Origin of the sequence: Pseudomonas sp. 91RF, from assembly GCF_003576265.1 — a bacterium.
Lineage (GTDB): Bacteria > Pseudomonadota > Gammaproteobacteria > Pseudomonadales > Pseudomonadaceae > Aquipseudomonas > Aquipseudomonas kribbensis.
On the sequence record NZ_QWFC01000015.1, the window covers coordinates 1 to 112,970 of the forward strand.

The window sequence follows — 112,970 nt, forward strand, 5'->3', positions numbered from 1 at the left end:
AGATGTGTATAAGAGACAGGGTTTAGCAGCGCTCGCGGCTGCGGGTTTCTTCGCTGCAGGTTTTGCGGCGGCTTTCACTGGCGCTTTGGCCGGTGCTTTTGCAGCAGGTTTGGCGGCCGTTTTTTTCGCAGGCGCCGCTGCCGGTTTGGCCGAACGCAGGGACAACGCCTTGCCGACGGCTTCCTGAACACGACCGACACCCTGGGCCAGTTTCAGGCTTTCCTGGGCATCGCGCTTGAGTTGCAGAATGTAGCTGCGGGTGTCTGACTGACGATCCTTCAGCGCATCGAGCAGGTCTTCGAGTTCCTTCACGGCAGCCTTGGCCTTGGTCTGTGCCTTGGCTTTACCGGCTGTGGCTGCGTCCTGCAATTTGGTGCGGGATTTGTGCAGTTTTTCTTGTGCCTTGCCGCGTTGCTTTTCCAGTTTGGCGAGCAGTTTTTCAGCATCAGCCAAGGCTTGGGAGCAAGCGTTTTCCAGATGCTCGAGCAGGCTGCCCGAGAGCTGTTGGAGTAAGTGCAACGGAGTGTTTACAGGCTTCTTGGTGGCCGACATGGTTTACCTCCTGGCTGACGTGAGTGCGGCTCATACTAGACCTCTGCTGCTACCGCCGCTAGGGCATGTTGACAGTATCGAAGGCACTCGGTTGCAGGCTCGCGAAAAACTTCTGCACATTGCTCAAAGCAGTTCACCGTTGCAGAGCTTCGCGCTGGCATAATCCAGCGCAATTCAGGACGGAGAGTGCCCATGTCGCGCTACCTTTTTTTATCCCTCTGCATGATCTTTTCGGCGGTCCAGGCCGACGAAAAAAACACCGCGAACGATGCCCACGATCTGGCCTACAGTCTCGGCGCGAGCCTTGGTGAACGGCTCCGCCAAGAGGTTCCGCAACTGCAGATCCAGGCCTTGATCGAAGGCCTGCAACAGGCCTATCAAGGCAAGCCGCTCGCTCTGAGTGAGGCGCGTATCGAACAGATTCTGGCGGATCACGAATCGCAGACGGCCGAGCATGCGGCCATGCCTTCGACTGAAGCGGCGATGGAAAACGAGCGACGCTTTCTCACCGCCGAAAAAGCCAAGCCTGGGGTGAAAGAGTTGTCCGACGGCATCCTGCTTACCGAGCTGACGCCGGGCAATGGTGCGAAGGCCGGTCCCGACGGAAAGGTGCAGGTGCTGTATATCGGTCGGCTGCCGGATGGCACCGTGTTCGACCAGAACACTCAGCCGCAGTGGTTCAATCTCGACAGCGTGATCGCAGGCTGGCGCACCGCCTTGCAAAACATGCCGGTGGGCGCGAAGTGGCGGTTGGTGATTCCATCGGATCAGGCTTACGGTGCCGACGGTGCCGGCGACTTGATCGCGCCGTTCACACCACTGGTGTTCGAAGTCGAATTGCGCGGCGCGACCAGTTGATCGCCCAATAAAAAACGGTGCGCTGTTGGCGCACCGTTCTTGTGTCTTGCGGGACCGGTTCAGGCTTGAACCGAATCCTCTTCCTTGTGGGCGGTATGCAGCACTTCGATCAGGCAGTCTTCCAGTTCGAAGCGCTCGTGGAGCAGCCCACCCAGCTCCTTGAATTTTTCGGCAACGCATTTGCCTTCATCGCAAAGATCATTGAAGGCCAGCAGTTTTTCCGTGATGACATCGATGCGCGGGTAGATCGTCTCGGCCAGTTCCAGGCCGCGCTTGTCGTTGAAGGCCTTGGCCTCGCCCGTCAGCTGTTCATAGATTTCGAAATGCCCGGCCGACACGTAATCGACCAGTACGCCGCAGAATTCCTGCAAGGGCTTTCGATCTTCGGACAGTGCCTGAGGTTCTGCGCCCAGCTTGTCGTAGGCAGCGATCAGTTCCTCACGCTCCTGGAGCCAGCGGTCGATCAGCAGATGAACTCCACCCCAACGTTCCTGAGCATTCTGACAACTTTCGAGCATGGCGATCTCTCTTCCCTTGTGGGTCATGCTGCCCTACACCTGTGCCCCTTCTTGTGGCTGTTGCTTTGAGAGGCGTTCAGGCAGAGCGTCATCGAGCAACACAAATCCAATGACACGTGCGGGCCAGATTATGCCCGCACGCCTGTGGCTTCAAGGTACGCAGGAGAGAAAGTTCATACAAGTGTTTAATCCCTGACCAGCCCCCGGTGCGACGCTTCGCCGCTGAGCGGTCGCTGCAGAGCGCTCCAGGCCAGTCGCAGCAATTGGTAAACCGCAAGGATCGACATGGCGACGAAGAACAGCAGGCTCCACTCCGGAACGCTCAGATCGAACAGCGTCCAGGACATTTGCGAGCAGTCCTCGCTGTCAGTGAACATCCGCGCCAGGGCGCAAAGCCACGGCAGGTGACTGAATAATTCCTCGGTGCCGGGCGCGCACTGTGCCAGATGATGCAACGCGTCGCTTTGCAGGAGCACCTGCCGCCATGCAGCCATGGTTGCGCCGAGACTGGCCGCCAGCGCACCGGACCAGTAGAGCGAAAGGCCGAAGCGCCCTGGCCCATGCACCGCTGCCACACCACAGCAGGTGGTGAGCATACTCAGGAAAAACCGTTGCACCAGGCACAGGCTGCACGGCACGAGACCCACCGCGTACTCAAGGTAATAGGAAGCTCCCAGCGCCAGTGTTCCCGCCGTGAAAGCCATAAAAAACAGGGAGCGTGAGCAGGTCAACGACATGGGTTATCCGTAACAATAAAGACAGGCAGTTACGGTAGAGGAAAGGGCCTCGGCCTTTCAAGGCAGGTCACTGGCGACACTTCACCAGAGATGTAGGGAAATCCCGACAGACGCAAGAGGAAAGAATGTAGGCCTCTGTAGGACTTTGCCTCAGAAGTGAAATAGCGGTAACTATTCAGTCGAGGATATGGGCGAGGGAGCGCACCCCCTCGTCCATTCAGGCGTGAGCCTGCACCGGTAAAGGCGCGGCCAGCAGGCGCTCGTCCAACAATCCCAGACCTTCCTGGAACAGCTGGTTGCTGCGCTCGGTATCACCCAGCCGGGCCAGCAATCGAGCCAGCTCCGCACAGGCTTCCGGATTACGCTGCGTGCGCAGGCTGCTTTCCAGATAGTCCCTCGCCTTGCCCCACAGGCTGGCTTGCAGGCACAGTCGGCCGAGCGTCAGCAGCAGGCTCGGGTCGGCAGGATGATCCTTGAGCCAGCCCTCGGCCACCTGCAATTGACGCGCCGGATCACTGCCGCGCACCAGGCCATAGAGGCGCGCCAGGTGGCTGTCGTACTTGCGTTTGAGGGCGTTGCGCAACACCTCTTCCGCCTCGACCTGAGCACCCAGCTGACGCAGTTGCTCGGCGTAGGCCAGTACCAGCGGCGACTCCTGACGCTGTGACGAGGTCAATTGCTGCCAGGCGCGGTTGAGCGATTGCAGACCGACCGCGCCATCCTCTTCGCGATGTGCCGCCAGCGACAGATTCTCTCCCCAGGCGCGACGTTCCAGCTCGGCCAGTTCGGCAGGCGGCAGGACTTTGTCCTTGCGCAGCTCGGGCAGCATGCGGATCACCGCCGACCAGTCACCGCGCTGCTGATGCAGGCGCTGCAACTGACGCAGGGTCTGGACGTTGTGCGGATGACGCTCGCGCATGGCCTGCAAGGTCACCAGCGCACCGTCCGTGTCGCCACGGTCGGTTTGCAGTTGCGCATGACTCAAGGCAATCGCCAGTTCTGCCTGAGGCTGACGCTCGAGCGCGCGCTCCAGCAGACGATCACTTTCCTCGTAATTGCCTTGTTCGTTGGCAGCACGGGCGGCGCCGAGGTAGTACAGCAGCGGTTGGCGCTCGGCCTCGGCAGCCCGATAAAGGTGACGCTGGGCGCTGGCCCAGCGACCTTCGGCCAGATCCAGTTGACCGTGCTCGATCGCCACTTGCACACGACGGCTGCGGTTGCGGCGCGACCATGGATTGACCACGCCACCGGAGGTCAGCACCAACTCGACCAGCGCCTTGATGCCCCAGATCAGCAGCCACAGCACCGCCACCAGCGCCAACGTCGCCCACAGGCTCGACTCATAGCGGAAGCTTTTGTAGGCCACCAATACGTAACCGGAATGCTCGGCAATCGCCAGACCGAGGGCCGCCGTCGCAGCGATCACCAGAAACACGATGACGTACAGGCGCTTCATGGTGTGGCCTCCTGCGCGGTGGCGGCAGGTTTGGCGAAGGGTTTCACCGAGTCTTCAGCGTTGACGTTACGGCGCTCAAGATAGGCCTGCACGGCGCTGAGGGTGCCCGCCAGATCAGGCGTAACAACCGTGACCGGCTGCTTGCTCAGCTCCGCCACTTGTTCGAGCATGATTTTGCTCTGCGGGTTGTCCGGGTTGAAATTACCCTTGAGCACGTCCCGCGCTTCAGTCAGTGCCTGGGTGTAGACCGCTGCCTGACCGTTGAGCGCCGCCCATTGCGCCTGTTCCAGTGAGAGACTCAGAGCCAGGCGTACCTGGCTCAGGCTCTGCCCTGCGAGCAGTGGCCGTACGTTTTTATCGGCATTGAAATCGATGCGGATGTAGCGCGAGATCTGATCCCACCACTGCGACCAGCGACTGGCACCGTCACCATCGGAGGTCAGGCCCAGCAGTGAATCGCCGCGATCCTTGTATTCGGGCGCCAGTTCGGTGAGCCCGATGACCTGATCGCGCAGCGCGCCCAGCTTCAGGAACAGACCGGTACGATCGGGCTGCTCGGTACTGCGCAACGCCACCAGGGTTTTCGCCACTTGTTCACGCGCTGCAAACGAACCCGGATCGTTTTGTTCCTTCAGAATATCGTCGGCACCCTGCACCAGTGCCTGAGCGCTGCTGATGTCCTGCAAGGCAGAAAGACGCAGGCTGGCCAGTCGCAGCAGATGCTCGGCCTCGGCCAGACGCCAGTCCTTGCGGCTGGCCCCGAGGACGGTTTCCAGACGCTGATTGAGGCGCTGCTGATCGCCCTGCAGTTGCGTGACCAGACGCTGGCGCTCGGCGAGCTCGTCGGCACCGGGCAACTGTCCGAGACGTTCGGTCAGACGCTGCTCGTTGAGTTTCAGGTTCTGGGCCTGATCATTCAACGCCTGCACCTGACTCAATTGCTCCTGCGTGCTGGCTTGCAGGTGTCGCACCTGCCAGACGCCCCAGCCACCCACCGCAACTCCGGCGGCGCCGAGCAGCAGCGCGACAATGGCCAATCCGTTGCCTCGGCGCGGTTCAGCGGCCGGTGGCGGTGCATCAACCGGTGCATCGATCACAGGTTGAACGTCATCTTTAGGCAAGGCTGTTTCGCTCACGTATCCATCCTTTGCATTAGAGAACGGGCACGGGATGCTCCCGTAACGCCGTCAGCAAGGCCGCGGCACTGGCGCCGCGACAATCCACAACTGTTCGGGCCCCGGCGGCACGTGCCTGCTCGGCGACCCTTGGGCTTGGAACAAACAACGGCATCTGCGCCAGCGCCGGCCATGTATCGCCGGCCAATCGGCGCAGGTGCTCAAAACCCTGTCCACTGCTGACCACCAGCCCGTTCAGGCGTTCCGCCTCAATCCGTCGGGGCAGTTCCCGCGGCGGATAGTCCGGCAGGTCACGGCGGTACAGTTCCAGATACTCGACACTAGCACCAAGCGCGCGCAGGCGCTCGGCCAGCAGCTCGCGCCCCCCCTCTCCGCGCATGATCAACACCTGCGCGCCGGGCCGTTCAACGACCTCGAGCAGACGCGGCAATTGCAGCAAGGCTTCACTGTCATCGCCCTCGTCCGGGCAATGCGCATCGAGACCCCGATCCCGAAGAATCTGCGCCGTCGCTGCGCCAACGCTGAACCAGGGCATGGCCGGCACGGCATCGATCAATTGCCCAGCGATGCGTGCCGCCGGTTTGCTGACCACGATCACCGCGCTGTAGCGCGACAATCCGGCAAAGGTCTGGCGCATTGTGTCAGAGACCGGCAGCGGCGCAATTTCCAAAAGCGGCAGGCAGCTGCTGAAAATCCCCTGCCCGGCCAGCACCTCGGCCAGCGCCTCGCAATCGTCAGCGGGGCGCGTCAGCAGCAGGCGCCAGATCGTCACTCGTGACCTGCCTCGCCGTAGACAGCCTTGAGAATGTCGTCGGCACCCTGGCGAAGCAAATCCTCAGCGACCTGCACGCCCAGCGCTTCAGCGTCAGTGCGCGGCGCCCGGGCTTCGGCACTCAACAGCTTGCCGCCGCTCGGCTCGCCGACCAGACCTCGCAGCCACAACTGCTCGCCTTCGAGCACGGCGTAGCAGGCGATCGGCACCTGGCAACCGCCATTCAAGTGTTTGTTGAGGGCACGCTCGGCGCTCACACGATCAGCCGTATCGGCGTGATGCAGAGGCGCGAGCAAGGCGTGGATTTCAGCATCGGCACTGCGGCATTCGATACCGACGGCGCCCTGCCCACCGGCCGGCAGGCTGTCGTCGACGCTGATGGCAGAGGTGATGCGGTCTTCGAAACCGAGGCGAATCAGACCGGCCGCCGCGAGGATGATCGCGTCGTACTCGCCGGCATCGAGCTTGGCCAGACGGGTGTTGACGTTGCCGCGCAGGAAGCGGATTTCCAGGTCGGGACGACGGGTCAGCAACTGTGCCTGGCGACGCAGGCTGGACGTGCCGACGATGCTGCCGGCCGGCAACGCATCAAGGCTGGAAAAAGTATTGGAGACAAACGCGTCGCGCGGGTCTTCGCGCTCGCAGATGCAGAACAGGCCGAGACCTTCGGGGAAGTCCATCGGCACGTCTTTCATCGAATGGACGGCGATGTCGGCTTCGTTTTCCAGCAGCGCGGTTTCCAGTTCCTTGACGAACAGGCCCTTGCCGCCGATTTTCGACAGGGGGGAATCGAGCAGCTTGTCGCCGCGACTGACCATGGGCACCAGCGTCACCAGCAGTCCCGGGTGGGCTGCTTCCAGACGGGCTTTGACGTATTCGGCCTGCCAGAGGGCCAGTGCACTTTTGCGGGTGGCGATGCGGATTTCGCGAGTGGACATGGATCAATCCGTACTGAATAGATACGGCGGATGATAACAGCTCAGCCAAATCCACTTTGACCTGAATCAGAAACGGCGTGGCCTCCCTGGCCGGCAATGCCTGGTGAAGAGAATGGAAAACCGCCCGACGCCCTCGGGCTAAAGCCCTTGCATCATTTTGCGTACGCCCGCCACATGGCGACGGCTGACGATCAGCGCGTCACCGTTCAGGCCCTTGAGGAACAACTGGAAGTGGCCCAGCGGTGTACGTTGCAGGCGTTCGATGCGGTCGCGGGCGACCAGCGCATTGCGGTGGATCCGCACGAATCGCTCGCCGAACTCGTCTTCCAGCGCCTTGAGCGGCTCGTCCAGCAGCACTTCACCGGCTTCATGACGCAGGGTCACGTATTTGTGATCGGCAATGAAATACACCACCTGATCCAGCGGGATCAGTTCGATGCCTTTGCGGGTTCGGGCGCTGATATGACTGCGCGGACCATTGCCGCTTTCGGCGGCGGGACGGGTCAGGGCCGATAGCTGAGCCCGATTCGGACGTTCGGCCCTTTTCAGGGCTTCCTGCAGATGTTCGGTTCTCACGGGTTTCACCACATGGCCCACGGCGCTGGCCTGCAGGGCCTCCAAGGGAAATTCATCGATACCGGAGCAGAACACCACGGCAGGCGGTGTTTCGCGTTCGCACAGCCGGGCAGCCACTTGCAGGCCGTCGAGGCCCGGCATGCGGATATCGAGCAGCACGATATCCGGCTTGTGGCTGTCGATCAGTGCCAACGCCTCTTCGCCATTGGTGGCGCTGGGCTCCAGGACTGTGTAGCCCTCGAGCTCGCTCACCATTCGGGCGAGGCGCTCGCGGGCCAGTGGTTCGTCATCAACGATCAGGACATTCATATTGCGCTGGATTCCTGCGTGAGTCTCGCACAAGGATAGCGTAGACAAGTGGAGTGACGTCCGTCACCGCGATCCACGCTAAGACTAGCGCGAGCGCCAAAAAGTGCCGTACGTCGGCCGGCAATATTTGCCGACACCCGGGACGCACCACTCGAAGCTCGCGTCTGTCTGCGTTTTACGCAGGGTATGCCGATGGTCAAAACACCCACCCCTCTCTTCTTATAGTCGGCGGCCAGACCTTTGCACGATCCACAGTCGCGCCGACCCTTAGTCCTACTGTAGACGCTCGCCGGGCCGATATTGCTCAATCGGAAAATATCCTTGCGCAAATCCCCCGGAACCGGCGGCGACTATGAACGCAGAGATGAGAAAAAAACGTATCGACCAGTGTCAGCGACAGGATTGGCAACCCTGTTATTATCCGCGCCAGCGTTTCACGCCTTCTTTCTTCAAGCCGATACGAGCGAATTCATGAGCACTGACAAGACCAATCAGTCCTGGGGCGGCCGCTTCAGTGAACCCGTCGACGCCTTCGTCGCCCGCTTCACCGCCTCCGTCACTTTCGACCAGCGCCTGTATCGCCACGACATCATGGGCTCGATCGCCCACGCCACCATGCTGGCCAAGGTCGGCGTGCTGACGGATGCCGAGCGCGACAGCATCATTGATGGCCTGAAGACCATCCAGGGCGAAATCGAGGCCGGCCAGTTCGACTGGCGCGTCGACCTCGAAGACGTGCACATGAACATCGAGGCACGCCTGACCGACCGCATCGGCATCACCGGCAAGAAGCTGCACACCGGCCGCAGCCGCAACGACCAGGTCGCCACCGACATCCGCCTGTGGCTGCGCGACGAGATCGACCTGATCCTGGCCGAGATCACCCGCCTGCAAAAAGGCCTGCTGGAGCAGGCCGAGCGTGAAGCTGCGAGCATCATGCCGGGCTTCACCCACCTGCAGACCGCTCAGCCTGTGACCTTCGGTCACCACATGCTGGCCTGGTTCGAAATGCTCAGCCGCGACTACGAGCGTCTGGTCGACTGCCGCAAGCGCACCAACCGCATGCCGCTGGGCAGCGCCGCGCTGGCCGGCACCACCTACCCGATCGACCGTGAATACACCGCACAACTGCTGGGCTTCGACGCTGTCGGCGGCAACTCGCTGGACAACGTGTCCGACCGTGACTTCGCCATCGAATTCTGCTCGGCCGCCAGCATCGCGATGATGCACCTGTCGCGCTTCTCCGAAGAGCTGGTGCTGTGGACCAGCGCGCAGTTCCAGTTCATCGATCTGCCAGACCGCTTCTGCACCGGCAGCTCGATCATGCCGCAAAAGAAAAACCCGGACGTGCCGGAGCTGGTGCGTGGCAAGACCGGCCGCGTGTTCGGCGCCCTGATGGGCCTGCTGACCCTGATGAAAGGCCAGCCGCTGGCCTACAACAAGGACAACCAGGAAGACAAGGAACCGCTGTTCGACGCCGCCGACACCCTGCGCGACTCGCTGCGTGCCTTTGCCGACATGATCCCGGCGATCAAGCCAAAGCACGCGATCATGCGTGAAGCGGCGCTGCGCGGTTTCTCCACTGCCACCGACCTGGCCGACTACCTGGTGCGCCGTGGCCTGCCGTTCCGTGACTGCCACGAAATCGTCGGCCATGCCGTGAAGTACGGCGTCGACACCGGCAAGGATCTGGCGGAAATGAGCCTGGAAGAACTGCGTCAGTTCAGCGACCAGATCGAGCAGGACGTGTTTGCCGTGCTGACCCTGGAAGGTTCGGTGAATGCCCGTGACCACATCGGCGGCACTGCCCCGGCGCAGGTCAAGGCTGCCGTAGCTCGCGGTCAGGCGTTGATCGCCGGCCGCTAAAAGCCAAAGCTTCGCGAGCAAGCCCGCTCCCACATTCGATCTGCTGCGAACACAGAACAAGTGTCCAATCGAGATCAAGTGTGGGAGCGGGCTTGCTCGCGAAAGCTATCTCGAAAGCACAAAAAACTTACTTCTTCGCCGCGATCATCGCCAAAAACGCCGGCATCGCCGCTTCCTTGTCCGCTGCAATCTTCTGCACGTGCGGATTCTGCTCAAGTCGCTCCAGCAGTGCCTTGGCCTTCGGCATGTCCGCCAGCAGATCCAGACCGAACAGCTTGTGCCCCACCGCAGCCGCCAGCGGCACGCTGTAGAGGAAGTACAGGTCAGCGATGCTCAGGCTGTCGCCCGCCACATACGGGGCGAACTTGCCGTGGCGGCCCAGCGCTGCAAAACCCAGCAGCAATTCAGACTTGGTCTTCTCCTTGATCGCCTCCGGCAGCGCCGCGCCGAAAAACGCTTCGCCGTAACAGGCACGGGCCGGCAGCTCGATGTACAACTCGATTTCCTTGGCCACCGCCAGCACCTGGGCGCGCGCAAACGGTTCGGCCGGCAGCAGCGGAACACCCGTCCGGGTGCTTTCGAGGTATTCGAGCATCACCATCGTTTCATTGATGTAACCGCCTTCGGCCCCCAGCACCGGCACCTTGCCGCGCGGGCTGATGGCCAGAGACTCCGGCGTTGGTGTCGGGTAGAAGGTGACTTCCTCGAACGGCAGGCCCTTTTCCAGCAGCGCCAGTTTGACCATGTTGTAGTAGTTGCTGACTGAGAATCCGTAGAGCTTGAACATCACATAGCCTCCAGGCCGTGCGGGGTGGGCAGTGCCTGTTTATAGATCGCTCCGGGGAATCCCGCCAGCAGCATCACGCCGCTGAATGCGGGTAAACTGGCGCCTTTCCTTGAGGAGCCTGCCATGAGCGAGCCGACAGACATCGATAACGACGAAGAAGAGTTCACCGAGAGCACTTTGATCGAAGCCATCGAAAACCAGATCGAAAGCGACAACCCGCCCGCAGCCAAGGCCACGTTCAACAAACTGACCCTGGTCGGTTACGAGCGCGAAGACATCCTGAACCTGATGGCCCACGTGCTGGCCTACGAAATCGACGCCATGCTCGATGACGACCGCGCGTTCAATACCGAATGGTACGAAGCGGCCCTTCGCGCCCTGCCTGAGTTGCCACCGGAAAAGCCGTAACCGGGCAGCCCGATGTGGGAGCTGCCTGGCTCCCACACAATTTGTCACCCTTCCATCCGGCCTTCTCCCGGCCCCTGACTACACTGGAATCCACCCCCGAGACAAAAACCCTGGCGCACACTGGACAGGCTGCGCCGGCAGGTTCACCTTAGGGGCGCTGTCGTCCAATTCCTAGAAAGTCTGGAGTCCTTATGTCGCTTACCCCTGAGTTGGTTGCCGAACTGGAAGTCCTCGCACTCTTCAACCTGGACAGTTCCCAGGAAGGTCTGAAAATTCATCAGACCGCTGCCCCGAAGCACATTGCCGCTGCCCAACGCCTCTTTGAAAAAGAACTGACAGACCAGCCTGATGGCGGTTACCTGACCAGTCTCGGTCGCGATGCCGCACAAAACGTGCAGACCGTACTGACGATTCTGAAAGAGCAACAAACCGCCTGATCCTCCCGACTTTGCCCACGGAAACCTCCGCCACGGGATTTCCGCGGGCCAGCCCGGTCGCACGCCACCGTCGCGCGGTGGAAATCTGGCGTCAAAAAAACAAATTCAGCTTAATGCTCGCGCTGCACAGGCGCTAAACTCCCTCGCATTCCGTGACCCTCTGCCTCCGAGCCCTGCGAGCCGGTTTGAGTCGACATGACCCGCACCCATGAAATCCGCCCCGACCTGGACGAGGGAATCGACCGCAAGGTACTCAGCCAGCTGCGCGCACGCTTTCTCAAACTCAACGAAGGCCGCCTGAACCGGGCCCTTGAAGGCCTGTCGACGCGCCAGCAAAGCGTGCTGACCCTGTTGCCGCTGTTTTTCCACGTCAATCATCCGCTGCTGCCCGGTTATGTCTCGGGTAGCACACCGGCCGGGTTGTCGAATTACGAACCGGATGCCGATGCTCTCGCCGAAGCCCAGCGCCTGACACGCTCGTTCTCCTACAAACCGCGCCACGGCAGCAACCCGCCAAGACCGATTCACGGACTGTTCCTGATGGGTAGCCTCGGCACCTTGGCCCAGGCCGACCAGAGCGATATGGACGTGTGGGTCTGCCACGCCCCCGACCTGAGCGACAGCGAACTCGCCGAACTGCGCAAGAAATGCCAGTTGCTCGAAGCCTGGGCCGCGAGCCAGGGGGCCGAGGCGCATTTCTTCCTGATCGACCCGGTGCGTTTCGTCAAAGGCGAGCGTGATACCCAGCTCAGTTCCGAAGATTGCGGCACCACCCAGCACTATCTGCTGCTGGACGAGTTCTACCGCACGGCGATCTGGCTGGCGGGGCGTACGCCGATCTGGTGGCTGGTGCCGGTCTACGAAGAGCGCGCATACGACCAGTACACCCACACCCTGATCTCCAAGCGTTTCATCCGCAACGATGAAACCCTCGACCTCGGCCCACTGGCGCACATTCCGCCGGGCGAGTTCGTGGGTGCCGGGCTGTGGCAGTTGTTCAAGGGCATCGAGTCGCCTTACAAGTCGGTGCTCAAGCTGCTGCTGATCGAGGTCTACGCCAGCGAACATCCGCAGGTGCAGTGCCTGAGCCTGCGCTTCAAGCAGGCAGTGTTTGCCAACCGGCTCGACCTCGACGAGCTCGATCCGTACATGGTGGTTTACCGCCGGATCGAGGAATACCTCACCGCCCGTAATGAACCCGAGCGTCTGGAACTGGTGCGCCGTGCGCTGTACCTCAAGGTCAACCGCAAGCTCACCGGCAACACCCGCACCCAGAGCTGGCAACGCTCGTTGCTGGAAAGACTGGCCAGCGAATGGCACTGGGACCAGCGGCAACTGGCACTGCTCGACAGCCGCAGCCAATGGAAAGTGCGGCAGGTCAGCGCCGAGCGCCGGGCTCTGGTGAATGAGCTGAACTATAGCTATCGCTTCCTGACCCAGTTCGCCCGCACCGAACAGACCGTCAGCCTGATCAACAAACGTGATCTCAATGTCCTGGGCCGACGCCTGTACGCCGCGTTCGAACGCAAGGCCGACAAGGTCGAGTTCATCAACCCCGGCATCGCCCCGGACCTGGCCGAAGACACCCTGACCCTGGTGCAGTCGCCGAACAAGAAGGAACCCGGGCAAACCCAGTGGGGCCTGTACAACGGCAGCCTGACGGCGCTGGAGTGGGAACACTTCGCGCCGATCAAGCGCAGCCGCCAGTTGCTGGAACTGCTGACCTGGTGTCATCGCAACGGCGTGATCGACAGCAGCACCCGACTGGCTCTGCACCCCGGCACCAGCGACATGAGCGAGTTCGAGCTGTTCAACCTGCTCGGCAGCCTGCAACAGAGCATCGCCCTGCCCTTGCCGACCGTTGCCGAAGAACCGTTGCTGCGCGCCAGCGTGCCGAGCGAAGTGCTGATTCTGGTGAATGTCGGCGTCGATCCGCTCAAGCATCACCGCGACCTGAACATCCTGATGACCACCGAACGCACAGACTCCCTGAGCTATGCCGGCGTGCGCGAGAACCTGGTGCTGACCCTCGATCAGGTCACGCTCAACAGCTGGAACGAAGTGCTGGTCAACCGCTTCGACGGCCCGCATGCGCTGCTCGACTGCCTGCGCGATTACCTCAACAACCTGCCGCGCGGACCACAACAGCCCTCGCTGCGTGTGCGTTGCTTCTGCCACAACCGCGCGCAATTCATCGCCCGCCGGGTGGAAGAGATCGTCGATACCGCACAGAACCTGCTGCTCAGCGACTTGAATCACCGCTACCTGATCCAGGTGCAGCAGCACTATCACGTGCTGGAACTGGTACCGGGCCAGGTCAGCCATGTCGCCCTCGCCACCCTGCCGGCACTGCTCGATTACCTCGGCGAGGAGCAACCGCGCTACAGCCCGCTGCACCTGGACCCGATGGCACTGGAAGACCACGACCTCGCGCTGATCCTGCCGATGGGCCAACCCGAATGCATTCAGGTGTTCTACCGGATCACCGAGCAAACGGCCGAGCTGTACGTGCTCGACGAATTCAATGCGCTGTGGCAACAACACCTGCCCTATCACGACGAACAAAGTCTGTTGGTGCCGCTACAACGCTTCCTGCAATCGATCCAGTTCCGGCGTGAAGCACTGCTGCCGATGGAGTCGAACCACGCCGCCAGCCTTGAAATCTTGTATTACCAGTTATTGCCATCAGGACCGGGGCGCGCACGACGGGTCGAAATGCGCCCGGCACCGCATACGCCAGTCAACAAACCGTTCTACGACGTGCAGGCGATCATCGGCAAGGCCGCACCGGGCGAGGTGCAGGTCACGTTGTATTGCAATCAGCGGGAGTTCTGCGAGCTGGAACATGGCGACCAGCTGTTCAGCGTGGTCGCCCGGGAAATCGTCGGCCAGCGTCGGGAAGCCGAGCGCTACCGCTGCTACATCACCGACCTGGACCTGTCGGGTGTGATCGGTGACGGGCAGAGTTCGAGCAATCTCTATCTGCGTTACAAGGCCGACCTGGAACGCTCTCTGAACGAGGCGCTCGAGCAGGTCTGAGGCAGGGTTATTCCGGGAAGTCGCCGCCGTTGGCCGGCTGCGATTCGACTTCCAGCAAGGTCAGCTTCAGGGTCTTGCCGCCCGGGGCCGGCCAGTCGATGTGCTGGCCGACCTTCAGGCCCAGCAGCGCGCTGCCGACCGGGGCCAGGATCGAGATTTTGCCTTCATCGGCGTTGGCGTGTTTCGGATAGACCAGCGTCAGGTGGTAGTCCTTGCCACTGCCTTCTTCGCGACAGTGCACACGGGAATTCATTGTCACGACATCGGCGGGCACTTCATCGTGGCCGACCAGGGTATCGGCGCGGTCCAGTTCGGTTTGCAGCGCGATCACGCCCGGCAGCGAGTCATCCAGGCTGTCGATCAGGCGTTCCAGACGTTGCACGTCCAGACGGGTAAGGGTGATGGAAGGTGCGGTCATGATCCGGGCAGACTCCTTTCTTCTGCACACAAAAAAAGCAAAACCCCGCCAAAAAAGACGGGGTTTTCACCAGGCCTCGATGGGTTGAGGCGTTTCCGGACACTATCACAGCTCAAAAAATATACAAGCTACGTCCCGGAGAGCTGCCTGCGTTGCATCGCCTGCGCGCAGATTACCCGGCGGCGCTCGTCATCGGCCGAACGCCATTCACGGATGTCTTCGACATGGCGCATGCAGCCGAGACAGACCTTCTGCTCATCCAGCCGACAGACGCCGGTACACGGCGAAGGCACGGCCGGGCTGACGTTGCTGTAGAGCGGCTTGGCAGGGCGTGGCGCGGTCGTCATCTCAGATTTCGTCGAAATCGAGTTTTTCGCCGGCGCGCTCCCAGACGATGCGCTCCAGCATTTCGCCCAGCAACTCTTCGGTTTTCTCGCAGACCCACTTGCTGGCCTGCTCGTCATAGTCGAAATGGAAACCACCGGAACGGTCAGCCAGCCACAACTGACGCAGAGGCTCCTGACGGCTGAAGATCAACTGACTGCCGTTGTCGAACTTGATAGTCAGCACACCGGCCGAGTTCTCCATGTCCAGATCCAGGCCACTTTCATCAAAGATGTCCTCCAGCGCTTGCTGGGTGGCATCGACCAGATCATGGAAACGGGCTTCGGACAAACTCATTGCGGCAACCTCAAAAAATGTCTGATCAGGCTCAAGCGCCGCAAGATACGGACGCTGCCAGCCGATTGCAAAGGATAACGACCAACAACCCTGTCTGCACTGTCCCCTGTGGGAGCGAGCCTGCTCGCGATTGCGGTGGATCAGACACCCGGATGTTGAATATGCCGATGCCATCGCGAGCAGGCTCGCTCCCACAAGGATTGCACTTGATCGACCCGCCTGCGGGCGAGCCCCGCCGGACGGGAGTTCCGTCGCATAGGCAAGCTGCCGGGTGGCCGGTATACTCCGGCGCAATTAACGCATATTCAAGGATTTCGCCATGAAGCGCCTGATCTCTTCCATTGCTGCGCTCGCTTCGCTCGTCGCTTTTGCCTGCTTGATTTCGGCCTGCGGTCAGAAAGGCCCGCTGTACCTGCCCGATGAAGATCAGGATCCGGCTGCACAAGCCCAGTCTTCGCAAAAGCAGCCGTCCAAAGCACACAAGCACGACGTTTACCAATAAGGGATCGCCATGGACGCTTTTAACTACCGTGGCGGGGAGCTGTTCGCGGAAGGTGTGGCGCTGTCCGCCATCGCCGACCGTTTCGGCACACCGACCTACGTCTACTCCCGCGCCCACATCGAGGCCCAGTACCTGGCCTACGCCGATGCGCTGGCCGGCATGCCGCACCTGGTGTGCTTCGCGGTCAAGGCCAACTCCAACCTCGGTGTATTGAATGTCCTGGCCCGCATCGGCGCCGGTTTTGACATCGTTTCCCGTGGCGAGCTGGAACGCGTCCTGGCCGCCGGCGGCAGCCCTGACAAGATCGTGTTCTCCGGCGTCGGCAAGACCCGTGACGACATGCGTCGCGCGCTGGAAGTCGGCGTGCATTGCTTCAACGTCGAATCCACCGACGAGCTGGAGCGCCTGCAAGTGGTCGCCGCCGAACTGGGCGTTCGTGCACCGATTTCCCTGCGCGTGAACCCGGACGTCGATGCCGGCACCCACCCGTACATTTCCACCGGTCTCAAAGAGAACAAGTTCGGCATCGCCATCGCCGACGCCGAAGACGTGTACGTGCGTGCCGCACACTTGCCGAACCTGGAAGTGGTCGGCGTCGATTGCCACATCGGTTCGCAACTGACCACCCTGCCACCGTTCCTCGACGCGCTCGATCGCCTGCTCGATCTGGTGGACCGCCTGGGCGATTGCGGCATCCACCTGCGCCACATCGATCTCGGTGGCGGCCTGGGTGTGCGCTACCGCGATGAAGAGCCGCCGCTGGCTGCCGACTACATCAAGGCCGTGCGCGAGCGCCTGGTCGGTCGTGATCTGGCGCTGGTGTTCGAACCGGGCCGCTTCATCGTCGCCAATGCCGGCGTGCTGCTGACGCAGGTCGAGTACCTCAAGCACACCGAGCACAAAGACTTCGCCATCGTCGATGCGGCGATGAACGACCTGATCCGCCCGGCCCTGTACCAGGCGTGGATGGATGTCACTGCGGTCAAGCCGCGCGACACCGCTGCACGCAAATACGACGTGGTCGGCCCGATCTGCGAGACCGGCGACTTCCTCGCCAAGGATCGCGAACTGGCGCTGGAAGAAGGCGACCTGCTGGCCGTGCATTCAGCCGGAGCCTACGGTTTTGTGATGAGTTCCAACTACAACACTCGCGGCCGTGCCGCCGAAGTGCTGGTAGATGGCGATCAGGTATTTGAAGTGCGTCGCCGCGAGACCGTGGCCGAGCTGTTTGCCGGCGAAAGCCTGCTGCCGGAGTAACCCCATGCTGCTGCGTTTTACCAAGATGCACGGCCTGGGCAACGACTTCATGGTCCTCGACCTGGTCAGCCAGCACGCGCACATTCAGCCCAAGCACGCAAAAATGTGGGGCGACCGGCACACCGGCATCGGTTTCGACCAGTTGCTGATCGTCGAGGCGCCGAGCAATCCGGACGTGGATTTCCGTTACCGGATCTTCAACTCCGACGGCTCCGAAGTCGAACAGTGCGGTAACGGTGCGCGCTGCTTCGCCCGCTTCGTGCTCGACAAGCGCCTGACCGCCAAGCGGCAGATCCGCGTCGAGACCAAGGGCGGCATCATCGAGCTGGACGTGCGTAACGACGGCCAGATCGGCGTGAACATGGGCGCCCCGCGCCAGGTGCCGGCGGACATTCCGTTCCAGGCGACCGAGCAGGCCCTGAGCTATCAGGTCGACGTCGACGGTACATCGGTCGAGCTCGCAGCGGTGTCGATGGGCAACCCCCATGCCGTACTGCGCGTGCAGGACATCAACACCGCACCGGTGCATGAGCTGGGGCCGAAGATCGAACACCATCCGCGCTTTCCGGCGCGGGTCAATGTCGGTTTCCTCCAGGTCATCGACCGTAACCGCGCACAATTGCGCGTCTGGGAACGCGGTGCCGGGGAAACCCAGGCCTGCGGCACCGGCGCCTGCGCTGCTGCTGTAGCTGCGATCAGCCAGGGGTGGATGGATTCGCCGCTATTGATCGACCTGCCGGGCGGGCGCCTGTCCATCGAATGGGCAGGCCCCGGCCAACCGGTGCTGATGACCGGTCCGGCAGTGCGTGTATACGAAGGACAAGTCCGTCTTTGAGTGAGCACAAGCCATGACCGATAAGCCTCAGGTACCCGCCCGACAGTCCGGTGAAACAGCGTCCGAGAGCCTGGAGGCGGCAGCGGTTGCCGCGTACCTGGAGGCTCATCCGGACTTCTTCGTCGAGCACGAAGAACTGCTGCCATCCCTGCGTATCCCCCATCGTCGCGGCGACACCGTGTCACTGGTCGAGCGACAGATGTCCATCCTGCGCGACCGCAACATCGAGATGCGCCACCGCCTCTCGCACTTGATGGACGTGGCCCGGGACAACGATCGCCTGTTCGACAAGACCCGTCGCCTGATCCTCGCCCTGATGGACGCCGCCACCCTGGAAGACGTGGTGATCAGCGTCGAAGATAGTCTGCGCCAGGACTTCCAGGTGCCCTTCGTCAGCCTGATCCTGCTCGGCGACAACCCGGCGCCGGTCGGCCGCTGGGTGACCCACGCCGACGCGCAGACCGCCATCGGCGGCCTGCTCACCGAAGGCAAGAGCGTCAGCGGCAGCCTGCGTGAACACGAACTGGACTTCCTGTTTGGCGAAGAACAGCGCAAGCAGATCGGTTCCACCGCCGTGGTCGCCGTCAGCCACCAGGGCATCCACGGAATCCTGGCCATCGCCAGCCGTGATCCGCAGCACTACAAAAGCTCGGTCGGCACGCTGTTCCTCAGCTACATCGCCGAAGTCATGGGCCGCGTGCTGCCACGGGTCAACAGCTCCCTGCGCTCGGTACGCTGAGCATGGAACGACAACTGGACGCTTACTGCGAACACCTTCGCAGTGAGCGGCAGGTGTCGCCGCACACGTTGTCGGCCTACCGTCGCGACCTCGACAAAGTCCTCGGCTGGTGCAACAAACAGAACGTCGGCAGCTGGCAGGCCCTGGACATCCAGCGCCTGCGCAGCCTGATCGCCCGCCTGCATGCCCAGGGCCAGTCTTCCCGCAGCCTGGCGCGCCTGCTCTCGGCAGTTCGCGGGCTCTATCATTATTTGAATCGCGAAGGCCTCTGCGATCACGACCCGGCCACCGGCCTGACACCGCCCAAAGGCGAACGCCGCCTGCCGAAAACCCTCGACACCGACCGGGCGCTGCAACTGCTTGAAGGCGCGGTCGAGGACGACTTTCTGGCCCGACGCGATCAGGCGATTCTGGAGTTGTTCTATTCCTCAGGCCTGCGCCTGTCGGAGCTGACCGGGCTCAATCTCGATCAGCTCGATCTCGCCGACGGCATGGTTCAGGTGCTCGGCAAGGGCAGCAAGACGCGTCTGTTGCCCGTCGGCAAAAAGGCCCGGGAAGCGCTGGAGCGATGGTTGCCGTTGCGAGCGCTGACCAACCCGGCGGACGATGCGGTGTTCGTCAGCCAGCAAGGCCGACGCCTCGGCCCGCGTGCGATTCAGGTGCGGGTCAAACTGGCCGGCGAGCGTGAGCTGGGGCAGAACCTGCACCCGCACATGTTGCGGCACTCCTTTGCCAGCCATTTGCTGGAGTCCTCCCAAGACCTGCGCGCGGTGCAGGAATTGCTCGGCCACTCGGACATCAAGACCACCCAGATCTACACCCACCTGGACTTCCAGCATCTGGCGGCGGTCTACGACAGCGCCCACCCAAGGGCCAAACGCATGAAAGGCGATGATTCATGAGCATCCAGTTGATCACCTTCGACCTCGACGACACCCTGTGGGACACCGCCCCGGTGATCGTCAGCGCCGAAGCGGTTTTGCGCGAATGGCTGAGCGAACATGCGCCGAAGCTGGGCGCGGTGCCGGTGGAGCATTTGTGGTCGATCCGCGAGCGCGTGCTGAGCAGCGAACCGGGACTCAAGCACCGCATCAGCGCGCTGCGCCGGCGAGTGCTGTTCCATGCTTTGGAAGAGTCTGGATATGACCACGGCGAAGCGTCGGAACTGGCGGACAAGAGTTTTGAAGTGTTTCTGCATGCCCGGCATCAAATCGAGGTGTTCCCGGAAGTCGAGCCAATCCTGGAAACCCTGGCCAAACACTACGCCCTCGGCGTGGTCACCAACGGCAACGCCGATGTGCGCCGTCTCGGGCTGGCGGATTACTTCAAGTTTGCGCTGTGCGCCGAAGATATTGGCATCGCCAAGCCGGACGCGCGACTGTTCCATGAAGCGTTGCAGCGCGGTGGCGTCAGCGCCGAAGCGGCAGTGCATATCGGCGATCACCCGGGGGATGACATCGCCGGAGCGCAACAGGCCGGTCTGCGAGCGATCTGGTTTAACCCGGCCGGCAAGGTCTGGGAAGCGGAGCGCCTGCCGGATGCCGAGATTCGCAGCCTGAACGATCTGCCTGCCGTGCTCGCTCGCTGGAACAGCCGCGGCTAATTTTCTTTCGCCCATGAAAAAGCCCGCAGCGACGGCGGGCTTTATCAGCAAGCAAGCGGCACGCCTCAGATAGGGCGGCTGCCGTACTTGTTGTCCGGCTTCTTGGGCGGATCGGCGACCACGTTGGCCTCCACTTCCTGAACCTTGCCACCACGCGCAAGGAACTCTTCCATGGCCTTGGCCAGGGCGTCGCGCTCCTTGTTCTTGGCTTCGATGCTCGGCAACTCGTCGACCGACACCGCAGCCTTGGCCTTGCCTTTGGCAGCCGGGGCCGGCGTATCGTCACCGCCATCGTCTTCAGCAACGTCTTCCGCTGCCGCTTCCAGACCGTCTTCGGCCTCGTCTTCGTCGCCTACTTCGAGGTCGTCGTTTTCCAGATCATCATCGCTCATGTTCTACCTCATGACTTGCGAAAAGCAGATTAGTTATAGACCAGCTTTGGCGACTGTCGAAAGTCGCCGGAAAAAAATCGGTAACCATTGGTGACCAACGGTTTATGCCTCTTCACCGTGCAAGGTGGCGAGGACTTTACGGGCACCGCCATGATCGCGATGCTCGCCCAGGTAAACGCCTTGCCAGGTGCCCAGTGCCAGTCGACCCGCCGTTACCGGCAAACTGATCTGGCAGCCCAGCACGCTGGCCTTGAAGTGCGCCGGGAGGTCGTCCAGGCCTTCGTCGTTATGCTCATAGCCGTCTGTTCCTTGTGGGATCAGACGATTGAAAAATCGTTCGAAGTCGCGACGTACCGCCGGATCGGCGTTCTCGTTGATGGTCAACGACGCCGAGGTATGCTGTAGCCACAAATGCAACAGACCGACCCGGCATGCCTTGAGTTCGGGCAGTCCGGCGAGCAACTCTTCCGTTACCAGATGAAAGCCCCGGGGCCGTGCCCGCAGGGTTATCAGAGTCTGTTGCCACATACAGTTCTCCGCACGTTCGGGGCGCATTCTAGCGCGCTCTGAAAAAAAACAAAGGCCCTAATATTCCTTCAATGATGTAAGCCATTGGCCGTAGAAAAACACCCGTCGTAAACGCGACCAAAGCAGTACGAAAAATCCATTCAGCCACATCAGGGATGACAAATTCCGGACAAAAAAATGCCCGGCGAACCGGGCAAGTTTTTTTGAGGCGCGTACTTACAGGTTGTAGCCGCGCTCGTTGTGTTGTGCCAGGTCCAGGCCCACCGATTCTTCTTCCTCGGTGGCACGCAGACCCATTACGGCATCCAGCACCTTGAGGATGATGAAGGTGACGATCGCGGTGTAGATCACCGTGAAGCCGACGCCTTTGCACTGAATCCACACTTGGGAGGCGATGTCGGTGACGGTGCCGAAACCACCCAGCGCCGGAGCAGCGAACACACCGGTGAGGATTGCGCCGAGGATACCGCCGATACCGTGCACGCCGAAGGCGTCCAGGGAGTCGTCATAACCGAGTTTGCGTTTCAGGCTGGTGGCGCAGAAGAAGCACACCACGCCAGCGGCCAGGCCGATGATCAGCGAGCCCATCGGGCCCACGGTGCCGGCCGCCGGAGTGATTGCCACCAGACCGGCAACCACGCCCGAAGCGATACCCAGCGCACTTGGTTTGCCGTGGGTGATCCACTCGGCGAACATCCAGCCCAGTGCAGCGGCGGCGGTTGCGATCTGAGTGACCAGCATCGCCATGCCGGCAGTGCCGTTGGCTGCAGCAGCGGAGCCGGCGTTGAAGCCGAACCAGCCGACCCACAGCATCGCCGCGCCCATCAGGGTGTAACCGAGGTTGTGCGGTGCCATCGGGGTGGTCGGGAAGCCTTTGCGCTTGCCCAGTACCAGGCACGCCACCAGACCGGCGATACCGGCGTTGATGTGCACCACGGTGCCGCCGGCGAAGTCGAGCACGCCCCAATCACCCAGCAGCGAACCCGGACCGCTCCAGACCATGTGCGCAATCGGCGCGTAAACCAGGGTGAACCAGACGCCCATGAACACCAGCATCGCGGAGAACTTCATGCGCTCGGCGAAGGCACCGACGATCAGCGCCGGGGTGATGATGGCGAAGGTCATCTGATAGGTAACGAATACCGCTTCAGGGAACAGCGCCGTCGGGCCGGTAATGCTGGCCGGGGTGACGCCTGCCAGGAAGGCCTTGCCGAAGCTGCCGACGAAGGAGTTGAAGTTGACGACGTTGGCTTCCATCCCGGTAGTGTCGAACGCCATGCTGTAGCCATAAATGAACCACAGGATGGTGACCAGGCCGGTAATGGCGAAGCACTGCATCATCACGGAAAGAATGTTTTTCGACCGCACCATGCCGCCGTAGAACAGCGCCAGGCCCGGAATGGTCATGAACAGCACGAGGGCCGTCGAGGTCAGCATCCAGGCGGTATCGCCGGAATTGAGGACTGGAGGCGCCACCGGATCTGCCGCCAAAGCCAGGCCGGGCATTACGATGGACAACAGGGCGCCTAGCCCTGCGAATTTACGCAGAGTCATATTGTTTTCTCCTGGGGCGTTGGGTTTGTGGCGGCGTTTAGATCGCGTCGGTATCGGTTTCGCCGGTACGGATGCGAATCGCCTGTTCCAGATTGACCACGAAGATCTTGCCGTCACCGATCTTGCCGGTGTTGGCAGCCTTGGTTATCGCCTCGATAACCCGATCCAGATCCTTGTCGTCGATGGCAACGTCGATTTTCACCTTGGGCAGAAAATCGACCACGTACTCCGCGCCGCGATACAGCTCGGTGTGACCCTTCTGCCGGCCGAAGCCTTTGACTTCAGTTACGGTAATGCCCTGCACGCCGATTTCGGACAGCGACTCGCGCACGTCGTCCAGCTTGAACGGCTTGATGATGGCAGTGACTAGCTTCATGAAACTCTCTCCCGAATTGGTGGACTTGCCCCAGGAAAACAAACCCGACTCAAGTCTAAGCGCAGTGCCTGGCTTTGTAACGCATCGTCGGCCCTACCCGCCCGACTGACGCCAGCTAACCGCTCCCGACGAAACTCCCCGTCCCGTCCGGCGCACTGCATTCGTCACAGCGACTGCATCAGTGCATGGGTCACTACCGACTAAGCAGAAAGCTTGCCATCTCGCCAAAATCCCTTGATTTCAATCCCTTGGCCGGGGCCGTCGATGCCATCACCGAAATGGCACACGGGATACGCACAACAACGGTGCGCAGCCGTTCATCCTTTTGCGCGAAAAGCGTGCATCCGGGCCCGCGCGAATGACTATAGACACTGCGTGATACACTGCCGGCCATAGTTTCCAGGACATATCCCATGCTCGCGCCCAAAGACTTCCTCGACGCCCTGAGCGGCACCGCCTCCCGCCTGTTCAGCGGCGACACACCATTGCCAAAAGCCGAAATCGAAAGCCAGTTCAAGATGCTGCTGCAAAGCGCGTTCAGCAAACTGGACCTGGTGAGCCGGGAAGAATTCGATAGTCAGATGGTGGTGTTGGCGCGCACTCGCGCTCGGCTTGAGAGCTTGGAGGCGAAGGTGGCGGAGCTGGAAGCGAAGCTGACGCCGCCGGCTGAGTAACACCTCGTTTCTTTGTGAATGCGGCTCCTTGTGGGAGCGGGCTTGCCCGCGAATGAAGGTCGGAACGACCTTCCCGCCATTCAGGATTCGCTGCCGAATCTCGGCAGAATCCTACAGCTTGCAACCCCGTCGTCCGATTGCGTCGTGAAACCCTGATTTCTAAGCTCACCCAATGCTGAATGCTCAGCACTGGGTTTGGCGACCCGGCAACATTTGACGTAGCGCGATGTTTTCGAACGAGGGAAATACTCCCACCTCGAATTATGGCGGCTGTGCGTGGGAGACCTTCGGGTCTGCCGGTTTTCGAATGTCCCGGTTCGCCAATCCGCGCATAGCTGCCACCCTTTTTGTTTGGCGACGATCAGAGGCAGTTTTCTTCACCACATTCGAGAACTGAGTCATGGACGAAAACTATTTAATTCCCAACGTCTTCATCCGCCACAAACTCCATTTACACGCCCTCCTCATCCAGAACCAACCCTGGTTCTCCGCCCGCGATCTGGGCCGTCTGCTGCACATTTATCTCAACGAACGCATGCTGCGAAAGCTCGACCCGGACCAATACCAAACCCGCAAAACCCTGATCCACAACCAGATCGAAAACACCCTGCTGATCAGCGAATCCGGCATCTACGCCCTCCTCGTCTACCACTACTGCCCCGAATACCGAGCGCTACGCGAATGGCTCACCCATCAAGTCATCCCCACCCTGCGCGACGCCCAGCACCCCACCACAAGCGAACGCCCACAGCTAAGCCTGTTGAATTGGCCCGAGATGTCGTTGAGTTTGCTGCACTGGAATAACCAGCCGTGGATTCGGTTGCAGGATGTGCCACAGATGGTGGTAGAGCGGGAAAAACGAAAACACCCGGTGCCGGCCACTTGGTGGAAAAGGGCTTCGCGGATGCTGCAATCGCTATAGGCCCGCATGCCGGAGCTGGGCCCTGCGTAAATCGTAAGTCGACTGGAGATTCATCCAGAACTCAGGCGTGGTGTTGAGGTGGATTGCCAGTCTGATTGCCAGATCGGCGCAGATCCTGAGCTGGCATTTCACAAGCTTCTCGATCTCGGTTTCAGGCCAGTTCGTAGGCATGGCCAAGTCCATGACAGTCATGCCCAACGGCTCCATGAATTCCTTGTTCAGAACCTCACCCGGATGAATCGGGCGCATACCATTGCGGTCCATTTTTCGCCTCCAGAGGCTGCATTGAGCGGCAAAACTGGAGCACCCGACTTTGCAATACAAGACCGTCGAGTCGCTTTCGCTGACGTCCTACAACTATTAGGGCATGCCCCTACAAAAATCAGCGTTTGCGCCTGGATATGCAGTCCTTACACCTGTCATTACATTGGCAAACGAAAATGTACCCGTCAGGAGGGAGGTCTCTGTGAGAGATAAAAAGAGGAAGGCGTCCGACAGGACGCCGTTTTCTTTTTTGAGGAGTAGTCGCAGCGAACTTTTAGCTCCCTAGCCGTATCACCCTGAATCCTCCCAAACCAACGTCCTTCACTTACGTAAGTACCGTCCTACAAGGACTGTCCCCCACGCCTGATTACGTGAGTATCCCCGCCTTCGCTACCTTCTGCGGCCTGATCCAAACAGAACTCAGACAATGCGAAGAAAAGGAAAAGGTACCGAGCTCCGTAATCAGACACTCAAATCCGAAGCCCGCAAACTTGCACACCAAGCCGTATCTATGAACCCGGAAGCATTAGCAGCCGGGGTGGAAGCAACATCACTCGGAATTGAGCCAATTACTCCTGTAGCAATCAATGCATACCACCAGTGGAGCGGGCCCGTGAGCTATCCATGGGATGAAGTGCTGAAGTGGAAAACCAAAGACGCAAAGGGTCTGGACCTGGCTTTTTGGTACGAAGGAGAACTGTGCGGCTTGTGTTACGCAACCCCGCGCAAAAGCACGATCTGTATAAAAATCATCCTTTTGCAGGGACGAACTGGCAGAACCCACACCTTGCGAGGCTGGATCGCACCCATGGCGCTACTGACAACTGAATTCTACGCACGGAGACTGGGATGCACTGAAATCGAGGTCCAGGAACCTGACTCTGGCGCCATCCCTTACTATCAAAAACTTGGCTTTCATTTCGACACAACCGACCGCCTTGTCTTTCCACTGGACGACCAATAAGATCGACTCATTCATCCAGACACGAGAGGTGTCTATGAAACAGAAAAAACAGAAAAAACAGCCGTTACTCGCATCCAGGCTTCGTGCAGAAACGCCCAGTTTGGCCGATACGGTTTCTGCCAGTCAGCGGCACTTTTTGAAGGTCGCCGCAGCCTATGGCAAAGAATTGGAGCCTGATGGCTGGCTCGCCGGTGGCGGAACCTGAATCCCGCATTAAAAGACCGTCTAGTAGGCGGTTTTTTTACGCCTGAAGACTATTCATTTCGATTCCAGCAACATCCAGTGAAGCTTTGCCCAGGCAACTGTTCCTTCAACTTCCTCCTCCCCGACTATCCTTAAAAAACCGCAGGAAGCGGCCCCTCGATTCAACTCAAGGAACGACCATGTCCCTCGCCATCGTCCACAGTCGCGCCCAGATTGGCGTGGATGCTCCCGCCGTCACCGTCGAAGTCCATCTGGCCAACGGCTTGCCCTCGCTGACCATGGTCGGCCTGCCCGAGGCGGCGGTAAAAGAGAGCAAGGACCGGGTGCGCAGCGCGATCATCAATTCCGGGCTGCAGTTTCCGGCGCGGCGGATCACCTTGAACCTGGCGCCGGCAGATCTGCCCAAGGATGGCGGGCGGTTCGATCTGGCGATTGCGCTGGGGATTCTGTCGGCGAGCGTGCAGGTGCCGACGTTGACGCTGGATGACGTGGAATGCCTCGGTGAGCTGGCGTTGTCCGGCGCTGTGCGGGCGGTGCGCGGGGTGTTGCCGGCGGCACTGGCGGCGCGCAAGGCCGGGCGGACGCTGATGGTTCCGCGGGCGAATGCCGAAGAAGCGTGCCTGGCATCAGGGCTGAAGGTGATCGCGGTGGATCATCTGCTGGAGGCGGTGGCGCATTTCAATGGGCATACGCCGGTCGAACCTTATGTTTCGGACGGGTTGATCCATGCCACCAGACCCTATCCCGACCTGAATGAAGTTCAGGGTCAACTGGCAGCCAAGCGCGCGCTGCTGATAGCGGCGGCGGGCGCGCATAATCTGCTGCTCAGCGGGCCACCGGGAACGGGCAAGACGTTGCTGGCCAGTCGATTGCCGGGGTTGCTTCCGCCTCTGGCCGAGAGTGAAGCGCTGGAAGTGGCTGCGATTCAGTCGGTCGCCAGTGGCGCCCCGCTCACCCACTGGCCGCAACGGCCCTTTCGCCAACCTCACCATTCAGCCTCCGGGCCGGCACTGGTCGGTGGCAGTTCAAAACCTCAGCCCGGCGAAATCACCCTTGCCCACCACGGCGTGCTGTTTCTCGACGAACTGCCGGAGTTTGATCGCAAGGTGCTGGAGGTACTGCGCGAACCCCTGGAGTCCGGGCATATCGTCATCGCGCGCGCGAAAGATCGCGTGCGCTTCCCTGCACGCTTTCAACTGGTTGCGGCAATGAACCCGTGCCCCTGCGGATATTTGGGCGAGCCGACGGGGCGCTGCTCGTGCACCCCGGACATGGTGCAGCGTTATCGCAACAAGCTGTCGGGGCCGTTGCTGGACCGGATCGATCTGCACCTAACCGTTGCACGGGAAGCCACTGCACTGAACCCGACAATGAAGCCCGGCGAGGACAGCGCCAGTGCAGCGATTCAGGTCGCCGAAGCCCGGGAGCGACAGCAAAAGCGTCAAGGCTGCGCCAATGCATTTCTGGATCTGCCGGGGTTGCGCAGACACTGCAAGTTATCCACAACCGATGAACACTGGCTGGAGTCTGCATGCGAACGGCTGACACTTTCACTGCGTTCGGCGCATCGGTTGCTCAAGGTTGCACGGACACTGGCCGATATAGAGAAGGTTGATGCCATCTCCCGCGAACATCTGGCCGAAGCGCTTCAGTATCGCCCGGCGACGCAATGACAGGATGGACAGGTGCTTGCTGGCGATCTTTGCCGACTGAAAATAAAGTCCGCACGCGCTGATAGCCATTAGCCAAGATGTGATATAACGACGGCGCTCTTCATCAGGCACCAGAGCTTTTAGTTAAAAGCTCAAACTTTAAAGCAATATAAAATGGAGGCGGCACATCATGGAAAAGATCTCTTCAGCCCACCGGGCGCAATATATTTGATCAATTAAAATCGTCATAAAACGGCATGTTCCCAAACAACGGCCGATGACAGATTTTCAATGGCTAATTCGCCAAGACAATATCAATCAGTTAATTGTCAACGCGCGCCAGCCGACCCAACTTGTTTTTGCCACGGCAAATTTTATAAGCACAAGTCAATAATGAAAAACGTCTATTTGATCAGCAATGTCACCCGTGGCGGCAAAACATACCTCGAATACCTGATCCCTGCACTTGATGCCCTGCGCAACACTTACAACTGCATCGTCCTGCAAACAGACAAGACGGGGCTGAGCCGGCAAGAGGCAGAAGAGATCCTCGATTACCCGGTTCAGCAGGTAGGCGTAGAGGTGATCTCGAACCTGGAATCACAAATCGTCATTTCAAACGATGCCTGGGTTGGCCGCGTGCTCGACGATTCGAACTTTGGCATCTTCCTGACCCACGGCAATATCGGAATGCCGACCAGGGACAAGTATTACTACGCCGAACTGACGTCCTATTGGGACGTGGTCATTGCTTCGTCCCGATCAGGTTTTGACCTGATCAAAACCGGCCTGCAACGCTACAGGCCCGACAGAAAAGCCCTGAAATCCCTGATCGCCGATGGCATTGCATTGCGCACCGACATGCGCAAGACAAGTCCGGTCGCGACGTTGCCAATCAAGGTTCCCCGGTTCTTCGAGTCCGCTCCCGTGTCGAACAGGACATCGGGGGACTACGTTGTCGGGCTGCTGCCGACCCAATTGGGTATTTGCCCAAGTGGCGCGTCGCTGTACGAAAACCTGCAAACCGTGATCAATGCCGTCAGGTCACAGATTGCACATGCCCGGTTCATCCTGCGTCCGTACATGGCTGACCTCGAGCATCCAACCCTTAAGGACCTATGCAAACAGCTCTCTGTGTATGACTGGATCACCATAGACAAGCCAGGCACCAGCAGCACGGTTTTCTACCAGCAGTGCGACACCATCATTACCGACGCCTCGACCGGTGGTGTGTCGTTCATGCTCAACTCGTGCAAGCTGCCAATCTATTACGTTCCGACCTCCGATGAATGCAATCCGATTGTCGACGCCTGGCTGCAACAGATGAACAACTTGCTGCCCATCGCGAAAAACGGCGACGAACTAAAAGAGCTGGCACTGGGTTTCAGTCTGATGTCCCCCGACGACAATTATTTTATATACAAGAAGTTCTACGAAACACAGTACCGCAACTTGCCGTTACCGCAGGATGTGTTTCATGACTTGATCGAGAACAAGCATGACTCGATGTTCTGCCAGTCAACTATCGACTCATTTGGCAATATCAAAGAGCGTGACTGAACACAGATAAACCGCGTTGAACCTGCTGCAAGGTTCAACGCCAGATACCCACACGGAACATTGGTCAGAACGCTATGAAATGTGACCCTCGCGCGCAGGTGATATGGATTACGGGCCTCTCGGGCGCCGGCAAATCAACGCTGGCCGGTGAGCTCGTTGCCCGTCTGCGCAGCAATGGCCAATCGGTTGTGATGCTCGATGGCGATGAGTTGCGCGAGGTGTTCGGCGCCACTGCTGCCAACTCGCAGAACCATGGCCGTGAAGGTCGACTCGCGCTGGCCGTGCAATACGCCCATCTCTGCAGAATGATCGCGGCGCAAGGCCACACCGTGGTGATCGCAACGATCTCGCTGTTTCGTGAAGTTCATGCGTGGAACCGCGCCCATCTGCCCGGTTATTTCGAGGTTTACCTGAAAGTGCCGGTAGAGGAGCTCAGCCGCCGGGATCCCAAGGGCATCTACCGTCGGTTTCATGCCGGTGAACTGAACAACGTTGCCGGACTTGACCTGCCCGTTGATGAACCGCAAGCGGCGGACTGGCTGGTTGAATTCGACCCCCTGCGCTCCGGGCAAAGCCTGGCAGACGATTTACTCAATAAAATTTATACAAGGAATCTGGTATGAAAACCGAATGGGATTACACCACCCTGGCCGACGCCTATCTGAAGCGTCCTGACTATGCCGATGCCGCCATCGACGCGATGCTCTCGATCGCAGGTGCCGAACAGGGCGACAAGTTCTGCGACGTCGGCGCCGGTGTTGCTCACCTGACGCTGATGCTGGCCGCTCGCGGCCTGGACGTCACCGCCGTGGAACCCAACGATGCGATGCGCGCCAACGGCATCAAGCGCACCGCCGAGCTGGCCAATGTCAAATGGCACGAAGGCACCGGCGAAGTGACCGGCCAGGCGACCCAGGCGTTCGACATGGTCACCTTCGGCAGCTCGTTCAACGTCTGCGACCGCCAACAGGCCCTGAAAGAAACCGCGCGCATTCTCAAGCCTCGTGGCTGGTTCGCCTGCATGTGGAACCACCGCAATCTTGAAGACCCGATCCAGGCCCGGATCGAAGCCATCATCAAGGAGCGCGTACCGGGTTATGGCTACGGCACCCGTCGCGAAGACCAGACGGCCGTGATCGACGCCAGCGAACTGTTCGGCCCGGTCGTACACCTCGACGCCCGAGTCATTCACGAGCAGAGCATCGAAGAATGCCTGGAAGCCTGGCGCTCCCACGCCACGCTGGAGCGTCAGGCCGGTGCGAACTTCCACGAAGTGATCAGCGCCATCGACGACTACCTGAAAGGCCTGAAGACGCCTTCGATCCAGATTCCGTACTCGACGAACATTTGGGTCGCCCAGCTGAGATAACGCCTGATGGCCCTGCATTTCTCTACCAAGGCCGGCACGCTGTCCAGCCTGCAAGGACGACTCGCGTCGGCCCGCATTGCGCCGCTGCTGGCATTCACCGTGGCGGACTGGCAACGGGATCGGCAAGCCTGTGTCCAGGCTATCCAGGGGCGGCTGCCTGCCGCGCCCTGGATCGTGCGGTCCAGCTGCGGACGCGAAGACAGCGCCCAGGCGTCCTTCGCGGGCGCCTTCCTGTCGATCCCGGATGTCGATGACGCAGGGCTGGCCTCGGCGGTTGAACAGGTGATCGCCAGTTACGGCGAGGTGTATCCGTCGGACGAGATCCTGATCCAGCCCATGCTGCGGAATGTGCTGCGCTCCGGCGTCGCGTTTTCCCACGACCCCAACACCTGCGCCCCCTATCGCGTCGTGAACTGGTCGGAAGGCAGCGACACCGCCTCGGTGACCGGTGGCATGGGCGGTCGGCTCTGGCAGCAGGCCGCCCACAGCAAAGTTGCAGCACCTGCGTCCCTCGTGCCCGTGATTGGCTTGCTCGAAGAGCTGCTGCCGCTATTCGGCGGCGTGCCGCTCGATTGCGAGTTTGCAATCACTGGTGAAACCGACGGCGAAGCGCTCTGGCTGTTACAGGCCCGGCCGCTGATTCTGCCTTCCCGTCCGGAATCCGAGGCGGAGCAGGCCGCACGCCTGGAAAGCATTCAGCGCAAAGTGGCGCGCGGCATGCGACCCCATCCTTTCCTGATCGGCCAGCGCACGGTCTACGGCGTGATGCCTGACTGGAACCCGGCCGAGATCATCGGTATCCGGCCCAAGCCGTTGGCACTCTCGCTGTACCGGGACCTGGTGACCGACTCCATCTGGGCGTACCAGCGTCACAACTACGGCTACCGAAACTTGCGCAGCTTTCCGCTGATGCCGCACTTTTTCGGCCTGCCCTATATCGATGTGCGTTTGTCGTTCAACTCCTTCATTCCGGCAGATCTTGATGAAGACCTGGCCGGGCGGCTGGTCGACTACTACATCGATCGGTTGCTGGCCGAGCCGACACTCCACGACAAGGTGGAGTTCGAAATCGTGTTCTCCTGCTACACCCTGGATCTGTCGCAACAACTGGAACGCCTCGCCGATGCAGGCTTCCAGCCCCACGAGCTGGACGCTATCAGCACCAGCCTGCGCAAGCTGACCAACCGTATCGTCCACCCCAAGGACGGTCTGTGGCGTAGCGATGCCAACAAACTCGATGTGCTCAATGCCCGCCGCGATGAGTTGCTGGCTTCCGCTGCCGATCCGCTGGAGCGCATTTACTGGTTGCTGGAAGATGCGAAACGCTACGGCACCCTGCCCTTCGCCGGTCTGGCCCGCGCCGGCTTCGTCGCCGTGCAGATGCTCAGGTCGCTGGTGACCGTAGGTGTGTTTTCGCAGGCAGACTACGATGCGTTCATGGCCGGTGTTTCCACCGTCAGCGGGCAATTGGCACGCGATCGGGCGACGCTCGACAAGGCGACTTTCCTGGCGCGTTACGGGCATCTGCGACCGGGCACCTACGACATCCTTTCACCGCGCTACGATGAAGCGCCGGAGCTCTATTTCGACTGGACTCAACGCCCGGCCGCCCCGGAACCCCTTCAACCGTTTTCGCTGACGCTGCCGCAGATGCGCGAGATCGTGAAACTGCTCGAAGCCCATGGCTTGCAGCCCGATCCGGTCGGTTTGCTGGACTTTCTGCAGAACGGTATCGAACTGCGGGAACTGGCCAAGTTCCACTTCACCCGTAATCTCTCCGACGCGCTGGCATTGATTGCGCAGGTCGGAGCCGAGCACGGCATCGGTCGCGAAGACCTGGCCTATTGCGATATCCGCGCCTTCACCGAACTGCACGTGGCGGCAGCGGATCCGAAAGAGGTACTGCTGCGCAGCATCGAACAGGGCAAGGCGCGCTATGCCGAGACGCTCAAGGTCTCCCTGCCGCCGGTGATCACCCGACCGGAAGATGTCTGGTGTTTCGAGTGGCCGGAAACGGCGCCCAATTTCATCACCCAGAAACGCGTGACCGCGCCGGTTGTGCTGTGCGACGACCGGGACAAACTCGCCGGGGCGATCGTCTGTATTCCCAACGCGGATCCGGGGTTCGACTGGTTGTTCGCCTACCCGATTGCCGGATTGATCACAGCGTGGGGCGGCGCCAATTCGCACATGGCGATCCGTGCCGGCGAACTGGGCTTGCCGGCCGTCATTGGTGCGGGTGAAGTGCTTTACCGGCGCTGGTCGACGGCGGATTTCCTGCACCTGGATTGCCCGGGCCGCCGGGTGGAGATGATGGCATGAAGGTTGTCGCCGTCAGTCAGCGAGTGGACAGTCACCCGGAACGCGGAGAAACCCGTGATGCGCTGGATCAGCGACTGATCGGTTTCCTTCTGGCAGCCGGGTTCGTCCCGGTGCCAGTGCCCAACGGCTTGCCGCTCGATCACTGGCTGGCGGCCGTCGCGCCCCACGCCATCGTGCTGTCGGGGGGCAATGACATCGGGGAGTGCCCGGCCCGCGACCGCACCGAAAGCGAGTTACTGGATCACGCAAACGCGCGTCAGTTGCCAGTGCTGGGCATTTGTCGCGGCATGCAGATGCTGGCGCACTGGTCCGGTGGCGAGCTGAAACCGGTCACCGGTCATGTGCGAACCCGACATCGGTTGTCCGGCCGGATCGTTGCCGAAGTGAACAGCTATCACGGCCTCGCCCTTGCTGGCTGCCCGCAGGGGTTTGAAGTCATGGCCCGCAGCGAAGACGGGGAAATTGAAGCCATCCGCCACCTTCAACTGCCGTGGGAAGGCTGGATGTGGCACCCGGAACGTGAAGCGGATTTTGCCTCCCACGACCTGACGCGAATCCAGCAGTTGTTCGGCGAACCCCACTCCTCTCAATAACCCACGGGATAGACGTGTTGTGAAAGCCATTATTCTGGCTGCCGGACGTGGCAGCCGCATGAAAAGCCTCACGGATGAGCGCCCCAAGTGCCTGGTCGAATTGCGGGGCAAACCGCTGCTCGAATGGCAGCTGGAGTCCCTGCGCGCGGCCGGTATCAGTGAAATCGCCGTGGTCACCGGCTATAAACGTGAGTTGCTGGCCGAACGTGGTCTGATCGAGTTTCACAACCCGCGCTGGGCGGACACCAACATGGTCTCGTCACTGGCCTGCGCCGAATCGTGGCTGCTGGGGCAGCCGTGCATCGTGAGTTATTCCGATATTTTCTACAGCCCGGCTGCGGTTCAGTCGTTGATGACCAACACGGCGTCACTGGCGGTGACCTATGACCCCAACTGGCTGGAACTGTGGACGCAACGTTTCGGCGACCCGTTGCTGGATGCCGAAACCTTCCGCCTGACCGACGCCGGTACGCTGGCGGAAATCGGCAACAAGCCGCAATCGGTGGACGAAGTTCAGGGCCAATACATGGGGCTGCTGCGCTTCACCCCCGAGGGCTGGGCAGAGGCCGTTCGGCTAAGAGCCGAACTGACCCCGGAACAACGCGACAAGATGCACATGACCAACACTCTGCAGCGCGTCATCGATGCAGGCCGGGTTCCCATCGAGGCCGTTGCCTACACGGGAGAGTGGGGAGAAGTCGACTCCAGCGAAGACCTCTCCGCGTACCAGTAAGCGGATACGCCATCTCAACGGAAACGGTCGACCTCTTGGCGCAGGTCGGCCGCCAGGCTTTCCAGTTCCTTCGCAGTAATCGCCAGGTTCGACACCACTTCGCGCTGCTCGCTGTTGGCCATCGCAATGCTCTGCAAATTGCTGCTCAACAACGTCGCGGTACTGCTCTGCTCCTGAGTCGCGGTAGTGATCGCGGCAAACTGCTGACCCGCCGAACGGCTCTGCTCATCGATCCGCGCCAGCGCCGAAGCAACGTTGGCGTTACGCGACAGGCCTTCCTGCATCAGCACATTGCCCTGCTCCATGGTGCTGATGGCGTTGCCGGTTTCCTGCTGGATGCTGTGGATCATCCCGGAGATTTCGTCAGTCGCCTGACGGGTGCGCGACGCCAGATTTCGCACTTCGTCAGCCACCACGGCAAAGCCGCGGCCCTGTTCACCGGCACGGGCCGCTTCGATGGCTGCGTTGAGCGCCAGCAGGTTGGTCTGTTCGGCAATCGAGGTGATCACGCTGACGATGCCGCCGATTTCCTGGGAGCGCTGACCGAGCGTGTTGATCACGGTCGCCGTGGTGTTCAGCGCGCCGGCAATCTGCTCCAGCGAGGACGATGCCTCTTCCATCGAGCTACGACCGATCTGGGTCTGCTGCGCGTTTTCCTGGGCCAGACGCTGGGTGTTGCCCATGTTGTCGGCAATGTTCAGCGAGGTGGCAGAGAACTCTTCAACCGCACCGGCCATGCTGGTGATTTCGCCGGACTGCTGCTCCATGCCTTCGTATGCGCCACCGGACAGACCGGACAGTGCCTGCGCACGGCTGTTGACCTCCTCCGAGGCGCGGCGGATGTGCTCGACCATGGTCGACAGCGCCTGGCTCATCTGGTTGAACGCACGGGCCAACTGGCCGATTTCATCGTTGCTCGACACATTCAGGCGCACGCTCAGATCGCCGGCACCCAAGGCTTCGGCCTGACGCACCAGATCACCCAGCGGCTGCAGTTTGCTGCGCAGCAGCCATACCGCCGAGCCGACCGCGATCAGCATCGCCAGCAGGCTGCCGATGGCCAACTGGAAGCCAACGCTCCAGGTCACCTCGCGGATCTCGGACTTCGGCATACTCGCCACCACCGCCCACGGTCCACCTTCGAAGGGAACGGCGATGCTGTAGAAGTCTTCGGACTTGTCGCTCCAGAACCGGCCTTTGCCCGGTGCTTTCGCCAGGCCATTCACCACCGGCACTGCTTGATCCGGAGCCTGCACGCCCGCCGGCGCGACCAGCCATTTGTTCTGCTCGTCCAGCAGCGCCAGAGAACCGCTCTGGCCGATGCGGAAACGCTTGAGGTTGTCGAACTGGGCGTTCTGCGCGTCGGTGTAATCGAAGCCGACGAACAGCACAGCGATCACCTTGCCGCTGCTGTCACGCACCGGAGTGTACTGAGTCATGTAGGAGCGATCGAACAGCAGTGCACGGCCGACGTAGCCCTGCCCTGCCATCAACTTCGCGTAGGCCGGGTGCGCGTGATCGAGCAAGGTGCCGATGGCGCGGCTGCCGTCCTGTTTGGTCAGCGAGGTGCTGACCCGCACGAAGTCTTCGCCGCTGCGCACGAACAGCGTGGCAACGCCCGCCGTCATCTGCTTGAACTCGTCGACTTCCTTGAAGTTGTTGTTCAACACTTCGCTGCCCAGGTGCAGGCCCGGGGTCTGGGTGCCTGCCACGCTGACCGGCTCGTCCGGGTGAATGCTCAGGCCCGCGCTGAAGCGCTTCTCGAACAGCCCGCTCAGGCGCTGGGTGCTTTCACGCAGCGTGCCGTGGAAGGTGCTCAACTGGTCGGCGAGCAGACGTGCCTCGCTGGCCAGGTGTTCTTCACGGGTGGCGAGGTTGGCGGTGTCCAGCGAACGCAGGGCGAACACCGTACTGCCACTGATGACAACCGCCAGTATCACGGCGAGCGCAAGGCCCAGCTGCGAGGCGATCCGGGCGCGAGGTTGAGACATGGACAGCTCCTGGCCGAGTCTGCGGATCCTCCCTGATCGCGGCTCGGAAAAATTCTAATAATGGGGGTGATGCGTGGAACCGGCACGACGGTTCCACTTGGACGTATTCGGCGGTGAACGCGAATACTTGAGCGCACAGCAGGGTTATGGCACGAGGCCGGCATTGTGGCGGCTCGAACGTTTCAGCTCAAGCGCGCGACCACCGGCAGTTCCATCGCTCGAACTTCGCCCTGAAGGAAATCACTGAGCCGGCGCAAACGTTCACCTCCCGGACGAGTCTTTGGCCACACCAGGTAGTAATTCAGGCCGCTGGCGACCGCCGTCGGCCACGGCAGACTCAAACGTCCTTGCGCCACATCCTCGGCCACCATCAGCAGATCGCCCATCGACACGCCATAACCCCGGGCCGCCGCGATCATCCCCAGTTCCAGGGTATCGAACACCTGCCCGCCCTTGAGCGATACCTGATCCGACAACCCCATGTGCTCCAGCCAGCTGCGCCAGTCGCGGCGATCCGGGGTCGGGTGCAGCAATTCGGTGGCGGCCAGTCGCGCCACATCCCAGGGCTGGTCATTGAGCAGGTTGGGCGCACCCACCGGGATCAGCTCTTCCGGGAACAACAGGCTGGCCTCCCAGTCCGGCGGAAAATGCCCGTCGCTCAACAGCACCGCGCAATCAAACGGTTCGTTGTTGAAGTCCACCGAATCCACGTCCATCCAGGCACTGGTCAGTTGCACTTCATTACCCGGCTGCAAATGGCGGAAGCGACTGAGCCGCGCCAGCAACCAGCGCATGGTCAGGGTCGACGGGGCTTTCATGCGCAGGATGTCATCTTCGGCGCGCAAGGTATTGCAGGCCCGCTCAAGCGCCGCAAAGCCTTCACGGATGCCGGGTAACAGCAGGCGCGCGGATTCGGTCAGTTGCAGGTTGCGTCCGCTGCGGTGGAACAGCCGACAGGCGAAGTGCTCTTCGAGCGTGCGGATATGCCGGCTCACCGCACTCTGAGTGATCGACAACTCTTCGGCGGCGCGGGTGAACGAACTGTGCCGCGCCGCAGCTTCGAATGCACGCAGGGCATACAAGGGTGGAAGACGACGGGACATGCACAGCGCTCCAATGGCGGGATTGCGCCAACTTAGCAGAATCTCGGCTAGATGAGTTTTAATCATGCCACCCATCCTTTTTATCCCTTTGTGCAACCCGCGCCAAACCCTGAGAATCGACGGTCTCTTGCTCCCCCTTTTATAAGGATGTGAAACCATGCAGCGTCCTGTGCGTACCGAACTCTGGGCCATCCTGCGGCTGGCGGGGCCGTTGATCGCCTCGCAGTTGGCGCACATGTTGATGGTGCTGACCGACACCCTGATGATGGCCCGCCTCAGTCCCGAAGCACTGGCCGGCGGCGGGCTGGGCGCGGCCAGTTACTCGTTCGTGTCGATCTTCTGCATCGGCGTGATCGCGGCGGTCGGCACCCTGGTGGCAATCCGTCAGGGCGCCGGCGACATTATCGGCGCCGCCAGACTGACCCAGGCCGGACTCTGGCTGGCGTGGCTGATGGCGCTGGGCGCCGGGTTGCTGCTGTGGAACCTGAAACCGGTGCTGTTGCTGTTCGGCCAGACCGAGACCAACGTCAACGCCGCCGGGCAATTTCTGATCGCCCTGCCGTTCGCCCTGCCCGGCTATCTGAGCTTCATGGCCTTGCGCGGCTTCACCAGCGCCATCGGCCGGGCGACGCCGGTGATGGTCATCAGCCTCGCCGGCACGGTGGCCAACTTCCTGCTCAATTACGCGCTGATCACCGGCATGTTCGGCCTGCCGAAACTGGGGCTGACCGGTATCGGTCTGGTTACCGCGATTGTCGCCAACTGCATGGCACTGGCGCTGGCCTGGCATATCCGTCGGCATCCGGCCTACGACGCTTACCCGCTGCGCGAGGGCCTGTCGCGGCCGAACCGGCAGTACCTGAAAGAATTGTGGCGCCTGGGCCTGCCGATTGGCGGCACCTATGCAGTGGAAGTCGGACTGTTCGCCTTCGCGGCGCTGTGCATGGGCACCATGGGCAGTACGCAACTGGCGGCGCACCAGATTGCCCTGCAAATTGTTTCGGTGGCGTTCATGGTGCCGGCGGGGATGTCGTATGCGATCACCATGCGCGTCGGCCAGCATTACGGCGCCGGGCAATTGAACGATGCGCGGATGTCCGGGCGAGTTGGCATCGTCTTTGGTGCAGTGGTGATGCTGGGGTTTGCGATGGTGTTCTGGCTGTTGCCGAACCAGCTGGTCGGTTTGTTCCTCGACCATAACGACCCGGCGTTTGCCGAGGTGATTCGGCTGGCCGTGAGCCTGTTGGCGGTCGCGGCATGGTTCGAGTTGTTCGACGGTACGCAGACGATTGCCATGGGCTGCATTCGCGGACTCAAGGACGCCAAGACCACCTTCCTGGTCGGGCTCGGTTGCTACTGGCTGATCGGTGCGCCAGCGGCGTGGTTGATGGCGTTCCATCTGCACTGGGGGCCGACCGGCGTCTGGTGGGGTCTGGCGCTGGGCCTGGCCTGCGCGGCGATCAGCCTGACGCTGGCGTTCGAATGGAAGATGAAGCGGATGATTCGGCTGGAGCCGCAATCTCGAGGATTCAAGATCGCTCAGGCCGAATGAAGATTCCCTTGTGGGAGCGGGCTTGCTCGCGAAGAGGGTGTGTCAGTGATCAATAATTCGACTGATACTCCGCCATCGCGAGCAAGCTCGCTCCCACAGGGATTTGAAGCTAAACCACAATACCCAGCGGAGGCTGGCTGGCGTCAGCAATCAGATAGTCAACCAGCTCCGCCAACGGCAACGGCTTGCTGATCAGGTAACCCTGTACCTGATCGCAGCCGAATCCGCGCAACAGATCCAGTTGTTCCCGGGTTTCCACCCCTTCGGCCACCACTTCCAGGTGCAGGTTGTGCGCGAGGTTGATCATCGCGTGCACCAGTTTGCGGTTTTCTTCGCGCTGTTCCATGCCGCCGACGAAGCTTTTGTCGATCTTCAGCAGGGTAATCGGCAGGCTGTTGAGGTGCACGAACGACGAAAACCCGGTGCCGAAATCATCCAGCGAAAAGCGCACGCCGAGGCGACCTAGGGCGTCCATGGTCTGTTTGACCAGATCGCTGCGGCGCATCACGGCGGTTTCGGTGAGTTCGAATTCCAGCCATTGCGCCTCGACCCCACGCTCGGCAATCAGACGACTGAGCGTCGGCAGCAACTGGCTGTCCTGAAACTGGCGGAACGACAGGTTGATCGCCATGTGCAGCGCCGGCAATCCGTGCTCGCGCAAGGCCTGCATGTCACGCAGGGCCCGGGAAATCACCCAGTACCCCAGCGGCACGATCAGACCGCTCTGCTCGGCCAGCGGCACGAATTCGCTTGGCGGCAACAGGCCGCGCTCGCTGTGACGCCAGCGCACCAGGGCTTCGAGGCCGACGATCTGGCCGTCCTGCATGTCCAGGCGTGGCTGGTAATGCAGCTCTAGTTCGTCGCGGCGCAACGCCCGGCGCAGTTCGCTTTCGAGGTCGGCGATGCTGCGAGCGTTGCGGTTGATTCGTTCGTTGAAGATGTGAAAGGTGCAGCCCTGCGTGCTCTTGGCCTGCTGCATGGCGATGTGCGCATGCCACATCAGCGGATCGGCGCCACCTTGGGCGCGGGCGTGTGCAATGCCCAGACTGGAGCCGATCAGCAGGCTTTCACCGTCGATCCAGTAAGGCTCGGCCAAGGCTTCGGTGATGCGCTCGGCCATCCATTCGGCCCGTTGCGGGGCGCGGCGGGTGTCGATCAGCAGGGCGAACTCATCGCTGCCCAGGCGCGCCAGTTGATCGCCGGCCTCCAGCTGGCTTTTCAGCCGGGCGACCACTTGCAGGATCAACCGGTCGCCGGCCTGATGGCCGAGGGCGTCGTTGGCGTAGCGGAAGTTGTCGAGATCGAGGTGCCCGAGAGCCAGACCGCGACCGTCATTTTCGGCAAGGCGCGCGGTCAGCAAGGTCTGGAAGCCCTGACGGTTGGCAATGCCGGTCAAGGGATCCTGTTCGGCCAGACGTTGCAGGGTGTTTTCCAGCACGCCGCGTTCGCGCACATGGCGCAGGCAACGACGAAGCATGCCGGCATCGAGGGCATCGAACACCAGCCAGTCGCTGACGCCATCGGGCGCGGTCGCCGGCTCGTGTTCCAGCAGCAGCACGGTCGGCAGGCTGCAACGGCCGGGGGCCGGCTGCAAGGCGGGAACGGTCAACAACACCGCATGGCGGTTGTCTTCGAACAGACTGCTGACCGACTCCCAGCTCGGCGCGCTGATCAGCACCGCCGCGCTCCCCAACGGAGCCAGACACTCGCGCAATAACGCTGTCCACGCTGGCTCTTCGGCCAGTAGCAGCAAACGCAAGGGTTCGACAGGCGTAGTCAAGCTGACTCCCTAGACTCTGCAATGATGTGGGCGGCGGGCATTATGCCGTTCTGCCAACCAATGACCAAATGACAACGGTTATCAGAACGTTATTTTGTGTCATGAATGAGAACATTAGCCGCAAAATCACCGCGCATCCTGCGTGAAAGTATCAAAACCGGCAAATTTGAATCGCGTGGTGCGTCACAAGTCGGAGAGAGCAGCACAAATCGCTGAGCCTGTTAAAATGCCGGCCCATTTCGTCAACGACTCCCGAATTTTCGTATGTCCCGACTCAATCCCCGGCAGCAAGAAGCCGTGAACTACGTCGGCGGCCCTCTATTGGTGCTCGCCGGTGCTGGCTCCGGCAAGACCAGCGTGATCACGCGCAAGATCGCGCACCTGATCCAGAACTGCGGCATCCGTGCCCAGTACATCGTCGCCATGACCTTCACCAACAAGGCCGCGCGCGAGATGAAGGAACGGGTCGGCACCCTGCTGCGCCCCGGCGAAGGTCGCGGCCTGACGGTCTGCACCTTCCACAACCTGGGCCTGAACATCATCCGCAAGGAACATGAACGGCTGGGCTACAAACCCGGTTTCTCGATCTTCGACGAGACCGACGTCAAGTCGCTGATGACCGACATCATGCAGAAGGAATACGCAGGCGACGACGGCGTCGACGAGATCAAGAACATGATCGGCGCCTGGAAAAACGACCTGATCCTGCCGGCCGTGGCCCTGGAAAACGCCCGCAACCCCAAGGAACAGACCGCCGCCATCGTCTACACCCACTACCAGCGCACGCTCAAGGCGTTCAACGCGGTGGACTTCGACGACCTGATCCTGCTGCCGGTGAAACTCTTCGAAGAGCACGCCGACATCCTCGAAAAGTGGCAGAACAAGGTGCGTTACCTGCTGGTCGACGAATACCAAGACACCAACGCCAGCCAGTACCTGCTGGTGAAAATGCTCATCGGCAAACGCAACCAGTTCACCGTGGTAGGCGACGACGACCAGTCGATCTACGCCTGGCGCGGCGCACGGCCGGAAAACCTGATGCTGCTCAAGGACGACTATCCGTCCCTGAAAGTGGTGATGCTGGAGCAGAACTACCGCTCCACCAGCCGCATCCTGCGCTGCGCCAACGTGCTGATTTCGAACAACCCCCACGAATTCGAAAAACAGCTGTGGAGTGAGATGGGCCACGGCGACGAGATCCGCGTGATCCGCTGCCGCAACGAGGATGCCGAAGCCGAGCGCGTGGCCATGGAAATCCTCAGCCTGCACTTGCGCACCGATCGCCCGTACAGCGATTTCGCGATCCTCTATCGCGGCAACTACCAGGCCAAGCTGATCGAGCTGAAACTGCAGCACCACCAGGTGCCGTACCGTCTGAGCGGCGGCAACAGCTTCTTCGGTCGCCAGGAAGTGAAAGACCTGATGGCCTACTTCCGCCTGATCGTGAACCCGGACGACGACAACGCCTTCCTGCGCGTGATCAACGTGCCGCGCCGCGAGATCGGCTCGACGACCCTGGAAAAACTCGGCAACTACGCCACCGAACGCAAGATCTCGATGTACGCCGCCACCGATGAACTCGGCCTGGGCGAACATCTGGACAGCCGCTTCACCGATCGCCTGTCGCGCTTCAAGCGCTTCATGGACAAGGTGCGCGAGCAGTGCGCCGGCGAAGACCCGATCTCCGCCCTGCGCAGCATGGTCATGGACATCGATTACGAGAACTGGCTGCGCACCAACAGCTCCAGCGACAAGGCCGCGGACTACCGGATGAGCAACGTCTGGTTCCTGATCGAAGCCTTGAAAAACACCCTGGAAAAAGACGAAGACGGCGAAATGACCGTCGAGGACGCCATCGGCAAACTGGTCCTGCGTGACATGCTGGAACGTCAGCAGGAAGAGGAAGACGGCGCCGAAGGCGTGCAGATGATGACCCTGCATGCGTCCAAGGGTCTGGAATTCCCTTACGTGTTCATCATGGGCATGGAAGAGGAAATCCTACCGCACCGTTCCAGTATCGAAGCCGACACCATCGAAGAAGAACGCCGCCTGGCCTACGTGGGCATTACCCGCGCGCGCCAGACACTCGCGTTCACCTTCGCCGCCAAGCGCAAACAGTACGGCGAGATCATCGACTGCGCCCCAAGCCGCTTCCTCGATGAGCTGCCGCCGGACGACCTGGCCTGGGAAGGCAACGACGACACACCGACCGAAGTCAAAGCCGTGCGCGGCAACAACGCACTGGCTGATATACGCGCGATGTTAAAGCGCTAGAATTGACCACTTTTTTTAAAACCTTAGGGCGCACAAGGCGCCAACAGAGGACAGCTTCATGGAAGCCCTGCACCAGAAAATCCGCGAACTAGGCATTGTGCTTTCCGACCAGGTCCTGAAGGTCGACGCCTTCCTGAACCACCAGATCGACCCGGCCCTGATGAAGCTGATCGGCGACGAATTCGCCACGCTGTTCAAGGATTCGGGCATCACCAAGATCGTCACCATCGAAGCCTCGGGCATCGCCCCGGCGATCATGACCGGTCTGAACCTCGGCGTGCCGGTGATCTTCGCCCGCAAGCAACAGTCCCTGACCCTGACTGAAAATCTGCTGTCGGCGACCGTCTACTCGTTCACCAAGAAGACCGAAAGCACCGTGGCCATCTCCCCGCGCCACCTGACCAGCAGCGATCGCGTGCTGATCATCGACGACTTCCTGGCCAACGGTAAGGCGTCCCAGGCGCTGATTTCGATCATCAAGCAGGCCGGCGCCACCGTCGCGGGTCTGGGCATCGTGATCGAGAAGTCGTTCCAGGGCGGCCGTGCGGAGCTGGATTCCCAGGGTTACCGCGTCGAGTCGCTGGCTCGCGTGAAGTCGCTGAAGGATGGCGTGGTGACTTTCATCGAGTAAGCAGCACCGCACTTCCCTTGTGGGAGCCAGCCTGCTGGCGATGGCGTCGTGTCAGTCAATATCTTCATGACTGGCGGACAGCAATCGCCAGCAGGCTGGCTCCCACAGTTGCTTTGGGTGTTGGAGTTATTGCGCGGTGGCCTTCAGGCCAGTGAGCAACAACCGCTGAAACAGGTCTTCCTTCAGGCCTTCCGGGTGGGTGAGCTGCATGCGCGCCAGATGCTCCGGATACAATGAAGCCTCAGGCGCATCCAGCGCTGCCTTGCCCAGCTCCAGAATCTCCGTCAGCTTGAACTTGCTCTTGAGCCAGTTCAGCGCCCGCAGCAGATCCTTCTCGACCTCGTTGAAATCGCAGCCCAGCGGATACTCCGGAAACAGGTTCGGGTGCCGTGCGGCAATCGCCTGCATGCGTTGCGGGGTGTTGTCGGTGAAGCGCGGATCGAGACGGAAATCCTTCGGCAGCTTGCCGAGCTTCTGCGCCTGCTCGATCAGGCCCTGCTGGAAGCGTGAGTCGCTTATGTTCAGCAGCGCCTCGATCACCACCGCATCGGACTTGCCACGCAGATCGGCGATGCCGTACTCGGTCACCACGATGTCGCGCAGATGCCGCGGAATCGTGCAGTGGCCATATTCCCAGACAATGTTCGAACTGACATCGCCGCCGGATTCTCGCCAGCTGCGCAGCAACAGAATCGAGCGCGCATCGTGCAGCGCATGGCCCTGGGCGACGAAGTTGTATTGCCCGCCAACGCCGCTGAGCACCCGGCCATCCTGTAGCTGATCGGACACCCCGGCCCCGAGCAGGGTCATGGTGAACGCGGTATTGATGAATCGAGCATCAACGCGCTGCAGGCGTTTGAGTTCTTCCTGGCCGTACAGCTCGTTGATGTAGCTGATGCGGGTCATGTTGAATTCAAGACGTTTGCTGTGGGGCAGCTCGCGCAGGCGCTCATAGAAACTGCGCGGCCCGAGGAAGAAGCCGCCGTGCACTGATATGCCGTCGGTCTGTGCCGCCTCGTCGAGGGTGCCGGCGTTGGCCTGTTCCTGGGTCTGCACGTCCGGGTAGACCTTGCGCCGGATGATCCCGGCGTCCGCCAGCACCAGCAGGCCGTTGACGAACATCTCGCTGCACCCGTAAAGGCCCTTGGCGAACGGCTCGATGCCGCCCTCGCGTTCGATCAGTTCCGCCCACTGGCTGAGGTTCACATCGGTCAGCAACTCCCGGTAGCCGGTATTGTCAGCCTGACGCGCCAGCAACGCGGCGGTCAGCGCATCGCCCATCGAGCCGATGCCGATCTGCAAGGTGCCGCCGTCGCGCACCAACGTACTGGCGTGCAGACCGATGAAGTGATCCTGAAAGCCGACGGGCATGTTCGGCGTGGAAAACAGCGTGCTGCTGTCCTTCTCGTCGATCAGCAGGTCGAAAGTGTCGATGTCAACTTCGGCATCGCCGGGCATGTACGGCAACTCGGTGTGCACCTGGCCGACCAGCAGAATGGTCTCCCCCGCCGCCCGGCGTTTGGCGATCATGGGGAACAGGTCGAGGGTGATGTCCGGGTTGCAGCTCAGGCTCAAGCGATCGGGATGTTCGCTGCTGCTGGCGAGCAACTGCGCCACCAGGTTCAGCCCGGCGGCGTTGATGTCGCGGGCGGCGTGGCTGTAGTTGCTGCTGACGTAATCCTGCTGGGCCGGCGCGCTGTTGAGCAGGCTGCCGGGCTGCATGAAGAACTGCTCGATGCGGATGTTGGCCGGCAGGCTGTCACGGCGCAGATCGGCGAGGAAATCCAGTTCCGGATAATCACCGAACACCCGCTCGACGAAGGGTTCGATGAAGCGCTTCTGCAAGCCATCGCCCAAGGCCGGACGACCGAGGCACAGGGCGGTGTAGATCGTCAGCTGCCGTTCGGGCAATCCGGCAATCCGCCGGTACAGCGCGTTGACAAAGGGATTGGGTTTGCCCAGCCCTAGCGGCAGGCCCATGTGGATATGCGCCGGCAACCGTGCCAGAACGTCGTCCACTGCCTGTTCGATCGAACACAACTGCACCATCTGAAGCCTCCCGCCCGTTCCGTGAATAGAGGTACGACCGAGATTGCCGGTTGTTTGCTGCAATGAACAGCCTCGGCCCCGAATCGCAGGCACAAAAAAACCGTCCTAAGACGGTTTTTTTCGTCAGAAGCGCGCCTTATTTCAGGCCGGACATCTTCTGGATAGCGCCTTTGAGCTCGTCATCCGAGCAATCGGCGCAGGTGCCTTTCGGAGGCATCGAGTTCAGGCCGGTGATGGCTTTGGCCAGCAGGCCGTCGAGGCCGCCCTGGTGATCGGCACGGTCTTTCCAGGCTGCCGCGTCACCGATTTTCGGTGCGCCCAGCAGGCCGGTGCCGTGGCAAGCGTTGCAATGTTTGGCAATCACTTCGTCCGGCGTCTTCGCGCCGCCACCGCCGCCTGCCGAAGCGGCGACTTCCATCCCCTTGCACTCTTGCCCTTGAACACACACCTGGCCGACAGGCTCGAGGCGTTTGGCAATGTCGTCATTCGTCGCAGCTTGAGCGCTGACAGCCCAGAGGGCCAGTACGGTTGCTGGTGCAGCCAGCATTTTCATAATTAGATTCACGCGTTCACCCTCAATGGTGGCTATTCACGCCTGCGGCCACGGTTCGCAGGCGGGCGCAAGTATAGCGGGTAGCCCGCCACACTGAAACAACCCCAAAGTTAAAGGGGTCTTGTTGCGCATCGGTCAAACAGTCCGGACACCTTTGCCGCAGTGGCCTGGCGTCTCTCGGTTTAAAAGTTCGCCGGCGTGGCTGCGCTGATTAGTCGCGCCGGTGCGTCGAACGGATTACGGAAACGATGCGGCTTGGTACTTTCAAAGTAGTAGCTGTCGCCGGCTTCGAGGATAAAAGTTTCAAGGCCCACCACCAGCTCCAGACGACCTTCCACCAAAATCCCGGTTTCCTCGCCTTCGTGGGTGAGCATTTCTTCGCCGGTGTCGGCGCCCGGCGGATAGATTTCATTGAGAAACGCGATGGCCCGGCTCGGGTGCGCACGACCGACCAGTTTCATGGTCACGGCACCGTCGGAAATGTCGATCAGCTCGTTGGCCTTGTAGACGATCTGGGTCGGTTTTTCCTGGAGGATTTCTTCGGAAAAGAACTCGACCATGGACATGGGAATCCCGCCCAGCACCTTCCTCAGCGAACTGATCGAAGGGCTGACACTGTTCTTTTCGATCATCGAAATGGTGCTGTTGGTGACGCCCGCGCGCTTGGCGAGTTCACGCTGGGAAAGCCCTTTGAGCTTGCGGATCGATTGCAGTCGTTCACCGACGTCCAAGGCTTGGGCCTCCTGAGTGTTGTAGAAATATTGAGCGTTATCATGGCGACAGCGTTCAGTATTTACAACACTTGGGCCCGGCCCCGGCTTCAACCCTCGGAATAGAGCCTTGGCACCCGACGCAGGTTGCAGAAGATCTGGTACGGAATGGTGTCCGCCCACTTCGCCACGTCGCTGGCGAGGATGTTCTTGCCCCACAGCTCGACGGTCGAACCCAGGCCTGCTTCCGGCACGTCGGTCAGGTCGATGCAGAGCATGTCCATCGACACACGACCCAGTATGCGACTGCGCTTGCCCGCCACCAGCACCGGGGTTCCGGTCGGCGCCTGGCGCGGATAACCGTCGGCGTAACCCATGGCGACCACGCCGATGCGCATCGGTTTGTCGGTGACGAATTTCGCGCCGTAACCCACCGGCTCGCCGGCCGGCAGTTCGCGCACGCTGATGACTTTCGATTCCAGGGTCATCACCGGTTGCAGACGCTCGGCCACGGCGTTGGCTTCTTCGAACGGGGTGGCGCCGTAGAGCATGATGCCCGGGCGCACCCAGTCGCTGTGAATCTGTGGCCAGCCCAGCACGGCCGGTGAGTTGCGCAGGCTGACTTCGGCCGCCAGGCCCTGACGCGCAGCCTCGAACACGGCAACCTGATCGGCGCTGCTCTGCTCATGCAGCTCATCGGCCCGGGCGAAGTGGCTCATCAGCACGACTTTCGCCACTTTGCCGCTGGCCAGCAGACGCTGGTAAGCCGTCGAATAATCTTTCGGATGCAAGCCAACGCGGTGCATGCCCGAATCGAGCTTCAGCCACACGGTGATCGGTTTGCTCAACGCCGCCTGCTCGATGGCTTCTAGCTGCCACAGCGAATGCACCACGCACCAGAAATCGTGCTCGACGATCAGCGCCAGCTCATCGACCTCGAAAAAGCCTTCGAGCAACAGCACCGGCGCACGAATCCCGGCGGCACGCAGCTCCAGGGCTTCTTCGATACACGCCACCGCGAAGCCGTCCGCTTCAGCCTCCAGCGCCTGGGCGCAACGCACTGCGCCATGGCCGTAGGCATCGGCCTTGATCACCGCCAGTGCCTTGGCACCAGTGATTTCACGGGCGATACGGTAGTTGTGACGCAGGGCTTGAAGGTCGATCAGGGCACGGGCAGGACGCATGGCAGCAGACTTCTTGGCGGTCATGGGAATAAAAACCGGTGCTGGCTGACGACGTGAACCGCCAACAACACCGGGAGAGGGATCTTTACAACGGTTTACGGCAATGCGGCGACGATGGAGATCTCGACCAGAATGCTCGGCTTGGCCATCTTCGCTTCGACGGTGGCGCGGGCCGGGGCGGCGCCTTTGGGCAGCCACTGGTCCCACACCGAGTTCATCCCGGCGAAGTGCGCCTCGATGTCGTTCAGGTAGATCGTCGCCGACAGCAGATGCTGTTTGTCGGTGCCGGCCAGATCGAGCAGACGCTCGATGTTGGCGAGTACGTCGCGGGTCTGCTGTTCGACACCGGCGTTGAAGTCATCGCCGACCTGCCCGGACAGATACACCGTACCGTTGTGGCTGACGATCTGACTCATGCGCTCATTGGTGAGCTGGCGCTGGATTGCCATGCTTTGCGGACTCCTGGGTCTTGTTGCCATAACGGGAAATATCGAGGCCTTCGGCACTGATCTGCGGCTTTTTCTTCGCCATCAGGTCAGCCAGCAAGCGACCGGAGCCGCACGCCATGGTCCAGCCGAGAGTGCCGTGACCGGTGTTCAGGAACAGGTTCTTGAACGGTGTGGCGCCGACGATCGGGGTGCCGTCCGGTGTGGTTGGACGCAGGCCGGTCCAGAAACTCGCTTCGGCCAGGTTGCCGCCCTGAGGATAAAGGTCGTTGACGATCATCTCCAGGGTTTCGCGCCGACGCGGGTTCAGCGACAGGTCAAAACCGGCGATCTCCGCCATGCCGCCGACGCGGATGCGGTTGTCGAAACGGGTGATTGCGACCTTGTAGGTCTCGTCGAGAATGGTCGAAGTCGGGGCCATGGCCGGGTTGGTGATCGGCACAGTCAGCGAGTAACCCTTCAACGGATAGACCGGGGCCTTGATGCCCAGCGGCTTGAGCAGTTGCGGCGAGTAGCTGCCGAGGGCCAGCACGTAGCGGTCGGCGGTCTCCAGCTTGCCGTCGATCCACACGCCGTTGATGCGGTCACCGGCGAAGTCGAGGCGCTGGATGTCCTGATTGAAACGGAATTCCACACCCAGGTTCACGGCCATTTCGGCGAGGCGGGTGGTGAAGATCTGGCAGTCGCCGGTCTGGTCGTTCGGCAGGCGCAGGGCACCGGCGAGGATGTCGGTGACGCTGGCCAGCGCCGGCTCGACGCGGGCAATGCCGGCGCGGTCGAGGACTTCGAACGGCACGCCGGACTCTTTGAGGACGGCGATGTCCTTGGCGGCGCCATCCAGCTGCGCCTGGGTGCGGAACAGCTGCGTAGTGCCCAGGCTGCGACCTTCGTAGGCGATGCCGGTTTCTGCGCGCAATTCGTCGAGGCAGTCGCGGCTGTACTCGGACAGACGCACCATGCGCTCCTTGTTCACCGCGTAACGGTTGGCGGTGCAGTTGCGCAGCATCTGCGCCATCCACAGGTACTGGTCGATGTCGGCGGTGGCCTTGATCGCCAGCGGTGCGTGGCGTTGCAGCAGCCACTTGATGGCCTTGAGGGGAACGCCTGGCGCGGCCCACGGCGAGGCATAGCCCGGCGAGACCTGGCCGGCGTTGGCGAAACTGGTCTCCATGGCCGCGGCTGGCTGCCGGTCGACCACCACCACTTCAAACCCGGCACGGGCCAGATAGTAAGCACTGGCGGTACCGATGACGCCGCTACCCAAGACCATAACGCGCATTTTTGTATCCCTCTCGCGGCGTGCCGCGTACGTCTGTTGTTAGAGCAATGATGCGCGCAGTGTAAAAAAGATTCGCCAGTGCTTTTCACTGTATAAGCGCCTATATTTGGCGACAATTCTCGGCAAAAACCCTTTTCACGGAGGCGCATCCCCTATGCGTACCAACACTCAGACCAAACGTGAGCTGGACAAGATCGACCGCAACATCTTGCGGATCCTGCAGGCGGACGGGCGGATTTCATTCACTGAACTGGGCGAGAAGGTCGGGCTTTCCACCACGCCGTGCACCGAGCGGGTGCGGCGCCTGGAGCGCGAGGGGATCATCATGGGCTACAACGCCCGGCTGAATCCGCAGCACTTGAAGGGCAGCCTGCTGGTGTTCGTCGAGATCAGCCTCGACTACAAGTCCGGCGACACGTTCGAAGAGTTCCGACGCGCCGTGCTGAAATTGCCCCACGTGCTGGAGTGCCACCTGGTGTCAGGGGATTTCGACTATCTGGTGAAGGCGCGGATTTCCGAGATGGCCTCGTACCGCAAGCTGCTGGGCGACATCCTGCTCAAGCTGCCGCACGTGCGCGAATCCAAGAGCTACATCGTGATGGAAGAAGTGAAAGAGAGCCTGAGCCTGCCGATTCCGGATTGAGACTGGCGGTGCGACCATCGCCAGCAGGCTGGCTCCCACAGGAACACCGCTGTACCCGTGGGAGCTAGCCTGCTAGCGATGCGGGCAACTCGGTTCAACTGACTAAACCAGCACCTGCCGGTTTTCGGCCATGTACTCGAACACCTGCTTCTCGACTCGTGGGTGAATCAGCTCCACCGGCCGCCGGCCGTTGGGGCACGGCAAGGTCCGGGTGGTGCCGAACAAACGGCAGATCAGCGGCCGCTCGTCATACACCGTGCAGCCGCTCGGCCCCAGGTGCACGCAGTTGAGTTCTTCCATGGCCGCGTCCTGCTCGGCGCGGGTCTTGCGCGGCAGGCGGGCCATTTCCTCGGGCGAAGTGGTCACCGGCCCGCAGCAGTCATGACAGCCCGGCACGCACTCGAACGTGGGAATCTGCTGACGCAGGGTGCGGATTTTCTGACTGTTGCAGCTCATTGCAGCGGTAACCGGAGCGAAATAGGCGGCAATTGTGCCGCAAAAGCCGTGATCCAGACACCACGGGGCGACCAATGTTGCCCGGCCTCGGGCCTGCGGCTTATGCTCCGTCAAATTTTCTCGACACCCGCTCAGGATGACGCCCATGAATGCCCGCGCCCAAGCCTTCGCGAGCCAACCCCACGTTGCCTCTTACTACGCCGCCAGCAGCCTGCCGCAACCCGACCATCCGGTGCTGCAAGGTGAACTGATCGCCGACGTGTGCGTGGTCGGTGGCGGTTTTTCCGGGCTGAACACCGCGCTGGAATTGGCTGAACGGGGTTTGAGCGTGGTGCTTCTGGAAGCGCACCGGATCGGCTGGGGTGCCAGCGGGCGCAACGGCGGACAGTTGATTCGCGGGGTCGGTCATGGCCTCGACCAGTTCGCCAACGTGATCGGCGCCGACGGTGTGCGTCAGATGAAACTCATGGGGCTGGAAGCGGTGGAAATCGTCCGACAGCGCGTCGAGAAATTTCAGATCCCCTGCGACCTGACCTGGGGTTATTGCGACCTCGCCAACAAAGCTTCCGACCTGGAAGGCTTTGCCGAAGACGCCGAAGAATTGCGCGGCCTCGGTTACCGCTACGAAACCCGACTGTTGCAAGCCAACGAGATGCACACGGTAGTCGGCTCCAAACGCTACGTCGGTGGTTTGATCGACATGGGTTCCGGCCATCTGCACCCGCTGAATCTGGCACTCGGCGAAGCTGCGGCAGCGCAGCAACTCGGGGTGAAGCTGTTCGAGCAATCGGCAGTCACCCGCATCGACTACGGCCCCGAAGTCCGGGTCCATACGGCACAAGGTTCGGTGCGGGCGAAAACCCTGGTGCTGGGCTGCAATGCCTATCTCAACAATCTGAATCCGCAACTCAGCGGCAAGGTGCTGCCGGCCGGCAGCTACATCATCGCCACCGAACCTTTGAGCGAAGAACAGGCCCACGCCCTGCTGCCACAGAACATGGCGGTCTGCGACCAGCGGGTGGCGCTGGATTACTACCGGCTCTCGGCGGACCGTCGTCTGCTGTTCGGCGGCGCCTGCCATTACTCGGGGCGCGACCCGAAAGACATCGGCGCCTACATGCGGCCGAAGATGCTGGAAGTGTTCCCGCAGCTCGCCTCGGCGAAGATTGATTATCAGTGGGGTGGGATGATCGGCATCGGTGCCAACCGTCTGCCGCAGATTGGCCGGCTCAGCGATCAGCCGAACGTGTATTACGCCCAGGCCTATTCCGGCCACGGCGTGAATGCCACGCACCTGGCGGGCAAGCTGCTGGCCGAGGCCATCAGCGGCCAGCACAGCGGTGGCTTCGACCTGTTCGCCAAAGTGCCACACATCACCTTCCCAGGCGGCAAGCATCTGCGCTCGCCGTTGCTGGCGTTGGGGATGTTGTGGCACCGGCTCAAAGAGCTGGTCTGATATTTTTGCAGCGCCATTGATGACGCCTTCGCGAGCAGGCTCGCTCCCACTTTGGAATGCATATCCCTGTGGGAGCGAGCCTGCTCGCGAATGGCTTCATGAGTTCCGAAGATTCAGATCCGCCAGAACGGCTTCAACCCTTCCTCAAGCGCCTGTTCCCGTGTCAGCCCGACATCCTTGAGCTGCTCCGGCGTCAGGCCCAGCAGCGCTTTGCGTGTGTGCAGACGATGCCAGAACAGGCCCCAGCGACTCAGGCCGGACGGCGCGTTGCGTAGCATCTCGTTGCGCGCCCTGTCCTGTTGCCCCGCCTCCAGTTCCTGACTGTGTAACGTCAGCCGCACATCGCTCAAGCCGTTCATTTTTTGTCGCTCCTGTTTACTTGGGTAGCCAGAGATTCCATGATGCGCGGGCCAACAAAAGCATTACAGATTCAACGCATCTGTATTATTTCCATACAGATTTGCTGTCTCCGGGACTGAATTGTCGATTTACGCCGCATCTGTACTGGTTTTTCGAATCACCTGCATCGAGGCAGTGCCATGACCCTGTATGTGAACCTCGCCGAGTTGCTCGGCACCCGCATCGAACAAGGCTTCTACCGTCCTGGAGATCGCCTGCCGTCGGTGCGCGCCTTGAGCGTAGAACATGGGGTCAGCCTGAGCACGGTGCAGCAGGCCTATCGAATGCTGGAAGACAGCGGCCTGGCCACGCCAAAGCCCAAATCAGGCTACTTCGTGCCGGTGGGCCGCGAGTTGCCGGAACTGCCGGCCATCGGGCGTCCGGCCCAGCGTCCGGTGGAGATTTCCCAGTGGGATCAGGTGCTGGAACTGATTCGCGCGGTGCCGCGCAAGGACGTGGTGCAACTCGGTCGCGGCATGCCGGACATCTCCTCACCGACAATGAAACCGCTGCTGCGCGGGCTGGCCCGTATCAGCCGCCGTCAGGACATGCCCGGTCTGTATTACGACAATATCCACGGCACCCTTGAACTGCGCGAACAGATCGCCCGGCTGATGCTCGATTCGGGCTGCCAGTTGAGCGCCAGCGACCTCGTCGTCACCACCGGTTGCCACGAAGCGCTGTCCACCAGCATCCACGCGATCTGCGAGCCGGGTGACATCGTCGCGGTGGACTCGCCAAGCTTTCACGGCGCCATGCAGACCCTCAAGGGACTGGGCATGAAAGCGCTGGAAATCCCCACCGACCCGCTCACCGGCATCAGCCTCGAAGCCCTGGAACTGGCGCTGGAGCAGTGGCCGATCAAGGTCATCCAGCTCACGCCCAACTGCAACAACCCCCTCGGCTACATCATGCCGGAGTCGCGCAAACGCGCGTTGTTGACGCTGGCCCAGCGTTTCGACGTGGCGATCATCGAGGACGACGTGTATGGCGAACTGGCCTACACCTACCCGCGTCCGCGCACGATCAAATCCTTCGACGAGGACGGCCGCGTGTTGATGTGCAGTTCGTTTTCCAAGACCCTGGCACCGGGGCTGCGCATCGGCTGGGTCGCGCCGGGTCGATACCTCGAGCGAGTGCTGCACATGAAATACATCAGCACCGGTTCTACAGCGCCACAACCGCAGATCGCCATCGCCGAATTTCTCAAGGCCGGGCACTTCGAACCGCATTTGCGGCGGATGCGCACGCAATATCAGCGTAATCGCGACGTGATGATCGATTGGGTGACGCGTTACTTCCCGGCCGGCACCCGCGCCAGTCGCCCGCAGGGCAGCTTCATGCTCTGGGTCGAACTGCCGGAGAGTTTCGATACGCTGAAACTGAATCGGGCACTGCACGATCAGGGCGTACAGATTGCCGTCGGCAGCATCTTTTCCGCCTCCGGCAAGTACCGCAATTGCCTGCGCATGAACTACGCTGCCAAGCCGACACCGCTCATCGAAGAAGCCGTGCGCAAAGTCGGTGCGGCGGCGATCAAGCTGCTTGCTGAAGCCGACTGACCTTTTTCCAGAGACCCGCGTCCATATGCCGACCCTTGCCGCCAATCGGAACGATCCTACGTGAGCTTCAGACAGCCCCTACTCGCTCTGCTGCTACTCGCCTCGTTTCTGGGCGGTTGCGCGACCCTCGACGTGCCGCGCGAGCCAAGCCAGGCATTGCCGGCCTCTTCATCGAGTTTCGGCCGCTCGATCCAGGCCCAGGCCGCACCGTACAAAGGCCAGTCCGGCTTTCGCCTGTTGTCCAACAGCACCGAAGCCTTCACCGCCCGCGCCGAGTTGATCCGCAACGCCCAGAGCAGCCTCGATTTGCAGTACTACATCGTCCACGACGGCATCAGTACGCGGATGCTGGTGGAAGAAGTGTTGAAGGCTGCCGACCGTGGCGTGCGGGTGCGCATCCTGCTGGACGACACCACCAGCGACGGCCTCGACCTGATCATCGCCACACTGGCGGCGCATCCGAATATCCAGATCCGCCTGTTCAATCCACTGCATCTGGGCCGCAGCACCGGTGTGACCCGCGCCGCAGGCCGGCTGTTCAACCTGTCGCAGCAACACCGGCGGATGCACAACAAACTGTGGCTGGCAGACAACAGCGCCGCCATTGTCGGCGGGCGCAATCTGGGTGACGAGTACTTCGATGCCGAGCCCAACCTGAACTTCACCGACATCGACATGCTCAGCGTCGGGCCGGTGGCCGAACAGCTCGGGCACGGCTTCGATCAGTACTGGAACAGCGCCCTGAGCAAACCGATCGAGGAATTCCTCTCCAGCAAACCTTCGGCCAAAGACCTGCAGAACACCCGCACGCGCCTGGAAGAATCCCTCGAGGAAACCCGCAAACAGAATCACGCGCTCTATCAGCAGTTGATGACCTTCACCACCCACCCGCGCATGGACATCTGGCGCCGGGAGTTGATCTGGGCGTGGAACCAGGCGCTGTGGGACGCCCCGAGCAAAGTGCTGGCGGACGGCGAGCCGGATCCGCAACTGCTGCTGACCACGCAACTGGCACCGGAGCTGCGGGGCGTCAGCAAGGAACTGATGATGATTTCCGCCTACTTCGTGCCGGGCCAGCCAGGGCTGGTCTACCTGACCGGTCGTGCCGATGCGGGCGTATCGGTGAGCCTGTTGACCAACTCACTGGAAGCCACCGACGTGCCAGCGGTGCACGGGGGTTACGCGCCCTATCGCAAGGCATTGCTGGAACATGGCGTGAAGTTGTATGAACTGCGGCGCCAGCCTGGGGATAACTTCGGCAGCGGCCCGCACCTGTTTTACAGCAAGTCGTTTCGCGGCTCGGATTCCAGCCTGCACAGCAAGGCGATGATCTTCGACGGGAAAAAAGCGTTCATCGGCTCGTTCAATTTCGACCCACGCTCGGTGCTGTGGAACACCGAAGTCGGGGTGCTGGTGGACAGCCCCGAGCTGGCTGCCCATGTACGGGAACTGGCCTTGCAGGGCATGGCGCCGGCGTTAAGTTACGAGGCGAAATTGCAGGACGGGAAAGTCGTCTGGGTTACCGAGGACAACGGTCAGATGCACACGCTGACCAAGGAGCCCGGCAGCTGGTGGCGGCGCTTCAATGCATGGTTCAGCACCACGGTGGGGCTGGAGCGGATGCTGTAGCAGCCCGCCCCAGCTTGAACATCAGGCAGGCTCCGGCACCTTGCCGAACGCCCCTTGCCGCGACAGCAGAATCACCAGCCCGAACGCCCCGGCCGCCATGAACCACGGCAACGCGTGCCCGCTGATCCATTGACTGCCCGCCCCCGCCGCCAACGGCCCGATCAGACAACCAACGCCCCACAGCTGCGCAACATGCGCATTGGCGCGCACCAGCGCGTCGTCACGGTAGCGCTCGCCAATCAAAATCAGCGACAGGGTGAACAGGCCACCGGCACTGGCGCCGAACAGTACCCACAGCGGCCAGATCAGCAGGGTGTCGATCAGCATCGGGATCGCCAGACTCGACAGCATCAGCACCACGGCGCAACCGGCAAACAAGGTCCGCCGCGACAGGTAGTCGGCCAGCGCACCGATGGGCAATTGCAGCAGCGCGTCACCCACCACCACGGTGCTGACCATCGCCAGCGCGATTTCCGCCGTGAAGCCCTGTTGCAGGCAGTACACCGGCAACAGGGTCAGGATCATCGCCTCGAATGCGGCGAACAGCGACACCGCCCAGGCGATTGCCGGCAGTTCGCGAGCGAAGCCCCACAGATCGCCGAACGTCACGCTGCTGGCCTCGCTGCTGGGCGCGCCGCTGCGACCCAGCAGCAGAAGTGGCGCTGCGATCAAAAGGCCGACACCTACCCAGAAGCCGTAATCATGCTCGGTACCGAGCGCACCCAACAGCAACGGACCGGACAGTTGGCTGAGCGCATAACTGCTGCCATACAGCGCCACCAATCGCCCGCGCCACTGTTCGACCACCAGTTGATTGATCCAGCTCTCGCCGAGGATGAACACAATGGTCAGGATCACCCCGATCATCAACCGCAGCACCAGCCAGATCGGATAACTCGGCAGCAGCGCCAGCAAACCGATGGACAACGCCCCACCCCACAGGCACAGGCGCATCAGGTTCGCTGTGCCGAAGCGCGCCGCCAGATGACTCGAAACCTTCGCCCCCAGCAACACGCCAATGGCCGGCATCGCCGCCATCACACCGATGGCGAACGAGCCGTAACCCCAGCCCTCCAGACGCAACGACACCAGCGGCATGCTGACGCCAAGGGCCAGGCCAACACTCAAGACAGACGCCAACACGGCGAAATACGTCGCCCAACGCATGGTCCACGCTCCTGTGGATAATTTTTATGTGCACACAAAACCAATGTGGGAGCGAGCCTGCTCGCGATAGCGGTGACACATTCAACATTGAAGTCGACTGTCACACCGCTATCGCGAGCAGGCTCGCTCCCACAGGGATCTCTGTTCGATTCGGGAGCCTGATTCACTCAGGCTCCCTCAGCGGTTTACAGCTTGATCCAGGTCGCCTTCAGCTCGGTGTATTTGTCGAACGCATGCAGCGACTTGTCACGGCCGTTGCCCGACTGCTTGAAGCCGCCGAACGGTGCGGTCATGTCGCCGCCGTCGTACTGATTGACCCACACGCTGCCGGCCCGCAGGGCCTTGGCGGTCAGGTGCGCCTTGGAAATGTCCTGAGTCCAGACCGCTGCGGCCAGACCGTAAGGCGTGTCGTTGGCGATGTTGATCGCTTCCTCGGCCGTGTCGAAGGCGATGACCGACAGCACCGGGCCGAAGATCTCTTCCTGGGCAATCTTCATCGCATTGCTCACGCCGTCGAAAATCGTCGGCTCGACGTAGGTGCCACCGGTTTCCTGAAGGATGCGCTTGCCGCCGGCCACCAGTTTGGCGCCGTCGGTGTGGCCCGACTCGATATAGGACAGCACGGTGTTCATTTGTTGAGTGTCGACCAGCGCACCCACGTTGGTGGCCGGGTCCAGCGGGTTGCCCGGCTTCCAGGCTTTCAGCGCCTCGATCACCATCGGCAGGAATTTGTCCTTGATCGAACGCTCGACCAGCAGACGCGAACCGGCGGTGCAGACTTCGCCCTGGTTGAAGGCAATGGCGCTGGCGGCGGATTCGGCGGCAGCTTGCAGGTCCGGCGCATCGGCAAACACGATGTTCGGGCTCTTGCCGCCGGCTTCCAGCCAGACGCGTTTCATGTTCGATTCGCCGGAATAGATCATCAGTTGCTTGGCAATCTTGGTCGAACCGGTGAACACCAAAGTGTCGACGTCGTTATGCAGAGCCAACGCCTTGCCGACGGTGTGGCCGTAGCCCGGCAGCACGTTCAGCACGCCTTTCGGAATGCCGGCCTCGACCGCCAGTTCGGCGATGCGGATGGCGGTCAGCGGGGATTTTTCCGACGGTTTGAGGATCACCGAGTTACCGGTCGACAGGGCCGGGCCGAGTTTCCAGCAGGCCATCATCAGCGGGAAGTTCCACGGCACGATGGCACCGACCACGCCCACTGGCTCGCGGGTTACCAGACCCAGTTGGTCGTGCGGGGTGGCGGCGACTTCGTCGTAAATCTTGTCGATCGCTTCACCGCTCCAGCTCAAGGCTTGCGCGGCACCCGGCACGTCGATGTACAGCGAATCGCTGATCGGCTTGCCCATGTCGAGGGTTTCGAGCAGGGCCAGCTCTTCGGCGTGCTGCTTGAGCAGGCCGGCGAAACGGATCATGGTGGCTTTGCGTTTGGTCGGTGCCAGGCGCGACCAGACGCCGGAATTGAAGGTGGCGCGGGCGTTTTCCACGGCGCGCTGGGCATCGGCGGCGTCACAGCTGGCAATCTTGCCCAGCAGACGGCCATCGACCGGGCTGATGCACTCGAAGGTCTCGCCGGAGACGGCATCGGTGTACTCGCCATTGAGGTAGGCGCGGCCTTCGATCTTCAGGTCGCGGGCGCGTTGTTCCCAGTCGGCACGAGTCAGGGTGGTCATTCGAGTGTCCTCCTCTTGTTGAATACGAGCGCCGCGCGATCTTCGCCGGCGTCCTCAGGAATTCTGCCCGGCCAGCCTGTTTTCGGCCCAAGGCACCCGCCACCCTAAACCAGCGGCCGGGGTTGTTTCAATATATTTGACATAAGGCTTCCATATCGCCTTGCGGCGTTCAATTTAATCAACATAGACTTTGGCCCTTTCAAGCCACCGCGCCGTCATCACAGGAGAAAACAACAATGAACATCCAGAACGTCGTCGACATCAGCCTGACCATGGACCAGGCCGAGCGCTATCGCCCGGATCCGGCCAAAGTCCTCAAGGGCGATCCCGAACAAGCGGTGTTCAATCAATACGACAGCCCTTGCGGGCAAATGGGCGTCGGCGTGTGGGAAGGTGCAGTGGGTCAGTGGACAGTGAATTACACCGAGCACGAATACTGCGAAATCCTCCAGGGCGTTTCGGTGCTGCGTGACGGCGAAGGCAATGCCAAGACCCTGCGTGTCGGCGACCGCTTCGTGATTCCGGCCGGTTTCCGTGGCACCTGGGAAGTGCTGGAGGCGTGCCGCAAGGTCTATGTGATCTTCGAACAGAAGGCCTGAAGCCTTTCGCCAGGCAACAAAAAAGGCCCGTATCGTGAGATACGGGCCTTTTTCGTAAGTCGGGAAAAATCAATTACTTGATTTTGCCTTCCTTGTAGATCACGTGCTTGCGAACAACCGGATCATATTTCTTGATCTCGATTTTGTCCGGGGTAGTACGCTTGTTCTTGTCGGTAGTGTAGAAGTGACCAGTACCGGCGCTCGAAATCAAACGAATCAATTCACGCATGATTAGCTCCCTTAAATCTTGCCGTCGCGACGCAGCTCGGCCAGCACAACGCTGATGCCACGCTTGTCGATGATACGCATGCCTTTGGCGGAAACGCGCAGGCGTACGAAACGTTTCTCTTCTTCAACCCAGAAGCGGTGATGCTGCAGGTTCGGCAGGAAACGACGACGGGTTTTGTTGTTTGCGTGGGAAATGTTATTCCCGGTTACCGGACCCTTACCGGTAACTTGACATACTCTAGACATGCCTCAGCCCTCTAAAACCACATGCCCAACCCGGCATGGGTTGGCCGCTTAATCTCTAGTCATTGTGGCGCCAGGCGCCGCGATTCTTTAGAGGTCTTACCGGCTACACCTACAAGCGAAGGAACCGGGCCCCTAGAAAAGAGCGCTGCTTTATACCAGAAAGACCACGGAGCAACAACTTTCCGTGTGCAATGAATGGCCAAAAAGCCGCTTTTTCTGCCCGCAAGCGGCTTGGGCAAAGGCTGGCGGCAATTTTTACCATTCGTCGAAGAAAACCGATCATACCCGCATTCGGGACTTTTCCTGCCGCCACTTCCGACAAATCCTCAGCCGCACAGCCCCGAAAATGCAAAAAGGGGATAGTCATTTGCAATCGCGACCACTAGGGTAGGCCTTTTCCAGACTGCACTTGCAGATGGGCCTTCGATCTGTAAAGGAAGCCGACCATGCGCCTCGCTGCCCTCCCCCTGCTGCTCGCCCCATTATTGCTGAGCCCCCTGGCCCATGCCGCCGCCCTGAGCGTGTGCACCGAGGCCAGCCCCGAAGGGTTCGACGTGGTGCAGTACAACTCCCTGACCACCACCAACGCCTCGGCCGATGTGCTGATGAACCGCCTGGTGGACTTCGATACGGCGACCGGCAAAGTGGTCCCGAGCCTGGCCGACAGCTGGGAAGTCAGCACCGACGGCCTGACTTATATATTCAAACTGCACCCGCAGGTGAAGTTCCACAGCACCGAGTACTTCAAGCCGACCCGTGAGCTGACCGCCGAAGACGTCAAATTCAGCTTCGACCGCATGCTCGACCCGGCCAACCCGTGGCACAAGGTTGCCCAGAGCGGCTTCCCGCACGCCCAGTCGATGCAGTTGCCAAGCCTGATCAAGAAGATCGACGCCCTGGACCCGCTGACCGTACGCTTCACACTTGATCATCCGGACTCGACATTCCTGGCAACCCTGAGCATGGGTTTCGCCTCGATCTATTCCGCCGAATACGCCGACAAACTGCTGAAGGCCAACGCGACCGACAAGCTCAACAGCCAGCCGATCGGCACCGGCCCGTTCGTGTTCACCCGGTTCCAGAAAGACGCGTCGATCCGCTACAAGGCCAACCCGGACTACTTCGGCGGCAAACCGGCAGTTGACCCGCTGATCTTCGCCATTACCCCGGACGCCAACGTGCGCCTGCAAAAGCTGCGGCGTAACGAGTGCCAGATTGCCCTGTCGCCAAAACCACTGGACGTACAGGCCGCGAAAGAAGAACCGACGCTGAAAATCGAAAAAACTGACGCGTTCATGACCGCATTCGTTGGCATCAACAGCCAGCATCCGCCATTGGACAAGCCGGAAGTGCGTCAGGCGATCAACCTCGCCTTCGACAAGGCCAACTACCTGAAAGCGGTGTTCGAAGACACTGCCGAACCCGCCAACGGCCCGTACCCGCCGAATACCTGGAGCTACGCGAAGAACCTGCCGGTTTACCCGCACGACGTGGCAAAAGCCAAGGCTTTGCTGGCCAAGGCCGGCCTGAAGGATGGTTTCCAGACCACCATCTGGACGCGTCCGTCCGGCAGCCTGCTCAACCCGAACCCGAGCCTCGGCGCACAACTGCTGCAATCGGATCTGGCGGAAATCGGCATACAGGCGGAAATCCGCGTGATCGAATGGGGCGAACTGATTCGTCGTGCCAAGGCTGGCGAGCATGACCTGCTGTTCATGGGCTGGGCCGGTGACAACGGCGACCCGGACAACTTCCTCACACCGCAGTTTTCCTGCGCGGCGGTGAAGTCCGGCACCAACTTCGCCCGCTACTGCAACGCCGATCTGGACAAGCTGATCAGCGCCGGCAAGACCACCAGCGAGCAGGGCGTGCGCACAAAGCTCTATGAACAGGCGCAGGCGCAGATTCAGCAGCAGGCGCTTTGGCTGCCGCTGGCGCATCCGACCGCCTACGCCCTGACGCGTAAAGACGTGCAGGGCTATTCGGTGAGCCCGTTCGGGCGGCAGGATTACTCCAAGGTCACCCTCAAATAACTCGCCACAACACAAACCCCCTGTGGGAGCGAGCCTGCTCGCGATGGCGTCGTATCAGTCGATGCATTCGGTGACTGGTCTGGCGCTATCGCGAGCAGGCTCGCTCCCACAGGGATTCACCTCGCTTTCAGAATCTCGATTACATCCAGCCACACTCCGCCATCGACAATGGCTCCCCATCGCCAACGACGAAGTGATCGAGCACCCGAACGTCGATCAGTTCCAAAGCCTTCTGCAATCGCTTGGTCAATAATCGATCAGCCTGACTGGGATCGGTGTTACCCGACGGATGGTTATGACACAGGATCACAGCTGCCGCGTTGTTGGCCAGAGAACGCTTTACCACTTCCCGGGGATGCACCGCCGTGTTGTCGATCGAGCCCCGAAACAGCGTTTCAAAGGTCAGCACCTGATGTTTGGAATCCAGAAACAGGCAGCCGAAAACCTCGTGCGGCTCGTGGCGCAACATGGCCTTGAGGTAATCGCGGACCACCTGTGGATTCTCCAGCGCCGTTTTCTGCCGCATGCGCTCGGCCAAATGTCGCCGCCCCATCTCCAGCACAGCCTGCAGTTGGGCAAACTTCGCCGGCCCCAGGCCCAATTGCTCGCTGAACGCGCCGAGATCTGCCTCCAGCAAGGCCCGCAGGCTGCCGAACTGATTCAACAAGTGTCGCGCCAGATCCACCGCGCTTTTACCGGATACGCCGGTGCGTAGAAAAATCGCCAGCAATTCGGCATCGGAAAGACTTCCCGAGCCCTGTTCCAACAGCTTCTCCCGCGGCCTTTCCGCCGCCGGCCAATCGCGAATACTCATACACATTCCTTGTCTGTGGGCGCCGCTGTTCCGTAGCGGTCGCTGTGATATCGTAGCCCATCTTTTTTGCGGGCGAATTCACCCTGGGGAGGGGGTTTCGCCACGCATGTCACCAACGAAATGAAAGGCAGACCTATGCAGCGGCTGTATCGGAAACGCATCGTTCTGGGCGTCGGCGGCGGTATCGCTGCCTACAAGAGCGCCGACCTTGTGCGCCGCCTGATCGATCAGGGCGCCGAAGTGCGCGTGGTCATGACCCGTGGCGGCAGCGAATTCATCACCCCGCTGACCATGCAGGCCCTGTCCGGCCACCCGGTTCACCTGGATCTGCTCGACCCGGCCGCCGAAGCGGCGATGGGCCACATCGAACTGGCCAAATGGGCCGATCTGGTGCTGATCGCCCCGGCCACCGCCGACCTGCTGGCCCGCCTGGCCCAGGGCATCGCCAACGATCTGCTGACCACATTGGTGCTGGCCACCGACGCCATCGTCGCTGTCGCCCCGGCCATGAACCAGGCCATGTGGCGTGACCCGGCGACCCAGGCCAACCTGCAACTCCTTGAAAGCCGTGGCCTGAAGACCTTCGGCCCGGCCTCCGGCAGCCAGGCCTGCGGCGACGTCGGCATGGGCCGCATGATGGAAGCCACCGATCTGGCCCAGCTCGCGGCAGACTGTTTCCAGCGTCAGGCGCTGACCGGCAAGCACGTGGTGATCACCGCCGGTCCGACCCAGGAAAACATCGACCCGGTGCGCTACATCACCAACCACAGCTCCGGCAAAATGGGCTTCGCCCTGGCGGAAGCGGCGGTGGAAGCCGGCGCCCGCGTCACGCTGATCAGTGGCCCGGTGCATTTGCCGACACCGGATCGCGTCACGCGTATCGACGTGGTCAGCGCCCGCGACATGCTCGCGGCCTGCGAAGCCGCGATCCCTTGCGACATCTTCATCGCCTCGGCGGCGGTCGCGGACTACCGTCCTGAAGTCGTCGCCCCGCAAAAATTGAAGAAAGACCCTACGAGCGGCGACGGCTTCGTCCTGCAAATGGTGCGCAACCCGGACATCCTGGCCACCATCGCGACCCGTCCCGACCGTCCGTTCAGTGTCGGCTTCGCCGCCGAGACCGAACACCTGCTCGACTACGCTGCACGCAAGCTGAAGGACAAGAATCTCGATCTGATCGTCGCCAACGACGTCGCCAACCCGAGCATTGGTTTCAACAGCGAAGAAAACGCCTGCAGCGTCATCGACCGTGGGCTGCACGCCACGGTTTTCGCCCAGACCAGCAAGAGCAAGATCGCTCGCCAGCTCGTCACTTTTATCGCCGAACGTCTGAACCAGGTTTAATTTACATGCACGCTTTGCAAGCCAAGATCCTCGACCCTCGCATCGGTACCGAATTCCCGCTGCCACAATACGCCACACCGGGCTCCGCCGGCCTCGACCTGCGCGCCATGCTGCAAGAGGACATCGTGATCAAGCCGGGCGAAACCGTGCTGATCCCTACCGGGCTGTCGGTGTACATCGGCGACCCGAACCTCGCCGCGCTGATCCTGCCACGCTCGGGCATGGGCCATAAGCACGGCATCGTGCTGGGCAATCTGGTCGGCCTGATCGACTCCGACTACCAGGGCCCGCTGATGGTGTCCTGCTGGAACCGTGGCCAGACCGAATTCACCATGCCGGTCGGCGAACGTCTGGCGCAACTGGTGCTGGTGCCAGTGGTGCAGGCGCACTTCGAAATGGTTGAAGAGTTCGTCGAAACCGAGCGTGGCGCTGGCGGTTTCGGCCACTCCGGCACCAAGTAATCGGCTGGAAACCTGTCGTGGCGAGTGCGTGTTGCTTGCCACGAAATTCAAAATGTCATCTGCAAGGTTTAGCGCCGGAAATCAAGGCTTTGGCAGGCCAAAGCCACGCCGGACAAGGCGTCATGGCCCTTTCACACCACGAACTCTCTGTGAAAACCGCCGTCATACCCTTCAGTTTGAGCCTGCCGCCGAGATGATTCGTCGGTGTGTCCCGCCACTTTCGAGATGGAGCATTTCCGCAGATGAGCACCCCCGCCCAAGTCGCCCCGAAGCTTCCCGACAGCATCTTCCGCGCCTATGACATTCGCGGCACCGTGCCGGAATTCCTCAATGCCGAAACCGCCTACTGGATCGGCCGCGCCATTGGCTCCCAGAGCCTGGCCCAGGGTGAACCGAACGTATCCGTCGGTCGTGACGGCCGCCTGTCCGGCCCGGAACTGGTTGCCGAGTTGATCCGCGGTATCGCCGAAAGCGGCTGCCATGTCAGCGACGTCGGCCTGGTGCCGACCCCGGCGCTGTACTACGCCGCCAACGTGCTGGCCGGTAAATCCGGCGTGATGCTCACCGGCAGCCACAACCCGTCGAACTACAACGGCTTCAAGATCGTGATCGCCGGAGACACCCTCGCCAACGAACAGATCCTGGCCCTGCACGAGCGCCTCAAGACCGGCAACCTGAGTAGCGGCAAGGGCAGCGTGACCCAGGTCGAGATCCTCGACCGCTACACCACCGAAATCGTCCAGGACATCAAACTGGCCCGGCGCCTGAAAGTCGTGGTCGATTGCGGCAACGGCGCGGCCGGCGTGATCGCCCCGCAACTGATCGAAGCGCTGAACTGCGAAGTCATCCCGCTGTTCTGCGAAGTCGACGGCAACTTCCCGAACCACCACCCGGACCCGGGCAAGCCTGAAAACCTCGTCGACCTGATCGCCAAGGTCAAGGAAACCAAGGCTGACATCGGCCTGGCCTTCGACGGCGACGGCGACCGTGTCGGCGTGGTGACCAACACCGGCACCATCGTGTTCCCGGACCGTCTGCTGATGCTGTTTGCCCGCGACGTGCTGGCCCGCAACCCGGGCGCGGAAATCATCTTCGACGTCAAATGCACCCGTCGCCTGATTCCGCTGATCAAGGAATACGGCGGCCAGTCGCTAATGTGGAAGACCGGTCACTCGTTGATCAAAAAGAAAATGAAACAGTCCGGCGCGTTGTTGGCCGGTGAAATGAGCGGGCACATCTTCTTCAAGGAACGCTGGTTCGGTTTCGACGACGGTATTTACAGCGCCGCACGGCTGCTGGAGATCCTTAGCAAGGAAAAATCCGACGCGGAAACGCTGTTCGCGACCTTCCCGAACGATATTTCCACGCCGGAAATCAATATCCATGTGACCGAAGAGAGCAAATTCAGCATCATTGATGCACTGCACGATGCACAGTGGGGCCCAGGCGCCGACCTGACCACCATTGACGGCGTGCGGGTCGATTACGCCAAAGGCTGGGGCCTGGTGCGCGCGTCCAACACCACACCGGTGCTGGTGCTGCGCTTCGAGGCCGATGACGAGGCTGAATTGCAGCGCATCAAGGCTGTGTTCCATGCCCAGTTGAAACGCGTTGCACCTGATCTCCAACTACCGTTCTGATTCACCCGGAGCCCTGAATGACCCTCGAACGCGAAGCCGCCGCCCAAACCGCCAAGGTCCTGTCCGAAGCGTTGCCTTACATCCGACGTTATGTCGGCAAGACCCTGGTGATCAAATACGGCGGCAACGCGATGGAAAGCGAGGAGCTGAAAACCGGCTTCGCCCGCGACATCGTCTTGATGAAAGCCGTCGGCATCAACCCGGTCGTGGTTCACGGCGGCGGCCCGCAGATCGGCGATCTGCTCAAGCGCCTGTCGATCGAAAGCCACTTTGTCGACGGCATGCGTGTCACCGACGCGGCGACCATGGACGTGGTGGAAATGGTCCTTGGCGGCCAGGTCAACAAAAGCATCGTCAACCTGATCAACCGCCACGGCGGCAGCGCCATCGGCCTGACCGGCAAAGACGCCGGGCTGATTCGTGCGAAGAAGCTCACCGTCACCCGCCAGACTCCGGAGATGACCCAACCGGAAATCATCGACATCGGTCAGGTGGGCGAAGTGGTCGGGATCAACACCGAACTGCTGAACCTGCTGGTCAAAGGCAACTTCATCCCGGTGATCGCGCCGATCGGTGTGGGTGAAAACGGCGAGTCGTACAACATCAACGCCGACCTGGTGGCCGGCAAGGTTGCCGAAGCACTGAAAGCCGAGAAGCTGATGCTGCTGACCAACATCGCCGGCCTGATGGACAAGTCGGGCACCGTGTTGACTGGCCTGAGCACCCAGCAGGTCGACGACCTGATCGCCGACGGGACCATCTACGGCGGCATGCTGCCGAAGATCCGCTGTGCACTGGAAGCGGTTCAGGGCGGCGTGGGCAGCTCGCTGATCATCGACGGTCGTGTACCGAACGCGATCCTGCTGGAAATCTTCACCGACACCGGTGTGGGTACGCTGATCAGCAATCGCAAGCGTCCGTAAGCGATCGCACAAATAAAAAGACCCCGCTCAGCCTGACTGAGCGGGGTCTTTTTTTGCCTGAAGAAGCGATCAGACGCCGAACTGGGCGCGATAGGCTTCAACGGCTGGCAGGTGCTGCTTGAGCTGCGGATCGTCAGCCAGGAATTCCAAAACCTGGTTCAGCGACACGATGCTGATGACCGGGATGCCGAAATCACGCTCGACTTCCTGGATTGCAGACAGCTCGCCATTGCCACGCTCCTGACGGTTCAAGGCAATCAGCACGCCGGCGGCCTTGGCGCCGTCCTGGGAAGCGATGATCTGCATCACTTCACGGATCGCGGTGCCGGCGGTGATCACGTCGTCGATGATCAGCACTTCACCGGTCAGCGGTGCGCCAACCAGGCTGCCGCCTTCGCCGTGGGCCTTGGCTTCCTTGCGATTGAAGCACCATGGCAGGTCACGGTTGTGGTGCTCGGCCAGTGCCACGGCGGTGGTTGCCGCCAGCGGGATGCCTTTGTAGGCCGGGCCGAACAGCACGTCGAACGGAATTCCGCTCTCGGCGATGGCTGCGGCATAGAAACGACCGAGCTGCGCCAGGGCCGAACCCGAGTTGAACAGGCCGGCGTTGAAGAAGTAAGGACTGGTACGTCCGGACTTCAGGGTGAACTCACCGAAGCGCAAAACGCCGCGATCGATGGCAAAACGAATGAAATCGCGCTGATACGCTTGCATGAAAAAAACCCCAAATACCACGGATTTAGCTAATTAGCTTGACGCCGTGTATCATACACGCACGCGATTTTTGGGGCCATTTATGCGGATCATCAGTGTGAACGTCAATGGTATTCAGACTGCAGTCGAGCGCGGTTTGCTCAGTTGGCTGCAGGCACAGAATGCCGACGTCATCTGCCTGCAGGACACCCGTGCCTCCGCCTTTGAACTGGATGACCCAGCCTTCCAACTGGACGGCTACTTCCTTTATGCCTGCGATGCTGAAGTCCCTGCCCAAGGCGGCGTGGCTTTGTATTCGCGGTTGCAACCGAAGGCTGTCATCAGCGGTCTCGGTTTCGAGACGGCCGACCGCTACGGGCGCTACCTGCAAGCAGATTTCGACAAAGTCAGTATTGCCACCTTGCTGCTTCCTTCGGGGATGAACGGCGATGAGGACTTGAACCAGAAGTTCAAGCTCATGGACGACTTCGGCAAGTACCTGGACAAACAGCGGCGCAAACGTCGCGAGTACATTTATTGTGGCTCGCTGTACGTCGCGCAGCAGAAGCTCGACATCAAGAACTGGCGCGACAGCCAGCAATCCCCGGGCTTCCTGGCGCCGGAACGCGCCTGGATGGACGAGATTGTCGGCAACATGGGCTACGTAGATGCCCTGCGTGAAGTCAGCCGCGAAGGCGACCAGTACAGCTGGTGGCCGGACAACGAACAGGCCGAGATGCTGAATCTGGGCTGGCGCTTCGACTACCAGATCCTGACCCCGGGCCTGCGGCGCTTCGTGCGCAGCGCACGCCTGCCGCGTCAGCCTCGGTTCTCGCAGCACGCACCGCTGATCGTGGACTACGACTGGACGCTGACCATCTAAGCGTCGATTCGTGGATGCAAAAAAGCCGACATCGCTGTCGGCTTTTTTGTGGGCGAACGTTCGTTATTTGATCAGCCGCCAGGTGAACGGATAGCGGTAGGGGAAGCCTTCGTTGGCTTTCACCCCGCCGATAATCGTCAACACCAGCGCCGCAATGGCCAGCAGGCCAAACAGCACGAACCCGATAAGCAACAGCATCAGCACGAAGCAGATCATCGAAGCAATCGCCACGGTGATCTGAAAATTCAGCGCTTCCTTGCCCTGGGCATCGATAAAAGGATCCGTCTCGCGCTTCATCTGCCACAGAACCAACGGCCCGATCAGTGTACCGAACGGAATCCAGATCCCCAGCAAGGCGGACAAGTGACAAAACATCGCCCATTGGCGAACCTCCTGGCTCGGCTTGGGCAGCAATTCTTGCTCATCACTCATCGCGTCCTCCTTGCAGTTACGAACCTGCTCAGTCGGCCAGTGCAGCCGTTTGCAGTTCGAAGATCTCGTTCATGCCTTTCTTGGCCAGTTCCAGCATCGCGGTCAGCTCTTCAGGCTGGAACGGCGCGCCTTCGGCGGTGCCCTGCACTTCGATGAAGCCGCCGGTGCTGGTCATAACCACGTTCAGGTCAGTCTCTGCGGCGGAGTCTTCAAGATAGTCCAGATCCAGCACCGGTTCGCCCTGGTACATGCCCACGGAAACGGCACCGATCATTTGCTTGAGCGGGTCGCCGCCTTTCAGGCCGCCACGCTTCTTGATCACTTTCAGGGCATCGACCAGCGCAACCATGGCGCCGGTGATCGACGCGGTGCGGGTACCACCGTCGGCCTGGATCACGTCGCAGTCGACGTACAGGGTGACGTCGCCCAGCTTGGACATGTCCAGCGCGGCGCGCAGGGAGCGGCCGATCAGGCGCTGGATTTCCAGGGTGCGGCCGCCCTGCTTGCCACGGCTCGCTTCACGCTGGTTACGCTCGCCGGTGGCGCGCGGCAGCATGCCGTATTCGGCGGTCAGCCAGCCCTGGCCCTGCCCCTTGAGGAAACGCGGCACGCCGTTTTCGACGCTGACGGTGCAGATGACTTTGGTATCACCGAATTCGACCAGTACCGACCCTTCGGCGTGCTTGGTGTAGTTGCGGGTAATGCGGATCGAGCGGAGCTGATCGGCAGCGCGACCACTTGGACGTTTCATAGGAGATACCTGTACTGGGGACGGAAAACTGCGGAGCATTATAGAGCTGCGCACCGTGCCTGGGCACTGCTTAAAAATTCCGGCCGTCGTTCAAGGGCCCTGAAACGCGCTTCGCCGACGGCCTGCAGCCCTTTGTCACACCGTGTGTTTGGGCGCATCTGCCGCACTGCGCTACAATCCTGCGCCTTTGCTGCCAGTCGGCTTAAATTCATTGATATCGAGCTGCGAAGCTTCAATTCGCGCCGATCTGTATCGCGAGGTCACCCCATGGTGCACAGCATGACCGCCTTCGCCCGCGTCGAAAAAGCCGGCGTTCAGGGCACCCTGAGCTGGGAGCTGCGCTCGGTCAACAGCCGCTACCTGGAACCCCACCTGCGCCTGCCGGAATCGTTTCGCGACCTTGAAGGCGCCGTCCGCGAAGCCCTGCGCCAGGGCCTGTCGCGTGGCAAACTGGAATGCACCCTGCGCTTTACCGAGGAAAGCACCGGCAAGCCATTGCAAGTGGATCGCGAGCGCGCTGCACAACTGGTCGCCGCTGCCGAGACCGTCGCCGGCCTGATCAAGAACCCGGCGGCGCTGAATCCGCTGGAGGTGCTGGCCTGGCCGGGGGTACTGGTCGCCGACGCCACTGACCCGCAGGCCTTGAACGCCGAAGCGCTGGCCCTGTTCAATCAAGGCCTGAAAGACCTCAAGGCCGGCCGCGAGCGCGAAGGCGCGGAGCTGGCACGCCTGATCAACGATCGCCTGACCTCCATCGAGGAAGACGTGGTGACCCTGCGCGAACTGGTTCCGCAGATGCTCGCCACCCAGCGCCAGAAAGTCCTCGACCGCTTCGCCGACATGAAGGCCGAGATGGACCCGCAGCGCCTGGAACAGGAAATGGTCATGCTCGCGCAAAAGAGCGACGTGGCCGAAGAACTGGATCGCCTGAGCACCCACATCATCGAAGTTCGCCGGGTGCTGAAATCCGGCGGTGCCGCCGGCCGGCGCCTGGACTTCCTGATGCAGGAGCTCAACCGCGAAGCCAACACACTGGGCTCCAAGGCCTTCGACCCGCGCAGCACCCAGGCGGCGGTCAACCTGAAGGTGTTGATCGAGCAGATGCGCGAACAAGTGCAGAATATTGAGTAAGGCAACAGACATGACCCACAGCACCGGCACCCTGTACATCATTTCCGCCCCTTCGGGCGCGGGCAAGAGCAGTCTGGTCAAGGCCCTGACCGACGCCAACCCGGAGATCCGCGTCTCGATTTCCCACACCACCCGCGCCATGCGCCCGGGCGAAGTGGATGGCGTGAACTATCACTTCGTGAGCCGCGAAGAGTTCGTGAAGATGGGCGAGCACGGCGACTTCCTCGAACGCGCCGAAGTCTTCGGCAACTTCTACGGCACCTCGCAAAGCCGCCTGCAGCAGACCCTGGACGAAGGTCACGACCTGATTCTGGAAATCGACTGGCAAGGCGCCGAGCAGGTGCGCAAGCTGATGCCGCAGGCCCGTTCGATCTTCATCCTGCCGCCATCGCTGCAGGCCCTGCACCAGCGCCTGACCAACCGTGGCCAGGACAGCGACGAAATCATTGCCGGCCGGATGCGCGAAGCCGTCAGCGAGATGAGCCACTACGTCGAGTACGACTACCTGATCATCAACGACGATTTCGCCCACGCGCTGGACGATCTGAAAGCGATTTTCCGCGCCAATCAGCTGCAACAGAAACGCCAACAGGTACGTTTCGGCAAATTGCTGGCTGAATTGCTGGGCTGAAACAGCACTTCCCAAAACCGCTGCAAGGGCTTTACATTGGTGCTTGCAGCGCGTTGAAGAGCCTGGTCAAAAAATCAGCGCTTCCCTAATCGCTGGTGATTTTTTAAACTGTTGAGTCCGCTCGCCCAACCGGGCAGCGCGCATATTGCATTCGCTCCGAGGAATACCATGGCCCGCGTAACCGTTGAAGACTGCCTAGAACACGTGGAAAACCGCTTTGAGCTGGTCATGCTCTCTACCAAGCGTGCCCGTCAACTGGCCACCGGCGGCAAAGAGCCCCTGGTTCAGTGGGAAAACGACAAACCAACCGTAGTTGCGCTGCGTGAAATCGCTGAAGGCATGATTACCTACGAGTTCATCGCCGAGCAGGAAATCGTCCACGAAGACCCGGTCTTCGCTGCGTTCGAGGACGAGTCCAACGAGGCCGTCTAAGCCTATGCCTGGTCGACGTAGCACGGCGCGGGATCACAGCCTACGGCAGGAGTTATCATGCCGAGCATAGACGCCCTCGCCGATCGCTTATCGACCTACCTCGGCAACGACCAGGTCAACCTGGTCCGCCGAGCGTATTTCTACGCCGAGCAAGCCCACGACGGCCAACGCCGCCGCAGTGGCGAGGCGTATGTCACGCATCCCCTTGCCGTGGCAAACATTCTTGCCGACATGCACATGGACCATCAGAGCCTGATGGCTGCGATGCTGCATGACGTGATCGAAGACACCGGTATCGCCAAAGAGGCGCTGCAAGCGCAGTTCGGTGAGACCGTGGCCGAACTGGTCGACGGGGTCAGCAAACTGACCCAGATGAACTTCGAGACCAAGGCCGAAGCCCAGGCTGAAAACTTCCAGAAAATGGCCATGGCCATGGCACGCGACATTCGCGTGATCCTGGTCAAGCTCGCCGACCGCCTGCACAACATGCGCACGCTGGAAGTGCTGTCCGGCGAAAAACGCCGGCGCATCGCCAAGGAAACCCTCGAGATCTACGCACCCATCGCCAACCGCCTGGGCATGCACGCAATCCGCATCGAGTTCGAAGACCTCGGCTTCAAGGCCATGCACCCGATGCGCTCCGCGCGGATCTACCAGGCCGTCAAGCGCGCCCGGGGCAACCGCAAGGAAATCGTCAACAAGATCGAAGAATCCCTTGGCCATTGCCTCGCCATCGACGGCATCCAGGGCGAAGTCAGCGGTCGCCAGAAACACCTCTACGGCATCTACAAGAAAATGCGCGGCAAGCGTCGGGCCTTCAACGAGATCATGGACGTCTACGCGTTCCGGATCATCGTCGACAAGGTCGATACCTGCTACCGCGTGCTGGGCGCTGTACATAATTTGTACAAACCGTTGCCGGGGCGCTTCAAGGATTACATCGCGATCCCCAAGGCCAACGGCTATCAGTCGCTGCACACCACGCTGTTCGGCATGCACGGTGTACCGATCGAGATCCAGATCCGCACCCGTGAAATGGAAGAGATGGCCAACAACGGCATCGCCGCCCATTGGCTGTACAAATCCAGCGGCGACGAGCAGCCGAAAGGCACTCACGCCCGCGCCCGTCAGTGGGTCAAGGGCGTGCTGGAAATGCAGCAACGTGCCGGCAACTCGCTGGAATTCATCGAGAGCGTGAAAATCGACCTGTTCCCGGACGAGGTCTACGTGTTCACGCCCAAAGGCCGGATCATGGAGCTGCCGAAAGGCTCCACGGCGGTCGACTTTGCCTACGCGGTGCACACCGACGTCGGCAACAGCTGCATCGCCTGCCGGATCAACCGTCGTCTCGCGCCGCTGTCCGAACCGCTGCAAAGCGGCTCCACGGTCGAGATCGTCAGCGCCCCCGGCGCACGGCCGAACCCGGCGTGGCTCAACTTCGTGGTCACCGGCAAGGCGCGGACCCACATCCGCCATGCGCTGAAACTGCAACGCCGCTCCGAATCCATCAGCCTCGGCGAGCGCCTGCTGAACAAGGTGCTCAACGGTTTCGACAGCGCGCTGGAACAGATTCCGGCCGAACGCGTGAAGGCGATGCTCACCGAGTACCGTCTCGAACTGATCGAAGATTTGCTGGAAGACATCGGCCTGGGCAACCGCATGGCCTACGTCGTCGCACGCCGCCTGCTCGGCGAAGGCGAACAATTGCCAAGCCCGGAAGGGCCGCTGGCGATTCGCGGCACCGAAGGTCTCGTGCTCAGCTACGCCAAGTGCTGTACGCCGATCCCGGGCGACCCGATTGTCGGTCACCTGTCGGCGGGCAAAGGCATGGTCGTGCACCTGGACAACTGCCGCAACATCAGCGAAATCCGCCACAACCCGGAAAAATGCATCCAGCTTTCGTGGGCCAAGGATGTCACCGGCGAATTCAACGTCGAACTGCGTGTCGAGCTGGAGCACCAGCGCGGCCTGATCGCCCTGCTGGCCAGCAGTGTCAACGCGGCCGACGGCAATATCGAGAAAATCAGCATGGACGAGCGCGATGGCCGCATCAGCGTCGTCCAGTTGGTGGTCAGCGTCCACGACCGTGTGCACCTGGCCCGCGTGATCAAGAAACTGCGCGCACTGACCGGGGTGATCCGCATCACCCGCATGCGTGCCTGAGCCCACCATTACAAGGAGTCATACATGACCAAGACCGTTATCACCAGCGACAAGGCCCCGGCCGCCATCGGCACTTACTCCCAGGCGATCAAGGCTGGCAACACTGTCTACATGTCGGGCCAGATCCCGCTGGACCCGAAAACCATGGAACTGGTCGAAGGCTTCGAAGCCCAGACCGTCCAGGTCTTCGAGAACCTGAAAGCCGTGGCCGAAGCCGCCGGCGGTTCGTTCAAGGACATCGTCAAGCTGAACATCTTCCTCACCGACCTGAGCCACTTCGCCAAGGTCAACGAGATCATGGGCAAGTACTTCGACCAGCCATACCCGGCCCGCGCCGCCATCGGCGTTGCTGCCCTGCCAAAGGGTTCGCAGGTTGAAATGGATGCCATTCTGGTCATCGAGTAATGCGCACGGCGCGGCCCTTCAGGTCGCGCCGACTGCTCTGCGGTAAAGAAAAGGTTTTGAAAGGATTCCACCATGCGCAAAGCGCTTGCTCTCTCGCTGCTCGCCATTTTCCTCGGCGGTTGCGCCAGCAACCCTGCCGACCGTGACATCAGCGGCACCTGGATCAATCAGGTCGCCATCGATGCCGCCGCCAAGGGCGGCCCCCTGCGTGAAGCGCTTCAGGCCTATGGCCCGAACCTGGAATGGGACATCAACACCAAGGCCGGACAGGCCCGCTATACCAACGGTTTCGAGAACGTCGAAGGACGGCTGCAGGGCGAACAGTCCGGCGCCTGGAAAGTCGACTTCTACGGCAGCTCCGGCAGCGAGCTGAAACGCGACGGCGGCCAGTTGCATCAGGCTGCCAGCGAAAACGAACCTCAGCAGCTCTTCGATCGCGCGCAGATTCCGGTGCCGGAAGGCGCACCGATCGGCGCCAGCTTCGAACGTGCGCTGTACTCGGCCTACCTGGGCGGCAACTGGACCATCGCCAGCGGCCAGGGCGAAGGCGCCACCGTGCAATTCCAGGCTGACGGACAAGTCTCCGGCCTGCCGGGCGCCGACCGCTATGCTCTGTGCCTGGCGGGCGACTGCGCATCGATGAGCAGCGGCAACGACAGCATGTGGCTGCAGCAGAACGGCCAGGGCAACAACTGGATCTTTGTTCGCAAGGGCAAGGAGCTGGAAATTTTGCAGGCCGTGAACACGGCGCTGGCGGACGAACAACCGCAGTTCAGTCCGGGCGAACGCAAGTGGTTGCTCGAGAAGCAGTAACCCGGCTCTGAAGCTTCAGAGATCTCATGTGGGAGCGAGCCTGCTCGCGATAGCAGTCTGACAATCAACATCAATGTTGAATGTTATGACCTCATCGCGAGCAGGCTCGCTCCCACATTGACTTTGTGATGCCTGAAAGTCAGCAGCGACCTTCAAGAATCGCGGCATACCCCTCGCGATAACTCGGATACTTCGGCACCCAACCCAACGCCTTCGCCCGGGCATTGCTGCAACGCTTGCTGCCGGTTCGACGCACGCTCTCGTCTTCCGACCATTCGGTGACACCCAGATACTCGCGCAGCCACGCCACCACTTCGGCCAGCGGTGCCGGCGCATCGTCCACGCCGATGTAGACGTCATCCAGCGCCACACCCTTGCGATTCGCCTCCAGCAGAAACGCCATCAGGCCCGCCGCGTCATCGGCATGGATGCGATTGCCATACAGCGGCGGATCGACCGCCACGCGATACCCACGACGCACCTGGGTCAGCAGCCATTCACGGCCCGGGCCGTAGATGCCGGTCAGACGCACGATGCTCGCGGGAATGCCGCTGTTGAGCGCAACCTGCTCGGCCTCCAGCATCACCCGACCGGAATAACCAGCGGCAACGGTCTCGGATTTTTCATCTACCCATTCCCCGTCCTGCTGCCCGTAGACACTGCTGCTGGAAACGAACAGCAGCCGATCCGGCACTTGCCCGTAATCGTCCAGCCAGCCCAGGACATGCTGCAGACCCTGCACATAAGCTGCGCGATAACCGGCCTCGTCGTGCTCGGTCGCCGCCGCGCAATACACCAGGTAATCCACGGCACCGACCGGCCAGGTCTCGGGGCAATCTTCATTGAACAAGTCACCGGCTACACCGATAACGCCTTCCGGCAAACGTGAAACATCCCGGCGCAGGCCATACACCTGAAAGCCGGCAGTCAGCAATTGCGTGGCCAGACGGCTGCCGACATCACCGCAACCGGCGATCAAAACAGAGGGCGCGGACATCAAAAATCTCCCATCGGAAAGCGACAGACTAGCCCTGGCAGGGGACGAGCGGCTAACAATAAAGGAAAAAAAGCAACTCTATTACTTCTGTTAACAAGAATTACTTGCAATAATGCACCTCACTTTTGTTCTCGGCCTCACGAGGCCTGGAAGAGCATCACCGTTTTTCTACCTCAGGTCCGGCCAGCATGACACGCATTCAAACCCCCGCTTCGCCAACCAACCGACCTCGCGCCTGGAGCGCGGTGGCTGCCCTGCTGCTGAGCCTGATGCTGGCGCCAACCGCCGCTTTCGCTGACGCTCAGGCGCCGGCCACTCCAGCCGCCCACGAGCAGACTGCACCGGCTGCCCCTGCCGCCGCGCCGGCCGCGACCGACCCGGTTCAGGCCGTGGACGCCAGCGCCGAAGACGCGCCTGAAGTCCTCGAAGCCGACAACACCCTGGGCATGGCCCACGACCTGTCGCCATGGGGCATGTACCAGAACGCCGACATCATCGTGAAGATGGTGATGATCGGCCTGGCCATCGCTTCGATCATCACCTGGACCATCTGGATTGCCAAAGGCTTCGAGCTGATGGGCGCCAAGCGTCGTCTGCGTGGCGAAATCGCCGCCCTGAAAAAAGCCACCACCCTTAAAGAAGCCAGCGCCACTGCGGCGAAGGAAGGCACCCTCGCCAACCTGCTGGTGCACGACGCCCTCGAAGAGATGCGCCTGTCGGTCAACTCCCGCGAGAAAGAAGGCATCAAGGAACGCGTCAGCTTCCGCCTCGAGCGTCTGGTAGCCGCCTGTGGCCGCAACATGAGCAGCGGCACAGGCGTTCTCGCCACCATCGGCTCCACCGCACCGTTCGTCGGTCTGTTCGGCACCGTGTGGGGCATCATGAACAGCTTCATCGGCATCGCCAAAACCCAGACCACCAACCTCGCCGTCGTGGCCCCGGGCATCGCTGAAGCGCTGCTGGCCACCGCACTGGGTCTGGTCGCAGCGATTCCTGCCGTGGTCATCTACAACGTGTTCGCCCGCTCCATCGCCGGTTACAAGGCTCAGGTGTCCGATGCCTCGGCAGAAGTCCTGTTGCTGGTCAGCCGCGACCTCGACCACCAGCCTGAGCGCAGCAGCTCGCAGCCGCACATGGTCAAAGTGGGGTAATCGGCCATGGGCCTGCATTTGAAAGAAGGCGCAGACGACGATCTGGCCGAGAACCACGAAATCAACGTCACGCCGTTCATCGACGTGATGCTGGTGCTGTTGATCATCTTCATGGTGGCGGCTCCGCTGGCCACCGTGGACATCAAGGTCGCCCTGCCCGCCTCAACCGCCAAACCGGCACCGCGGCCAGAGAAACCGGTGTTCCTCAGCGTGAAGGCTGACCAGCGCCTGTACATCGGTGACGACGAAGTCAAAGCCGAAACCCTCGGCACCGTGCTCGACGCCAGGACACATGGCAAGAAAGACACCACCATCTTCTTCCAGGCCGACAAAGGCGTGGATTACGGCGACCTGATGAGCGTGATGGACAAGCTGCGCAGCGCCGGTTACCTGAAGGTTGGTCTGGTCGGCCTCGAGAGCGCAGTCAAGAAATGATCACGACGCGCCATAAGCTGACGCGTTACAGCGGTAGCCTGGCCGTGGTGCTGGGCGTTCATGCGCTGGCCATCGCGCTGGCGCTGAACTGGACCGCCCGCCCACCCATCGAATTGCCGCCGCAGGCAATGATGGTCGAGCTGGCACCGGTTCCGGCCCCGCCACCGCCTGCACCGCCGAAAGTCGTCACGCCACCGCAGCCACCGGCTCCGGTCGAAGAACTGCCGATCCCGAAACTGGCCGAAGCCCCCAAGGCAGAGATTGCCGTACCCAAGCCGAAGCCAAAACCCAAGCCAAAGCCGCAACCGCCCAAACCGGTTGAGAAGAAACCGGAGCCTGTGAAGGAAAAACCTTCCGAGGAAAAACCGGCGGAACCTCAGCAGACCCAGGCGCCGACGGAGAAATCCGCCCAGCCGGCGCCGGGCCCGTCGCCAGCACAACTGGCGGCCAAGGCCAGTTGGCAAGGCACCCTGCTCGCGCATTTGCAGAAGTACAAGAAGTACCCGGCAAGCGCACAGGCACGGGGCAAGGAAGGCTTGAACCGATTGCGTTTCGTGGTCGATGGCGAAGGCAACGTATTGTCGTTCGAACTGGTGGGCCGCTCCGGCAACGCCGATCTGGACCGGGCCACCCTGGACATGATCCGCCGCGCCCAACCGCTGCCCAAGCCACCGGCCGACATGTTGACCAATGGCTCGATCGAAATTGTTGCGCCGTTTGTTTACTCGCTGGAACGTCGCCGCTGATCTGCACCGGCAGAACACGGCTCGATCCCGCCAGAAAGGCACCGAAAGGTGCCTTTCTCATATCTGCCAACGGCAAACCGGCATTGCCCGGTGTCGCATTCATCACTCAGTCTGATAACGTGCGTCTATCGATTGCAGCCGGTATGCTTGGCCCGCATCTTCATGGACGCTTGCTATGACTCTCACAGAATTACGCTACATCGTCACCCTCGCCCAAGAGCAGCATTTCGGCCACGCGGCCGAGCGTTGCCACGTCAGCCAGCCGACCCTGTCGGTGGGCGTGAAAAAGCTTGAAGACGAACTCGGTGTGCTGATTTTCGAGCGCAGCAAAAGCGCCGTGCGCCTGACTCCGGTCGGCGAAGGCATCGTCGCCCAGGCGCAGAAAGTGCTGGAGCAGGCCCAGGGCATCCGCGAACTGGCCCAGGCCGGCAAGAACCAGCTGACAGCCCCGCTGAAAGTCGGCGCGATCTACACCGTCGGCCCGTACCTGTTCCCGCACCTGATTCCGCAACTGCACCGGGTCGCCCCGCAGATGCCGTTGTACATCGAAGAAAACTTCACCCACGTGCTGCGCGACAAACTGCGCAACGGCGAGCTGGACGCGATCATCATCGCCCTGCCGTTCAACGAAGCCGACGTGCTGACCCTGCCGCTCTACGACGAGCCGTTCTACGTCCTGATGCCGGCCCAGCACCCGTGGACCCAGAAAGAATCCATCGACGCCGCGCTGCTCAACGACAAGAGCCTGCTGCTGCTCGGCGAAGGTCACTGCTTCCGCGATCAGGTGCTGGAAGCCTGCCCGACCCTGACCAAGGGCAACGACGGCGCCAAGCACACCACGGTCGAATCCAGCTCGCTGGAAACCATTCGCCACATGGTCGCGTCCGGCCTGGGCATCTCGATCCTGCCGCTGTCGGCGGTGGACAGCCATCACTACGCTCCGGGCGTGATCGAAGTGCGTCCGCTGTCGGCACCGGTGCCGTTCCGCACCGTGGCCATCGCCTGGCGCGCGAGCTTCCCGCGGCCTAAAGCCATCGAGATCCTCGCCGACTCCATTCGCCTGTGCTCGGTTGCCAAACCCGCCGCGCCGGTTACGGCCGGTTAAGCCAGCGTCATGACGGAGCTGTCGCAGGTCTCGGTCACCGCACTCAAGGGTGTCGGTGAAGCCATGGCCGAGAAACTGGCCAAGGTCGGCCTGGAAAACCTCCAGGACGTGCTGTTCCACCTGCCGCTGCGTTATCAGGATCGCACCCGCGTGGTGCCGATCGGCGCGTTGCGGCCGGGGCAGGACGCCGTGGTCGAAGGCACCGTCAGCGGCGCCGATGTGGTCATGGGCAGGCGTCGCAGCCTCGTCGTGCGCTTGCAGGACGGCACCGGCGGACTGAGCCTGCGCTTCTACCACTTCAGCAACGCGCAGAAAGAAGGCCTCAAGCGTGGCACGCGGATTCGCTGCTACGGCGAAGCCCGGCCCGGCGCCTCGGGGCTAGAGATCTACCACCCGGAATACCGCGCCATCAACGGCGACGAGCCGCCGCCAGTGGATGAAACCCTGACTCCGGTCTACCCGCTGACCGAAGGCCTGACCCAGGCGCGCCTGCGCCAGTTGTGCATGCAGACCCTGACCCTGCTCAAGCCGGCCACCCTGCCCGACTGGCTGCCGACCGAACTGGCCCGCGACTATCAACTGGCGCCGCTGGCCGACGCGATCCGCTACCTGCACAACCCACCCGCCGATGCCGACGTCGACGAACTCGCCCTCGGTCATCACTGGGCCCAGCATCGTCTGGCCTTCGAAGAACTGCTGACTCACCAGCTATCGCAGCAGCGCCTGCGCGAAAGCATGCGTTCCCTGCGCGCACCGGCGATGCCGAAAGCCACCAAGCTGCCGGCGAAATACCTGGCCAACCTCGGCTTCAACCCGACCGGCGCTCAGCAGCGGGTCGGCAACGAAATCGCCTACGACCTCAGCCAGCACGAACCGATGCTGCGGCTGATTCAGGGCGACGTCGGCGCGGGCAAAACCGTGGTCGCCGCCCTTGCCGCGCTGCAAGCGCTGGAGGCGGGTTATCAGGTCGCACTGATGGCGCCGACCGAGATCCTCGCCGAGCAGCATTTCATCACCTTCAAACGCTGGCTCGAACCGCTGGGCATCGAGGTGGCATGGCTGGCCGGCAAGCTCAAGGGCAAGAACCGCGTAGCCGCGCTGGAACAGATCGCCAGCGGCACGCCGATGGTGGTCGGCACTCACGCGCTGTTCCAGGATGAAGTGCAGTTCAAGAACCTCGCGCTGGTGATCATCGACGAACAACACCGCTTCGGCGTGCAACAGCGTCTGGCACTGCGGCAGAAAGGCGTCGGCGGGCGCATGTGCCCGCATCAATTGATCATGACCGCCACGCCGATTCCACGGACGCTGGCGATGAGCGCCTACGCCGACCTCGACACCTCGATCCTCGACGAACTGCCGCCGGGTCGAACCCCGGTCAACACCGTGCTGGTCACCGACACCCGCCGCGTCGAAGTCATCGAACGGGTGCGCAGTGCCTGCGCCGAGGGTCGTCAGGCCTATTGGGTGTGCACGCTGATCGAAGAGTCCGAAGAGCTGACCTGCCAGGCCGCCGAAACCACCTTCGAAGACCTCACCGCCGCCCTCGGCGAGCTAAAGGTCGGGCTGATCCACGGCCGCATGAAACCCGCCGAGAAAGCCGCCGTCATGGCTGAATTCAAGGCCGGCAACCTGCAACTGCTGGTTGCCACCACCGTGATTGAAGTCGGCGTCGACGTACCCAACGCCAGCCTGATGATCATCGAAAACCCCGAGCGCCTCGGCCTCGCGCAACTGCACCAGTTGCGTGGCCGCGTCGGTCGGGGTAGCGCGGTCAGCCACTGCGTGCTGCTCTACCATCCGCCGCTGTCGCAGATCGGCCGCCAGCGCCTGGGCATCATGCGCGAGACCAACGACGGTTTCGTCATCGCCGAAAAAGACCTCGAACTGCGCGGCCCCGGCGAAATGCTCGGCACCCGCCAGACCGGCCTGCTGCAATTCAAGGTCGCCGACCTCATGCGCGACGCCGATCTGTTGCCCGCCGTGCGCGATGCCGCCCAGGCCTTGCTCGAACGCTGGCCTACCCATGTCAGTCCGTTGCTCGACCGCTGGCTGCGACACGGGCAGCAATACGGCCAAGTGTGAGCACCGTCGCAGTTTCTCAAAGCTCGTTCCAATCAAGCTGGTTATACTCCAGCAATTGTTTCAAAAACGGATACAGACCATGACCGAAGCTGCTCTCGCCCCCGAACTCCCGCACGCTCCGTCTGTTATTCGGCTGCTGCTCAACAAGCTGGGCGTCGCCTACGAAGAAGTGCTCGACCACCACGGCCTCAACGCCTCGCGCAAAGTGCAGGCCGTGTTGCTGGACGACGCCGTCGGTGCGCTGATGGTGCTGTTTCCACAGAGCCAGTTGCTGGATCTCAACCGCCTCGCCGAGCTGACGGGCCGTCGCCTGACCGCCGTGTCCACCGAGCGCCTGGAAAAGATGCTCGGCAAACACAGCCTGAGCCTGCTGCCGGGCCTGCCGGCGCTGACCAGCTCGCCGTGCCTCTACGAAGAAAGCCTGCTGCGCGAGCCGAAGTTGCTGATCAACTCCGGCGAGCCGGGCCTGCTGCTGGAAATCGCCAGCGAAGACTTCAAGACCATGCTGACCAAGGCCAGCGCCGCCAACTTCGGCGAAGCCCTGAGCAGCATCCGCCCGAACCTCGACCGTCCGGACGATGACCGCGAGGAAATCACCCAGGCCGTGCAGGCGTTCACCGCGCGGCGCATCCAGCAACGTCTGGAAGCGACCATCGAGATTCCGCCGCTGGCCGAAACCGCACAAAAAATCATCAAACTGCGCGTCGACCCGAACGCCACCATCGACGACATCACCGGCGTGGTCGAAACCGATCCGGCGCTGGCCGCGCAAGTGGTGAGCTGGGCGGCGTCGCCGTACTACGCCTCGCCGGGCAAGATCCGTTCGGTGGAAGACGCGATCGTCCGCGTGCTGGGCTTTGATCTGGTGATCAACCTGGCGCTGGGCCTGGCCCTCGGCAAGACCCTGAGCCTGCCCAAGGACCATCCGCAACACACCACGCCGTACTGGCAGCAGTCGATCTACACCGCCGCCGTCATCGAAGGCCTGACCCGCGCCATGCCGCGCGCCCAGCGTCCGGAAGCCGGCCTGACCTACCTCGCCGGCCTGCTGCACAACTTCGGTTACCTGCTGCTGGCCCACGTGTTCCCGCCGCACTTCTCGCTGATCTGCCGCCACCTGGAGGTCAACCCGCACCTGTGCCACAGCTACGTCGAGCAACACCTGCTGGGCATCAGCCGCGAACAGATCGGCTCCTGGCTGATGCGCTACTGGGACATGCCGGACGAACTGGCCACCGCCCTGCGCTTCCAGCACGACCCGAACTACGACGGCGCCTACGCCGAATACCCGAACCTCGTCTGCCTGGCCGTGCGCCTGCTGCGCAGTCGCGGCATCGGCTCCGGCCCGGATGAAGACATTCCGGATGCGTTGCTGGAGCGTGTTGGTTTGACTCGCGACAAGGCTAATGATGTGGTCAGCAAAGTGCTTGAGGCGGAAGTGCTGCTGCGGGAACTGGCTTCGCAGTTCAGCCAGGCTTAAAGCACTCTTCGGAACGTCAACCAGGGCCTGTTTTGATTGCAAATAGGGCCCTGGTTCCACAGATTTCGGTCACTTTGCCAGCAACGACAGCAAACAAGCGCCCTGCTATGATTTGACGGCAATCAGAGGAATTTCCGATGACCCAAACAGATGCTGTCAGCGTTGCAAGCGAAGTTCGCAAGCTAGCCAAAGACAACAAGGTTACGGCCAGACGTGACGGCATGAGTCGTATGGCCGTGGGCATTACCCGTTTGGCTGGCGATGTCGTCGAGCTGGATGGCATCGAACAGTTGCTCGTCAACCTCAAGAGAAAAGGCGTTCTGAGCAAATCTGAAATCCTGGCGCTCCAAGGTCGCTATCTTCAGGAAAGGCGTGCACAGAAACGTAGCGCATGACTTTCGATCCATTCGGCGACTTCGAGACGGCTGGATATCTTCAAAACTCGCTGCAACTGAAAGATCCCGTTGAAGTAAAAGAGTCAGAGCATCTTTCGTTCGAATTGAGTATCGAAGAGGCGCTTGCCTATCTGGCCAAGAAAAAGCCAATCGATTACCAGACTGTACTCAAGGTTCACGAGATCCTGTTCTCAGGCTTCTATCACTGGGCAGGAAAAGACCGGAACGAGCTCGTCCCCCACCTGGCAGTCTTCAAGGGCTCTCTCGACGACCCTCGCAGCACCGTCTTCGAACGCCCGGACTCCATCAAAATGTCTGTCGACTATGCGTTCAAGCTCGCAGCAGACCAGAAACGCTTCAGAGACCATCCCGGTGGAGTGATGGGCCAGCTGGCTTTCGCACACCCCTTCCTGGACGGCAATGGACGCGCGATTCTATTGGTCTTCATGGAACTCTGTTATCGAGCCGGGTTCGCCATCGACTGGTCAAGAACAAACAAAGACGACTACTTGCGGGCCCTCAGCGACGAGATCCGAGAGCCTCGCGAAAGGCATCTCGATCACTACCTCAACCCGTTCGTAGTCGATATATCCAGTCGTGACGAATGGCCAGAGACCATCAGTGGCATCCGAGGCCTGGATGGCCTGGACAAGGAAGACATCACTTACGAGAACCTGAACAACCCGAAAGTCCAGCAGATCTACAAGACATACCGGGCCCAGCCCCTGGACGCCGAGCCTCCCGAGCCCGAAAACTGAAGAGGCCGGCCTGTCCCGGCAAACTGCCTGAAAGCCCTATGCCTTCGGCTTGGCCTTCCGCGGCTTCAAATACTTCATCAACCCCTGAAACCACATCACCAGCGCCGGATTCCCCTTGAGCTGGATCGACTTGTCCTGAATCCCCTGCATGAACACCAGCTGCTTGTTCTTCGCCTGCATCGTCGCAAACCCGAACGCCGCGTCTTTGAAGGCAATCGCAAACGCCGGCTCCGCCACCACCCCGGACTTGCTGGTAATGCGCTGGTCCTTCACCACGAAATGCCGCGCCACTTTCCCGTCCAGAGTCTGTAGCTGAAACACCAGATCCTTGTCACCCAACTGTTGCTGGAACGCAGGATTTGTCCGACTGGCCTTACCCATCAACAGACCCAGCATCCACAGAAGAAAACGAAATTTCATGCGCACAGCCTCAAAAGGAAAATGAACGGCTGGGGGAGTGTAAGGGATTCGGACGGATTCGCCACTATCTTGGATTGATAGAAGACGATGCATGGCTTTTCCTGAAAGATGACTACCAAGTCACGACTTCGCTCTCAGGACTTGATCGTTCCCACGCTCCGCGTGGGAATGCATCCCGTGACGCTCCGGGTCACACCATCCACCCGTCCTACACCTGAAGAAACACATTCCTGTAGGAGCTGCCGACAGCAGTGGTTTCTTGTTCCTCTACCCCGCAATTCCTTGGGAAATGTCCTTCAAACTGCGGTGCTGTCCATGAACTAGGCAGGCTGGACCATCGTCGATAGCCTCTGTGTGTCGCCGCAAAATCGGTGACTCGGACGTGCAAGTCCGATGGGGCACACAATCGCTTATGGCAATTCATCGGGCATTTTCCTATGCTCGCGGGTCGTTATGGCGGCTGTGCGTCGGAGACCTTCGGGTCTGCCGGGCACCTGGACCGGTCTTGCACACCAACGCACAGCTGCCACCTATTTCGAAGTGCAAAGCGAATGGGTGTCGGCCTCACAACTCCAGGAAGCTGCGCAATGATCAAACCAACACCGAATCCCCCCGAAATTCCAGAAAACCCGGAAACCTCCCCCTACGAATCCCTCGATTCAAAGAAACTCCACGAAGCCGCCGAACGCGCCCTCGACCACCACTTCAAACCCAGAGTCTCACGCCCCAAACGCCTGGGCGGCCTGTTCGCCCTCTGCCCCAACGCCGACGCCGAAGCCCTCATGGCCAACGCCTCCGAAGACCTCCTGTCCATCAGCGCCATCGCCGCCAACCTGGCCGACGACCTCGACGGCCCCCGCCGCTCGATGGCACTGGGCCTTAGCAGAATGGCGGACGGCGTGCGGTTGATGGTGGAAGGCACGCTCGATCACATTGAGTTTCGGGAGTATCAGGCCAAGCCGTAGCTGAATCGCGGGTGGAAAAAAAGGGGACGTTGAGTCCCCTTTTCTCATGATTTCGGGATCACCACTGGCAACCCGTCTCAGGTGAAAAATCTATCCCGAAATCTTCCTCGAATGAGTACTTCTTCCCAGACTTGTAGTTCGTGTAGACCATGCTGTAGACACGGGCACCCTGACTGACCATCTCATATTCACCTGTCAGAGCACCTTCGGAGACCTCCACCCAAGTCGTCGTGAATTCATACGGTCGATCCTCTGCCAGGATTTCTTGCTCGGTGTTCCGATGCACAAGCGTAATAAATCGCTTGGACTGCCTATACCGGACACCCACCCCACCCCATGTGGACACGGAGTCGTGATACGTCCTGAACTCAAAATTGATGTTCTTACCTTCCGACGAACGAAAACAGCGAACCTCGGTTGTGAGTTCCCCATAGGCAGCTAAAGGACAGAGCGATAGCGCAACCAAAGGCAGCACAGACAAATACTTCAAACTGGTCGTTCCTTAAGCGGTAGGTGATAACCACAAAACTGCATGGCAACCGTTCAGATGATTACGAAGCGCTAGAGCGAAAAGTCCAAAACCTCTTCAAGCACCCAGCACGCCCCTCGAACAAACCGATACTCGAAGACATAATCGGTATCCGGTTTCTGCAGGATGGCGACGGCGTGATCACCCTGCTCTTCCTTGACAGTCAACGTCAGGCCCTGAGCCTCTCGCTTCGCCAGATCCGGCATGATCGGGAACTTGAGCTGATCACCGCTGAGGCTGCTTTTTTGCATCTCGGGCTCGGGATCACCGGCCACAGTCGTGACCATTTTCAGCGGCTGCTGGACGAAGGCTTTCTGCACGTCCGCGCGTTCAGAGAAGACTGAGAGAAATGTAGAAAAGTCGGGTGAGGGGCAAGCGGCACTGGCCTTGTCACCCTCGGTTTTGAGTGGCTTCTGACGGTTGCCCTGATCCAGTTTCGAATCCGAAATCATCCTTCCATCCAGGTCCGCCAAGTACTTCTTGATGCTCGCCGCATCCTTGTAAGCACACACGACTTCTAAGCCATCTTCCCGATTTATACCGTCAAGGCAGTTCTGCAACTCAGGGTCTGGCGGGTCACCCCGAAAGAACTGCAAAGCCAAGTGGTCGCCGTCCTTGAAGAGCGGCAGTTCCAGCACCGAATAGGAATCTCCTTCGAAAGGCTCGTGCAGAACTTTGTGTTTTGTCAGGACAAACATGGACTTCCCCGCTCGCTCAGGGAATTTGCGCTCGAAGAAGAACACCGAGGCAATCTGTTCGCCTTCAACCTTCCACACATAATTCAGCGAAGGTTTCACCGCATTCGTGGGCGCGTAGAAAATCTCGGCATCAGGCACATGCACGTCTCTAACCTGATCCTTAAGGTTGTTCTTCAAAAAGAACACCGTGATCTTTTGATCACCCAACGAAGCAACCACCGGGGGATGCAGTTCTCCGATGGTTTGTAGGTCACTTGCCGATGCCGGCTGAGTCGACAAGCCGACGATGAGCCCGAGCACACCAAAACAACTTAAGAGCCTGTTCAATTCCGATCACTTCCCTGCTGATCAATCTTTTAAATATTTACGCTTTTGGTTTCACGATGACTCAGGTGCGCCACATTTCAGCTCTTTGATCTGCTCGTTCTGAATCGGAATCACACAGGCGAGGCGCGTGTCTGCGCCCCCACGAAGCTCAAACAAGCTAAGCGTCACATGCAAACCGTCGTCCGCAAATACGTGATCCTCAAACCCGGCATAGCTATAACCCGACCTGAACGACTTGCCGTCAAAACTGCAAAAGCGCCTGGACGACAACACCCTCCAATTGCCGTCCGGCGCAAGAATTTGCACATCGAGGCACGGACTACCAAACGTGGTGACATAACGAGCAACAACACCACCAAAGCGTTGAGAGGCAGAGTTGGAAACCTTGGCGACATCGACCACTTCACTCGGATCATCCGGCGCGACAGTGTCCAGATAAGCGGCTCGCTCCAGACTCATTCTGGCGATGCAGTTATTGGTCAGCGTGGCATATGCCTTGGATCCGGTTTCAGTCTCTATGGCTTCGAGAGGGCATGTGGTGTCGCGCAACTTGATCCACGCGCGTTGCGAGTCTCTGGCCATGGCCATGTAAGCCTTCGCTTGTTCAGGCTGACGCTTCCATTGAGACTCGAATCGAGTCATCAATAGTTTGTAGCTGGCATTGAGTTTTGCATCGGCACTCTTGCGGTCGGCTTCCACGCATTGGTCGTATTGCCAGCTCACCGTGATGACTTTGCAGTTGTCCTCAGCGAGCGCGATTGAAGCGGACAGCAGGCCTAAGGACAACGCGATAAAGCGCACAAACATGTTCAATTTTTCATTCCCTGAATGACGGACCGCTCAACTACGCGTTGAGGTATTTTCTGCGCCTTGCCGTCCGCACTCATCGCGTCGCGGTACTGGTTGTAATAGCGCTGCGCTTCATCTTTGCGATCAAGGCGCCAGAGTGAATCGGCGATGTTCAACATCAGCACTGTGCGTTTACCGACGGCCTCAACGCCGCGATAAAACTTCAGTGCAAGTTCATCGTTACCGCCCTCGGCCAGGTAGAAACCCCAGTCGTTGAAAGCCTGAACATTACGTGCCGGTGGATGGCACGCCATGTAGGAATCCGGACTTAGAAAGTTCAGGTTCGATTCGATCGATTGTGCGCGGGACTGCGTTGACTTGATGCCCACGACATACTTCAACAAGTTCTTTGGAGACTCGGTCTCCAGGGCGGGTGTGAACACTTCGCCGTCTTCGGAAACCCACTGATTGCCCAACCACTTGCCGAGACAAAAGCGAGGAGAACGCTCAGCCAGCACGCAACCCGTTTCCATTGAAATCACATCGCAATGCTGTTGCGAATGCAGCGTTTCTTTACCGTCCTCCTCCGTCAACATCCCGAAGACCACCGGGTCGAGCAATAGAGTTTTCTTGTCAGGACTGAGCCACTCCGGGTGTGAATCGGCGCCAATATCGACGCCAAAGAGCGGAAAGGTTTTCCCATTGGCGGTGAACCATGCAGTCGCCGAATCCACACCGGGCATCGTCCACTCTGTAGCCCTAAACGACACCGTGTTCCCGTTGACACCGACTATTGGCGGGTCTTCGGCAAAGGCGCTCATAGCTCCGAACAGACAGCCGATCATCGATACCCACCTAAGGCTGCCCGCGAGAAGATGCTGATTCATGGAAAATTCCCTTTTGCCGTTAACCGGCCTGTTGCCCAGCCAGGCACTTTGCGTAGCCGTCGGCGAATTTGGTATCGAATGACAGTTCCACCGGCTCTTCCAGTTCAGCCGAGGTGTTGAGCAACACCCGAGTGGCCGGGGTGTATTTGATCCAGCCGATGGTGCCGGTGCCGTCCGTATCAAACAGCAACCGGGCTCGCACCATTTCACCGTCGTCTTCATCAATCAGCAGGTTGACGTTGTCCTTGCCGACATAGCGAAACGGGAAGTTGCTGCTCCTGACCATTTCGGTGAGATAGCCGTAGCAACTCCCGGCTTCGGCAGTTGCCGGAATGGCGTAGGTGAGGGGCAACAGTAGAAGTGCACTCAGCATGGGCCGAATGGAAAAGCGGTTCATCCAATCATCCTTAATCAAACAGCGGCGATCACAAATCCTTGAACGTCAGCAGCCGGAACTCGTTGTTCACAAACTCGAAGTAGCGGGTCCTGTAGCGGCTTTCCAGCTCATTACCCTGCGCGTCCTCTTCGGTATCGGCCGCAATGCCGGAAACAATGAGCAAACGGCTTTCGGGCTTGCTCGACAGGCTGAAGGTATTGCCGTCGTATGCATTCGGCAGTCCGCCGACAACCTCCCCCGTGCGCGCATCCAGCACTTCGCCGCAAATGGCACTGCCACCACAACCGACTCGGTACAGGATGTAGTGGCCGGCAAAGTTGACCTTGCCTTTGAGTGCCTGTGCACGAGCCTTATCCATCATCGAGTTGCTGTGTTCTTGCGGCACCGGTTCATGATTAGTGCCGGCGAACACTGGGGAGACGGTGTAATCCTTGAAGGCCGGGTTGGCGGCGTAAGCCACGGACGTGGCAATGACCAAGAGACTGCCGAGTAGAACTGAACATCCTTTCACGCTGTAACTCCGTTCGGTCATCGCAGGCTTACTCAAAAACCATGCTGCGCACCGCTGTTTTGATTTCTTCAAATCCTTCGACGCTGATCGCCAACGGGGTCGCCGAGCCTGATGCTGCCGAGCCGATCAACACGCTTTCGCCGCGCAGCAGGCAGAACGCGACGCGGGTGATGTGCCGTCGTGACTTGTCGTGGAAGCCGAAGATGAACCCCGAAGACTTCTCTCCACCCAATCCTCGAAGGTGTATCTGTTCTTGGGCCCTGCCAGCGACGTAGGCTCCCAACCATGATCGGTCAGGGTCGCCGGGCATCTACGGTCGTTGTCATCACGCAGGAGTTGTAGAGCAATGGAGTCATTTTCCGGAGGCTTCCGGGCGGTGAGCAAGGAGAAGCTATCAGCGCTTTCACACACCGCACCAAACCATGGCTGGCTCAAGTTACCGGACTTCTCGAAATGCCAGTCATAGCCACTCGACGTTTCCGCCTGCCACATGCCAGGTGCGTTGGCCCGAGTGGGCAGTTGTTTGTCCGCGACGAACACCAGATAAAAGCTTTCGAACGTCAGCCATTGATCCTGTAACAGCGGCATGGAGAACCGGCATGAGCCCAGCTCGACAGCTGCCTGGACAGGACCGTGCGCAACAGCTGACTGGCCCGACTTATCACCAACCACAATGGCATCGGCGGCCACGGCCGTCTGTACCAGAGCAATACAGCCGAGTAGCGAACCCAGCAGCCATGAAGGCTTGATTAAACCCATCAATCCATATCCCTGTGCATAACGTTATCGACCACTTCTTGACCGCCGTCGGCTCATCCTTTGTTCGCAGGATTGATCAGCTCTAGCTCACCATCGAGGTACACCACCTCACACCCCACCCAGGCCAAATCCACCTGCGGCATCACCGCCGAAGGCTTGCGCAGTTCCCGCAACAACGTCGAACCATGCGACAACCGCCCGCCCATCCGCGCAATCACCGCCCGCGCGGCCTGATAGTGCGCATGACGCCCCGGATCGAGGGTGTCTTCCAGCAAGATGTCTTCGCCAAGGATGCCCCGCACCTGCCCCGGGTAGATCATGAATCCGGTGGCCTGTTCGGCACCTTCGCGGCCGTCCTGCCAGAAGCTGCCGTCGCGCGTGCGGATGTCCGGGTGCGGCGCAAACCAGTGTTCGCGATCCGCCAGTGGCATGGCGTGATGCAGGCGGAAGAAGATGCGCATCAGGTTGTCGCGATACCACTCGCGTACTTGCAGGTAGTAACCACGCAGGCCCGGCAGGCCGGTTGAATGGGCGAGACGGATCAGGCCTGACCATTGCGGGAACGCCTGTAGTGGCAGCGCGCTCGACGCGGGTCGAGGTGTGGCCGGATCGGTCTCCCACGGCAGTCGATGGGGGCTGTTTTCCAGGTTGTCGTAAGCGGTGGGCGGTCGGCCCAGCCAGTCCCCGCCGCTGCTGGCCAGCGCCGTGGCGATGCACAGATTGCCCTGCACCACGAACACATAAAACCGGGTGAACCAGTCGGCCAATTGCTGACCATCAGCACCCTGGGCGACGAGGTCGGTCAGCTCCCGGTCGAAGCGCTGCAAGCCCTGTTCAAGGCTCAGCAAATGCCCGCGAGCGATACGCTGCATGCGCAAAAACAACGGCAGCGAACGCAACATCCGCAGTGGTCGCCACGGCAGATGCGGGGTCGCGCCGCCAACTTCACCGGCATAGTTGCTGGCGCTGATGCCCCAGTCGGCCAACCGTGCGAGAAACAGGTCGTTGTTGATGTAGGACGCACCGCCAAACACGGCCGTGAACGGCTCGTTGTCCTGCAACACCCGCGCATCCCAACGGGCCATGATCGCCGGAATGCTCGCGGCGGCCCGGCGCTGGGCGTACTCCACCAGCACGCTGGGTTGCGGCGGCAGGATCTCGGCGATGTTGGCGGCCGTCAGGTGGCGGCGCCAGCCGTAGTCGCTGATCGGCCGATATTGCAGCAGCCACAATTGCGTACCGTCCCAGGCCCATTCGACATCGCCGGGCACATAGTGAAACACCCGCAAGACATCCTGGAGAAAGCGCCACAGCACGTCTTCGGTCAAACCGTGGGCGGCCGTGAACGTGCCACTGCGCCAGGCTTCGCCGAGCCGCGAAAGCGTCGCCCGTTCCGGGCTGATCTGACCGTCGGCAAGGGACTCAAGATGACCTTCAACCCACTCGAGTTCCACCGACAGATGACGCACAAACGCGATGCCTGACACCTGCGGCGTGATGAAGCGCTGCACCACCACTTCCTCGACGCCTTCGGCAGTCAGCGCGGCAATGCGCGCCGGCACGTTGGCGGCCGGCTCACGCAGATAGGTCGTGCTCAAACCGGCATTCGCCGAGTCGGCCTGATCTTCGCCGTAACTGGAGGAACGCACCGCCCAGGTCGCCTGCGGTTGGCTGGCGAGAAAGGCCGGTAGTCGCGGATCGTTGCAATCGTTGAGGGTCAGCGCCGCCGGCACCGGTTGCCGGGCCAGTTCCGCCAGACGCAAACGCCCGCCCTTGGTGTGCGCGACGAAGCCGCGTTCGCCCGACTCCAGCCACTGCGCAAACTGCACGGGCGCGTCGATCCACGGGTAATGGCCCCAACCGGGTTTGAGGCTGATGGTGAGATCTGCGCGCGCAAGAATCGCCGACCATGCCGCCGCTTGTTCGATGCCGAGCACCTTGTCCTGATCGCCCCAGACCAGCTCGACCGGGTCGGTGATCCATTCCAGCAATGGCAGCGCGGTGTCGGCACGGATCAGATCCCAGTGCGGCACAAACGCACGGCAACGCGCATAACCGGCGCCCATGCGCTGGTACTGCGCGGGCGTCCAGGTCTGGTTGGAGAACTTGCGCGCGAACAGCGTGGGTTTGTTCGACAACAGCCAATGAATGGTCTTGCGGATCGGCAGCGGTGACATCAGCGCCGGCAGTCGACGCTGCCACAAAAAAGCGCCCACCGGCGCCAGCAAAACACTGCGAGAAAAGTGCCCGGGTCGACGTTGCAGCGCATGCAGCACCAGCAACGCGTTGACCCCGACGGCCATGATCGCGCTGCCCTTTTGCGTCATCGCCAACAAGGTCTGCGCATAAGCCGCCAGATCCTCGCAGGGCGGCTGCGGATTGGCGCCGAAGCCCGGCAGCTCCAGCGGCACCACCTCGTAACGCTGAAAATGCGGCAGCGCGTCATCCCACCAATCGGCGGCGCTGCCGTTGCCGGCCAGGAGGTACATCAGGGGCTTGCTCATGGGCGATCCTCAGGCCAGATCGCGCAGCGCGGCGTCGAGGGTCGGATAGCGGAACGTGTAGCCCGCCTCGCTCAAACGCTGCGGCACCACACGCTGACCGTCGAAGAACAGCTGAGCCATTTCCCCGGCCAACGCACGCACTGGCGCGGCTGGAATGTGGAACCATACCGGGCGCTTGAGGACCTTGCCGACGTTCTCGGCGAACGCTGCCTGACTGACGGTTTCGGGCGCGACCATGTTGTAGGTGCCGCGCAAATTTTCATCGTGGAAGGATCGAGCGATCACCTGAATCACATCGTCGCGGTGCACCCAGCTCATGATCTGCCGGCCATCGCCCATGCGTCCGCCGAAACCCAGACGAAACGGGATCAGCAATGGCAGCAACGCACCGCCCGGACCAAACACCACGCCGAGGCGCAGCACCACCTGACGCACGCCAAACTGCGTGGCGGGTTGCGCGGAAGCCTCCCAACGCGCACAGAGTTCGGCCATAAAACCGTCGCCCTTGCTGGCCTGTTCATCGAGGTTTTCGCTGGCATCGCGCACGCCGTAGAAACCGATGGCCGAGGCCTGAATCCACAGCGCGGGTTTATGGTTCGTTTGCTTCAGCCAGCACATCAAGGCTTCGGTGGTATCGACCCGACTGGCGAGCAATTGCGCCTGCCGCTCGGGGCTCCAGCGCGGGCCGGCGACCGGTGCGCCGGCGAGGTTGATCACCACGTCGAAGGGTTCGTCGCGGCCGATTTCGCTCAACGACCGCACACAGCGGACGCGACCGTCGAACAGGTTCGCTGCTTTCAACGGATCCCGAGCCAACACGCTGACCGTGTGGCCGGCGTCGAGTAACTGATTGACCACGGCTTCACCGATGAACCCGGTGCCCCCGGTGATCAGCACGCGCTTGTAGGCGCCGCCGGCAAAGGGGTTGGACTTGCTCACGGTTCTTTCTGGTGGGGATGTCCGACGATCATGGCGCAGCAACCAGATCAGCGGCGGCAACAGCACCAGCAGCGCAAAACCGTCGAGCCACAAGTGCGACCAGACCTGTTTTTGCGCTGAAAGCCACATGTCCTGCGGCGCCCATAACAGGACGCCCGCCATCAACCAGCCCCAAATTGCGGGAGCTTTAAGACGGTTGCCGAGGTGCACCAACGCAAGCATGTACAGCGAATAACTTTGCAGCGTCGCGCCAAACAACGCGAGCCACCAGACCTGCTGCTCGTGACCGGCGGCAGGAACCGCATCGGCGCCCCAGAATGCGAGTTCGAGGGTATGCAAATAGCCGTCGAGTAATCCGGAATGACCGGCCCAGGTCAGCGTGAGACCGGCGAGCACATGCACGATTGCCGCGGCATACAGCCACAGCACCATCGCGGGGCGAAGAGAGAAAGAGGGGGCTGGCATTCCGTGTCCTGAGCGCGTTCCTTGAGGGCGGGGAGTTTAAAGGAAAATCGTCCGACTTCGGGGGCAGTCAGAGGCAATAACTGGGTTTGATTTCAGTGGTGGAATTTTTCTTCAGATGTTCCAGACCGAAGTTCGCCCCTTCGTAGCCCTGGGCGAGAGCCCATTGATAGCAGGCCATGGCTCGGGAGGGGTCTTTGGTACCCCACTCGCCGCTCGCGAAGGTCGATCCCAACTTGCTGATCGCGACGGCATTACCCATTTTCACAGCGCCCATCAGCGCTTGCTCTGCGAGCGCGGGATTTTTGCAGGGCCCGTCGAAGGTAAGCTCGTTGCCGTCACAGTAAAACTCGGAAAGCCCCATCGCACCGTTGGGCAACGTAGTGGCTGCTGCTTTGAATAAAGACTCCAGCGTGTCCGTCGGCACCTGCGGCGCCATACCCGAGAGACTCAGAATGGCAGCTTTGTAACTGGCGAGTGGGTCTCCAGAGCGTGCTGCGCACAACAGGTTTTCCAACGTGGCTTCAAACAACTCGACCGTGAGCGGTTGATCTTCCGGAGCCCCCAATGCTTCGAACGCCTCGGCACGTTGGTAACAGAAATTCTCTTCCTTGCTCAGCTTGGGCTTGCTCGCAACGACCAGATCTTTATCACTGATCGACCAGTCCTCAACGCCCTCAAGCACCCAACAGGCCTGCCGCGAAAAGTTGAATACTTTGACGTGGCTCCAACCTGCGCGCTTATCCACAACGATGGAATGGCTATCGTCGAGCTCTTGTATCTTGACTCCCAGAATCTTGCGGGAGGGGATGGGCGCCATTAACGGATAGCCCAACTCGGCCCCCTTCACACCCGTAACGATCGGTTCGAAACGACCGGCTTCGGCTGTCGGTTTCAACGCGAGCGATTTGACCGTCATCGCCGTAAACCTGCGCTGTGATTGGCCATCGGCAGAAAATGCTGCAAGGAACGGCATGAAGTCGTCAGATGGGCACGCAACGCTTTTATCGGATGACTGCTCAGGTTGACCAGGCGCGATCTTGTCCAGATACGCCGAGCGCTCGCGGCTCATTCTGGCGATGCACGAGTTAACCGCGAACACATGCGCCGGCATCCCCGTCTCGATCTCGAATGCCTCCAAAGGGCAGTTCGCATCGCGCAATTTCAGCCATGCACGTTGCGACTCTTTAACCTTCGCGGCGTACTCCGCTCCCAACGCAGGATCTGCTCGATAGTCGGTCTCAAGCCTCACCATCAATTGCTTGTAGCTGACGTTCAGCTGCGTATCGGCAGCCTTCTTCGCCGCCTCCGAGCAGGGCACCATTTCCAGGCTTGAGGCGACTTGGCTGCAGTCATCCTGCGCGTACACCGCTGTAACAGGCAGCAGCATTGCCAGCAGGGTAAAAACAAAACGTTTCACTGTGTTCTTCCTTGAGTCATTCAAGCTTTGCGTTTGGCGAACCGAGTGACGCATTGCTTGGCTATGTTCATTTCCCAATAGGTGCTGAGCAACGCTTTACGCTTTTTTGGGCCGGGCCTATTCCGATCCCGCTACACACTGCCCATCCTGAAGATCAGGAGCCAGCGCCCGATTTCCCGACAGATACCAACTCGCAAGCGACTGACTCTCGCAATAAGCGTTCTTCTCGGCATCGTAATAAAACGCGACCTTGTGCTTGGCCATCCCGCCCCGGTTGGGGACAAACAACTCGACGGCGAACACGACATCGGGCAAAGCAGTTTTTCTATCCGACATCAGCATGGGTGGCCCCAGAAACTTACAGGGCACGCCATCAAAAGGCAGATCCAACCGGCCGTCTTGATACCTGTAAATCGCGCAAATGCCATTCGGATCTTCAATCACCACGGCAGCCATCGTTCCACCACTCCAGTTCACCACGCCATCTGCAATGGCGCGAAAACTCTCGGCAGGCAGTTGGTTTTCCTTCGTGAGTGCAGTGACCATCGCGGTGGGCATTGTATGGCTTGTACTGACACCGGCTGGCGCTGCGCTTGCGGACAACGCCCACGTCAACGCCAGGAACAACAGGGGAGCGACTTTCACTCTGAATCTCCGATGGCATGGCTGACCGATATGCAATGCACGACCCTTACTGCGCCGTACATTCAGGTTCTGCGAGACGCTCACCATCAACGCGGAATTTGCATAATTCGGTAGTTTCATTCACTCCAACCAACGACATCAGCTTGAAGGTCAACTGCAATTCGGTGTCGGAAAACGCGGCCCTATCCAATGAGACATCGGTGAAGCCGTTGTTAAAGTTCTTCCCTTCAATGTCGCAGAACTCCATCGAGTCGCTCGCTGCTCCTTGTCCCCCAGGCTTGAGAATCTGAATATTGACGCAGGGGCTATCGAACGTTTGGTAATAACGGACCAGTTTTCCGGAAACGTGAGCGACATCTGCCTTATATATATCGACGACCGGCCCTCGTGCGTTGCCTGCAAATGCACAACATGAAAAACACAAAATTGAAAACAGCGACAATCCTTTCAAGACTCACCCACTCCATAAACCTGCTGATCAAATGCTTTAGTTCACTGTTTGCGATTGTCCGGAGCCATAGCCAATTGACGGGCTCTCTCTATCGTCGCGCGGATCAAGCAGGAATTTGACCACTCCCCGAAAACCGATTTAGACGATTTCGGCTCAGGCAGACACTCCGCATCGCGAAATTTCATCCAGGCCCTTTGGGTTTCTCTCAGGCCTTTCCGTGCATTTTCGTCCAACCGTTCCATGCGCTCCCGGTAAACGAGGTTGAGCAGTGCATCCGTATCCGACACAACCAGATCAAGCGTCCCACTCGGCGCAGTTGGCCACACAACGTCCGCCAACGCCTGCTTGGTTTCGTTGTTCCAATTGTAGAAACCGTTCTCTTCAATTTTCAGCCAGGCAGAGCGCCCATAATGATTGGTCGGATCGCTCGCACTGACTTCAGATTGGTAGACAATTTCCAGATATATCGGGTCGGTTGAGCGCTGAGGGTCATTCAGCAACGTTTGGCGAACGATGGCCCGTTGCTTTTTACTCTCGGTTATTTCAATCGAAAAGCAAGGGTCCGGGCCGGGACGGTCGGTCGACTTCACCCTCGCCAGACACTCTTTACGAAGGGCCATGGACGGAGCATCTGGCCCAAATCCTATGTCTACAACCCTCACGAGCAGTCGTACTTCAGGATCTTTGGAAAAATCCGCCTGAAGCACGGTCGCAATCATAGTTCCTTCTGCTTTCACAACCGAAGACAGCAAAGAAAAAGCCACAACAAGAATAAATCTAAAATTCATAATTCCTTGATGCCCGCAAAAGTCCGACAGCAAACTAGAACCCGCTTGAATCTGAGTATACGGAACAGATCTATTTATACGCCGCACCAAAGTCAAAGCTGCTGAGCGCAACACCACAAATAAATCTGTCACCTTTTCTCTTATATCGCATATGCACGGCTGCCCCACCAGAACTCAGTGAATTAACGTGGGCATTGAATTAGTCGGAACTAATCTGCATGCCCTCGTAATTTAGACAAAATCGCAGTGCCCCAAACAGATCCCAGCTTTGCTTTGATACAAGAACTATTAATCAGAAAAACTTATCTATACCAGCCCGATCATATCGTACAAATACACTGTCAAGCTTTCCAGATGACACATCAAGATAGAGCGGGTTAATTAAGTCCCCGGGAGTATAAACGGAAAATACGTAGCTATCACCAAAGGAGTGGCTGAATTTATCTTTCTTTACAACGCTCTCAGGACGTGAGAATTTGAGGTCATTCGGAGAATGATAGGTCCGGGACAACTTAACCCCATCTAGAACCGACTCTTCAACCTCTACCGATACCGGCGGTGTTGCTAACAAAGGAGTTATAGCAACCTTGTTAGTTAGGTTCTTCCACTGATCTGAAAATTCAGACGCCACCTCCTCATACTCTTCAGCTAACGGGCGTTCCAAACCACAAACGGCCTTGTTTATTAGGATTCCGTTCTGCTCGTTCCGAACGTTTGTATAAACGCAGTCTATGAAAACCTCCGCGCCATGCCTAGTCAACGTAAAATACGCTTCGAAAGGAGCACGCGACGCCAGGTTCTCATAATGGAGGGCCTTCCCGCCGTTAAAATCAACTAGCTCTCTGGTTGTCTCGCCTTGGCTGCCGATTACGTCCTTAATTGTTTTACTACCACCTGACCAAGTCACGATTAAAGAGCGGGCGTCGACATCGGCTGAATACACATCATGCGGATCGGCGAATGCGACATTTGCTAACACGAAATATATGATAGCTATGACTACGTGCAATTTCATCTTCATGCTTATTTGGTCTCCGGTGCAATTGATGTGGCTTTTAATATCGCTTCGAACTTAACGGCATAACTCGCGATCAGCGCCTTCTGGTCGGACCCGTTGATAATCTTCCGTGCCCCTTCATAATCCTTAGAAGTATTATTAACGTAATCGCCAAGTTTTTTCCCAGTAAATATACCTTCCTTCATACCCCATATCATGATGGGCACGGAATTCTCAAACCCTGCAGCCTCCTCGGGATGTGTGACAAAATCAATTCCGAAGTAATCTTTTGCTTTTTGATAATTTTTCTTCCAAGTCAAATGAACGAGACCACGCCCTCGATATTTGTAACCATCCCCTTGTACCGTGTTACCGTTGTCTACCGCAGTTTGTCTGCGTGTTGCGGTATCTGCAAGCACAGGGTCATATTTGTCGAAATAGGAAACCGGCCCATACTCAGGAGCAGCACTAAAATACTCAGCAATCATAAATTGATAAGCCTCGTGGCGCGCCGTAGCGAACATATACGACAACTCATAAATGGTATAAATTTCTTTAGTTTTTTCTAGATACTTATTAACGTTCTCTGCGATCTTACGCAAATTAGACTTGGACGTAGCAGAAAGCTGAGGCGCATCAGCCTGAAACGAAGCATGTTGCTCAGCATACATAGCTACAAAACGCTCGACATCTATAAATTCAGAACGCCTCATGAAGTTACTAAGCATTTCAATAGAATGAAAATGCCAAACCACGTCCGAACTCATGGCAGCCTTTTCTTTCAGATCATCCCAAAACACATAGCTGCTGATCCTTTCTTTTTCATGCTTCAGCGTCTTCGGGGCGTGCTCAAGCTCTGTATCGAGCCGGCTCCATTTGGGAGCATCTGCTTTCGCTTTCCACTCGGTCGGATGATGGGCCACCAGCCTGGACCATTGCGAGCGCGTATCAGGTTTTTTCAAAGCCTCGGCCAACTCGGTCGGATCGACGTCCCCGCTCTGGTCCTTATCGATCTTCGCAAACAGATCCTGAAAGAACTGAGGCATATCCTTAGGATCAAGAAAACCGTCCGCTGTCGCATTGGTTTCTTCGACGATCTGAAACCCCAGCTTTTCCCAATCATGCTGAGTGATGATCTGTGCACCGGCTTTCTTGACCAGACCGTTAACTAATTGGGCATTGTCAGTAACTGTCACATCGTAATAATCGTCAGTACCCACCTTGATGACAGGTGCCTTATTCAGATCAATCGCATGTTCCGTTTTCAGCACCGCACTGTCTGTCGCAGGTGCCTTTTTCTTCAACTCACCTCCGGCCGGTAAATACAGGTATTGCTTGCCGATCTTCAGCCCAGCCGTATTCTTGAGGAAGTCTTTTACGTCGGCTTCGGCAGTAAATATCTCGACGTGTACTTGATACTTACTCGCTACACCACCATCTTCGCCGGTCAGATTTTCAGTCAATCCCAGATAGCCAATCGGATCTCCCGCCTTGATACCGGTACTGGCAGGTTCTACAGAATTGAAGCTACTCGGGATTACATCCCAGGCAACGTGGTCGTTTTCCACAATCGCCCAAAAGCTGGGAGGAAGGCTTCCCGTCCCGGCCAGGCTACCGCTGCTGGTACATTTCGCCATTCGACGAATTGTCCCTGAAACATTGAGGTTCAGTACCTCTTTGCTTTCAAACTCCACCGTACTTTGAGGGGTAAGTTGCAGCGAGCCCATCTTAGCACCGGCAGTCTGCCCATTTTGGGCAGAGACAGGATCCTGATACAGATCCAATCTCTTCAACGCGGTCCCCTTCACCTTGCCTTGCCAATATTTGGGCTTTAAGCGCTCCGGGATCGGATCTGCCAGCCATATACGTGCGGGTTTGGAGTTTTTGTAGGGATCTCCATCTTTCAAGTATGCGAACCAAACCTCTTTGCCAGCCTCGCGAACTTTGTGGCCACTCTTTTTAACGCTACCTGACAGGATTTTTCCTTTCGCGTAGGTAACGTTGCCTAAGTCCTTTTGATCCAATATCTCAAGCCTGGTCCCCGCAACGAGCTTGCCAACGTTCTGAACGCTACTGGATTCAGGGAAATCGTCGTAAGCGTTGAAGTCACTTACTTTCATGGTCACTTGAGGCTTCGGAGTTTCTTCCTCAGTCAGCGGATAACGCTTGAAGGGCAGAAGGTGCATGTACAAGCTGTAGAAATTCAGCTTGTTTTGCTTACCTTTATTCGGTCCTTCTTCTGGGTTTGGCGCAGATTTGTACTCATGTCGCACCAAACAAAACGAGTTGGAATACTTCAGTTTTTTCTCATTTTCGCCGAAAGTAGACTCCAGATAATCTTCGTTAATTCGGTAGGCCACGACTTCACCGTCGGCCATACACCGAATTGGCTCGTTCAAAATGCACTGAGGAGCGCTGGCATTGCTGATGTGAATACCGCCGTGCCAGAACTTGTTGCTGCCCAGCAGGTAGTGGCCGGCAGTTTCAGCCTCGAGGACTTTGTAAACCTCCTCCGCATCAGTGAATTGTTTGCCGTCGGCTTTTCTGAACGGATATTGAAAGTTCATCAGAGGAGCGGGGCCTGCCGGTACAGGAGCAGGCGCCGGCGCCGGCGCTGGATTAGCACCTGTCCGATACTCCTCCTTTGCCCTTAGAAACTTTGTTGGAACAGGCCAGTAGTATGCAGGCGGGTTCCGGCCAAAGAATGCTTCCGAGGGTCCGTTAGTGGTCTGAGCACCAAAAATTTTTCCCTGGCCCGTCGCTGCGTTGTATTCCATGACAATGCCGGTATGAAACAGGCGACGATTGCCTCCCGTAAGAGGAAGGATGTCAATCCAAAGAGCAATGTCCCCTTTCTTGACCTCTGTCGGTGGCACCACGGTGTAAAAGCGAGAGGACGCATTCATCGCTCTCGTCTCCTCATACTCAATCTGGTAGCCCGCGCCAGTGAGCAGAAGATTCACCATATGTGAACAATCGATCAGTTTTTTTCCTGCCGCGTTGGTTTGAGTACCATTACCTCCCATCAGGTAGACGTAATCACCGCCGGTGTACTGGTTTCTTAAATCGAGTGGTTCGGTCATTTCTGCATCCTGCAAATTAATAGCAATAGCTGGTCTTGGTAGAAGCAGCGTCTTGCGCGTTTAAACGTTTCAGATTTCCGGCAGCGGTGTCGTCACCCTTGTCAGCTGCGAGGCGATAGCAGGCAAGCGCTCTGGACATGTCTTTGGTAACGAGCCTCCCTTCTTCAAACGAATAACCCAAGTAATTCATCGCGCTGACCGAACCCATTGATGCGGCGCGAATTAGCTCCTTTTCGGCTTGCTCTGGATGTTGGCAAGGCCCTTCGGGTACAGGGTTGTTCCCGTAGCAATAGAAAGTCGAAAGAGAGGCTGCACCGTCGGCAAGTGTTGTCGCGGCGGCCTTGAAAAGTGCCTCGACCTTTTCCGTTTCCAATTGTGGAGCCATGCCGGAAAGACTCAGGCCCGCAGCACTTAAACTTGCTTGTGGGTCTCCCGAAGCAGCAGCGCACACATAGTTTTCCAGCGCAGCCACAAACAGCTCACCGGTCAGCCGATACTGCTCCAACCCACCTAGCCCAGCGAAAGCTTGAGCGCGCTGATAACAAAAATTCTCGGATGTGTTCATGGTCGGAGTACTTGCCACTACGAGATTTTTGTCGCTAATCGACCAATCCTCAACGCCCTCCAGAACCCAACACGCCTGGCGAGAAAAGTTAAAGATCTTGATGTTGCTGTTACCTGCACGCTTATCAACAACGTTGAAATGACTGTCGTCAACCGCTTCGACTTCGACGCCTTCTGCCTTACCTGTGGTTACGGGTGCCATCAGTGGAAAGGCCAATGTCGAGCTATTGGCTCCCGTCGTTTGCGGCTCAAAATTTCCGCTCTCCCCGGTAGGTTTCAAAACCAGCGACTTCACCGTCATCGCAGTCAACCGCTGCTGAGTTTCAGTATTCGCGGAGAACGCCGGCAGGAATTGGGAAAAGTCCTCAGACGGACACTCATCCGCATAAGCGCTGCCATGAAACAGGCTCAGCAGCGAGGCGGTGAAAGCCGCTACGGCGAAGCCATTCCTCTTCTTCAAAAAACCATTCATGTCGATCACTCAGAAAACACAAAAAAAGCCTTCGGCTTAACCTTCTCAGGCGGCGCATTCAACAACGCCTGATCCATCAAACTCCCCGCCTTATCCTTATCCGCCGCCCCCGGCAGCACCGGCGGTTTGATCCCGATGCCAGTGCCCGCTCCCGGCGAGCCCCCGGCGTTGATCTTCACTACCGGCCCAACCACCGTCACACCGCCGCCATCGAGCTTGATAAAACTGCCGCCGCCGAGAATCGTCAGCTCAGTTCCCGCCTCGATGACAATCTTGTCCCCAGCCTTGATGTGTATCTCTTTCCCGGCACTGGTCAGTTGCGCCGTACCGAGCTTCACATGCTGGTTCTCACCAATGGTCAGGTGGTCGTCCATCCGTGCTTCGATCTTGCGGTCGCTGATGGTGGTGCGGTGTTCTTCAGCCTTCAGCTCGGTGTAGGTGTTCTTCACCACCGTGTCGTGGCGTTCATTCCCGACGCGAATCTTTTGGTCATGTTCGACGTTTTCATCCCAGTCACGCTGGGCGTGGATGAAGATTTGTTCGGCGCCTTTTTTGTCTTCGATGCGCAGTTCGTTGTAGCCACCGCCGCCCGGGGAGCTGAGGGTTTTGAAGACGGTTCGGGTTTTGTTCGCCGGGAGGGCGTAGGGCACCGGGTTTTCCTTGTGGTACAGGCAGCCGGTGACCAGTGGCTGGTCGGGGTCGCCTTCAAGGAAGGTGACGAGGACTTCCATGCCGATGCGCGGGATGGAGATGGCGCCGTAGCGGTCGCCGGCCCAACTGCTGGAGACGCGCAGCCAGCAGCTGGTCTTGTCGTCGGCCAGGCCTTCGCGGTCCCAGTGGAATTGCACCTTGATGCGGCCGTATTGGTCGCAGTGGATTTCTTCGCCTTTGGGGCCGGTGACCATGGCGGTCTGGCTGCCGAGCACGCGGGGTTTCGGGTGTTCGAGGGCCGGGCGGTAGAACACGTCCCACGGGGTGGCGAGGAAACGGTTGCGGTAGCCCTGGTGGAAGTCGTCCTTGTTGTCGGTGGTGTCGCTGGTCACCGATTCTTCGAGGACTTGCGGCTGTTTGCCTTCGTGGAAGATTTCGGTGAGCAGCCACAGGTCGTTCCACTCGCTGCGCGGGTGGTCGGACATTTCCATGAAGTGGCCGCTAACCAGTCGGGTCTGGTCGCCGCGACCTTCGGCCTGGCGGTAGTCGGCGCGGTGACGTTCGAGGGCGCGCTGGCTGAGGAACTTGCCGCGCGCGCGGTCGATGAAGCGGCCGGGGTAGTCGTAGTCTTCGAGATCCGGTTCAGTGCTCTCGCCGTCCGGTTTGTAGGCCGCTTCCATTTGCAGGCGCGGTTTTTCGAAGTCGTAGTCGCGGCGGGTGGTGCGGCTGGTGCGGGTTTCCAGGCGCAGCCGGAAGCCTTTGATCACCGGCTCTTCGGCGACCATGCCGCTGCCCTGCACATAGGCGGTCGGCTGGCCGAGATTGGGGAACACGGTCTGGTCATCGCCGAACACCAGCAGGTGGCCTTTCTGGCTGTGCTGGAAGTGGTAGTGAATGCCTTCCTCTTCGCACAGGCGCTGGACGAAATGCAGGTCGGTTTCGTCGTACTGCACGCAGTAGTCGCGATCCGGGCACGGCTGGCTGAGCTGGAAGCTGTAGGCGTTGCCCTTGATGCCGTGCTCGTCGAGGATCAGCGCGATGATTTTCGGCGCCGACATCTGCTGGTAGATGCGCTGGTTGGTGCGGTGATGCAGGTATTGCAGCTGCGGCACCAGCGAGACCTTGTAGCGGGTCAGGCGCTTGCCGGCATCGCCCTGGGCGACGCGGTAGATCTGGCCGTGGATGCCCGAGCCTTGCGGGTCGAGGGCGAGGAAAGCCTGTTTGTGCAGAAGTTTTTCCAGGTCCAGATCCGGGTTTTCGCTGACCAGTTCCAGGTCGAAACGGAACGGCTGGCTGATGCCTTCGGTGCCGGTGAACGACAGGACTTGCAGGTCGCCCACGTAGTCTTCGACCGTCAGGCTGAAGTGCGTTTCGTTAGCTGGGTTGAACATAGTGTGCTCCCTGTTCGAATGTCATCCGTTACGCCCTCAGCCGCAAACGCTGCAACCAGGACGAAGTGGCGCCCAAGGCGTCACGCAATTGTTCAGCAGAAATCGTGCGCTCTGCTGCGTCAAAGGCCAGCGCGGTGCGCAGCGCTGGCCAACAGTGTGTCGGCAGATTTGCCGGGGCTTGCAGTTCGCGATCCAGGTGTTCGTCACGGGCCTGGGTCGAGGGCAAGCGGCGGAACGGGTGTTTGCCGCCCGCCAGTTCATAGATCACGCAGGCCACGCCGTACACGTCCGCGCTGGCCGACAGCGGCTGGCCTTCGAGCAGTTCGGGGGCGGCGTAGCCCGGGGTCCAGGCGTTGAAGCGCTCGCGGCTCAGGTGCGGCAGGCCGGGCAGGATGCCCTCCTCGGCTTGCCCGAGACCGAAGTCGAACAGGCGCACGCCGTCTTCGCAGAGCATGACGTTGCTCGGTTTCATGTCACCGTGCAGCACGCCGCGACGGTGGGCGTAGGCCAGCGCGTCGAGCAGCGGCAGCGCGATGTCGCGCAGTTCTTTCCACGGCAGGCCCAGCGGCCGCTCGCAGAGCAGTTTGTCCAGGGTCAGGCCACGCATGAGTTCCATGGTGATGAAGGCCCGCTGGCAATCGGTGTCCACTTCGAACGTGTGCGGTCGCAGCACGTTGTCGTGACGCAGGCGTCGGGTCAGGGCGAACTCGCTGTAGAGCAAGGCACTGGCGTCCGGCGACTCGGCAAATTCTTCGCTGAGGATTTTCAGCGCAATGTAAGGATCGGGATCGCCGAACTGTTCGTGCAGCAGATCCCGGGCCCGGTAAACCGCACCCATGCCGCCGGCCCCGAGCAGACGCTCGAGGTGATAGCGGCCGGCAAGTACGTCCGGCAGTGCACCGATGCTGGCCTTGGTTGGCGCCAGCAAAGGCTCTGCCTTGTTTTCCTTGGCGAAGGCGAAGTAGGTCAGGTTGTTGGCCTGTTCTTCGCTCATCAGCAAGTCGTCGACTGAGGATTCGATTTCAGTCATTGGCGGATCACCACGGCAGTCAGATTGTCGCGAGCGGCACCCCGCAGGGCGCCGTCGAACAGACGTTCCAGCGCCACATGCGGCGCCGCCAGGCTGAGAGCATTGCCGAGGGCGTCGCTGCTCAGGCCTTGATACAAACCATCGCTGCACAGTAGGAACACATCGCCCGGATACACCTCGAGTTCCAGCACATCCAGGGTCAGTTGTTCCGCCGCGCCCACCGCCCGGGTCAAGGCCTGGGCCGCCGGGTGCGCCGCTGCCTGTTCGACGCTCATCTGTTGCTCGTCGATCAGTTGCTGCTGCAGCGAATGGTCCTTCGACAGCTGATACAACCGCTGCCCGCGCCACATATAGCAACGGCTGTCGCCGGCCCAGATGCAGGCCGCACGATTGCCTTCCACCAGCAGCGCCACGACGGTGCTGCCCATGATGCTGTCGTGACGCCCGGCGGTGACGGTCAACTCTTGCCCCAGGCGCCGGTTCAGCCAGTGCAGGCACTGGCGGATGGCTTTGAGGCGTTCGTCGAAGTCTTCGTGCTGCGGCAGTTCAGCCAGGCTGGCGACGATCAACTGGCTGGCGATGTCGCCACCCTGATGACCGCCCATGCCGTCCGCGACCACCCACAGCCCATGCTGCGGGGTGTCGAGGAAGGCATCTTCGTTGCGCGACCGCACCTTGCCCGGGTCGGTTCGCGCCGCGCTGCGCCAGGGACTGGCCACCAGCATCAGAGCTGCACCGGCATACGGAAGGTGCGCATCACGCCCATGTCGAACGGGTTCGGCGTGCGCTGGCTGGTCAGCAGGTAGTTGGCGCGCAGGCCACCTACGTCGGCTTTCAGCACCAGCACGTCGCGACCGGTCAGGTACTCGGTCTGCATCAGGTCGAACAAGCGGAACAGCGACCATGGGCCGGAGTTCTTCTCGATGCCGATCGGGCGGCCGGCCATCTTGTCCATGACCAGACTGGTGCGACCGTCTTCAGCATCGGTCGGCCACTTGAAGTTCATTGGCAGGATCGGACCGTGGCGGTATTCCATGGTCTTGTCGCCGAACTTGAACTCGGAACGGCTGACCGCCGGATCGAGGGTGTACGGCTCCAGTTTGAACTGCACGGTCGGCTCGGCCGGGTTGATCGAGAAGAAGCTCTGGCGAATGTTCAGTGCCGCCGCCATCTGGTCGAGGAAGACCTTGGACACCGGCAGGCTGCGACCGTCGATGCTGCGCATCCGGTAGTTGCCCGGATCACCGCTGACGAACGGACGCATGTAGCTGTCGAAGAAGCGGTCGAGGGTGCCTTGAGCCCGGAAGAACTCGCGGAAATCGCTGATCGCCACATCGCTGGTGCTCGATGCGCTGAACGGGTAACGCTGGTTGATGGTCTTGCCATACACGCTGTACAGCTCGCTCTGATAACGGCCGTTCAGGTATTGGTAAGCATCGTTTAGCACCAGGCGCCACGAGTCTTCGGCCAGCACGTTGAACCACACGCTCAGCGGACGCGGCAGACGACCGGAGGCATTGCGCAGGTTGGTCAGCGCATCACGCTGGCCGCTCATGCGGGTCTTGGCCAGTTCGAACGCGGCCTGCTCCGGCGTGCTGGAACGGGCGAGGCCCGCCAGTTGCAGTTGCAGGTCGTTGAGCGCAGTGAAGGCCGGGGTCAGGTCAGCGGCCGGGCCGTTGTTGTCGTCGAGCAGTTTATGCAGCGGCTCGAAGCGACGTTGCAGGGCCTTCTTGGCGGTGTCCGGCAGATTCTTCGCCACGTTCATGGCCGCAGCCTTGTCCGTCAACGCCGAAGCGAGTTTGCCGACCTTGCCCAGTTTGCCCTTCTGGCCCGCCAGTGCATCGGCGGCGTCACCGGCTTCATCCACCGGCTCAGGAGCCGCCGGGAAGCGGGTGTTTTCGCGAACTTCAGTCAGCAGCGCCAGCACCGGCGAGTTGGCCGAAGTCAGGCCCGCCAGTTGCTCGGCGCCTTCACCGGCATCGCTGATCGGCGGCAGCGCCACCTGGCCAACGGCCTCGCTCCAGTAGTTGGCGTAGTCGCGGAAGTACAGTTGCTCCAGCTCGACCATCAGGCGACGCAGATCCATGTCGCTGATGCCCGCGCCTTCGCCCAGCACCCAGTTGTCACGCAGGATGTCGGTGACCAGCGCCGAACCCTGCACCGAGAAATACTGCTGATAACCGGTCTGGGTGTAGAAGCCCGGGATCACGTATTCGGTGCCGATGAACAACGAACCTTGCGGGCCGAGGTGCTGGCTGAAACGGTAGTCCGGCAGGTTGCGCGCCTGTTCGCGGAGCATGCGGTAAACCACAGCCGCCAGCGATTCACTGCGCAGAACCTGACGCGCCTGAGTCACCAGTTGCTCGTTAAGCGGATAGATAAACGGTAGCTTCAGCAGACGCTCAAGGTGCGCGTTCAAACCGTTCTGCACAGCCGTGTTGCCGGTGTAGCGTTGCGACCAGTCGGTAGCGACCCAATCCTTGAGCCACGCCGCATCGCGACGATCCTTCATGTTCAGCATCAGGTACGCGCGCAGGCTGTTGATCAGCTTTTCACGGTCCTTCATGTTGGCGCGGATCTGGCCTTCAAGCATGGTTGCAACACGCGGCAGCAGTTGCTTTTCAAGCTCGCGCTCATAAGCCTCCTTGACCACCGGATTGACGTCCTGGCCCTGATACAGACCGACGCGCTCGTGGTACGCAGCGTCGCCCTTCTTCGGGAACACCTGAGTCGCGGCGTAGCTGGTGTCGAGGGTTTTCAGCGTGCCCATGGCGTCATCGCGCGGCGACAGTGCCGTGCGCTGCTGCGTCCAGTTCTGCGCCAGATTGCGCAGGTTTTCCAGACGTTCCCAGTTGGCCGAGAAACCGCCGGCCCAGAGCATGCCGAACAGCACCAGCGCGCCCAGTGCACCGACGTACAACGCACGCTGGCCCCAATGGATGCGGCTGCGCTCGCGCTTGTCCAGACCGGCCAGATCGGCCTCGGGGAAAATCACCCGGCTGAGCAAGTGGTGGATGAAACGCGAACGACCGCTGCGCAGGGTCGGCAGTACGCCGGCGCTCATGCCCAGACTCGCGCCGATGCCGGCGGTGGTCGAATCCATTTCCTGGGTCAGGTGCGGTGCGCTGGTCAGGTAGAAACCACGCAGTTGCGTCGCACGCTGGTAGCGGTTGCCGGTGAACGCCATGTCGACGAACAGGCACAGACGCTCGCCGATCTGGCCCATCTGGTGCGGGAAGTCGAGGATGCGGCCACGGCGCTGGGTGTCGCGCTCGGAATGCATGCGCATGATCACCTGGCTGTTGAGGCGACGCAGCAGCTCTTCGAACTCGCCGCGCAGCACAGCCACGTCGGTGCCGACCTGATCCTTGCGGAAACTGGTACCCAGCACCTGATCGCTTTCTTCGCGGGTCAGTTGGTCGAAGAACTCGTCGAAGCCCAGCAGCTTGTCAGCCTTGCTCAGCACCAGATACACCGGCACGTCGACGTGCAACTTCTGATAGACGTCTTGCAGACGCGCGCGCACCTGGCGGGCCAGGGTATCGATGTCCTGCTCGCTGCCACCGGTCAGGGTTTCTACCGGAATGGTCACCAGCACGCCGTTCAGCGGACGACCGCGACGACGCTTGCGCAGCAACTCCAGAAGAGTGGTCCAGGCGCTGCCGTCGACTTCCGAATCCGGTTGGGTCAGGTAGCGGCCGGCGGTGTCGATCAGCACACCGTGGTCGGCGAAGTACCAGTCGCAGTGACGGGTGCCGTGGGTGTCGCGGGTCAGCTTGCGGTCGATCTTGTTGATCGGGAATTCCAGCCCGGAGAAGTCCAGCAGGCTGGTCTTGCCGCTGGCCTGCGGGCCGATCAGCAAGTACCACGGCAAGTCACTGCGCCAGCGCTCGCTGCGGCCGCGATACAGGCTCGAAGTCTTGAGGGTTTTCAGGGCGTCCTTGAAACGCTCCTTCAACTCCTTCTGCTCTTCTTCGATCAGGTCGTCGCGACGGATACGGTCCTGGCCGTCTTCGGTTTCCTCGACGGCTTTCTTGCGGATACCGGCGCGCCAGCTGACGAAGACCATGGTCAGGCCCCAGATCAGGAACAGCACGGCGATGGTCAGCAAGCGCGAGGTCGAACTCTCCCAGAACTTGTAGTCATCCACCGCCAACAGCGGGCCGACGAACCACACCAGCAGCGCCACGAACAGCACCAGCAGCAGGGTCCAGACCCAGGTCTGGCGCAGGAAGGCGCCGACTTTCTTGAAAAACTTTTTCATCACACGTCCCTGTTTACGGCTGCGACTGCGGCTGGACCGCGGCCGGATCAAGCGGCTGATAAGGTTGCAGAACGGTGTCGCGCTGCTCGCCCAAGACCCAGGCGAAGCCCGAATACATCATCACCAGGCAGACGAAGGTGAACAGCACCACCATCCACGCCGGCACGATGCGCACCAGGTTGCGGCGCTGATCGTTGAGGCCTTCCCACTGCGGCGACAATTCGCGCGGCACGTCGCCACGCAACTGACGGATCTGCCGGTACAGGGCGTCGCGGATGCCTTCGAGTTCCAGCATGCCGCGGGCCTGCACGCGGTACTTGCCCTCGAAGCCGAGGGACAGGCACAGGTACATCAGCTCCAGCATCGGCAGGTGCTTGACCGGGTTTTTCGACAGCCGATCGAGCAGCTGGAAGAACTTCTCGCCACCGAAGGTTTCGTTGTGGAAGCTGCTGAGCAGGCTCATCTGCGACCACTCGCTTTCGTTGCCCCACGGCGTGGTCACGACAGCTTCGTCGACCACGGTGCAGAGCACGTAACGGGCGGCCATCACCTGGCTGCTTTCGGCGCCGTTGTGCAGGGCGCGCACTTCGAACAGCTTGAGCCCGGCGGTCAGGCGCTCGTTGAGCGCGTAGAGGTCTTCGCGGGTTTCGCTGTGCTTGAGGCGCACCACTTCCGACAGCAGTTCGGACGACGCCGCCACCAGCGAATTGAGGCTGATGTTGAAGGCTTCCGCCGGGCGCAGCCGCGCGGCGTAGATCATCCGTTCTTCCAGTTGTTCGAAGCGCGGCGGCGCGGCGAAGTCGGTCAGCGGACTCGCCGCCGGGCCATGGCCCTGACGGTCGAGCAGGACGGTTTTGTCGTCCTGGTTGTGTTCCATGTCCTTGATCATGTCGGTCAGTTCCTGATGGCCCAGAATTTCAGTTCAAGCTCGGCGAATTCGCCGGACACGTGGAACGCGAAGCCGCCGGAGCGCTCGAGTTGCGCCAGGTCTTCGGAACTGAGTTCGAGGATGAAATAGGTTTTGTTGGAGTGGAACGCGATCTGCCGCGGGGCCACCGGCAACGGTTTGACCTTGATCCCCGGCAGGTGCAGGTTGACCAGTTGGCGGATGCGCTCCACCGGGCCGACCTTGAGGTGCGCAGGCAAGCGGTTGCGCAGCTCTTCGGAGTCGCAGTTGGCACTGGCTGCCAGCACGAACGACGCCGAGCCCAGCAGTTTGTGGTCGTGCAGCGGCGACACGATGATCCCGTACTGACGCGCCTGCAGGATCAGTTCGATGGCGTGCTGTTCCAGCACCATCGACAGCACCTGACGGATCGACTCCATCAGTTTGCGGAAACTCGCACCCTGGTCGGCGTGGGAGTAGCGACTGTCCAGACGCGGGCGTTTGCTGTCGCTGGAGAAGGTCGCCAGATCGCCGAGCATGGTCAGCAGCGTGCGGTACAACTCTTCCGGGTGAACCTGCTCCAGCCCCAGGTAATGGCGCAGCAGCAGTTCGGTGCGGTTGATCAGTTGCAGCATCATGAAGTCGCCGATTTCCGCGCCGCCGACCTTGCCGTTCGAACGAATCCGCTCGGCAATGGTGTCGCCCCGGTGACCGAGCATGCTGATCACTTCTTTCAGGCACGACAGCAGGTAGCTGGAGGCGTGGGCCTGAATGTAGGTCGGCACGAAATCCGGATCGAGGCTGATCACGCCGTCCGGCGTGGTGTCGAGCACGTCGCAGATCTTCAGCTTCACGTAGGCCTGGTCGCTCTGTTGCTCGCCGAGCAACAGCTTGAAGTCCGGGCGACCGCATTTGACCTGGCTCGCCGAATCGTCGCCGGCGTTGGAGTCGGCCACTTCGGTTTCATAGGCGGTGTAGCGCGCCAGCACGTCGGACTGCTCCGGACGGCGGGCCTCGATGTGGTTGCCGGTGACCAGCGGCAGCGCCAGGTAAATCGGCGTATTACCGGTGTTCGGCGGAATGTCCAGGGCCAGCGGTTCGGTGTTGCCGCCGAGCTCGAACAGGCTGCCGTCCGGCAGGATCCCCGAGGCTTCACTGATCACCAGTTTGCCCATGTTGAGGAACTGCAAGTCGATCTCCAGATTCAGGAAACCCCAGGTGTAACCACCCAACAACTGGGTGCGGGTCTTCATCTGGTGATCGTAGTAGCGGTCGTTGTGCTGGAAGTGCTGC

The 112,970-nt window shown here is 60.4% G+C and carries 109 protein-coding genes and 2 pseudogenes (1 of these 111 running past the window's edge); 51 read left to right on the forward strand and 60 right to left on the reverse strand.

The window, feature by feature from the left end; translation table 11 throughout:
• A partial coding sequence (locus DXT77_RS04405; RefSeq protein ID WP_218568648.1) for an AlgP family protein occupies positions 1–552 on the reverse strand: 552 nt, incomplete at its 3' end.
• Positions 553–744: 192 nt separating this feature from the next.
• On the opposite strand from DXT77_RS04405, the gene DXT77_RS04410 reads away from it, so the two are divergent.
• Complete coding sequence (locus DXT77_RS04410; RefSeq protein WP_119426766.1) at positions 745–1,410, forward strand: FKBP-type peptidyl-prolyl cis-trans isomerase; 666 nt, start codon at positions 745–747, stop codon at positions 1,408–1,410.
• A 59-nt stretch (positions 1,411–1,469) separates the two neighbouring features.
• Here the strand turns inward: DXT77_RS04410 and rsd are convergent, their stop codons facing one another.
• From rsd to DXT77_RS30345, 8 genes and pseudogenes are all read right to left on the reverse strand, one after another.
• Complete coding sequence (gene rsd, locus DXT77_RS04415; protein ID WP_119426767.1) at positions 1,470–1,928, reverse strand: sigma D regulator; 459 nt, start codon at positions 1,926–1,928, stop codon at positions 1,470–1,472.
• A 185-nt stretch (positions 1,929–2,113) separates the two neighbouring features.
• On the reverse strand, positions 2,114–2,665 hold the full coding sequence (locus DXT77_RS04420) for a disulfide bond formation protein B (protein ID WP_119426768.1): 552 nt from the start codon (positions 2,663–2,665) through the stop codon (positions 2,114–2,116).
• A gap of 217 nt (positions 2,666–2,882) precedes the next feature.
• Positions 2,883–4,121: a heme biosynthesis protein HemY gene (locus DXT77_RS04425; RefSeq protein ID WP_119426769.1), complete on the reverse strand. Its 1,239-nt coding sequence runs from the start codon at positions 4,119–4,121 to the stop codon at positions 2,883–2,885.
• Positions 4,118–5,257 (reverse strand): uroporphyrinogen-III C-methyltransferase, encoded by a 1,140-nt coding sequence (locus tag DXT77_RS04430; RefSeq protein ID WP_119426770.1) that lies wholly within the window; start codon positions 5,255–5,257, stop codon positions 4,118–4,120. The genes DXT77_RS04425 and DXT77_RS04430 overlap by 4 nt, the downstream gene beginning before the upstream one ends.
• 16 nt (positions 5,258–5,273) lie before the next feature.
• A complete protein-coding gene (locus tag DXT77_RS04435; protein WP_119426771.1) occupies positions 5,274–6,029 on the reverse strand; it encodes a uroporphyrinogen-III synthase in 756 nt (251 codons plus the stop codon).
• Positions 6,026–6,967, reverse strand: coding sequence for a hydroxymethylbilane synthase (gene hemC, locus DXT77_RS04440; RefSeq protein ID WP_119426772.1), 942 nt, complete (start codon positions 6,965–6,967; stop codon positions 6,026–6,028). Before hemC ends, DXT77_RS04435 begins: the two co-directional genes overlap by 4 nt.
• 138 nt (positions 6,968–7,105) lie before the next feature.
• Positions 7,106–7,852, reverse strand: a complete 747-nt coding sequence (locus DXT77_RS04445) for a LytTR family DNA-binding domain-containing protein (protein WP_085708933.1) — start codon at positions 7,850–7,852, stop codon at positions 7,106–7,108.
• Positions 7,849–7,980: pseudogene (locus DXT77_RS30345) on the reverse strand (sensor histidine kinase); the annotation flags it as partial. The pseudogene DXT77_RS30345 and the gene DXT77_RS04445, both read right to left, overlap by 4 nt.
• A 343-nt stretch (positions 7,981–8,323) precedes the next feature.
• On the opposite strand from DXT77_RS30345, the gene argH reads away from it, so the two are divergent.
• Entirely contained in the window at positions 8,324–9,718 is a 1,395-nt protein-coding gene (gene argH / locus DXT77_RS04455; protein ID WP_119426773.1) for an argininosuccinate lyase, read from the forward strand.
• A 127-nt stretch (positions 9,719–9,845) separates the two neighbouring features.
• Here argH and DXT77_RS04460 read toward each other — a convergent pair whose 3' ends face one another.
• Entirely contained in the window at positions 9,846–10,505 is a 660-nt protein-coding gene (locus DXT77_RS04460; RefSeq protein WP_119426774.1) for a glutathione S-transferase family protein, read from the reverse strand.
• 123 nt (positions 10,506–10,628) lie between these two features.
• Between DXT77_RS04460 and DXT77_RS04465 the strand changes: the two genes are divergently transcribed.
• From DXT77_RS04465 to DXT77_RS04475, 3 genes are all read left to right on the forward strand, one after another.
• Entirely contained in the window at positions 10,629–10,913 is a 285-nt protein-coding gene (locus DXT77_RS04465; protein WP_085708931.1) for a hypothetical protein, read from the forward strand.
• Between the two features lie 191 nt (positions 10,914–11,104).
• Complete coding sequence (locus DXT77_RS04470) at positions 11,105–11,350, forward strand: TIGR02647 family protein (RefSeq protein WP_007951883.1); 246 nt, start codon at positions 11,105–11,107, stop codon at positions 11,348–11,350.
• Between the two features lie 195 nt (positions 11,351–11,545).
• On the forward strand, positions 11,546–14,389 hold the full coding sequence (locus tag DXT77_RS04475) for a class I adenylate cyclase (RefSeq protein WP_119426775.1): 2,844 nt from the start codon (positions 11,546–11,548) through the stop codon (positions 14,387–14,389).
• Positions 14,390–14,396: 7 nt separating this feature from the next.
• Here the strand turns inward: DXT77_RS04475 and rnk are convergent, their stop codons facing one another.
• The 3 genes from rnk to cyaY form a co-directional block, all read right to left on the reverse strand.
• Positions 14,397–14,807: a nucleoside diphosphate kinase regulator gene (gene rnk / locus DXT77_RS04480; protein ID WP_085708929.1), complete on the reverse strand. Its 411-nt coding sequence runs from the start codon at positions 14,805–14,807 to the stop codon at positions 14,397–14,399.
• A 128-nt stretch (positions 14,808–14,935) separates the two neighbouring features.
• On the reverse strand, positions 14,936–15,154 hold the full coding sequence (locus DXT77_RS04485; protein ID WP_119426776.1) for a DUF1289 domain-containing protein: 219 nt from the start codon (positions 15,152–15,154) through the stop codon (positions 14,936–14,938).
• 1 nt (position 15,155) lies between these two features.
• Positions 15,156–15,488 carry an iron donor protein CyaY gene (gene cyaY / locus DXT77_RS04490; RefSeq protein WP_119426777.1) on the reverse strand — a complete coding sequence of 111 codons (333 nt, stop codon included), beginning with the start codon at positions 15,486–15,488 and terminating at the stop codon, positions 15,156–15,158.
• Positions 15,489–15,807: 319 nt separating this feature from the next.
• Between cyaY and DXT77_RS04495 the strand changes: the two genes are divergently transcribed.
• From DXT77_RS04495 to DXT77_RS04520, 6 genes are read left to right on the forward strand one after another with little or no spacing between them, the layout of a single operon-like run.
• Positions 15,808–15,990: a lipoprotein gene (locus DXT77_RS04495; RefSeq protein WP_119426778.1), complete on the forward strand. Its 183-nt coding sequence runs from the start codon at positions 15,808–15,810 to the stop codon at positions 15,988–15,990.
• 9 nt (positions 15,991–15,999) lie between these two features.
• Complete coding sequence (gene lysA / locus DXT77_RS04500) at positions 16,000–17,247, forward strand: diaminopimelate decarboxylase (RefSeq protein ID WP_085708925.1); 1,248 nt, start codon at positions 16,000–16,002, stop codon at positions 17,245–17,247.
• Positions 17,248–17,251: 4 nt separating this feature from the next.
• Entirely contained in the window at positions 17,252–18,082 is an 831-nt protein-coding gene (dapF, locus tag DXT77_RS04505; RefSeq protein WP_085708924.1) for a diaminopimelate epimerase, read from the forward strand.
• A 13-nt stretch (positions 18,083–18,095) separates the two neighbouring features.
• Positions 18,096–18,821 carry a DUF484 family protein gene (locus DXT77_RS04510; RefSeq protein WP_114886291.1) on the forward strand — a complete coding sequence of 242 codons (726 nt, stop codon included), beginning with the start codon at positions 18,096–18,098 and terminating at the stop codon, positions 18,819–18,821.
• A gap of 2 nt (positions 18,822–18,823) precedes the next feature.
• Positions 18,824–19,723, forward strand: a complete 900-nt coding sequence (gene xerC, locus DXT77_RS04515; protein WP_119426779.1) for a tyrosine recombinase XerC — start codon at positions 18,824–18,826, stop codon at positions 19,721–19,723.
• Positions 19,720–20,424: an HAD family hydrolase gene (locus DXT77_RS04520; protein WP_119426780.1), complete on the forward strand. Its 705-nt coding sequence runs from the start codon at positions 19,720–19,722 to the stop codon at positions 20,422–20,424. Before xerC ends, DXT77_RS04520 begins: the two co-directional genes overlap by 4 nt.
• 65 nt (positions 20,425–20,489) lie before the next feature.
• Here DXT77_RS04520 and sutA read toward each other — a convergent pair whose 3' ends face one another.
• The 4 genes from sutA to glnK form a co-directional block, all read right to left on the reverse strand.
• Positions 20,490–20,816, reverse strand: a complete 327-nt coding sequence (sutA, locus tag DXT77_RS04525; RefSeq protein ID WP_007951900.1) for a transcriptional regulator SutA — start codon at positions 20,814–20,816, stop codon at positions 20,490–20,492.
• Between the two features lie 102 nt (positions 20,817–20,918).
• Complete coding sequence (locus tag DXT77_RS04530; protein WP_119426781.1) at positions 20,919–21,344, reverse strand: secondary thiamine-phosphate synthase enzyme YjbQ; 426 nt, start codon at positions 21,342–21,344, stop codon at positions 20,919–20,921.
• Positions 21,345–21,560: 216 nt separating this feature from the next.
• The gene (locus tag DXT77_RS04535) at positions 21,561–22,898 is read right to left on the reverse strand and encodes an ammonium transporter (protein WP_119426782.1); all 1,338 of its coding nucleotides are present in this window, start codon (positions 22,896–22,898) and stop codon (positions 21,561–21,563) included.
• Positions 22,899–22,935: 37 nt separating this feature from the next.
• Entirely contained in the window at positions 22,936–23,274 is a 339-nt protein-coding gene (gene glnK, locus DXT77_RS04540) for a P-II family nitrogen regulator (protein ID WP_002555808.1), read from the reverse strand.
• Between the two features lie 413 nt (positions 23,275–23,687).
• On the opposite strand from glnK, the gene DXT77_RS04545 reads away from it, so the two are divergent.
• The gene (locus DXT77_RS04545; protein ID WP_011336527.1) at positions 23,688–23,948 is read left to right on the forward strand and encodes an accessory factor UbiK family protein; all 261 of its coding nucleotides are present in this window, start codon (positions 23,688–23,690) and stop codon (positions 23,946–23,948) included.
• Between the two features lie 400 nt (positions 23,949–24,348).
• Positions 24,349–24,870 carry a Bro-N domain-containing protein gene (locus DXT77_RS04550; protein WP_119426783.1) on the forward strand — a complete coding sequence of 174 codons (522 nt, stop codon included), beginning with the start codon at positions 24,349–24,351 and terminating at the stop codon, positions 24,868–24,870.
• On the opposite strand, the gene DXT77_RS04555 is transcribed toward DXT77_RS04550, so the two are convergent.
• Entirely contained in the window at positions 24,865–25,134 is a 270-nt protein-coding gene (locus DXT77_RS04555; protein ID WP_064379873.1) for a HigA family addiction module antitoxin, read from the reverse strand. The genes DXT77_RS04550 and DXT77_RS04555 overlap by 6 nt on opposite strands.
• 613 nt (positions 25,135–25,747) lie before the next feature.
• Here DXT77_RS04555 and DXT77_RS04560 point away from each other — a divergent pair.
• From DXT77_RS04560 to DXT77_RS04595, 9 genes are all read left to right on the forward strand, one after another.
• A complete protein-coding gene (locus DXT77_RS04560; RefSeq protein WP_305955952.1) occupies positions 25,748–26,098 on the forward strand; it encodes a hypothetical protein in 351 nt (116 codons plus the stop codon).
• A gap of 34 nt (positions 26,099–26,132) precedes the next feature.
• Positions 26,133–26,303: a hypothetical protein gene (locus DXT77_RS29875; RefSeq protein ID WP_167443788.1), complete on the forward strand. Its 171-nt coding sequence runs from the start codon at positions 26,133–26,135 to the stop codon at positions 26,301–26,303.
• A 178-nt stretch (positions 26,304–26,481) separates the two neighbouring features.
• Entirely contained in the window at positions 26,482–27,975 is a 1,494-nt protein-coding gene (locus DXT77_RS04565; RefSeq protein ID WP_119426785.1) for a YifB family Mg chelatase-like AAA ATPase, read from the forward strand.
• Positions 27,976–28,347: 372 nt separating this feature from the next.
• Entirely contained in the window at positions 28,348–29,514 is a 1,167-nt protein-coding gene (locus DXT77_RS04570; protein WP_119426786.1) for a hypothetical protein, read from the forward strand.
• Positions 29,515–29,573: 59 nt separating this feature from the next.
• Positions 29,574–30,137: an adenylyl-sulfate kinase gene (locus tag DXT77_RS04575; RefSeq protein ID WP_305955953.1), complete on the forward strand. Its 564-nt coding sequence runs from the start codon at positions 29,574–29,576 to the stop codon at positions 30,135–30,137.
• A complete protein-coding gene (locus DXT77_RS04580; RefSeq protein ID WP_096817321.1) occupies positions 30,134–30,883 on the forward strand; it encodes a class I SAM-dependent methyltransferase in 750 nt (249 codons plus the stop codon). The genes DXT77_RS04575 and DXT77_RS04580 overlap by 4 nt, the downstream gene beginning before the upstream one ends.
• 6 nt (positions 30,884–30,889) lie before the next feature.
• The gene (locus DXT77_RS04585; protein WP_119426788.1) at positions 30,890–33,205 is read left to right on the forward strand and encodes a PEP-utilizing enzyme; all 2,316 of its coding nucleotides are present in this window, start codon (positions 30,890–30,892) and stop codon (positions 33,203–33,205) included.
• Positions 33,202–33,798, forward strand: a complete 597-nt coding sequence (locus DXT77_RS04590) for a gamma-glutamyl-gamma-aminobutyrate hydrolase family protein (RefSeq protein ID WP_119426789.1) — start codon at positions 33,202–33,204, stop codon at positions 33,796–33,798. The genes DXT77_RS04585 and DXT77_RS04590 overlap by 4 nt, the downstream gene beginning before the upstream one ends.
• Positions 33,799–33,817: 19 nt before the next feature.
• Positions 33,818–34,531 (forward strand): phosphocholine cytidylyltransferase family protein, encoded by a 714-nt coding sequence (locus DXT77_RS04595; protein WP_119426790.1) that lies wholly within the window; start codon positions 33,818–33,820, stop codon positions 34,529–34,531.
• Between the two features lie 14 nt (positions 34,532–34,545).
• Here the strand turns inward: DXT77_RS04595 and DXT77_RS04600 are convergent, their stop codons facing one another.
• Positions 34,546–36,522, reverse strand: coding sequence for a methyl-accepting chemotaxis protein (locus DXT77_RS04600; protein ID WP_119426791.1), 1,977 nt, complete (start codon positions 36,520–36,522; stop codon positions 34,546–34,548).
• 182 nt (positions 36,523–36,704) lie between these two features.
• Positions 36,705–37,625, reverse strand: a complete 921-nt coding sequence (locus DXT77_RS04605; RefSeq protein ID WP_119426792.1) for a LysR substrate-binding domain-containing protein — start codon at positions 37,623–37,625, stop codon at positions 36,705–36,707.
• Between the two features lie 157 nt (positions 37,626–37,782).
• Between DXT77_RS04605 and DXT77_RS04610 the strand changes: the two genes are divergently transcribed.
• Positions 37,783–39,177, forward strand: coding sequence for a NorM family multidrug efflux MATE transporter (locus DXT77_RS04610; RefSeq protein ID WP_119426793.1), 1,395 nt, complete (start codon positions 37,783–37,785; stop codon positions 39,175–39,177).
• A gap of 109 nt (positions 39,178–39,286) precedes the next feature.
• On the opposite strand, the gene DXT77_RS04615 is transcribed toward DXT77_RS04610, so the two are convergent.
• Positions 39,287–40,957 (reverse strand): bifunctional diguanylate cyclase/phosphodiesterase, encoded by a 1,671-nt coding sequence (locus DXT77_RS04615; RefSeq protein ID WP_119426794.1) that lies wholly within the window; start codon positions 40,955–40,957, stop codon positions 39,287–39,289.
• A 264-nt stretch (positions 40,958–41,221) separates the two neighbouring features.
• On the opposite strand from DXT77_RS04615, the gene rep reads away from it, so the two are divergent.
• Both rep and DXT77_RS04625 read left to right on the forward strand, forming a co-directional pair.
• Entirely contained in the window at positions 41,222–43,231 is a 2,010-nt protein-coding gene (gene rep / locus DXT77_RS04620; protein ID WP_119426795.1) for a DNA helicase Rep, read from the forward strand.
• Positions 43,232–43,289: 58 nt separating this feature from the next.
• Positions 43,290–43,862 (forward strand): xanthine phosphoribosyltransferase, encoded by a 573-nt coding sequence (locus DXT77_RS04625; RefSeq protein WP_007954497.1) that lies wholly within the window; start codon positions 43,290–43,292, stop codon positions 43,860–43,862.
• Positions 43,863–43,988: 126 nt separating this feature from the next.
• On the opposite strand, the gene DXT77_RS04630 is transcribed toward DXT77_RS04625, so the two are convergent.
• The 6 genes from DXT77_RS04630 to dadA form a co-directional block, all read right to left on the reverse strand.
• Positions 43,989–45,911, reverse strand: coding sequence for an acetyl-CoA hydrolase/transferase C-terminal domain-containing protein (locus tag DXT77_RS04630; RefSeq protein WP_119426796.1), 1,923 nt, complete (start codon positions 45,909–45,911; stop codon positions 43,989–43,991).
• A 136-nt stretch (positions 45,912–46,047) separates the two neighbouring features.
• Entirely contained in the window at positions 46,048–46,464 is a 417-nt protein-coding gene (locus DXT77_RS04635) for a cytochrome c5 family protein (RefSeq protein ID WP_025112727.1), read from the reverse strand.
• 182 nt (positions 46,465–46,646) lie between these two features.
• Positions 46,647–47,195, reverse strand: a complete 549-nt coding sequence (locus DXT77_RS04640; protein ID WP_003229444.1) for a cupin domain-containing protein — start codon at positions 47,193–47,195, stop codon at positions 46,647–46,649.
• An 89-nt stretch (positions 47,196–47,284) separates the two neighbouring features.
• Entirely contained in the window at positions 47,285–48,358 is a 1,074-nt protein-coding gene (alr, locus tag DXT77_RS04645; protein WP_119426797.1) for an alanine racemase, read from the reverse strand.
• Between the two features lie 95 nt (positions 48,359–48,453).
• The gene (locus DXT77_RS04650; protein ID WP_039765240.1) at positions 48,454–48,807 is read right to left on the reverse strand and encodes a RidA family protein; all 354 of its coding nucleotides are present in this window, start codon (positions 48,805–48,807) and stop codon (positions 48,454–48,456) included.
• Positions 48,779–50,083: a D-amino acid dehydrogenase gene (gene dadA, locus DXT77_RS04655; protein WP_085708888.1), complete on the reverse strand. Its 1,305-nt coding sequence runs from the start codon at positions 50,081–50,083 to the stop codon at positions 48,779–48,781. Before dadA ends, DXT77_RS04650 begins: the two co-directional genes overlap by 29 nt.
• A 154-nt stretch (positions 50,084–50,237) precedes the next feature.
• On the opposite strand from dadA, the gene DXT77_RS04660 reads away from it, so the two are divergent.
• Positions 50,238–50,726, forward strand: coding sequence for an Lrp/AsnC ligand binding domain-containing protein (locus tag DXT77_RS04660; protein WP_003177284.1), 489 nt, complete (start codon positions 50,238–50,240; stop codon positions 50,724–50,726).
• Between the two features lie 102 nt (positions 50,727–50,828).
• On the opposite strand, the gene DXT77_RS04665 is transcribed toward DXT77_RS04660, so the two are convergent.
• Positions 50,829–51,182 (reverse strand): YkgJ family cysteine cluster protein, encoded by a 354-nt coding sequence (locus DXT77_RS04665; protein WP_119426798.1) that lies wholly within the window; start codon positions 51,180–51,182, stop codon positions 50,829–50,831.
• A 145-nt stretch (positions 51,183–51,327) separates the two neighbouring features.
• Here DXT77_RS04665 and DXT77_RS04670 point away from each other — a divergent pair, with 145 nt between their 5' ends.
• On the forward strand, positions 51,328–52,638 hold the full coding sequence (locus DXT77_RS04670; RefSeq protein ID WP_119426799.1) for an FAD-binding oxidoreductase: 1,311 nt from the start codon (positions 51,328–51,330) through the stop codon (positions 52,636–52,638).
• A 113-nt stretch (positions 52,639–52,751) separates the two neighbouring features.
• Here DXT77_RS04670 and DXT77_RS04675 read toward each other — a convergent pair whose 3' ends face one another.
• Complete coding sequence (locus DXT77_RS04675; protein WP_119426800.1) at positions 52,752–52,997, reverse strand: DUF1127 domain-containing protein; 246 nt, start codon at positions 52,995–52,997, stop codon at positions 52,752–52,754.
• A 180-nt stretch (positions 52,998–53,177) separates the two neighbouring features.
• On the opposite strand from DXT77_RS04675, the gene DXT77_RS04680 reads away from it, so the two are divergent.
• On the forward strand, positions 53,178–54,599 hold the full coding sequence (locus DXT77_RS04680; protein ID WP_119426801.1) for a PLP-dependent aminotransferase family protein: 1,422 nt from the start codon (positions 53,178–53,180) through the stop codon (positions 54,597–54,599).
• 60 nt (positions 54,600–54,659) lie between these two features.
• Entirely contained in the window at positions 54,660–56,228 is a 1,569-nt protein-coding gene (locus DXT77_RS04685; RefSeq protein ID WP_119426802.1) for a phospholipase D family protein, read from the forward strand.
• 21 nt (positions 56,229–56,249) lie between these two features.
• On the opposite strand, the gene DXT77_RS04690 is transcribed toward DXT77_RS04685, so the two are convergent.
• Both DXT77_RS04690 and DXT77_RS04700 read right to left on the reverse strand, forming a co-directional pair.
• On the reverse strand, positions 56,250–57,395 hold the full coding sequence (locus tag DXT77_RS04690) for an MFS transporter (RefSeq protein ID WP_119426803.1): 1,146 nt from the start codon (positions 57,393–57,395) through the stop codon (positions 56,250–56,252).
• Positions 57,396–57,580: 185 nt separating this feature from the next.
• Entirely contained in the window at positions 57,581–59,074 is a 1,494-nt protein-coding gene (locus tag DXT77_RS04700) for an aldehyde dehydrogenase (RefSeq protein WP_085708877.1), read from the reverse strand.
• 236 nt (positions 59,075–59,310) lie between these two features.
• Here DXT77_RS04700 and DXT77_RS04705 point away from each other — a divergent pair, with 236 nt between their 5' ends.
• Positions 59,311–59,673, forward strand: coding sequence for a cupin domain-containing protein (locus DXT77_RS04705; protein WP_085708876.1), 363 nt, complete (start codon positions 59,311–59,313; stop codon positions 59,671–59,673).
• Positions 59,674–59,746: 73 nt separating this feature from the next.
• Here the strand turns inward: DXT77_RS04705 and rpmG are convergent, their stop codons facing one another.
• Positions 59,747–59,902 (reverse strand): 50S ribosomal protein L33, encoded by a 156-nt coding sequence (rpmG, locus tag DXT77_RS04710; protein ID WP_003177274.1) that lies wholly within the window; start codon positions 59,900–59,902, stop codon positions 59,747–59,749.
• An 11-nt stretch (positions 59,903–59,913) separates the two neighbouring features.
• Positions 59,914–60,147: a 50S ribosomal protein L28 gene (gene rpmB / locus DXT77_RS04715; protein WP_003229474.1), complete on the reverse strand. Its 234-nt coding sequence runs from the start codon at positions 60,145–60,147 to the stop codon at positions 59,914–59,916.
• Positions 60,148–60,593: 446 nt separating this feature from the next.
• On the opposite strand from rpmB, the gene DXT77_RS04720 reads away from it, so the two are divergent.
• Positions 60,594–62,180 carry an ABC transporter substrate-binding protein gene (locus DXT77_RS04720; RefSeq protein WP_119426805.1) on the forward strand — a complete coding sequence of 529 codons (1,587 nt, stop codon included), beginning with the start codon at positions 60,594–60,596 and terminating at the stop codon, positions 62,178–62,180.
• A 139-nt stretch (positions 62,181–62,319) separates the two neighbouring features.
• On the opposite strand, the gene radC is transcribed toward DXT77_RS04720, so the two are convergent.
• Positions 62,320–62,994, reverse strand: coding sequence for a DNA repair protein RadC (radC, locus tag DXT77_RS04725; protein ID WP_119426806.1), 675 nt, complete (start codon positions 62,992–62,994; stop codon positions 62,320–62,322).
• Positions 62,995–63,129: 135 nt separating this feature from the next.
• Here radC and coaBC point away from each other — a divergent pair, with 135 nt between their 5' ends.
• From coaBC to argB, 4 genes and pseudogenes are all read left to right on the forward strand, one after another.
• Complete coding sequence (gene coaBC, locus DXT77_RS04730) at positions 63,130–64,338, forward strand: bifunctional phosphopantothenoylcysteine decarboxylase/phosphopantothenate--cysteine ligase CoaBC (RefSeq protein ID WP_085708873.1); 1,209 nt, start codon at positions 63,130–63,132, stop codon at positions 64,336–64,338.
• A 5-nt stretch (positions 64,339–64,343) separates the two neighbouring features.
• Entirely contained in the window at positions 64,344–64,799 is a 456-nt protein-coding gene (gene dut, locus DXT77_RS04735; RefSeq protein ID WP_007954445.1) for a dUTP diphosphatase, read from the forward strand.
• Between the two features lie 236 nt (positions 64,800–65,035).
• A pseudogene (locus DXT77_RS04740) lies at positions 65,036–66,439 on the forward strand (phosphomannomutase/phosphoglucomutase); the annotation flags it as partial.
• A gap of 17 nt (positions 66,440–66,456) precedes the next feature.
• Complete coding sequence (gene argB / locus DXT77_RS04745; RefSeq protein WP_119426808.1) at positions 66,457–67,362, forward strand: acetylglutamate kinase; 906 nt, start codon at positions 66,457–66,459, stop codon at positions 67,360–67,362.
• 69 nt (positions 67,363–67,431) lie between these two features.
• On the opposite strand, the gene pyrE is transcribed toward argB, so the two are convergent.
• Positions 67,432–68,076, reverse strand: coding sequence for an orotate phosphoribosyltransferase (pyrE, locus tag DXT77_RS04750; protein WP_007954442.1), 645 nt, complete (start codon positions 68,074–68,076; stop codon positions 67,432–67,434).
• An 82-nt stretch (positions 68,077–68,158) separates the two neighbouring features.
• On the opposite strand from pyrE, the gene DXT77_RS04755 reads away from it, so the two are divergent.
• Positions 68,159–68,938, forward strand: a complete 780-nt coding sequence (locus DXT77_RS04755; protein ID WP_119426809.1) for an exodeoxyribonuclease III — start codon at positions 68,159–68,161, stop codon at positions 68,936–68,938.
• 63 nt (positions 68,939–69,001) lie between these two features.
• Here DXT77_RS04755 and DXT77_RS04760 read toward each other — a convergent pair whose 3' ends face one another.
• Entirely contained in the window at positions 69,002–69,370 is a 369-nt protein-coding gene (locus DXT77_RS04760; protein ID WP_007954441.1) for a DUF4870 domain-containing protein, read from the reverse strand.
• Positions 69,371–69,398: 28 nt separating this feature from the next.
• Positions 69,399–70,121 carry a ribonuclease PH gene (gene rph, locus DXT77_RS04765; RefSeq protein ID WP_085708868.1) on the reverse strand — a complete coding sequence of 241 codons (723 nt, stop codon included), beginning with the start codon at positions 70,119–70,121 and terminating at the stop codon, positions 69,399–69,401.
• Positions 70,122–70,388: 267 nt separating this feature from the next.
• Between rph and DXT77_RS04770 the strand changes: the two genes are divergently transcribed.
• From DXT77_RS04770 to DXT77_RS04795, 6 genes are all read left to right on the forward strand, one after another.
• Positions 70,389–71,252 carry a YicC/YloC family endoribonuclease gene (locus DXT77_RS04770; protein WP_007954440.1) on the forward strand — a complete coding sequence of 288 codons (864 nt, stop codon included), beginning with the start codon at positions 70,389–70,391 and terminating at the stop codon, positions 71,250–71,252.
• A gap of 10 nt (positions 71,253–71,262) precedes the next feature.
• On the forward strand, positions 71,263–71,883 hold the full coding sequence (gene gmk, locus DXT77_RS04775) for a guanylate kinase (RefSeq protein ID WP_085708867.1): 621 nt from the start codon (positions 71,263–71,265) through the stop codon (positions 71,881–71,883).
• 168 nt (positions 71,884–72,051) lie between these two features.
• Complete coding sequence (rpoZ, locus tag DXT77_RS04780; RefSeq protein ID WP_119426810.1) at positions 72,052–72,315, forward strand: DNA-directed RNA polymerase subunit omega; 264 nt, start codon at positions 72,052–72,054, stop codon at positions 72,313–72,315.
• Positions 72,316–72,372: 57 nt separating this feature from the next.
• Entirely contained in the window at positions 72,373–74,478 is a 2,106-nt protein-coding gene (gene spoT / locus DXT77_RS04785) for a bifunctional GTP diphosphokinase/guanosine-3',5'-bis pyrophosphate 3'-pyrophosphohydrolase (RefSeq protein ID WP_007954439.1), read from the forward strand.
• A 24-nt stretch (positions 74,479–74,502) separates the two neighbouring features.
• On the forward strand, positions 74,503–74,883 hold the full coding sequence (locus DXT77_RS04790) for a RidA family protein (RefSeq protein ID WP_003229509.1): 381 nt from the start codon (positions 74,503–74,505) through the stop codon (positions 74,881–74,883).
• Positions 74,884–74,955: 72 nt separating this feature from the next.
• Positions 74,956–75,696, forward strand: a complete 741-nt coding sequence (locus DXT77_RS04795) for a hypothetical protein (RefSeq protein ID WP_119426811.1) — start codon at positions 74,956–74,958, stop codon at positions 75,694–75,696.
• A gap of 139 nt (positions 75,697–75,835) precedes the next feature.
• Here DXT77_RS04795 and DXT77_RS04800 read toward each other — a convergent pair whose 3' ends face one another.
• On the reverse strand, positions 75,836–76,693 hold the full coding sequence (locus DXT77_RS04800; protein WP_119426812.1) for an SDR family oxidoreductase: 858 nt from the start codon (positions 76,691–76,693) through the stop codon (positions 75,836–75,838).
• Between the two features lie 188 nt (positions 76,694–76,881).
• Between DXT77_RS04800 and exbB the strand changes: the two genes are divergently transcribed.
• The 8 genes from exbB to DXT77_RS04840 all read left to right on the forward strand — a co-directional run bounded on the left by exbB (position 76,882) and on the right by DXT77_RS04840 (position 84,848).
• Positions 76,882–77,844 carry a tonB-system energizer ExbB gene (gene exbB, locus DXT77_RS04805; RefSeq protein ID WP_114886334.1) on the forward strand — a complete coding sequence of 321 codons (963 nt, stop codon included), beginning with the start codon at positions 76,882–76,884 and terminating at the stop codon, positions 77,842–77,844.
• A gap of 6 nt (positions 77,845–77,850) precedes the next feature.
• Positions 77,851–78,279 carry a TonB system transport protein ExbD gene (exbD, locus tag DXT77_RS04810; RefSeq protein WP_119426813.1) on the forward strand — a complete coding sequence of 143 codons (429 nt, stop codon included), beginning with the start codon at positions 77,851–77,853 and terminating at the stop codon, positions 78,277–78,279.
• On the forward strand, positions 78,276–79,025 hold the full coding sequence (locus tag DXT77_RS04815; protein WP_085708862.1) for an energy transducer TonB: 750 nt from the start codon (positions 78,276–78,278) through the stop codon (positions 79,023–79,025). The genes exbD and DXT77_RS04815 overlap by 4 nt, the downstream gene beginning before the upstream one ends.
• 175 nt (positions 79,026–79,200) lie before the next feature.
• Entirely contained in the window at positions 79,201–80,130 is a 930-nt protein-coding gene (locus tag DXT77_RS04820) for a hydrogen peroxide-inducible genes activator (protein ID WP_064379831.1), read from the forward strand.
• 9 nt (positions 80,131–80,139) lie between these two features.
• Positions 80,140–82,215, forward strand: a complete 2,076-nt coding sequence (recG, locus tag DXT77_RS04825; RefSeq protein ID WP_007954416.1) for an ATP-dependent DNA helicase RecG — start codon at positions 80,140–80,142, stop codon at positions 82,213–82,215.
• 79 nt (positions 82,216–82,294) lie between these two features.
• Complete coding sequence (locus DXT77_RS04830) at positions 82,295–83,695, forward strand: aminoacyl-tRNA deacylase and HDOD domain-containing protein (protein WP_119426814.1); 1,401 nt, start codon at positions 82,295–82,297, stop codon at positions 83,693–83,695.
• A gap of 137 nt (positions 83,696–83,832) precedes the next feature.
• Entirely contained in the window at positions 83,833–84,090 is a 258-nt protein-coding gene (locus DXT77_RS04835; RefSeq protein WP_085731368.1) for a hypothetical protein, read from the forward strand.
• On the forward strand, positions 84,087–84,848 hold the full coding sequence (locus DXT77_RS04840) for a Fic family protein (RefSeq protein WP_119426815.1): 762 nt from the start codon (positions 84,087–84,089) through the stop codon (positions 84,846–84,848). Before DXT77_RS04835 ends, DXT77_RS04840 begins: the two co-directional genes overlap by 4 nt.
• 36 nt (positions 84,849–84,884) lie before the next feature.
• On the opposite strand, the gene DXT77_RS04845 is transcribed toward DXT77_RS04840, so the two are convergent.
• Complete coding sequence (locus tag DXT77_RS04845) at positions 84,885–85,268, reverse strand: SCP2 sterol-binding domain-containing protein (RefSeq protein WP_119426906.1); 384 nt, start codon at positions 85,266–85,268, stop codon at positions 84,885–84,887.
• Between the two features lie 587 nt (positions 85,269–85,855).
• Between DXT77_RS04845 and DXT77_RS04850 the strand changes: the two genes are divergently transcribed.
• Positions 85,856–86,233, forward strand: coding sequence for a DUF6124 family protein (locus DXT77_RS04850; RefSeq protein ID WP_119426816.1), 378 nt, complete (start codon positions 85,856–85,858; stop codon positions 86,231–86,233).
• A 561-nt stretch (positions 86,234–86,794) separates the two neighbouring features.
• Here the strand turns inward: DXT77_RS04850 and DXT77_RS04860 are convergent.
• From DXT77_RS04860 to tssK, 21 genes are all read right to left on the reverse strand, one after another.
• The gene (locus DXT77_RS04860) at positions 86,795–87,787 is read right to left on the reverse strand and encodes a hypothetical protein (protein ID WP_256662888.1); all 993 of its coding nucleotides are present in this window, start codon (positions 87,785–87,787) and stop codon (positions 86,795–86,797) included.
• Positions 87,788–87,838: 51 nt separating this feature from the next.
• A complete protein-coding gene (locus DXT77_RS04865; protein WP_119426817.1) occupies positions 87,839–88,594 on the reverse strand; it encodes a lysozyme inhibitor LprI family protein in 756 nt (251 codons plus the stop codon).
• Positions 88,595–88,596: 2 nt separating this feature from the next.
• The gene (locus tag DXT77_RS04870; RefSeq protein WP_119426818.1) at positions 88,597–89,463 is read right to left on the reverse strand and encodes a type IV pilus biogenesis/stability protein PilW; all 867 of its coding nucleotides are present in this window, start codon (positions 89,461–89,463) and stop codon (positions 88,597–88,599) included.
• A gap of 19 nt (positions 89,464–89,482) precedes the next feature.
• A complete protein-coding gene (locus DXT77_RS04875) occupies positions 89,483–89,860 on the reverse strand; it encodes a hypothetical protein (RefSeq protein WP_119426819.1) in 378 nt (125 codons plus the stop codon).
• Positions 89,861–89,888: 28 nt separating this feature from the next.
• On the reverse strand, positions 89,889–90,371 hold the full coding sequence (locus DXT77_RS04880; protein ID WP_119426909.1) for a hypothetical protein: 483 nt from the start codon (positions 90,369–90,371) through the stop codon (positions 89,889–89,891).
• A gap of 126 nt (positions 90,372–90,497) precedes the next feature.
• Positions 90,498–91,130, reverse strand: a complete 633-nt coding sequence (locus tag DXT77_RS04885; RefSeq protein WP_256662889.1) for a hypothetical protein — start codon at positions 91,128–91,130, stop codon at positions 90,498–90,500.
• Positions 91,131–91,183: 53 nt separating this feature from the next.
• Positions 91,184–93,634 (reverse strand): PEP-utilizing enzyme, encoded by a 2,451-nt coding sequence (locus DXT77_RS04890; protein WP_119426820.1) that lies wholly within the window; start codon positions 93,632–93,634, stop codon positions 91,184–91,186.
• Positions 93,635–93,643: 9 nt separating this feature from the next.
• Positions 93,644–95,038 carry a TIGR01777 family oxidoreductase gene (locus DXT77_RS04895; RefSeq protein WP_119426821.1) on the reverse strand — a complete coding sequence of 465 codons (1,395 nt, stop codon included), beginning with the start codon at positions 95,036–95,038 and terminating at the stop codon, positions 93,644–93,646.
• A gap of 67 nt (positions 95,039–95,105) precedes the next feature.
• Positions 95,106–96,455 (reverse strand): lysozyme inhibitor LprI family protein, encoded by a 1,350-nt coding sequence (locus DXT77_RS04900; RefSeq protein ID WP_119426822.1) that lies wholly within the window; start codon positions 96,453–96,455, stop codon positions 95,106–95,108.
• Positions 96,456–96,572: 117 nt separating this feature from the next.
• Positions 96,573–97,100 carry a hypothetical protein gene (locus tag DXT77_RS04905; RefSeq protein ID WP_119426823.1) on the reverse strand — a complete coding sequence of 176 codons (528 nt, stop codon included), beginning with the start codon at positions 97,098–97,100 and terminating at the stop codon, positions 96,573–96,575.
• 46 nt (positions 97,101–97,146) lie between these two features.
• Positions 97,147–97,551, reverse strand: coding sequence for a hypothetical protein (locus DXT77_RS29685; RefSeq protein ID WP_147406983.1), 405 nt, complete (start codon positions 97,549–97,551; stop codon positions 97,147–97,149).
• Positions 97,552–97,592: 41 nt separating this feature from the next.
• The gene (locus tag DXT77_RS04915; protein ID WP_256662890.1) at positions 97,593–98,471 is read right to left on the reverse strand and encodes a lysozyme inhibitor LprI family protein; all 879 of its coding nucleotides are present in this window, start codon (positions 98,469–98,471) and stop codon (positions 97,593–97,595) included.
• A 160-nt stretch (positions 98,472–98,631) separates the two neighbouring features.
• Positions 98,632–99,360, reverse strand: a complete 729-nt coding sequence (locus tag DXT77_RS04920; protein WP_119426825.1) for a hypothetical protein — start codon at positions 99,358–99,360, stop codon at positions 98,632–98,634.
• A gap of 2 nt (positions 99,361–99,362) precedes the next feature.
• On the reverse strand, positions 99,363–102,419 hold the full coding sequence (locus DXT77_RS04925; protein WP_178083440.1) for a hypothetical protein: 3,057 nt from the start codon (positions 102,417–102,419) through the stop codon (positions 99,363–99,365).
• A gap of 16 nt (positions 102,420–102,435) precedes the next feature.
• The gene (locus tag DXT77_RS04930) at positions 102,436–103,455 is read right to left on the reverse strand and encodes a tetratricopeptide repeat protein (RefSeq protein WP_119426911.1); all 1,020 of its coding nucleotides are present in this window, start codon (positions 103,453–103,455) and stop codon (positions 102,436–102,438) included.
• A 5-nt stretch (positions 103,456–103,460) separates the two neighbouring features.
• Positions 103,461–105,497, reverse strand: coding sequence for a type VI secretion system tip protein VgrG (locus DXT77_RS04935; protein ID WP_119426826.1), 2,037 nt, complete (start codon positions 105,495–105,497; stop codon positions 103,461–103,463).
• 28 nt (positions 105,498–105,525) lie between these two features.
• Entirely contained in the window at positions 105,526–106,527 is a 1,002-nt protein-coding gene (locus DXT77_RS04940) for a serine/threonine-protein kinase (RefSeq protein WP_119426827.1), read from the reverse strand.
• A complete protein-coding gene (locus DXT77_RS04945) occupies positions 106,524–107,252 on the reverse strand; it encodes a PP2C family serine/threonine-protein phosphatase (RefSeq protein ID WP_039765158.1) in 729 nt (242 codons plus the stop codon). Before DXT77_RS04945 ends, DXT77_RS04940 begins: the two co-directional genes overlap by 4 nt.
• Positions 107,252–110,791: a type VI secretion system membrane subunit TssM gene (gene tssM / locus DXT77_RS04950; protein WP_119426828.1), complete on the reverse strand. Its 3,540-nt coding sequence runs from the start codon at positions 110,789–110,791 to the stop codon at positions 107,252–107,254. The genes DXT77_RS04945 and tssM overlap by 1 nt, the downstream gene beginning before the upstream one ends.
• A gap of 13 nt (positions 110,792–110,804) precedes the next feature.
• A complete protein-coding gene (icmH, locus tag DXT77_RS04955; RefSeq protein WP_007954389.1) occupies positions 110,805–111,680 on the reverse strand; it encodes a type IVB secretion system protein IcmH/DotU in 876 nt (291 codons plus the stop codon).
• Between the two features lie 5 nt (positions 111,681–111,685).
• Positions 111,686–112,970: the 3' portion of a type VI secretion system baseplate subunit TssK gene (gene tssK / locus DXT77_RS04960; protein ID WP_085708838.1), read on the reverse strand. Its footprint extends 47 nt past the window's final position; the window shows 1,285 of its 1,332 coding nt (coding positions 48–1,332); its start codon lies beyond the right edge, outside the window — the gene reads right to left on this strand; it ends in the stop codon at positions 111,686–111,688.

What these genes read in the sequence shown, in the direction of transcription:
- DXT77_RS04410 (WP_119426766.1), top strand. Translation starts at nt 745, where the DNA reads ATGTCGCGCTACCTTTTTTTATCCCTCTGCATGATCTTTTCGGCGGTC.
- rsd (WP_119426767.1), bottom strand. Translation starts at nt 1,928, where the DNA reads ATGCTCGAAAGTTGTCAGAATGCTCAGGAACGTTGGGGTGGAGTTCAT.
- DXT77_RS04420 (WP_119426768.1), bottom strand. Translation starts at nt 2,665, where the DNA reads ATGTCGTTGACCTGCTCACGCTCCCTGTTTTTTATGGCTTTCACGGCG.
- DXT77_RS04425 (WP_119426769.1), bottom strand. Translation starts at nt 4,121, where the DNA reads ATGAAGCGCCTGTACGTCATCGTGTTTCTGGTGATCGCTGCGACGGCG.
- hemC (WP_119426772.1), bottom strand. Translation starts at nt 6,967, where the DNA reads ATGTCCACTCGCGAAATCCGCATCGCCACCCGCAAAAGTGCACTGGCC.
- DXT77_RS04445 (WP_085708933.1), bottom strand. Translation starts at nt 7,852, where the DNA reads ATGAATGTCCTGATCGTTGATGACGAACCACTGGCCCGCGAGCGCCTC.
- argH (WP_119426773.1), top strand. Translation starts at nt 8,324, where the DNA reads ATGAGCACTGACAAGACCAATCAGTCCTGGGGCGGCCGCTTCAGTGAA.
- DXT77_RS04460 (WP_119426774.1), bottom strand. Translation starts at nt 10,505, where the DNA reads ATGTTCAAGCTCTACGGATTCTCAGTCAGCAACTACTACAACATGGTC.
- DXT77_RS04465 (WP_085708931.1), top strand. Translation starts at nt 10,629, where the DNA reads ATGAGCGAGCCGACAGACATCGATAACGACGAAGAAGAGTTCACCGAG.
- DXT77_RS04470 (WP_007951883.1), top strand. Translation starts at nt 11,105, where the DNA reads ATGTCGCTTACCCCTGAGTTGGTTGCCGAACTGGAAGTCCTCGCACTC.
- DXT77_RS04475 (WP_119426775.1), top strand. Translation starts at nt 11,546, where the DNA reads ATGACCCGCACCCATGAAATCCGCCCCGACCTGGACGAGGGAATCGAC.
- rnk (WP_085708929.1), bottom strand. Translation starts at nt 14,807, where the DNA reads ATGACCGCACCTTCCATCACCCTTACCCGTCTGGACGTGCAACGTCTG.
- DXT77_RS04485 (WP_119426776.1), bottom strand. Translation starts at nt 15,154, where the DNA reads ATGACGACCGCGCCACGCCCTGCCAAGCCGCTCTACAGCAACGTCAGC.
- cyaY (WP_119426777.1), bottom strand. Translation starts at nt 15,488, where the DNA reads ATGAGTTTGTCCGAAGCCCGTTTCCATGATCTGGTCGATGCCACCCAG.
- DXT77_RS04495 (WP_119426778.1), top strand. Translation starts at nt 15,808, where the DNA reads ATGAAGCGCCTGATCTCTTCCATTGCTGCGCTCGCTTCGCTCGTCGCT.
- lysA (WP_085708925.1), top strand. Translation starts at nt 16,000, where the DNA reads ATGGACGCTTTTAACTACCGTGGCGGGGAGCTGTTCGCGGAAGGTGTG.
- dapF (WP_085708924.1), top strand. Translation starts at nt 17,252, where the DNA reads ATGCTGCTGCGTTTTACCAAGATGCACGGCCTGGGCAACGACTTCATG.
- DXT77_RS04510 (WP_114886291.1), top strand. Translation starts at nt 18,096, where the DNA reads ATGACCGATAAGCCTCAGGTACCCGCCCGACAGTCCGGTGAAACAGCG.
- xerC (WP_119426779.1), top strand. Translation starts at nt 18,824, where the DNA reads ATGGAACGACAACTGGACGCTTACTGCGAACACCTTCGCAGTGAGCGG.
- DXT77_RS04520 (WP_119426780.1), top strand. Translation starts at nt 19,720, where the DNA reads ATGAGCATCCAGTTGATCACCTTCGACCTCGACGACACCCTGTGGGAC.
- sutA (WP_007951900.1), bottom strand. Translation starts at nt 20,816, where the DNA reads ATGAGCGATGATGATCTGGAAAACGACGACCTCGAAGTAGGCGACGAA.
- DXT77_RS04530 (WP_119426781.1), bottom strand. Translation starts at nt 21,344, where the DNA reads ATGTGGCAACAGACTCTGATAACCCTGCGGGCACGGCCCCGGGGCTTT.
- DXT77_RS04535 (WP_119426782.1), bottom strand. Translation starts at nt 22,898, where the DNA reads ATGACTCTGCGTAAATTCGCAGGGCTAGGCGCCCTGTTGTCCATCGTA.
- glnK (WP_002555808.1), bottom strand. Translation starts at nt 23,274, where the DNA reads ATGAAGCTAGTCACTGCCATCATCAAGCCGTTCAAGCTGGACGACGTG.
- DXT77_RS04545 (WP_011336527.1), top strand. Translation starts at nt 23,688, where the DNA reads ATGCTCGCGCCCAAAGACTTCCTCGACGCCCTGAGCGGCACCGCCTCC.
- DXT77_RS04550 (WP_119426783.1), top strand. Translation starts at nt 24,349, where the DNA reads ATGGACGAAAACTATTTAATTCCCAACGTCTTCATCCGCCACAAACTC.
- DXT77_RS04555 (WP_064379873.1), bottom strand. Translation starts at nt 25,134, where the DNA reads ATGGACCGCAATGGTATGCGCCCGATTCATCCGGGTGAGGTTCTGAAC.
- DXT77_RS29875 (WP_167443788.1), top strand. Translation starts at nt 26,133, where the DNA reads ATGAAACAGAAAAAACAGAAAAAACAGCCGTTACTCGCATCCAGGCTT.
- DXT77_RS04565 (WP_119426785.1), top strand. Translation starts at nt 26,482, where the DNA reads ATGTCCCTCGCCATCGTCCACAGTCGCGCCCAGATTGGCGTGGATGCT.
- DXT77_RS04570 (WP_119426786.1), top strand. Translation starts at nt 28,348, where the DNA reads ATGAAAAACGTCTATTTGATCAGCAATGTCACCCGTGGCGGCAAAACA.
- DXT77_RS04580 (WP_096817321.1), top strand. Translation starts at nt 30,134, where the DNA reads ATGAAAACCGAATGGGATTACACCACCCTGGCCGACGCCTATCTGAAG.
- DXT77_RS04585 (WP_119426788.1), top strand. Translation starts at nt 30,890, where the DNA reads ATGGCCCTGCATTTCTCTACCAAGGCCGGCACGCTGTCCAGCCTGCAA.
- DXT77_RS04590 (WP_119426789.1), top strand. Translation starts at nt 33,202, where the DNA reads ATGAAGGTTGTCGCCGTCAGTCAGCGAGTGGACAGTCACCCGGAACGC.
- DXT77_RS04600 (WP_119426791.1), bottom strand. Translation starts at nt 36,522, where the DNA reads ATGTCTCAACCTCGCGCCCGGATCGCCTCGCAGCTGGGCCTTGCGCTC.
- DXT77_RS04605 (WP_119426792.1), bottom strand. Translation starts at nt 37,625, where the DNA reads ATGTCCCGTCGTCTTCCACCCTTGTATGCCCTGCGTGCATTCGAAGCT.
- DXT77_RS04610 (WP_119426793.1), top strand. Translation starts at nt 37,783, where the DNA reads ATGCAGCGTCCTGTGCGTACCGAACTCTGGGCCATCCTGCGGCTGGCG.
- rep (WP_119426795.1), top strand. Translation starts at nt 41,222, where the DNA reads ATGTCCCGACTCAATCCCCGGCAGCAAGAAGCCGTGAACTACGTCGGC.
- DXT77_RS04625 (WP_007954497.1), top strand. Translation starts at nt 43,290, where the DNA reads ATGGAAGCCCTGCACCAGAAAATCCGCGAACTAGGCATTGTGCTTTCC.
- DXT77_RS04630 (WP_119426796.1), bottom strand. Translation starts at nt 45,911, where the DNA reads ATGGTGCAGTTGTGTTCGATCGAACAGGCAGTGGACGACGTTCTGGCA.
- DXT77_RS04635 (WP_025112727.1), bottom strand. Translation starts at nt 46,464, where the DNA reads ATGAAAATGCTGGCTGCACCAGCAACCGTACTGGCCCTCTGGGCTGTC.
- alr (WP_119426797.1), bottom strand. Translation starts at nt 48,358, where the DNA reads ATGCGTCCTGCCCGTGCCCTGATCGACCTTCAAGCCCTGCGTCACAAC.
- DXT77_RS04650 (WP_039765240.1), bottom strand. Translation starts at nt 48,807, where the DNA reads ATGGCAATCCAGCGCCAGCTCACCAATGAGCGCATGAGTCAGATCGTC.
- dadA (WP_085708888.1), bottom strand. Translation starts at nt 50,083, where the DNA reads ATGCGCGTTATGGTCTTGGGTAGCGGCGTCATCGGTACCGCCAGTGCT.
- DXT77_RS04660 (WP_003177284.1), top strand. Translation starts at nt 50,238, where the DNA reads ATGCGTACCAACACTCAGACCAAACGTGAGCTGGACAAGATCGACCGC.
- DXT77_RS04665 (WP_119426798.1), bottom strand. Translation starts at nt 51,182, where the DNA reads ATGAGCTGCAACAGTCAGAAAATCCGCACCCTGCGTCAGCAGATTCCC.
- DXT77_RS04670 (WP_119426799.1), top strand. Translation starts at nt 51,328, where the DNA reads ATGAATGCCCGCGCCCAAGCCTTCGCGAGCCAACCCCACGTTGCCTCT.
- DXT77_RS04675 (WP_119426800.1), bottom strand. Translation starts at nt 52,997, where the DNA reads ATGAACGGCTTGAGCGATGTGCGGCTGACGTTACACAGTCAGGAACTG.
- DXT77_RS04680 (WP_119426801.1), top strand. Translation starts at nt 53,178, where the DNA reads ATGACCCTGTATGTGAACCTCGCCGAGTTGCTCGGCACCCGCATCGAA.
- DXT77_RS04690 (WP_119426803.1), bottom strand. Translation starts at nt 57,395, where the DNA reads ATGCGTTGGGCGACGTATTTCGCCGTGTTGGCGTCTGTCTTGAGTGTT.
- DXT77_RS04700 (WP_085708877.1), bottom strand. Translation starts at nt 59,074, where the DNA reads ATGACCACCCTGACTCGTGCCGACTGGGAACAACGCGCCCGCGACCTG.
- DXT77_RS04705 (WP_085708876.1), top strand. Translation starts at nt 59,311, where the DNA reads ATGAACATCCAGAACGTCGTCGACATCAGCCTGACCATGGACCAGGCC.
- rpmG (WP_003177274.1), bottom strand. Translation starts at nt 59,902, where the DNA reads ATGCGTGAATTGATTCGTTTGATTTCGAGCGCCGGTACTGGTCACTTC.
- rpmB (WP_003229474.1), bottom strand. Translation starts at nt 60,147, where the DNA reads ATGTCTAGAGTATGTCAAGTTACCGGTAAGGGTCCGGTAACCGGGAAT.
- DXT77_RS04720 (WP_119426805.1), top strand. Translation starts at nt 60,594, where the DNA reads ATGCGCCTCGCTGCCCTCCCCCTGCTGCTCGCCCCATTATTGCTGAGC.
- radC (WP_119426806.1), bottom strand. Translation starts at nt 62,994, where the DNA reads ATGAGTATTCGCGATTGGCCGGCGGCGGAAAGGCCGCGGGAGAAGCTG.
- coaBC (WP_085708873.1), top strand. Translation starts at nt 63,130, where the DNA reads ATGCAGCGGCTGTATCGGAAACGCATCGTTCTGGGCGTCGGCGGCGGT.
- dut (WP_007954445.1), top strand. Translation starts at nt 64,344, where the DNA reads ATGCACGCTTTGCAAGCCAAGATCCTCGACCCTCGCATCGGTACCGAA.
- argB (WP_119426808.1), top strand. Translation starts at nt 66,457, where the DNA reads ATGACCCTCGAACGCGAAGCCGCCGCCCAAACCGCCAAGGTCCTGTCC.
- pyrE (WP_007954442.1), bottom strand. Translation starts at nt 68,076, where the DNA reads ATGCAAGCGTATCAGCGCGATTTCATTCGTTTTGCCATCGATCGCGGC.
- DXT77_RS04755 (WP_119426809.1), top strand. Translation starts at nt 68,159, where the DNA reads ATGCGGATCATCAGTGTGAACGTCAATGGTATTCAGACTGCAGTCGAG.
- DXT77_RS04760 (WP_007954441.1), bottom strand. Translation starts at nt 69,370, where the DNA reads ATGAGTGATGAGCAAGAATTGCTGCCCAAGCCGAGCCAGGAGGTTCGC.
- rph (WP_085708868.1), bottom strand. Translation starts at nt 70,121, where the DNA reads ATGAAACGTCCAAGTGGTCGCGCTGCCGATCAGCTCCGCTCGATCCGC.
- DXT77_RS04770 (WP_007954440.1), top strand. Translation starts at nt 70,389, where the DNA reads ATGGTGCACAGCATGACCGCCTTCGCCCGCGTCGAAAAAGCCGGCGTT.
- gmk (WP_085708867.1), top strand. Translation starts at nt 71,263, where the DNA reads ATGACCCACAGCACCGGCACCCTGTACATCATTTCCGCCCCTTCGGGC.
- rpoZ (WP_119426810.1), top strand. Translation starts at nt 72,052, where the DNA reads ATGGCCCGCGTAACCGTTGAAGACTGCCTAGAACACGTGGAAAACCGC.
- spoT (WP_007954439.1), top strand. Translation starts at nt 72,373, where the DNA reads ATGCCGAGCATAGACGCCCTCGCCGATCGCTTATCGACCTACCTCGGC.
- DXT77_RS04790 (WP_003229509.1), top strand. Translation starts at nt 74,503, where the DNA reads ATGACCAAGACCGTTATCACCAGCGACAAGGCCCCGGCCGCCATCGGC.
- DXT77_RS04795 (WP_119426811.1), top strand. Translation starts at nt 74,956, where the DNA reads ATGCGCAAAGCGCTTGCTCTCTCGCTGCTCGCCATTTTCCTCGGCGGT.
- DXT77_RS04800 (WP_119426812.1), bottom strand. Translation starts at nt 76,693, where the DNA reads ATGTCCGCGCCCTCTGTTTTGATCGCCGGTTGCGGTGATGTCGGCAGC.
- exbB (WP_114886334.1), top strand. Translation starts at nt 76,882, where the DNA reads ATGACACGCATTCAAACCCCCGCTTCGCCAACCAACCGACCTCGCGCC.
- exbD (WP_119426813.1), top strand. Translation starts at nt 77,851, where the DNA reads ATGGGCCTGCATTTGAAAGAAGGCGCAGACGACGATCTGGCCGAGAAC.
- DXT77_RS04815 (WP_085708862.1), top strand. Translation starts at nt 78,276, where the DNA reads ATGATCACGACGCGCCATAAGCTGACGCGTTACAGCGGTAGCCTGGCC.
- DXT77_RS04820 (WP_064379831.1), top strand. Translation starts at nt 79,201, where the DNA reads ATGACTCTCACAGAATTACGCTACATCGTCACCCTCGCCCAAGAGCAG.
- recG (WP_007954416.1), top strand. Translation starts at nt 80,140, where the DNA reads ATGACGGAGCTGTCGCAGGTCTCGGTCACCGCACTCAAGGGTGTCGGT.
- DXT77_RS04830 (WP_119426814.1), top strand. Translation starts at nt 82,295, where the DNA reads ATGACCGAAGCTGCTCTCGCCCCCGAACTCCCGCACGCTCCGTCTGTT.
- DXT77_RS04835 (WP_085731368.1), top strand. Translation starts at nt 83,833, where the DNA reads ATGACCCAAACAGATGCTGTCAGCGTTGCAAGCGAAGTTCGCAAGCTA.
- DXT77_RS04840 (WP_119426815.1), top strand. Translation starts at nt 84,087, where the DNA reads ATGACTTTCGATCCATTCGGCGACTTCGAGACGGCTGGATATCTTCAA.
- DXT77_RS04845 (WP_119426906.1), bottom strand. Translation starts at nt 85,268, where the DNA reads ATGAAATTTCGTTTTCTTCTGTGGATGCTGGGTCTGTTGATGGGTAAG.
- DXT77_RS04850 (WP_119426816.1), top strand. Translation starts at nt 85,856, where the DNA reads ATGATCAAACCAACACCGAATCCCCCCGAAATTCCAGAAAACCCGGAA.
- DXT77_RS04865 (WP_119426817.1), bottom strand. Translation starts at nt 88,594, where the DNA reads ATGTTTGTGCGCTTTATCGCGTTGTCCTTAGGCCTGCTGTCCGCTTCA.
- DXT77_RS04870 (WP_119426818.1), bottom strand. Translation starts at nt 89,463, where the DNA reads ATGAATCAGCATCTTCTCGCGGGCAGCCTTAGGTGGGTATCGATGATC.
- DXT77_RS04875 (WP_119426819.1), bottom strand. Translation starts at nt 89,860, where the DNA reads ATGAACCGCTTTTCCATTCGGCCCATGCTGAGTGCACTTCTACTGTTG.
- DXT77_RS04885 (WP_256662889.1), bottom strand. Translation starts at nt 91,130, where the DNA reads ATGGGTTTAATCAAGCCTTCATGGCTGCTGGGTTCGCTACTCGGCTGT.
- DXT77_RS04890 (WP_119426820.1), bottom strand. Translation starts at nt 93,634, where the DNA reads ATGAGCAAGCCCCTGATGTACCTCCTGGCCGGCAACGGCAGCGCCGCC.
- DXT77_RS04895 (WP_119426821.1), bottom strand. Translation starts at nt 95,038, where the DNA reads ATGCCAGCCCCCTCTTTCTCTCTTCGCCCCGCGATGGTGCTGTGGCTG.
- DXT77_RS04920 (WP_119426825.1), bottom strand. Translation starts at nt 99,360, where the DNA reads ATGAAGATGAAATTGCACGTAGTCATAGCTATCATATATTTCGTGTTA.
- DXT77_RS04925 (WP_178083440.1), bottom strand. Translation starts at nt 102,419, where the DNA reads ATGACCGAACCACTCGATTTAAGAAACCAGTACACCGGCGGTGATTAC.
- DXT77_RS04930 (WP_119426911.1), bottom strand. Translation starts at nt 103,455, where the DNA reads ATGAATGGTTTTTTGAAGAAGAGGAATGGCTTCGCCGTAGCGGCTTTC.
- DXT77_RS04935 (WP_119426826.1), bottom strand. Translation starts at nt 105,497, where the DNA reads ATGTTCAACCCAGCTAACGAAACGCACTTCAGCCTGACGGTCGAAGAC.
- DXT77_RS04940 (WP_119426827.1), bottom strand. Translation starts at nt 106,527, where the DNA reads ATGACTGAAATCGAATCCTCAGTCGACGACTTGCTGATGAGCGAAGAA.
- DXT77_RS04945 (WP_039765158.1), bottom strand. Translation starts at nt 107,252, where the DNA reads ATGCTGGTGGCCAGTCCCTGGCGCAGCGCGGCGCGAACCGACCCGGGC.
- tssM (WP_119426828.1), bottom strand. Translation starts at nt 110,791, where the DNA reads ATGAAAAAGTTTTTCAAGAAAGTCGGCGCCTTCCTGCGCCAGACCTGG.
- icmH (WP_007954389.1), bottom strand. Translation starts at nt 111,680, where the DNA reads ATGATCAAGGACATGGAACACAACCAGGACGACAAAACCGTCCTGCTC.